General features: G+C 35.9%; 101 protein-coding genes, 2 rRNA genes, 1 pseudogene and 4 riboswitches (1 of these 108 running past the window's edge). Of the genes and pseudogenes, 32 read left to right on the top strand and 72 right to left on the bottom strand.

Translation table 11 applies throughout. The features are described from left to right. A protein-coding gene (locus AC1Q8M_RS24325) for a site-specific integrase (RefSeq protein WP_098855503.1) crosses the window boundary here: on the bottom strand, window positions 1-945 show its 5' portion. 267 nt of this gene lie to the left of the window's left edge; 945 of the gene's 1,212 nt are visible here — the first part of the coding sequence; its start codon is at window positions 943-945; the stop codon falls past the left edge of the window. 80 nt (window positions 946-1,025) lie between these two features. On the opposite strand from AC1Q8M_RS24325, the gene topB reads away from it, so the two are divergent. Then, window positions 1,026-2,702: a DNA topoisomerase III gene (topB, locus tag AC1Q8M_RS24320; RefSeq protein WP_098855502.1), complete on the top strand. Its 1,677-nt coding sequence runs from the start codon at window positions 1,026-1,028 to the stop codon at window positions 2,700-2,702. A 40-nt stretch (window positions 2,703-2,742) separates the two neighbouring features. Here topB and AC1Q8M_RS24315 read toward each other — a convergent pair whose 3' ends face one another. The 4 genes from AC1Q8M_RS24315 to AC1Q8M_RS24300 form a co-directional block, all read right to left on the bottom strand. Continuing rightward, a complete protein-coding gene (locus tag AC1Q8M_RS24315; protein WP_098361343.1) occupies window positions 2,743-5,604 on the bottom strand; it encodes a YhgE/Pip domain-containing protein in 2,862 nt (953 codons plus the stop codon). Window positions 5,605-5,909: 305 nt separating this feature from the next. Next, the gene (locus AC1Q8M_RS24310; RefSeq protein WP_098400395.1) at window positions 5,910-6,701 is read right to left on the bottom strand and encodes an endonuclease/exonuclease/phosphatase family protein; all 792 of its coding nucleotides are present in this window, start codon (window positions 6,699-6,701) and stop codon (window positions 5,910-5,912) included. Window positions 6,702-6,705: 4 nt separating this feature from the next. Continuing rightward, complete coding sequence (locus AC1Q8M_RS24305) at window positions 6,706-8,343, bottom strand: PTS transporter subunit IIBC (protein ID WP_000705569.1); 1,638 nt, start codon at window positions 8,341-8,343, stop codon at window positions 6,706-6,708. Between the two features lie 205 nt (window positions 8,344-8,548). After that, on the bottom strand, window positions 8,549-10,213 hold the full coding sequence (locus tag AC1Q8M_RS24300; protein WP_098683856.1) for a glycoside hydrolase family 13 protein: 1,665 nt from the start codon (window positions 10,211-10,213) through the stop codon (window positions 8,549-8,551). A 243-nt stretch (window positions 10,214-10,456) separates the two neighbouring features. On the opposite strand from AC1Q8M_RS24300, the gene AC1Q8M_RS24295 reads away from it, so the two are divergent. Beyond that, window positions 10,457-11,791, top strand: a complete 1,335-nt coding sequence (locus tag AC1Q8M_RS24295) for an FAD-binding oxidoreductase (RefSeq protein WP_000814906.1) — start codon at window positions 10,457-10,459, stop codon at window positions 11,789-11,791. Window positions 11,792-11,914: 123 nt separating this feature from the next. Here AC1Q8M_RS24295 and AC1Q8M_RS24290 read toward each other — a convergent pair whose 3' ends face one another. The 8 genes from AC1Q8M_RS24290 to AC1Q8M_RS24255 form a co-directional block, all read right to left on the bottom strand. Next, a complete protein-coding gene (locus AC1Q8M_RS24290; protein ID WP_098361346.1) occupies window positions 11,915-12,598 on the bottom strand; it encodes an ABC transporter permease in 684 nt (227 codons plus the stop codon). Window positions 12,599-12,754: 156 nt separating this feature from the next. Then, window positions 12,755-13,444 carry a Crp/Fnr family transcriptional regulator gene (locus tag AC1Q8M_RS24285; RefSeq protein WP_001081906.1) on the bottom strand — a complete coding sequence of 230 codons (690 nt, stop codon included), beginning with the start codon at window positions 13,442-13,444 and terminating at the stop codon, window positions 12,755-12,757. A gap of 202 nt (window positions 13,445-13,646) precedes the next feature. After that, the gene (gene arcC, locus AC1Q8M_RS24280) at window positions 13,647-14,609 is read right to left on the bottom strand and encodes a carbamate kinase (RefSeq protein ID WP_086422061.1); all 963 of its coding nucleotides are present in this window, start codon (window positions 14,607-14,609) and stop codon (window positions 13,647-13,649) included. A gap of 37 nt (window positions 14,610-14,646) precedes the next feature. Next, complete coding sequence (arcD, locus tag AC1Q8M_RS24275; RefSeq protein ID WP_098855501.1) at window positions 14,647-16,062, bottom strand: arginine-ornithine antiporter; 1,416 nt, start codon at window positions 16,060-16,062, stop codon at window positions 14,647-14,649. A gap of 99 nt (window positions 16,063-16,161) precedes the next feature. After that, window positions 16,162-17,160, bottom strand: a complete 999-nt coding sequence (gene argF / locus AC1Q8M_RS24270) for an ornithine carbamoyltransferase (RefSeq protein ID WP_000930283.1) — start codon at window positions 17,158-17,160, stop codon at window positions 16,162-16,164. A gap of 30 nt (window positions 17,161-17,190) precedes the next feature. Further along, window positions 17,191-18,423, bottom strand: a complete 1,233-nt coding sequence (gene arcA / locus AC1Q8M_RS24265) for an arginine deiminase (protein WP_098365669.1) — start codon at window positions 18,421-18,423, stop codon at window positions 17,191-17,193. Between the two features lie 268 nt (window positions 18,424-18,691). Beyond that, window positions 18,692-19,141, bottom strand: a complete 450-nt coding sequence (gene argR, locus AC1Q8M_RS24260) for an arginine repressor (RefSeq protein WP_000711826.1) — start codon at window positions 19,139-19,141, stop codon at window positions 18,692-18,694. Between the two features lie 146 nt (window positions 19,142-19,287). Then, a complete protein-coding gene (locus AC1Q8M_RS24255) occupies window positions 19,288-20,580 on the bottom strand; it encodes a methyl-accepting chemotaxis protein (RefSeq protein ID WP_098855500.1) in 1,293 nt (430 codons plus the stop codon). A gap of 209 nt (window positions 20,581-20,789) precedes the next feature. Here AC1Q8M_RS24255 and AC1Q8M_RS24250 point away from each other — a divergent pair, with 209 nt between their 5' ends. The 3 genes from AC1Q8M_RS24250 to AC1Q8M_RS24240 all read left to right on the top strand — a co-directional run bounded on the left by AC1Q8M_RS24250 (window position 20,790) and on the right by AC1Q8M_RS24240 (window position 23,244). Further along, window positions 20,790-21,512, top strand: coding sequence for an amino acid ABC transporter ATP-binding protein (locus tag AC1Q8M_RS24250; protein ID WP_098365668.1), 723 nt, complete (start codon window positions 20,790-20,792; stop codon window positions 21,510-21,512). 122 nt (window positions 21,513-21,634) lie between these two features. Beyond that, window positions 21,635-22,429, top strand: a complete 795-nt coding sequence (locus AC1Q8M_RS24245; RefSeq protein WP_000823754.1) for an ABC transporter substrate-binding protein — start codon at window positions 21,635-21,637, stop codon at window positions 22,427-22,429. Window positions 22,430-22,551: 122 nt separating this feature from the next. Continuing rightward, the gene (locus AC1Q8M_RS24240; protein ID WP_000461535.1) at window positions 22,552-23,244 is read left to right on the top strand and encodes an amino acid ABC transporter permease; all 693 of its coding nucleotides are present in this window, start codon (window positions 22,552-22,554) and stop codon (window positions 23,242-23,244) included. 53 nt (window positions 23,245-23,297) lie between these two features. Here the strand turns inward: AC1Q8M_RS24240 and desB are convergent, their stop codons facing one another. After that, window positions 23,298-24,383, bottom strand: a complete 1,086-nt coding sequence (desB, locus tag AC1Q8M_RS24235) for a Delta(10) desaturase DesB (protein WP_000661219.1) — start codon at window positions 24,381-24,383, stop codon at window positions 23,298-23,300. Window positions 24,384-24,964: 581 nt separating this feature from the next. Between desB and AC1Q8M_RS24230 the strand changes: the two genes are divergently transcribed. Then, a complete protein-coding gene (locus AC1Q8M_RS24230) occupies window positions 24,965-26,491 on the top strand; it encodes an FAD-dependent oxidoreductase (RefSeq protein WP_000199984.1) in 1,527 nt (508 codons plus the stop codon). A gap of 143 nt (window positions 26,492-26,634) precedes the next feature. Beyond that, window positions 26,635-27,936: an MFS transporter gene (locus tag AC1Q8M_RS24225; protein ID WP_098365667.1), complete on the top strand. Its 1,302-nt coding sequence runs from the start codon at window positions 26,635-26,637 to the stop codon at window positions 27,934-27,936. A gap of 13 nt (window positions 27,937-27,949) precedes the next feature. Here the strand turns inward: AC1Q8M_RS24225 and AC1Q8M_RS24220 are convergent, their stop codons facing one another. Together AC1Q8M_RS24220 and AC1Q8M_RS24215 are read right to left on the bottom strand one after the other, a co-directional pair. Next, the gene (locus AC1Q8M_RS24220; RefSeq protein WP_001208235.1) at window positions 27,950-28,732 is read right to left on the bottom strand and encodes a nucleotidyltransferase domain-containing protein; all 783 of its coding nucleotides are present in this window, start codon (window positions 28,730-28,732) and stop codon (window positions 27,950-27,952) included. A gap of 112 nt (window positions 28,733-28,844) precedes the next feature. Next, complete coding sequence (locus AC1Q8M_RS24215; RefSeq protein ID WP_000147464.1) at window positions 28,845-29,954, bottom strand: PRK06851 family protein; 1,110 nt, start codon at window positions 29,952-29,954, stop codon at window positions 28,845-28,847. 149 nt (window positions 29,955-30,103) lie between these two features. Beyond that, a riboswitch (SAM riboswitch) is annotated at window positions 30,104-30,216 on the top strand. 85 nt (window positions 30,217-30,301) lie between these two features. Between AC1Q8M_RS24215 and AC1Q8M_RS24210 the strand changes: the two genes are divergently transcribed. After that, window positions 30,302-30,934, top strand: a complete 633-nt coding sequence (locus AC1Q8M_RS24210) for a cyclase family protein (protein WP_000862979.1) — start codon at window positions 30,302-30,304, stop codon at window positions 30,932-30,934. Between the two features lie 28 nt (window positions 30,935-30,962). On the opposite strand, the gene AC1Q8M_RS24205 is transcribed toward AC1Q8M_RS24210, so the two are convergent. The 7 genes from AC1Q8M_RS24205 to AC1Q8M_RS24175 form a co-directional block, all read right to left on the bottom strand. Then, complete coding sequence (locus AC1Q8M_RS24205; RefSeq protein ID WP_000424116.1) at window positions 30,963-31,343, bottom strand: hypothetical protein; 381 nt, start codon at window positions 31,341-31,343, stop codon at window positions 30,963-30,965. A 229-nt stretch (window positions 31,344-31,572) separates the two neighbouring features. Next, a complete protein-coding gene (locus AC1Q8M_RS24200; RefSeq protein WP_001046109.1) occupies window positions 31,573-32,799 on the bottom strand; it encodes an ATP-binding protein in 1,227 nt (408 codons plus the stop codon). Window positions 32,800-32,936: 137 nt separating this feature from the next. After that, window positions 32,937-34,202 carry a hypothetical protein gene (locus AC1Q8M_RS24195; RefSeq protein ID WP_000434729.1) on the bottom strand — a complete coding sequence of 422 codons (1,266 nt, stop codon included), beginning with the start codon at window positions 34,200-34,202 and terminating at the stop codon, window positions 32,937-32,939. Between the two features lie 239 nt (window positions 34,203-34,441). Then, the gene (locus AC1Q8M_RS24190; RefSeq protein ID WP_001004268.1) at window positions 34,442-35,110 is read right to left on the bottom strand and encodes an LSm family protein; all 669 of its coding nucleotides are present in this window, start codon (window positions 35,108-35,110) and stop codon (window positions 34,442-34,444) included. A gap of 161 nt (window positions 35,111-35,271) precedes the next feature. Beyond that, a complete protein-coding gene (locus tag AC1Q8M_RS24185) occupies window positions 35,272-35,721 on the bottom strand; it encodes a hypothetical protein (protein WP_000443836.1) in 450 nt (149 codons plus the stop codon). A 20-nt stretch (window positions 35,722-35,741) separates the two neighbouring features. Further along, window positions 35,742-36,251, bottom strand: coding sequence for a spore coat protein (locus tag AC1Q8M_RS24180; protein WP_098365666.1), 510 nt, complete (start codon window positions 36,249-36,251; stop codon window positions 35,742-35,744). A 235-nt stretch (window positions 36,252-36,486) separates the two neighbouring features. Then, window positions 36,487-36,726 (bottom strand): helix-turn-helix domain-containing protein, encoded by a 240-nt coding sequence (locus AC1Q8M_RS24175; protein ID WP_078385229.1) that lies wholly within the window; start codon window positions 36,724-36,726, stop codon window positions 36,487-36,489. Window positions 36,727-36,912: 186 nt separating this feature from the next. Between AC1Q8M_RS24175 and AC1Q8M_RS24170 the strand changes: the two genes are divergently transcribed. Continuing rightward, window positions 36,913-37,281, top strand: a complete 369-nt coding sequence (locus tag AC1Q8M_RS24170; RefSeq protein ID WP_000235476.1) for a hypothetical protein — start codon at window positions 36,913-36,915, stop codon at window positions 37,279-37,281. A gap of 195 nt (window positions 37,282-37,476) precedes the next feature. Here AC1Q8M_RS24170 and AC1Q8M_RS24165 read toward each other — a convergent pair whose 3' ends face one another. Then, window positions 37,477-38,526, bottom strand: a complete 1,050-nt coding sequence (locus AC1Q8M_RS24165; RefSeq protein ID WP_001078268.1) for an NAD(P)/FAD-dependent oxidoreductase — start codon at window positions 38,524-38,526, stop codon at window positions 37,477-37,479. Between the two features lie 333 nt (window positions 38,527-38,859). Between AC1Q8M_RS24165 and AC1Q8M_RS24160 the strand changes: the two genes are divergently transcribed. The 4 genes from AC1Q8M_RS24160 to AC1Q8M_RS24145 all read left to right on the top strand — a co-directional run bounded on the left by AC1Q8M_RS24160 (window position 38,860) and on the right by AC1Q8M_RS24145 (window position 42,217). Further along, window positions 38,860-39,780, top strand: a complete 921-nt coding sequence (locus AC1Q8M_RS24160) for an iron-hydroxamate ABC transporter substrate-binding protein (protein WP_000732564.1) — start codon at window positions 38,860-38,862, stop codon at window positions 39,778-39,780. Between the two features lie 48 nt (window positions 39,781-39,828). Continuing rightward, window positions 39,829-40,869, top strand: coding sequence for a FecCD family ABC transporter permease (locus AC1Q8M_RS24155; protein WP_002153558.1), 1,041 nt, complete (start codon window positions 39,829-39,831; stop codon window positions 40,867-40,869). Next, on the top strand, window positions 40,866-41,873 hold the full coding sequence (locus tag AC1Q8M_RS24150; RefSeq protein ID WP_000983749.1) for a FecCD family ABC transporter permease: 1,008 nt from the start codon (window positions 40,866-40,868) through the stop codon (window positions 41,871-41,873). The genes AC1Q8M_RS24155 and AC1Q8M_RS24150 overlap by 4 nt, the downstream gene beginning before the upstream one ends. A gap of 173 nt (window positions 41,874-42,046) precedes the next feature. Beyond that, window positions 42,047-42,217, top strand: a complete 171-nt coding sequence (locus AC1Q8M_RS24145) for a hypothetical protein (protein ID WP_000644466.1) — start codon at window positions 42,047-42,049, stop codon at window positions 42,215-42,217. A gap of 84 nt (window positions 42,218-42,301) precedes the next feature. On the opposite strand, the gene AC1Q8M_RS24140 is transcribed toward AC1Q8M_RS24145, so the two are convergent. From AC1Q8M_RS24140 to mtnK, 3 genes are read right to left on the bottom strand one after another with little or no spacing between them, the layout of a single operon-like run. Further along, window positions 42,302-42,943, bottom strand: a complete 642-nt coding sequence (locus tag AC1Q8M_RS24140; protein ID WP_000926548.1) for an L-fuculose-phosphate aldolase — start codon at window positions 42,941-42,943, stop codon at window positions 42,302-42,304. Window positions 42,944-42,996: 53 nt separating this feature from the next. After that, window positions 42,997-44,043 (bottom strand): S-methyl-5-thioribose-1-phosphate isomerase, encoded by a 1,047-nt coding sequence (mtnA, locus tag AC1Q8M_RS24135; RefSeq protein WP_098855499.1) that lies wholly within the window; start codon window positions 44,041-44,043, stop codon window positions 42,997-42,999. A gap of 9 nt (window positions 44,044-44,052) precedes the next feature. Next, window positions 44,053-45,282: an S-methyl-5-thioribose kinase gene (gene mtnK / locus AC1Q8M_RS24130; protein ID WP_098855498.1), complete on the bottom strand. Its 1,230-nt coding sequence runs from the start codon at window positions 45,280-45,282 to the stop codon at window positions 44,053-44,055. Between the two features lie 592 nt (window positions 45,283-45,874). On the opposite strand from mtnK, the gene ahpC reads away from it, so the two are divergent. Together ahpC and ahpF are read left to right on the top strand one after the other, a co-directional pair. Beyond that, the gene (gene ahpC, locus AC1Q8M_RS24125) at window positions 45,875-46,438 is read left to right on the top strand and encodes an alkyl hydroperoxide reductase subunit C (RefSeq protein WP_000924420.1); all 564 of its coding nucleotides are present in this window, start codon (window positions 45,875-45,877) and stop codon (window positions 46,436-46,438) included. A gap of 14 nt (window positions 46,439-46,452) precedes the next feature. Next, window positions 46,453-47,979 carry an alkyl hydroperoxide reductase subunit F gene (gene ahpF / locus AC1Q8M_RS24120; RefSeq protein WP_000599499.1) on the top strand — a complete coding sequence of 509 codons (1,527 nt, stop codon included), beginning with the start codon at window positions 46,453-46,455 and terminating at the stop codon, window positions 47,977-47,979. 34 nt (window positions 47,980-48,013) lie between these two features. Here ahpF and AC1Q8M_RS24115 read toward each other — a convergent pair whose 3' ends face one another. Beyond that, window positions 48,014-48,619, bottom strand: coding sequence for an SAM-dependent methyltransferase (locus tag AC1Q8M_RS24115; RefSeq protein ID WP_001005626.1), 606 nt, complete (start codon window positions 48,617-48,619; stop codon window positions 48,014-48,016). Window positions 48,620-48,833: 214 nt separating this feature from the next. Then, on the bottom strand, window positions 48,834-49,949 hold the full coding sequence (locus tag AC1Q8M_RS24110) for a M20 peptidase aminoacylase family protein (RefSeq protein WP_000853516.1): 1,116 nt from the start codon (window positions 49,947-49,949) through the stop codon (window positions 48,834-48,836). A 293-nt stretch (window positions 49,950-50,242) separates the two neighbouring features. Between AC1Q8M_RS24110 and nhaC the strand changes: the two genes are divergently transcribed. Beyond that, the gene (gene nhaC / locus AC1Q8M_RS24105; protein WP_016513315.1) at window positions 50,243-51,664 is read left to right on the top strand and encodes a Na+/H+ antiporter NhaC; all 1,422 of its coding nucleotides are present in this window, start codon (window positions 50,243-50,245) and stop codon (window positions 51,662-51,664) included. Here nhaC and AC1Q8M_RS24100 read toward each other — a convergent pair. After that, window positions 51,653-52,924: a hypothetical protein gene (locus AC1Q8M_RS24100; protein WP_043353419.1), complete on the bottom strand. Its 1,272-nt coding sequence runs from the start codon at window positions 52,922-52,924 to the stop codon at window positions 51,653-51,655. The genes nhaC and AC1Q8M_RS24100 overlap by 12 nt on opposite strands. 93 nt (window positions 52,925-53,017) lie before the next feature. Here AC1Q8M_RS24100 and AC1Q8M_RS24095 point away from each other — a divergent pair, with 93 nt between their 5' ends. Continuing rightward, window positions 53,018-54,127 (top strand): mandelate racemase/muconate lactonizing enzyme family protein, encoded by a 1,110-nt coding sequence (locus AC1Q8M_RS24095; RefSeq protein WP_016513317.1) that lies wholly within the window; start codon window positions 53,018-53,020, stop codon window positions 54,125-54,127. A 14-nt stretch (window positions 54,128-54,141) separates the two neighbouring features. Continuing rightward, window positions 54,142-54,837, top strand: coding sequence for an N-acetyltransferase (locus tag AC1Q8M_RS24090; RefSeq protein ID WP_098365662.1), 696 nt, complete (start codon window positions 54,142-54,144; stop codon window positions 54,835-54,837). 260 nt (window positions 54,838-55,097) lie between these two features. Here AC1Q8M_RS24090 and AC1Q8M_RS24085 read toward each other — a convergent pair whose 3' ends face one another. The 6 genes from AC1Q8M_RS24085 to rlmD form a co-directional block, all read right to left on the bottom strand. Further along, the gene (locus AC1Q8M_RS24085) at window positions 55,098-55,805 is read right to left on the bottom strand and encodes a M48 family metallopeptidase (RefSeq protein ID WP_000233764.1); all 708 of its coding nucleotides are present in this window, start codon (window positions 55,803-55,805) and stop codon (window positions 55,098-55,100) included. A gap of 95 nt (window positions 55,806-55,900) precedes the next feature. Further along, window positions 55,901-56,419 (bottom strand): YehS family protein, encoded by a 519-nt coding sequence (locus tag AC1Q8M_RS24080; protein WP_001251722.1) that lies wholly within the window; start codon window positions 56,417-56,419, stop codon window positions 55,901-55,903. Window positions 56,420-56,768: 349 nt separating this feature from the next. Next, complete coding sequence (locus AC1Q8M_RS24075) at window positions 56,769-57,323, bottom strand: zinc ribbon domain-containing protein (protein WP_000995851.1); 555 nt, start codon at window positions 57,321-57,323, stop codon at window positions 56,769-56,771. A 54-nt stretch (window positions 57,324-57,377) separates the two neighbouring features. After that, window positions 57,378-58,406: a hypothetical protein gene (locus AC1Q8M_RS24070; protein ID WP_098855497.1), complete on the bottom strand. Its 1,029-nt coding sequence runs from the start codon at window positions 58,404-58,406 to the stop codon at window positions 57,378-57,380. A 595-nt stretch (window positions 58,407-59,001) separates the two neighbouring features. Further along, a complete protein-coding gene (locus AC1Q8M_RS24065) occupies window positions 59,002-59,991 on the bottom strand; it encodes a tRNA dihydrouridine synthase (protein ID WP_098855496.1) in 990 nt (329 codons plus the stop codon). A 161-nt stretch (window positions 59,992-60,152) separates the two neighbouring features. Then, window positions 60,153-61,529 carry a 23S rRNA (uracil(1939)-C(5))-methyltransferase RlmD gene (gene rlmD / locus AC1Q8M_RS24060; protein ID WP_000105032.1) on the bottom strand — a complete coding sequence of 459 codons (1,377 nt, stop codon included), beginning with the start codon at window positions 61,527-61,529 and terminating at the stop codon, window positions 60,153-60,155. Window positions 61,530-61,650: 121 nt separating this feature from the next. Continuing rightward, window positions 61,651-61,752, top strand: a riboswitch (purine riboswitch). A 202-nt stretch (window positions 61,753-61,954) separates the two neighbouring features. On the opposite strand from rlmD, the gene AC1Q8M_RS24055 reads away from it, so the two are divergent. Next, entirely contained in the window at window positions 61,955-63,151 is a 1,197-nt protein-coding gene (locus AC1Q8M_RS24055; protein WP_001200494.1) for a NupC/NupG family nucleoside CNT transporter, read from the top strand. Window positions 63,152-63,197: 46 nt separating this feature from the next. On the opposite strand, the gene AC1Q8M_RS24050 is transcribed toward AC1Q8M_RS24055, so the two are convergent. Continuing rightward, window positions 63,198-63,905 carry a hypothetical protein gene (locus AC1Q8M_RS24050; RefSeq protein WP_098855495.1) on the bottom strand — a complete coding sequence of 236 codons (708 nt, stop codon included), beginning with the start codon at window positions 63,903-63,905 and terminating at the stop codon, window positions 63,198-63,200. Window positions 63,906-64,121: 216 nt separating this feature from the next. Between AC1Q8M_RS24050 and AC1Q8M_RS24045 the strand changes: the two genes are divergently transcribed. The 3 genes from AC1Q8M_RS24045 (at window position 64,122) to AC1Q8M_RS24035 (ending at window position 66,871) form a co-directional block, all read left to right on the top strand. Continuing rightward, complete coding sequence (locus tag AC1Q8M_RS24045) at window positions 64,122-64,295, top strand: hypothetical protein (RefSeq protein ID WP_000643593.1); 174 nt, start codon at window positions 64,122-64,124, stop codon at window positions 64,293-64,295. 147 nt (window positions 64,296-64,442) lie between these two features. After that, complete coding sequence (locus AC1Q8M_RS24040) at window positions 64,443-65,525, top strand: polysaccharide deacetylase family protein (protein ID WP_001233714.1); 1,083 nt, start codon at window positions 64,443-64,445, stop codon at window positions 65,523-65,525. A gap of 116 nt (window positions 65,526-65,641) precedes the next feature. Further along, entirely contained in the window at window positions 65,642-66,871 is a 1,230-nt protein-coding gene (locus AC1Q8M_RS24035; RefSeq protein WP_000007372.1) for an aminopeptidase, read from the top strand. Between the two features lie 162 nt (window positions 66,872-67,033). Here the strand turns inward: AC1Q8M_RS24035 and AC1Q8M_RS24030 are convergent, their stop codons facing one another. From AC1Q8M_RS24030 to AC1Q8M_RS23985, 10 genes are all read right to left on the bottom strand, one after another. Continuing rightward, complete coding sequence (locus AC1Q8M_RS24030; RefSeq protein WP_000263262.1) at window positions 67,034-67,357, bottom strand: DMT family transporter; 324 nt, start codon at window positions 67,355-67,357, stop codon at window positions 67,034-67,036. Window positions 67,358-67,404: 47 nt separating this feature from the next. Further along, window positions 67,405-68,856, bottom strand: a complete 1,452-nt coding sequence (gabD, locus tag AC1Q8M_RS24025) for an NADP-dependent succinate-semialdehyde dehydrogenase (protein ID WP_000358131.1) — start codon at window positions 68,854-68,856, stop codon at window positions 67,405-67,407. Beyond that, window positions 68,849-70,216: a sigma-54 interaction domain-containing protein gene (locus AC1Q8M_RS24020; RefSeq protein ID WP_000225152.1), complete on the bottom strand. Its 1,368-nt coding sequence runs from the start codon at window positions 70,214-70,216 to the stop codon at window positions 68,849-68,851. The genes gabD and AC1Q8M_RS24020 overlap by 8 nt, the downstream gene beginning before the upstream one ends. Window positions 70,217-70,331: 115 nt before the next feature. Continuing rightward, window positions 70,332-71,696 carry a 4-aminobutyrate--2-oxoglutarate transaminase gene (gabT, locus tag AC1Q8M_RS24015; protein ID WP_098365659.1) on the bottom strand — a complete coding sequence of 455 codons (1,365 nt, stop codon included), beginning with the start codon at window positions 71,694-71,696 and terminating at the stop codon, window positions 70,332-70,334. 154 nt (window positions 71,697-71,850) lie between these two features. Continuing rightward, window positions 71,851-72,594 carry an HAD family hydrolase gene (locus AC1Q8M_RS24010; RefSeq protein WP_000416664.1) on the bottom strand — a complete coding sequence of 248 codons (744 nt, stop codon included), beginning with the start codon at window positions 72,592-72,594 and terminating at the stop codon, window positions 71,851-71,853. Between the two features lie 140 nt (window positions 72,595-72,734). Further along, a complete protein-coding gene (locus tag AC1Q8M_RS24005; protein ID WP_098361358.1) occupies window positions 72,735-73,640 on the bottom strand; it encodes a diacylglycerol kinase in 906 nt (301 codons plus the stop codon). A gap of 558 nt (window positions 73,641-74,198) precedes the next feature. Further along, window positions 74,199-75,626: an Asp-tRNA(Asn)/Glu-tRNA(Gln) amidotransferase subunit GatB gene (gene gatB / locus AC1Q8M_RS24000; RefSeq protein WP_001047683.1), complete on the bottom strand. Its 1,428-nt coding sequence runs from the start codon at window positions 75,624-75,626 to the stop codon at window positions 74,199-74,201. 14 nt (window positions 75,627-75,640) lie between these two features. Next, window positions 75,641-77,098 (bottom strand): Asp-tRNA(Asn)/Glu-tRNA(Gln) amidotransferase subunit GatA, encoded by a 1,458-nt coding sequence (gatA, locus tag AC1Q8M_RS23995; RefSeq protein WP_000051455.1) that lies wholly within the window; start codon window positions 77,096-77,098, stop codon window positions 75,641-75,643. A 15-nt stretch (window positions 77,099-77,113) separates the two neighbouring features. After that, window positions 77,114-77,404: an Asp-tRNA(Asn)/Glu-tRNA(Gln) amidotransferase subunit GatC gene (gatC, locus tag AC1Q8M_RS23990; protein WP_000086999.1), complete on the bottom strand. Its 291-nt coding sequence runs from the start codon at window positions 77,402-77,404 to the stop codon at window positions 77,114-77,116. Window positions 77,405-77,545: 141 nt separating this feature from the next. Further along, window positions 77,546-77,782, bottom strand: a complete 237-nt coding sequence (locus tag AC1Q8M_RS23985) for a YiaA/YiaB family inner membrane protein (RefSeq protein WP_001254393.1) — start codon at window positions 77,780-77,782, stop codon at window positions 77,546-77,548. Window positions 77,783-78,013: 231 nt separating this feature from the next. On the opposite strand from AC1Q8M_RS23985, the gene AC1Q8M_RS23980 reads away from it, so the two are divergent. The 4 genes from AC1Q8M_RS23980 to AC1Q8M_RS23965 all read left to right on the top strand — a co-directional run bounded on the left by AC1Q8M_RS23980 (window position 78,014) and on the right by AC1Q8M_RS23965 (window position 80,467). Beyond that, a complete protein-coding gene (locus AC1Q8M_RS23980; RefSeq protein WP_000942489.1) occupies window positions 78,014-78,496 on the top strand; it encodes a MarR family winged helix-turn-helix transcriptional regulator in 483 nt (160 codons plus the stop codon). A gap of 76 nt (window positions 78,497-78,572) precedes the next feature. After that, entirely contained in the window at window positions 78,573-79,754 is a 1,182-nt protein-coding gene (locus tag AC1Q8M_RS23975; RefSeq protein ID WP_098361359.1) for an ArsA family ATPase, read from the top strand. Continuing rightward, entirely contained in the window at window positions 79,747-79,938 is a 192-nt protein-coding gene (locus tag AC1Q8M_RS23970; protein WP_000544109.1) for a DUF3926 domain-containing protein, read from the top strand. Before AC1Q8M_RS23975 ends, AC1Q8M_RS23970 begins: the two co-directional genes overlap by 8 nt. 61 nt (window positions 79,939-79,999) lie before the next feature. After that, a complete protein-coding gene (locus AC1Q8M_RS23965; RefSeq protein ID WP_106823287.1) occupies window positions 80,000-80,467 on the top strand; it encodes an HXXEE domain-containing protein in 468 nt (155 codons plus the stop codon). Window positions 80,468-80,670: 203 nt separating this feature from the next. Here AC1Q8M_RS23965 and AC1Q8M_RS23960 read toward each other — a convergent pair whose 3' ends face one another. The 3 genes from AC1Q8M_RS23960 to AC1Q8M_RS23950 are packed head-to-tail and all read right to left on the bottom strand — an operon-like array spanning window position 80,671 to window position 83,221. Beyond that, entirely contained in the window at window positions 80,671-81,525 is an 855-nt protein-coding gene (locus AC1Q8M_RS23960) for a MetQ/NlpA family ABC transporter substrate-binding protein (protein ID WP_016083725.1), read from the bottom strand. A gap of 21 nt (window positions 81,526-81,546) precedes the next feature. Continuing rightward, window positions 81,547-82,212 carry a methionine ABC transporter permease gene (locus AC1Q8M_RS23955; RefSeq protein ID WP_001261862.1) on the bottom strand — a complete coding sequence of 222 codons (666 nt, stop codon included), beginning with the start codon at window positions 82,210-82,212 and terminating at the stop codon, window positions 81,547-81,549. Further along, window positions 82,202-83,221: a methionine ABC transporter ATP-binding protein gene (locus tag AC1Q8M_RS23950; RefSeq protein WP_000622973.1), complete on the bottom strand. Its 1,020-nt coding sequence runs from the start codon at window positions 83,219-83,221 to the stop codon at window positions 82,202-82,204. Before AC1Q8M_RS23950 ends, AC1Q8M_RS23955 begins: the two co-directional genes overlap by 11 nt. Before the next feature lie 123 nt (window positions 83,222-83,344). Continuing rightward, window positions 83,345-83,450, bottom strand: a riboswitch (SAM riboswitch). Between the two features lie 242 nt (window positions 83,451-83,692). Here AC1Q8M_RS23950 and AC1Q8M_RS23945 point away from each other — a divergent pair. Beyond that, window positions 83,693-84,250 (top strand): cysteine hydrolase family protein, encoded by a 558-nt coding sequence (locus AC1Q8M_RS23945; protein ID WP_000844908.1) that lies wholly within the window; start codon window positions 83,693-83,695, stop codon window positions 84,248-84,250. 99 nt (window positions 84,251-84,349) lie between these two features. On the opposite strand, the gene AC1Q8M_RS23940 is transcribed toward AC1Q8M_RS23945, so the two are convergent. From AC1Q8M_RS23940 to pcrB, 7 genes are all read right to left on the bottom strand, one after another. After that, complete coding sequence (locus AC1Q8M_RS23940) at window positions 84,350-85,498, bottom strand: acyltransferase (RefSeq protein WP_001035908.1); 1,149 nt, start codon at window positions 85,496-85,498, stop codon at window positions 84,350-84,352. 558 nt (window positions 85,499-86,056) lie between these two features. Further along, on the bottom strand, window positions 86,057-87,604 hold the full coding sequence (gene pruA, locus AC1Q8M_RS23935; RefSeq protein WP_000259555.1) for an L-glutamate gamma-semialdehyde dehydrogenase: 1,548 nt from the start codon (window positions 87,602-87,604) through the stop codon (window positions 86,057-86,059). 154 nt (window positions 87,605-87,758) lie between these two features. Continuing rightward, on the bottom strand, window positions 87,759-88,529 hold the full coding sequence (locus AC1Q8M_RS23930) for a TSUP family transporter (RefSeq protein ID WP_098365657.1): 771 nt from the start codon (window positions 88,527-88,529) through the stop codon (window positions 87,759-87,761). 96 nt (window positions 88,530-88,625) lie between these two features. Then, window positions 88,626-89,822 carry a CamS family sex pheromone protein gene (locus AC1Q8M_RS23925; protein WP_000717011.1) on the bottom strand — a complete coding sequence of 399 codons (1,197 nt, stop codon included), beginning with the start codon at window positions 89,820-89,822 and terminating at the stop codon, window positions 88,626-88,628. Window positions 89,823-89,838: 16 nt separating this feature from the next. Further along, entirely contained in the window at window positions 89,839-91,848 is a 2,010-nt protein-coding gene (gene ligA, locus AC1Q8M_RS23920; RefSeq protein WP_000031418.1) for an NAD-dependent DNA ligase LigA, read from the bottom strand. 14 nt (window positions 91,849-91,862) lie between these two features. Then, window positions 91,863-94,112 carry a DNA helicase PcrA gene (pcrA, locus tag AC1Q8M_RS23915; RefSeq protein ID WP_002094226.1) on the bottom strand — a complete coding sequence of 750 codons (2,250 nt, stop codon included), beginning with the start codon at window positions 94,110-94,112 and terminating at the stop codon, window positions 91,863-91,865. Between the two features lie 12 nt (window positions 94,113-94,124). Then, window positions 94,125-94,814: a heptaprenylglyceryl phosphate synthase gene (gene pcrB / locus AC1Q8M_RS23910; protein ID WP_000272109.1), complete on the bottom strand. Its 690-nt coding sequence runs from the start codon at window positions 94,812-94,814 to the stop codon at window positions 94,125-94,127. 294 nt (window positions 94,815-95,108) lie between these two features. Between pcrB and AC1Q8M_RS23905 the strand changes: the two genes are divergently transcribed. From AC1Q8M_RS23905 to AC1Q8M_RS23895, 3 genes are all read left to right on the top strand, one after another. Next, window positions 95,109-95,486: a YgaP family membrane protein gene (locus AC1Q8M_RS23905; protein ID WP_000812341.1), complete on the top strand. Its 378-nt coding sequence runs from the start codon at window positions 95,109-95,111 to the stop codon at window positions 95,484-95,486. 219 nt (window positions 95,487-95,705) lie between these two features. Continuing rightward, complete coding sequence (locus tag AC1Q8M_RS23900) at window positions 95,706-96,551, top strand: SPFH domain-containing protein (protein ID WP_000660675.1); 846 nt, start codon at window positions 95,706-95,708, stop codon at window positions 96,549-96,551. 15 nt (window positions 96,552-96,566) lie between these two features. Then, window positions 96,567-96,731 carry a type II toxin-antitoxin system antitoxin gene (locus tag AC1Q8M_RS23895; protein ID WP_001085171.1) on the top strand — a complete coding sequence of 55 codons (165 nt, stop codon included), beginning with the start codon at window positions 96,567-96,569 and terminating at the stop codon, window positions 96,729-96,731. Between the two features lie 20 nt (window positions 96,732-96,751). Here the strand turns inward: AC1Q8M_RS23895 and AC1Q8M_RS23890 are convergent, their stop codons facing one another. Beyond that, entirely contained in the window at window positions 96,752-97,621 is an 870-nt protein-coding gene (locus tag AC1Q8M_RS23890) for a LysR family transcriptional regulator (RefSeq protein WP_001053120.1), read from the bottom strand. 122 nt (window positions 97,622-97,743) lie between these two features. On the opposite strand from AC1Q8M_RS23890, the gene AC1Q8M_RS23885 reads away from it, so the two are divergent. Continuing rightward, entirely contained in the window at window positions 97,744-98,922 is a 1,179-nt protein-coding gene (locus tag AC1Q8M_RS23885) for a YbfB/YjiJ family MFS transporter (RefSeq protein ID WP_000665321.1), read from the top strand. 78 nt (window positions 98,923-99,000) lie between these two features. On the opposite strand, the gene purD is transcribed toward AC1Q8M_RS23885, so the two are convergent. The 12 genes from purD to purE form a co-directional block, all read right to left on the bottom strand. Next, window positions 99,001-100,272 (bottom strand): phosphoribosylamine--glycine ligase, encoded by a 1,272-nt coding sequence (gene purD, locus AC1Q8M_RS23880; protein ID WP_098361361.1) that lies wholly within the window; start codon window positions 100,270-100,272, stop codon window positions 99,001-99,003. 265 nt (window positions 100,273-100,537) lie between these two features. Continuing rightward, window positions 100,538-102,073: a bifunctional phosphoribosylaminoimidazolecarboxamide formyltransferase/IMP cyclohydrolase gene (gene purH / locus AC1Q8M_RS23875; protein ID WP_000745406.1), complete on the bottom strand. Its 1,536-nt coding sequence runs from the start codon at window positions 102,071-102,073 to the stop codon at window positions 100,538-100,540. A 24-nt stretch (window positions 102,074-102,097) separates the two neighbouring features. Continuing rightward, entirely contained in the window at window positions 102,098-102,685 is a 588-nt protein-coding gene (gene purN / locus AC1Q8M_RS23870; protein ID WP_000088577.1) for a phosphoribosylglycinamide formyltransferase, read from the bottom strand. Beyond that, the gene (purM, locus tag AC1Q8M_RS23865) at window positions 102,682-103,722 is read right to left on the bottom strand and encodes a phosphoribosylformylglycinamidine cyclo-ligase (RefSeq protein WP_097996728.1); all 1,041 of its coding nucleotides are present in this window, start codon (window positions 103,720-103,722) and stop codon (window positions 102,682-102,684) included. The genes purN and purM overlap by 4 nt, the downstream gene beginning before the upstream one ends. A 105-nt stretch (window positions 103,723-103,827) precedes the next feature. Further along, a complete protein-coding gene (gene purF, locus AC1Q8M_RS23860; protein WP_000879026.1) occupies window positions 103,828-105,243 on the bottom strand; it encodes an amidophosphoribosyltransferase in 1,416 nt (471 codons plus the stop codon). After that, entirely contained in the window at window positions 105,228-107,447 is a 2,220-nt protein-coding gene (gene purL / locus AC1Q8M_RS23855; RefSeq protein WP_098365655.1) for a phosphoribosylformylglycinamidine synthase II, read from the bottom strand. Before purL ends, purF begins: the two co-directional genes overlap by 16 nt. Beyond that, a complete protein-coding gene (purQ, locus tag AC1Q8M_RS23850; RefSeq protein WP_000666784.1) occupies window positions 107,431-108,114 on the bottom strand; it encodes a phosphoribosylformylglycinamidine synthase subunit PurQ in 684 nt (227 codons plus the stop codon). The genes purL and purQ overlap by 17 nt, the downstream gene beginning before the upstream one ends. Then, entirely contained in the window at window positions 108,111-108,365 is a 255-nt protein-coding gene (purS, locus tag AC1Q8M_RS23845; RefSeq protein WP_000278823.1) for a phosphoribosylformylglycinamidine synthase subunit PurS, read from the bottom strand. The genes purQ and purS overlap by 4 nt, the downstream gene beginning before the upstream one ends. Then, a complete protein-coding gene (gene purC, locus AC1Q8M_RS23840; protein WP_001170549.1) occupies window positions 108,358-109,077 on the bottom strand; it encodes a phosphoribosylaminoimidazolesuccinocarboxamide synthase in 720 nt (239 codons plus the stop codon). Before purC ends, purS begins: the two co-directional genes overlap by 8 nt. Before the next feature lie 88 nt (window positions 109,078-109,165). After that, window positions 109,166-110,473 carry an adenylosuccinate lyase gene (gene purB, locus AC1Q8M_RS23835; protein WP_000625682.1) on the bottom strand — a complete coding sequence of 436 codons (1,308 nt, stop codon included), beginning with the start codon at window positions 110,471-110,473 and terminating at the stop codon, window positions 109,166-109,168. After that, window positions 110,470-111,621 carry a 5-(carboxyamino)imidazole ribonucleotide synthase gene (gene purK / locus AC1Q8M_RS23830; RefSeq protein ID WP_098855493.1) on the bottom strand — a complete coding sequence of 384 codons (1,152 nt, stop codon included), beginning with the start codon at window positions 111,619-111,621 and terminating at the stop codon, window positions 110,470-110,472. Before purK ends, purB begins: the two co-directional genes overlap by 4 nt. Then, complete coding sequence (purE, locus tag AC1Q8M_RS23825) at window positions 111,618-112,103, bottom strand: 5-(carboxyamino)imidazole ribonucleotide mutase (protein WP_000839367.1); 486 nt, start codon at window positions 112,101-112,103, stop codon at window positions 111,618-111,620. The genes purK and purE overlap by 4 nt, the downstream gene beginning before the upstream one ends. Before the next feature lie 110 nt (window positions 112,104-112,213). Continuing rightward, window positions 112,214-112,315, bottom strand: a riboswitch (purine riboswitch). A 279-nt stretch (window positions 112,316-112,594) separates the two neighbouring features. Between purE and AC1Q8M_RS23820 the strand changes: the two are divergent. Then, a pseudogene (locus tag AC1Q8M_RS23820) lies at window positions 112,595-112,860 on the top strand (hypothetical protein). A gap of 43 nt (window positions 112,861-112,903) precedes the next feature. On the opposite strand, the gene rrf reads toward AC1Q8M_RS23820, so the two are convergent. Then, window positions 112,904-113,019: ribosomal RNA gene (rrf, locus tag AC1Q8M_RS23815) — 5S ribosomal RNA — on the bottom strand. A gap of 48 nt (window positions 113,020-113,067) precedes the next feature. After that, window positions 113,068-115,343 (bottom strand): 23S ribosomal RNA (locus tag AC1Q8M_RS23810); the annotation flags it as partial.

The raw sequence follows: 115,343 nt of genomic DNA, 5'->3' as shown, positions 1-115,343 counted from the left end.
ATCAATTTTTGCTGAATATCTTTTCCCCCTTAAAGCTTTAAAATTCCTCGCTGAGATAAAAAGTGCTTCGGAAGTTCCTTTAGTTAATTTAGTTAGTATTTTTAGGTGTTCTTCATACAGAGGCTTTATAATTTCAGGACAAATACATATTTGATCTCTTGGATATTTAACTTGAATATCAGCCTTGTTTATTGCATCTGCAAATAAAATGTTTTGATTGTCTCTAATCTCAAGTATTAGGTTACTATTAGCCCACTTTAAACTAGAGCATTTTAAGTTAATGACCTCAGAACGTCTTAATCCTCCAAAGAATTGTAAAGCTATACCTAATGCCATCAATGGTTCAATACGCTTTGCTGTCATAATAAAATCTATAATTAGTCTATTTCTATTTTTACCGAAGTCTTTAATAACATTATTTTGAATGGAATTTCTTATTGGTAAAATAATATCTAAATCATTAGTGTTTTCAAAAATATTAATCTCAATTTTCCGACTTTTTCGGCCGTAATAAACAGTCTGGTAATTTACACTAAAGACCTGGTTGATTATATTTTCTGATTTCAACCAATGGAAAAGTTTGTTTAGATACTGCATCTCAGTTTTTACATATTCACTCTTTAATTCACCTGCTCTACTTTTTAATGATAAATAAGAGATATAATCCGCTCCATGTTGAAGAGTTAAACTGCTTAGTCCCCCTATAATTAATTCAGGATAACTATCTGTATTTTTATATAAATAATTTAAAAATCTTGTTATTGCATAAGCTACATTCCTTTGACTATTAATAGACTTTCCCTTATTTTTATATTCTCTTTTTATAAAATTTGAAAGCGGTGAGGGAAATATTAGATAATTATTTTCTTTAATTCCAATACCAATACTACTAAATATTTCTCCGTTCCTTGAAGTTTCATCAAACTCTCTTACAACAAATCTCATGGTTTCCTCCCCTAAGTTCTATTATTATGCTTATTTACTTTTTATACCCAAAATAAAAATATACATGGGTGTAATTATTATTGATATCATTACTATTAAAAGAATATATTAAATTTCGCCCTAAAAACAGTATACATGTGCAAACTCCTACTGTTGCAATGATCGCTAGTCGTGAGGATGAAATAAAGAACTTCAAAGCACAAACTTACTACGGCATCGAAGCTCAAACAATGGAGAAACTCAAACTTACTTGGCAAGATACAAATGGCAATAGCCGTAGTTTTAATAAAGAAAAAATTGATGGTATTGTAAGAGGTTTAGATAAACAAAATGCTACCGTTGTGGAAATTGATAAGAAACAGAAGAAGTCATTCTCTCCTGGTCTTTATGATTTAACTGAATTGCAACGTGATGCAAATAAAAAGTTCGGTTACTCTGCTAAAGAAACATTAAATATTATGCAGAAATTGTATGAACAGCATAAAGTGCTAACGTACCCTCGTACAGATTCACGCTACATTTCATCTGATATCGTTGGAACACTTCCAGAACGTCTAAAAGCATGTGGTGTTGGAGAATACCGTCCCTTCGCACATAAAGTATTACAAAAGCCTATCAAACCTAACAAATCATTTGTTGATGATAGTAAAGTAAGCGATCATCATGCGATTATTCCAACAGAAGGATACGTTAACTTCTCAGCATTCACAGATAAAGAACGCAAAATTTATGATTTAGTTGTAAAACGTTTCTTAGCTGTTTTATTCCCAGCATTCGAATACGAGCAACTAACATTACGTACCAAAGTTGGTAGTGAAACGTTCATTGCACGCGGAAAAACGATTTTACATGCTGGTTGGAAGGAAGTATACGAAAATCGATTTGAAGACGATGATGTAACTGATGACGTAAAAGAGCAGCTTCTGCCTCACATTGAAAAGGGCGATACATTAACTGTAAAGTTACTTATGCAAACATCAGGCCAAACGAAAGCACCTGCACGCTTTAATGAAGCAACTTTACTTTCAGCAATGGAGAATCCTACAAAATATATGGATACGCAAAATAAACAACTCGCTGATACATTAAAATCGACTGGTGGATTAGGTACTGTAGCAACGCGTGCTGATATTATCGACAAGCTATTCAATTCGTTCTTAATTGAAAAACGTGGCAAAGATATTCATATTACTTCAAAAGGCCGTCAGTTACTTGATTTAGTACCAGAAGAGTTAAAATCCCCTACACTAACTGGTGAATGGGAACAAAAACTTGAGGCTATCGCAAAAGGTAAGCTGAAAAAAGAAGTATTCATTTCTGAAATGAAGAACTATACGAAAGAAATTGTTTCTGAAATTAAATCGAGTGATAAAAAATATAAACATGACAACATTTCAACGAAGTCTTGTCCAGACTGCGGTAAACCAATGCTAGAAGTAAACGGCAAAAAGGGAAAAATGCTCGTATGCCAAGATCGTGAATGTGGTCATCGTAAAAATGTATCTCGTACAACAAACGCTCGCTGTCCGCAATGTAAGAAGAAACTAGAATTACGTGGTGAAGGCGCTGGCCAAATTTTCGCATGTAAATGTGGCTATCGCGAAAAACTTTCTACATTCCAAGAAAGACGTAAAAAAGAATCTGGAAACAAAGCTGATAAGCGCGACGTTCAAAAATATATGAAACAACAGAACAAAGAGGAAGAACCATTAAACAACCCATTTGCGGAAGCATTAAAAAAATTAAAATTTGATTAAACAAAAAGGTTCCTACCACTATCGGTAGGAACCTTTTATTTTAATGAATGATTTTACTTCCTTTTGCATTCTCAACAAATTTTTCACTTGATTTGTTAATTGGTGTTTTCAGTAATAACGCAGCAACAATCATAACTACTACGAAAGCACTTAACACAAGTAAATCTCGCGTTACGATATCCCATAGCATTCCGCCTACTGTTTCACGAATTGCACTAATTGCATATGTGAACGGTAAGAACGGATAAATTGCTTGGAAGAACGCTGGTGTCATTTGGATTGGGAATGTTCCGCCCGATCCTGCTACTTGTAGTACAAGTAAAATGATCGCCATCGATTTCCCAACGTTTCCGAAAATAGAAACGAGTGAGTATACGATACAAACGAAGACTCCACCAATAAATAAACTAAATAACACAAACCAGAACTTATCGACTACGTACGTACCGAGTAAGAATATATCTCCCATCGATACGATAAACGCTTGTGAAAGCCCTATCGTTAAGAATGTTAATAAACGTCCGAAGTAAATTTCATGGCTCTTATAATTCGCGCCCTCTTCGTGTACTTCTACTGTTAATAATGAAACCATTAATAATGCGCCTACCCATAATGCAAGCACTGTATAGAATGGTGACATTGCTGAACCGTAGTTCGGCATCGCAAATAATTTATTCTCTTTTAAATTTACTGGATTCGCAAAGTAATCACTTTGCTTCTCAACATCGTTTTTCAATAAGCGTATAATGTCTTTTAAATCCTCTTCAGATTCAAAATCACGAATTTTATCTGCTAATTCTTTAATCTTTTTCTCAGTAGCTGGCATTTCAGCTTTAATATCTGCTAATTTCTTTTTACCATCTACTAAACCTTTTGATGAATCTTCTAGTAATTTTTTAACATCTGGAAGCTTTTTGTCTGCATCATTTAAAATTTGAGTTGTATTTTTCGACATCTCTTTTGTACGAGCAATTGCTGTATTGAAATTAGGTACAATTTCTGAATCATACGTCGATAATACATCTGTTAATTGAGCTGATCCGCCCTTCGCAGCATTGTTAATACTTTCAATTACATCTTTTGTAGGTTTCTGGCCATTGTTAAGAAGTGTAATTCCCTTATTCGTTGCCTCTACACCTTTTTGTAAGCTGCTTTTCGCTTTGTTTAATTTTGCGATTCCATTATTAAGGTTTTTATCACTATTTACATCCGCTAAAACCTTATTTGTACTTTCTAGAACTGGAATCATATCATCAATTAAACCGATTCCAGATTGGAATTGACCATTTAAGCTATTTAAAGCTACTTTCGTTGAATCTAAACCGTTAATACCTCTATTTTGTACATCTTCTTTTGCTTTCTGTAAATCTGCTTTTGCACCCTCAATACCATTTTTTACTTTATCGTAATCTGCTTTTGCATTATCATATACTGCATTTGCATCAACTTTGGCTTGATCGACTGTGCTAACTGCCTTTTTATAATCTGCTACAAACGTTTCATTATAATCTTTTTCAGCTTGATCAATTAATCCATTTGCTGCATCTAATTTTTGATTCGCTACATCTGTTACATCTTTCTTTACTTCTTGTCCTTTGCCAATAACATTTACAATATCTTTAATACCGTTATTTGCATTTTCCATACCTTTTTTAACATTAGTTAAGTGATTCACTCGCCCTTGGAAAAAGCTTTGACCAAAATCAGTAGTCGCCGATTTTTGAAGTTCAGTAAAGAAATTAATAAGATATGAAATACCATCTGTACCAGTTTGTAATCGTTCTGATACCGCATTTAAATCTTTCTTTGCTTGTTCTGGATCAAACTGACCATTTTGCAATCCATTTAAAACACTTTTTCCATAAGCTGTTCCTGCACGTGATGAACTTAAAACATTATTTACTGTTTGATTAATATTTTGCGCTATACTCTTATAACCATCACTATTCAACTTAGAGAGATCTGGTCTCGCTGGGAATTCAGGTAATCCATTCATTCCAGACAAGTCAGGAATATTTAGTTCTACACCTGGATTCATTAAAAAGTCAGTAAATGCAGCTGCACTATCCATAACGCCTTTTGCTGCTACTAAATCATTTCTTATCGTCCCTGGAGCATTTTTTAATGTTTGATCTTGTCTTGCAAAGAACTTATCTAAATTCGCCAATGCTTCCTGCCCATCATTTATTACACTCTCTACAACAGGTAAATCTTTTTGCGCCACTTTCACAACATCTTCTGCTCGAGTTGCATCATCTAATGCCTTATCCATAAGTGTATTCATTTCTGGGAACTGCGCTTCTAACTTAAATACAAGATCTTTTACTTTTTCGATACTTGGTAAATTTGTTTCTAAATCGATTCCAAGATCATTGAAAATTTTAAAAATCTCACCGTTTGCTGTTTTAACAAAGTTTTTACTAATTTCTTCTGTAATACCTGATGCACCTTTTGCTGTAATCTTCGGTGCAATCGCGTTTACTTTTTCATTCACATAGTAATCCAATTCTGGTTTTTTAGGGTTTTCATCCAGAACAGTTGCAATTTTTTCAGAGAAGTCTTTTGGAATCGTAATACTTGCATAATAATCCCCACGCTCAACTCCGTAAATTGCTTGTTTCTCATCTACAAATTTCCAGCCAAGATTTTTGTTTTTCTTAAGGGAGTCTACAATCTCTTTCCCGATATTAATATCTTTCCCTCTTAAATTAGAACCTGCATCTTGGTTAGAAACTGCAATGGGAACCTCTTTTGTATTTCCATACGGATCCCAAGAAGCTTTAATGTTAAACCATGCATATAACGATGGTAAAATCATTAATCCTAAAACAATAACAATTGCAGCCCAATGTTTGGCTACATTCCGTAAATCTGTCTTATAAATACGCCAAATCTGTTTCATAGAAGTTATCACCTAATTATATATTTTTCCTTCTTTAGAAAATGATACATACATTTTGCAATTATATCACTTTCTACATCGTGTATTAACCAAAAACGTACTATTTTTTCCCATTAACTTTCACTTACTTCATTATATAACGAAGTGAGTGAAAGTATGAATACAAAATGACCAAATCGGTTTTACATTCAATAATAACAAATATATATGAAATGTCATAAAAAATACAAGTATTTTCTCTTGGAAATACTTGTATTCCTAAAAAAAATCCTCACAGCTTTTATTCTCCGTGAGGATTTCTTCTATTATATATCCAATTGAACCTCTACACCGAAATGATCTGAAATTACATTTCTGTTTGTACCATTAAAAATAACTTTTGAAGAATGAACTTTTTTACTTTGGTTACACAATATTAGATCGATTCGCAAATTATGTTTATTTTCATCCCAACCAGCAATCTCGCCTTGGACAGTCGTTCCTTCATCCTTCTCTATTGCTAATTCATATGTGTCATACAACCCTTTTTGCATCATATACTCATAACCTTCGCCTTCCAAACGAGCATTGTTATTAAAATCTCCCATTAAGAAGGCGAGCTTATTACTATCTACACGCTCCATCAAACGATCAACTTGACCTTTGAATGACTCTTCTTCATCATTCCACCAACCGAGATGGCAAGAGTAAAACGTTATATCTTTACCATTATAAGCAATTGTTGTACTTACAATTTTACGCGTTTTCCAATACGTTGTATCCTCGTTTTCTGAAATAAAGAACGTATCTTCTTTTATAATATTATGCTTCGTTATAATCGCTAATCCTTCTTCGTACACGTCATAACCAATATGAGAGAAATCCCAAGTAATATTGTAATCTTTTACATATAGCGCTTTTAACTCTTCTAATAGTAAAAGTCCAAAATTATCTTTTTTCTTGTTACCGCATACATTTTCAGCTTGTATGGACTGACTTACTTCTTGCAATGCGATGACATCGTACTCTTCTTCTTGAATTACTTTAGCAAGGTATTGTATCTTTTCTATTTGATTCTCTTCTTGCCAAGAATGACAGTTTAAAGTTAGCAATTTCATATTATTACGCACCTAACATATCTTGAATGTCTGACTTTAATACGTCAGCTTTCGGACCATATACCGCTTGTACACCTTTATCTTTTACAATAAGCCCTAAAGCACCATTTTGTTTCCACTGTGCTTCTGGTGCAACAACATCTAAGTCTTTTACTGTTACACGTAAGCGTGTCATACAAGCATCTACGTCAGCAATATTTTCTTTTCCACCTAATAAATCGATAACTTTTGTTGCTAATGAACCATCTTGTACATTTCCTGTTCCTTCTGATGCCTCATCTTCATTATCAATATAGTTACCTGCACGCCCTGGTGTTGGTAAGTTGAATTTTTTAATTAAGAAATTAAATAGTGTAAAGTTAAGACCGAAGAACACTAATGAAACAATAACAAAGTTGATTAAGTCTCTTGTTAAACCTGCGTTAACCATCATTGGTGTACGAGTAATTAACTCAATAAATCCAAATGCATGAACACGTAAGTTAATTAAATCAGCTAACGCGAATGCAAGTCCTGTTGTAATAGCATATACAACATATAATACTGGAGCAATAAACATGAACATGAATTCAATTGGTTCTGTTACACCTGTTAAGAATACTGCTAATGCTGCTGATAAAAACATTGGTTTATATTTTGCACGCTTTTCTTTATCAACGTTACGGAACATCGCAAATGCAATCCCCATTAACGCTGCTGTTGAGCCGATAACTTGTCCAGCTTTGAAACGAGCTGGTACAACGTTATTTAATAAATCGTTATATGCCTTCGTATCTCCATTTGCCAATAAATTATTTAAATCTGTAATCCATGCAAGCCATAATGGATCTTGTCCTGCTACAACTTGTCCAACTTTTGAACCAGTTAGCATCGTATATGTTCCGCCTAGCTCTGTATAGTTCATCGGAATCGTTAACATATGGTGTAAACCAAATGGTAATAATAAACGCTCTAACGTTCCATATACAAACGGTGCAACAACTGGTGCACTATCTTTTGAAGCTGCAATCCAGCGACCAAATTCATTTAACCCACTTTGGATGAATGGCCATAGAAGTGATAATACAATCGCAGTAACTGTAGACCAAAGAATTACAACGAATGGTACAAATCGTTTTCCATTAAAGAATGCTAATGCCTGTGGCAGTTTATTATAGTTATAATATTTGTTATATAGATTAGCTCCTAAGAAACCTGTGATAATCCCCACGAAAACTCCCATGTTTAATGCTGGTGCACCAAGTACAGAAGTAAAGTAATCTTTTACAAGTAAATCTCCTGCTATTACTGAAGAAACTGTCGCTTTTGAATCCGCTAACATTTGAGCGTTTACGCCAAATATAGCTCCTGTAATTCGGTTTGTTAAGACGAATGCTAATAGCGCTGCAAATGCACCACCTGCACGATCCTTCGCCCAAGATCCCCCAATTGCTACTGCGAATAAGATGTGTAGATTTGTAATGATTGCCCAACCGATGTCTTCCATTACGCGAGCAATTGTATGAACTGCGTTAACATCCCCAGCAGACATACCAATTAACTTACCGATGGAAATCATTAAACCAGCTGCTGGCATTACGGCTACAACAACTAATAACGCTTTCCCGAACTTTTGCCAAAAATCAAAAGACGTAATTTTCATCTGTTCTTCCTCCCCTTTATTTATAACAACATAATGATTTAAATTATAATTTCTGTTCCCTTTATGAAAACGATTCCTTATGTTACTTTATTTTTATCTTTACGCAACCGTTTTCATAAATCTATTTTAATAAAAGCGTTTTCACTTTGCAATAGAAATTTATTTTTTTTCATAAAAAAAGATGCTCAAAGAGCATCCTTTTTTATTATGAAATGCGATAAACCCTTGTTTCATAAGGTTTTAAAGCAATTGTTGTTACTTCTTCATGTTCCGCAACTTCATAGTTATTTAAAAGCAAACGTTTGCGTTCTAGTGCAAATAAATCCTCATTATACACTGCTTCCTCTTTTGAGATATTACTAATTACAATGACTTTTTCATCCTGTAACGTACGTGTATATGCATAAATTTGTGGATCGTCTTCTAAAAGTAAATCGTACGTACCATAGTTCAGTACATCGTGCTCTTTTTTCAGAGCAATCATTTTCTTATAGAAATTGAAAATAGACTTTTCTTCATTTTTTTGCTTTTCAACATTAATTTCTTTGTAATTTGGATTCATGCTAAACCAAGGTGTACTTGTTGTGAAACCAGCATTCATCTCATCATTCCACTGCATAGGTGTACGTGAATTATCACGGCAAGAAGCCCATATAATCTCCATCATATCTTGATGTGGTACGCCCTCTGCGATTTTCTCGCGATATAAATTTTTAATTGCAACATCATCGTAATCTTCAATATTTGGTAACTGAACATTTGTCATACCAATTTCTTGTCCTTGATAAATAAACGGTGTACCGTGCATAAAGAAATACATCGCTCCTAGAGCTGTTGCACTTTCACGCCAATATTTTTTATCATCTCCCCATGTTGAAACGATACGTGGTTTATCGTGATTTTCAATATATAAAGCGTTCCATCCTTTATTCTCTAATCCTTTTTGCCATTTCGTTAATACTTTTTTCAATCCTACAACATCAAGGTCTTTCTTCTTCTCTGCATCCCATAAACTTAAATGTTCAAACTGGAATACCATATTGAACTTACCTTGCTCTTCTCCAACCCAAAGCTCAGCATCTTCAATCTTAACGCCATTTGCTTCACCAACAGTCATAATATCGTACTTAGAGAATGTATTTTCTTTTAGCTCTTCTAATAAAGGTTGAATACCTTTCACATTCATATGTTTATCAAAAGATGGCACATATTTTAACTCTTTTGGATTTGGCATATCCTTAAGGCCTTCTTCTTTTTTTATATGACTGATCGCATCAACGCGGAAACCATCAATACCTTTATCAAGCCACCAATTAACCGTATCATATAGTACTTCGCGAACTTCTTTATTCTCCCAGTTCAAATCTGGTTGTTTACGTGAGAATAGATGTAAATAATATTGTTCTGTTTCTTCATCATATTCCCATGCCGAACCATTAAAAATACTTTCCCAGTTGTTTGGCTCCGCACCATATTTACCATCATGCCAAATATACCAATCACGCTTCGGATTATCTTTAGATGAACGTGATTCAATAAACCATGGATGTTCATCACTCGTATGATTAATAACTAAATCAATAATAAGCTTCATATCACGCTTATGAACTTCATCTAGTAAAGCATCAAAGTCTGCCATTGTACCAAACTCATCCATAATATCTTGATAATCACTAATATCATAACCATTATCATCATTAGGCGACTTATACATTGGACAAATCCAAATTACATCTATACCTAAGTCTTTTAAATAATCCAGTTTTGCAATAATACCTTGTAAATCTCCAATACCATCACCATTTGAATCCATAAAGCTTCTTGGATAAATTTGATAAGCAACTGCTTCTTTCCACCATGTCTTATTCATAGTCCTTCTCTCCTTTTGCATCCCATCAGAATTTTATGCAAACGTTTTCGTAACACTATCATAACAAAATATGAACAGTTTGCAACTGTTTTCATTGAACTCTATGTAGATTCTTTATTCTTATGCTTTATTTATTTCTCACAAAGGTAAATCTCATTCTCCACCTCTCCTTGTCCACGCGTATTACAGACATTTTTCATATATTAATAAAAAGCTCTGATTATTTTGGAAAGGAGTAAGAAATTGAAGCAAACAAAATTAACAGGTCGTATCGTTGTTCCCACAGATCCTGACTACAATGTAGCCCGAATGAATTTAAATTTAAGTATTCCAAAACTCCCTTGTATTATTGTTTTTTGTCAAAATAACAAGGATATCTGTAACGCCTTAAAATGGGCACGTGAACGTCATATACCATTTCGGTTAAGAAGTGGACGTCATAGCTATGAAAATTTTTCTCTTTTAAATAGAGGACTTATTATTGATGTGAGTGAAATGCATCGCATTACTGTTAATACAGAGAAATTAACAGCAACAATTGAGGCTGGTGCAAATCTTGGCACTGTTTATAAAGAACTTTGGAATTACGGTGTTACAATTCCTGCTGGTACAAGTGCAAGCGTTGGAATTGTTGGATTAGCACTTGGCGGTGGTATTGGTATGCTTTCACGCTTATTTGGATTAACATGTGATCAATTAATGGAAGTGGAAATGGTACAAGCGTGTGGAAAATTTGGTGCAAAACTCATTCGTGCAAATGAACAAGAAAACTCTAACCTTTTTTGGGCATGCCGTGGTGGCGGTGGTGGAAACTTCGGAATTATCACTTCCTTAACTTTTCGAGTCCACCCCGTAAAAAATGTATCAATTTTCTCAATTACATGGGAATGGGAAGACTTTATTGCTGCATTTCAAGCGTGGCAAAACTGGGCACCTTATATAGATGAACGTCTCACTTCATCGATCGAATTATTCGCCAAGCAACGAAATAAAATCGAAGCACAAGGCGAGTTTGTCGGTTCTCCCTCTGAACTCCATTCCCTATTATCCCCTCTTCTTGAAACTGGTAGCCCCTCTCTCTTTATAGAAGAAGTTCCTTATATAAAGGCTGTCGAATTTTTTAATGGCGGTAACATCCCTGAAAATTTCAAGCGCTCTGGTTCCTATGTCTATAAACCTATTCCCCTTAAAGGCATTCAACTCATGCAATACTTTCTTTCTCATGCCCCAAATAAAGATGCTAGTATTTGGCATCAATCGCTCATAGGTGCTGTTGAAAATATTTCGCCGAATGAAACGGCTTATTTTCATCGTAAAGCAATTATTGCCCAAGAATACATTACCTCTTGGAAATGCGATGATGAAGAAAATCGAAATATACGCTGGGTTAAAGATTTACGAGAAAGCTTAGATCCTTATACACTAGGTGACTATGTGAACTGGCCCGATATCGACATTAAAAATTGGCAAACTAGTTATTATGGCTCTAACTTTCACAGATTGCGTAAAGTAAAAACTATGTATGATCCTTGTGATGTTTTTCATTTCCAACAAAGTATTCCTCCTTTTCATACGTGAAAAAGAGGATAACATAAAAAAATCATCCAATATACCGTTACCTCACAGTATGTTGGATGATTCAAGTTGATTTTCTATATCGTTTCAAATTCTTGCTCCTACTCATAAACTTTTACTTACAGATTAATTGTATTTCGTATCATTTTCATGCAATGAATGTAATTTAATATTTGGTACTTTATCTTTTTCCATACCTCTATTATAAGAAACAGGAACTTGAAATTCGAATTGCTTTGTCTCATGTTTTTGTAAATAGACTGGTTTCGGTACTGGATAGCTTTTTGAATTCTCGTTTGCATTATCATATAAAACAACTTTTAATGCTTGTGAATGATTACGATAATTTTTTAAAGTAACAATGCACTTCGGTTGGATATTATCTCCATTTTTCTCCATTCTACACTGGCTATCTTCTTTTTTATATTCTATTGCTTCTACCCCTGTTTTTCCTGCATAGTACCATGTTTTATTCAATGTCTGGAGGATTGTATTTAAAATAAACGGCATCATTACAATCAAAATACTAATGCCTACTACTTTTATCTTATTCATTTTTCTAAATGCACTAGACTCCTTTTTTCCTAGCCATTTTAAAAATAATATAAATGCAATTACATGTAGTATGAAAGAAACAATCAATATATTTGAGACTTTATAATCCATATAAACATACGTATGTATCGGAACCTTATAGACATTGAATAGTTTTTCCCCAATTAATTCATTATCATTTGGAATTTTTAATAATAACAAAACCCCTATACTGTAACAAATAGCTACTAATCGATCATACTCAATACGAATCATTCTTTCTCCCCTTCACTTTGTTTTTTATTATCGATTTTAGCTATTATTACCATACTATACAATCTTTTTATAGAGGATAACGTAAAAAAGTTCCTTATAAACATATAAAGAACCTTATTAATATACATTATGAATTAAAAAATCAATATACAATTTTCACATAGAGATTTCTTCAAAATATGTTGGATTGTGTATTGTAATTTTTTTATCTAAAATTGTAACAATGCTATCATTTTTTAATTGTTTTAATACGCTGCTAACTGTCTCTCGAGATGTTCCAGATATTTTGGATATTTCAATTGTTGTAAGTGGACATGAAATTACAATCTTTTCCCCACTCTGTTCTCCTAAATCCTGCATTAAATAATTTAACGTTTGGATAACACGATCTTGTGCATTAGGAATTGTAATATTTTGCACTCGATTTTCATTCAATTTTAATATAGATGATAATTGCTGAACAACGTACATCAATTGCGTTCTGCTGGATTTTACCATATCTTCAAAGATTACCGTTGGAATATAATATACCTCCACATCCGTCATTGCTTCTGCTGTATAGTTATATCCTCTGTCTGTAAACATACCACCATAAGGAAAAATAGAATACCGCTTTACATAGTCATCGTATAATAAGTTCCCATTTTGATTAACCCGCTCTAACTTTACAAAACCATCTAACATGAAGTAAATTCTTTCCCTTGAATCCCCTTCTAAAAATAAAAATTGACCTTTTTTATAAGTTCGCCAATAAACAAACTCTGTTAAGCCTTTCAATTTTTTTTCTGTTAAATGAGCAAATAATTCGAACTGCTTTAAGTCTTTCACTACGTTCCGTCTATTCATAAAATTCCCTCTCTCTTGCTGTATGTTGGAGCGAAAATTCAAGAAAGCGTATTCAATTTGAATTTTATCATAATTAACTTATATATTCAGATTTCATCATGAAAACTTTATGAACAATGAGTACAAAAAATATTAATAAATAAAAAGAATGAAGTTATTAACCTCATTCTTTTTTTTACTACTAAGTAGCGTACATAATAATTTAAACATACATGCATACATTCTGTTTTGAAATAATAGTACCAGCTTTTTCTTCTAGTGCTTCATATACTTTTTCTAAAGACGTAATAATTGTTTTTCTTTTTGGATTTGTATTAACAAAATTAATAGCAGCTTCAATTTTTGGAAGCATGCTTCCCGCAGCAAATTGTTGTTCTTCAATATATTCTTCTAATTGATTCACTGTGACATGCTCTAATTTTTTTTGATTCGGTTGATTATAATTTACATACACATGATCAACTGCAGTTAAAATAACGAGCGTATCGGCATCTACTAATTCTGCTAATTTCTGCGCAGCGAAATCTTTATCGATAACCGCTTCAGTTCCTTTTAACCCTTCTTCGGAATCAATTACTGGAATTCCACCCCCGCCAACAGCTATCACTATGTTTCCATCTTCCACCAAAGAATTAATCACTTTATGTTCATGAATACTTACAGGCTTCGGTGATGGAACAACACGTCTCCATCCTCTACCAGCATCTTCTTTAAACACTGCTTTTGTTTCATCCATTAATCTTCTGGCCTCTTCTTCTGTATAAAAAGGACCAATTGGTTTAGTTGGATTTTTAAATGCCTCATCTTTTTTGTCCACAACAACGCGCGTTATAACCGTTGCTACATCTTTTGGTATATTCCGTTTTTTTAATGCCTTTTCAATCGCATTTTCCATCCAATATCCAATCATCCCTTGGCTCATTGCCCCACAAGTATCTAATGGCATTGCAGGTGTCTTTTCCGTTTCTGCAGCTTTTTGCTGTAATAAAATATTCCCCACTTGTGGGCCATTTCCATGCGCAATTACTATATCCACATCATTTTCCATTATTTTCACAAGTTGTTCCGCCGTTTTTTCCAACGCTTCTTGCTGCGCTCCCGCAGTAGCTTCTCCAGACTGTATCGCATTTCCCCCTAGTGCAACTACAATTTTTCTTCGTGCCATATTTCAGCCCTCCAGTTCATTTCGCTTTCACAGCGCTTTATAAAGTAATACTGCCTGTAATTAATCCATAAATCGCAAAGAATGCTAAAGCACCAATTGCTACGGATGATGCTAATTCCACTCGAGTAAATATTTGCTTCGAACTCTTTTGCTTTTGAACATTGTAAAAAATAAAAATACCTGGCGCATATAAAGTCATTGTTAATAATAAATACTCTAAACCAGCTGCATAAACTAACCACACACCATAAATACTTGCTATCAAACCAATTATTATATTTTTATTTCGATCTACTTCTTCAGATTTTAAGCTATGCTTCAGTTGATAAAATGCTGAAAAAGCATATGGAATTAAAATGGCTGAAGATGCTAAAGAGAATGCAAAGTTATACGCCTGATCAGAAACGACGAATGTTAACAAGAATATTTGAATTAAACCATTTGTTATCCATAATGAATTTACTGGAGCCTTATTTTTATTTTCTTTTGCGAACCATTTTGGAAATACTCCATCTTTAGCCGCTAAATATGGAATTTCAGAAGCGAGCAAAGTCCAACCTAACCAAGCACCTAATACAGAGATGACCAAACCTAAATTTATAAAGATAGCACCCCATTTTCCAACAACACTTTCAAATAAATAAGCCATAGCTGGATTTTTCAAACCAGCAATATCTGCTTGCTGCATAAGTCCAAGAGACAATAATGTGATTAAAATGTAAATGATGAGTGTACCAATTAAGCCAATAACCGTTGCTTTCCCTACATCACTTCTATTTTTTGCTCGACTGGATAAAACAACCGCCCCTTCTACCCCAATAAATACCCATAGAGTTACAAGCATTGTACTTTTAACTTGGCTGCCAACTGCTCCCCATGAAAAAGAACCAGTTTGCCCCCAAAATCCATCTAAGAATGTATCAATATGAAACGCGAAGATTCCTATGACAATAAATACAAATACAGGTACTAATTTTGCGATTGTAGTTACTAAATTCACAAGTGCTGCTGATTGAACTCCACGTAAAATTAACATGTGAACACACCACAATAATACGCTTGCACCAATAATGGATTCTACATTTTGACCGCCTTCAAAGATCGGAAAGAAATATCCTAATGAAGAAAATAATAATGTACCGTAAGCTACATTCCCAAGCCAAGCAGATAGCCAGTATCCCCACGCACTATTAAATCCCATAAAATTACCAAATCCTGCTTTTGCATAGCTAAAAATACCACCATCTAATTCTGGCCGTTTTACAGTTAGATTTTGAAAAGATAATCCAAGTGCAATCATCCCAATTCCTGTTATAACCCAGCCAATAATAATGGCTCCAGCACCAGCACCTTTTGCCATATCACTCGCTAAATTAAAGGCTCCACCGCCAATCATAGACCCAACTACAAGAGCCGTTAGTGTAAACAACCCTAATTTCTTATCTTCACCCATTCCACTCACCTCTCTTTAATTGCAATAACAATACAAAAGCAATAGTGAATGATAGTGTCTAAAGGAGGAGAAAGAAGAAAGGAAGACTCCCTTTCTTCTTTACTCCATGTTTCCTAAAGTAGCTGCCATAACCGCTTTAATTGTATGCATTCTATTTTCAGCTTGATCAAATACTTTTGAATGTTTACTGCGGAATACTTCGTCAGTTACCTCCATTTCTTTCAACCCATATTTCTCGTAAACTTCTTCGCCATACATCGTTTCAACATCATGAAATGCAGGTAAACAATGTAAGAAAATCACGTTTTCATTCCCTGTTTCTTTAATCATTTTCATATTTACTTGATAAGGTCTCAATAACTCGACACGTTCAGCAAATTTTTCTTCTTCCCCCATAGACACCCATACATCTGTATAAATTACATCTGCATTCGCAACAGCTTCTTCCACATTACTTGTTATCATTACCTGTTCATTATATTTTTTTGCTAAATCAATTACTTCTTGTGCAGGCCATAAAGATTCTGGTGTGCAAATACGTACATCCATTCCAACGATTGCTCCACCAACTAGTAAGCTATTAGCAACATTATTTCGTCCATCTCCAACGTAAACGAGCTTCACATTTTTCAACTTCCCTACATGTTCTCTAATTGTTAATAAATCTGCTAGTGTTTGTGTTGGATGCCACATGTCTGTTAATCCATTCCAAACTGGCACACCAGAATTTTGTGCTAAAGATTCTACAGTCTCATGATTAAATCCACGAAACTCAATTCCGTCAAACATACGCCCTAACACTTTTGCTGTATCCTCTACGGATTCTTTTTTCCCAAGCTGAATATCACCTTTCCCTAAATATTCAGGATTCGCCCCTAAATCTGTACATGCTACTGTAAATGCACAGCGCGTACGAGTGGAGGTTTTTTCAAATAAGAGCGCTACATTCTTATCTTCTAAATAATGATGCGGGATACCATTTTTCTTTTTCTCTTTTAATTCTGCTGCCAAATCTAGAAAATATAACAATTCTTCTTGTGTAAAATCTTTTTCTGCTAGAAAGCTTCTTCCTTTTAAATTTGGTCTAGTCATTAACATACTTCATCCCTACTTTCTCCGTTATTTATACTAAATATCTTTACGAACAATTGGCATACTCATGCAACGTGGACCCCCACGACCACGAGATAATTCCGAACTTAGCACTTCAATTACTTCTATACCGTGCTCCCGTAATAACGTATTGGATACATAGTTGCGATCATATGTAACAACTACACCTGGTGCGATTGCTAATGTGTTCGAGCCATCATTCCATTGTTCACGAGCAGAAGCAATTACATCTCCTCCTCCACATGGAATAAGAACTAATTCACTTAAGCCTAATACCTCTTTTAATGCTTCCATTAAAGAAGTACGATGTGTAATTTTAAGAGTTTCCTCATCTGATCCTTTTTCTAAAATATAAATATTCATATTCCCTTTTGGCCCTTGAATGGCTGGATGAATTGTAAACTTGTCATAATCAACCATTGTAAATACTGTATCTAAATGCATAAATGCTCGGCATTTTGGAATTTCTATTGCTAACACTTTCTTAATTTTATTTTGTCGGCTAAAGAGATTTTTAGCTAAACGTTCAATTGCTTTAGCTGAAGTACGAGCAGACACTCCAATCGCAATTGTTTCTTCATTTAAAATTAGCTCGTCGCCACCTTCAATTGGAAATTTATAATCACGATCTAACCAGATTGGTACATTATGTTTTGCAAATCTTGGGTGATATTTAATGATGTACTCCATGAATAATGATTCACGTCTACGCGCTGGTTCTCTCATCTTATTTATCGTTAAGCCATCGCCCACGCTAGCTGCTGGATCACGAGTAAAATATAAATTAGGCATTGGATCTAAGTAAAACGGATAATGATCTTCCATTAATTCATATAAATGTGTCTTCTTACTTGTTTCAATTTCGTTTTTCCGTACACCGCCCATAATTTTTTGAATTAATTCTTCATTTGAAAAGGAAAGTAAATATTCTTTTAAAGTTTGATGTGCAACATTTACGTCAGCCTGTCCTTCTTTTAAAATACGATCAACAAATTCTTCTCGAAGTTTTTTATCTACTAACACCTCAGCGGCTAGTTTTTCTAAATAAAGAACTTCAACACCCCGATTGCGTAACGTTTGTGCAAAATAATCATGCTCTTTTTGAATAATTGGTAAGTATGGAATATCGTCAAATAATAATTGCTGCAAATAATCTGGCGTCAAGTTTTCCACTTCTTTACCCGGTCGTTTTAATAAAACCGTTTGTAATTCCCCAATTTCTGAAGTAACATGTATCGGATGTTTCATTTGTTGTACCTCCTTTTAAATATGTTTGATGTCTTACAAGTACATAATAAATGCTCTGCACTTTTATCTTTGTGAAAGCATCCACATTATCATTGTGAAATATTAAACAAGTTATTTTTTTAAAATCATACGAATTTGTATTTTTATAACAAACTCTCTCGCTTTTTCAATAAAAAACACATATATTACGCATATATGTTGAATATTTAACTTCCGTATTTAAACAAAAATCCTGTTTTTAATTTTATTAAAAACAGGATTTTTGCATCTAAATAATTAAATTTAATCTTTCTTCTATAATCTCCCTATCTGATTTCGACTGTGAAATTATAAGGCATGTATCATTTCCACATATACATCCTATTTTTTCTTTCCAATCTAACTCATCAAATAAAACACCAATAACATGTGCATTACCAGGTAATGTTTTAATAACCATTAATTGATCTACACAATCAATTTTCACAACAACTTCTCGTAATTTTTTCTTTAACTTTATATCAGTTTGTAAATGCTCTTCTGAGAAAACTTTATATATCATTAATCCTTCTTGAGAAGGTACCTTCGTTAAGTTTAACTCACGAATATCGCGAGAAACCGTAGCTTGTGTTACTAATACATCTTTTTTTGCTAACAATTCTACTAATCTTTCTTGCTTATCTATTTCATACTCCTTTACAAATTGTTTAATTAACCGTTGTCTTTTTTCTTTTTTCATAAAAGACACCCCTTTTAATATTATAGCTCGCTATAATTTTCATCCGAAAGGGAGAGAAAAGAATGTTGCGGAAACGTTCATAGTTTAACTGTAAATATTAAATCAAACTAAATAAAAAAGAGAAGAACAGCATTCTGTTCTTCCTTTTACATTGAAAATCGTTCAATTGTTTGTTTCAAATCAGTTGCTTGCTTCTCTAAATCCTTTAATAATTGATCGATTACTATCATATTTTTAGACTGTTGTAGCGTTACACGCGCCACTTCTTGCGAACCAGCTGACGTTTCTTCAGCAATTGCTGCTACAGCTTTTGTTTGTGCTCCTGTTTGATGAATGTGGCTCACTTGTTCATTCATATAACTACTAATTTGCTGAGTTGCATCGGCTACTTCCATAACACTTGATGACATTTCTTTTAAAATTAATTCCGTAGCTTCTCCACGTTTCGCCTCTTCTTTAGCTATTTTCACTTGTTCTGTCATTTTCATTGCAACTTGTTGTACTTCATCTTGCATATTCCGTAATAACTGAGATATGTTTCTTGCAGAATGATCACTTTCATCAGCAAGTTTACGTACTTCTTCCGCAACAACCGCAAAACCTCTTCCATGCTCTTCTGCGCGAGCTGCCTCAATAGAAGCATTTAGTGCTAATAAATTCGTTTGGCTAGCAATCGCACTCACAACAGACACAATATGTTCTACTTGTTTCATTCGTTCTTCTAACTTCTGTACATTTTGCATGGAATCTTCATTTTCTTTTGCCAATGTTTGAATACCTTGAATTAAAGACGTAAAGACACGAGTACTATGCCCTAAAGCTTGAACCATTTCTGAAGACAACGTATCAGACTGCTTCGCTTTTTCTTCTACTTCACTTGCAATAGACGTCGTTGTATCAACAGCAGAAACAATTGCTTGAATTGATGCTGCTGATTGCTCAGCGCCTGAAGAAATCTCTGCAAGAGTCTCAGATACACCTTGCGCTTGTCTCGTTGCTTCTCCTGTTTGTTTTCTAATCTGCTGTACTTGATTGTTTGTATAAGAAAATGTTGTATCAATATTTTTTACCATGCCCCTTAAGTTTCCTAACATCATATTAAATGCAACACTTAAAGATTTAATTTCATCATCTGTCTTCGGTAATGGAACATCTTCACGAATATCACCATCAGCTGCTTTTCTTGCCGCCTCCTCTAACTTTCGAAGCGGTTTAATTAAAAATACGGCTGCTCCATATGCTAAAATCCCAGACCATACTACCCCTAATAACATAACAAGAATATTATATACAGTTTGACTTACATAACTTTGAAAATAATCGTATATCACGTAAATAAAAAATATACTTGTTGAATATGTAATGAAAGCTAAAACTGTAGTGAATAGCATAAGTTGTGTACGTAATCCAAAAGAAAATGTTTTCCTTTCTTTTTCCATCTTCCCTTTCCCCCTTTTTATAAGCAATATAAATACTACCTATATATTATTATCCATATTTTCATTATAGAAGGATATAGGGATTTTAAAAATTATTATTTCTTTGAATATCAAATTGCACGAAAAAATAAAGGATTCTGACAATTTATGACTAATAACAGAAATAAGGGGCAACATTTGTAAAATATATTTTTAACTGGGGGTTTTGTATGATTCAAGTTCGAAATCTAATAAAATCATTCGGTTCACTTGATGTGTTAAAAGGAATTGATTTAGAAGTAAAAGAAAAAGAAGTTGTTGTTTTAATTGGTGCCAGTGGTTCTGGTAAAAGTACATTACTTCGCTGTCTTAACTTTTTAGAAATGTACGATGAAGGCGAAATTCACTTACAAGGTGAGCGAATTGATCCAAAGCATTCAAATTTAAATAAAGTCCGTGAAAATGTCGGTATGGTTTTTCAGCACTTTAACCTCTTTCCTCATATGACCTCACTAGAAAACATCATAGAAGCACCTATTCACGTAAAAAAATTAGAGAAAGCAAATGCAAAGGATATTGGAAATCAACTTCTCCAAAAAGTCGGCCTTCAAGATAAAGCGGATGTAACTCCTCATCTTCTTTCAGGTGGTCAAAAACAGCGCATTGCCATTGCACGAGCTCTTGCAATGAGCCCTAAGATTATGCTATTTGATGAGCCTACCTCAGCTTTAGACCCTGAACTTGTTGGAGAAGTATTGCAAGTTATGAAAGAACTTGCTGAAGAAGGGATGACAATGGTTATTGTTACTCATGAAATGAATTTCGCAAGAGATGTAGCTGATCGCGTCATCTTTATGGATGATGGAAAGATTGTAGAAGATGCTCCGCCAGCACAATTCTTTTCAGCTCCATCACATGAACGGGCAAAACAATTTTTACGCAACGTTTTATAATGTAACTTCTGTTTCAAACGAAAAGGAATACATTCATACGGTGCACAACTAATCATCCAAATAAAATATTTCAATAACATACTAAAAAACCATCCGTATGATCAATATATAGGAGGGGTTTTATGAAAAGGAAACTATTAACCATTGTTGCTAGCATTACACTATGTACATCTTTCATACTAGGAGCTTGTAGCAAAGAAAGCTCTACTACTTCATCAAATGGTGAAAAAGAATTTCGCTATGCGATGAGTGGATTATACAAACCTTTTAACTATAAAGAAAATGACGGCAAACTTGTCGGCTTTGATGTAGAAATCGGTGAAGCTCTTGCTAAAAAGATGAACATGAAGGCTACGCCAGTTACAAACCCATGGGAAACACTAATTCAAGGTCTTCAAGCGAAGAAATATGATGTAATACTGGGTAGTATGGCAATTACAGAGGAGCGCTTAAAAGCTGTTAGTTTCTCAAATCCGTACTATCGGTCTGGCGCACAAATTTTTGTGGCTAAAAAGAATACTGCTATCTCTTCTCCAGAAGATTTAAAAGGTAAGAAAATTGGTGTTGTAAAAGCTAGTACCTTTAAAAATCTTGTTGCAAAATATACAGATCAAATCACAGAATATGACAGTGATATTACTGCTCTTATGGATTTAGAGCCTGGGCGTGTTGATGCAGTAATTACGGATCAAATGGTTGGTCTACGTATGATAAAAGAAGGAAAATCGAATATAAAAGAAGCCGGAAAACCATTAAATCTTGATGAAATGGGAATTGCTATTCGCAAAGATGATAAAGAAATGGTCGAGAAAGTAAATAAAGCGTTAGATGAAATCATTAAAGATGGTACGTATGAAAAGATCAGTAAAAAATGGTTCGGGCGTAATATTCTTGGTGAAGAGGAAAAAACGAAGTAAGTAAGTAAGTTAGTAAGTTAGCCATTCAAAAGATTCATAAACAGTGCCCCACTGATTAAGTATTCATTTTATGTGGGGCATTTCATTCTCTACTAAAATCTATACAATATGAGGTGAAACGCATGTTTGAAATTTTTATCTCTTCCTATCCCACACTCTTAAAAGCTACTATTGTCACATTACAATTAACATTAACTTCCCTAGTACTCGGTTCATTAATTGGATTATTATTCGCTTTCTTTCGAATCTCTAACAATAAAGTTTTAAATAGTATCGCTCATGTCTACATTGCTATTATTCGTGGTACACCTTTAATTGTTCAAATTGCCATTCTCTATTTTGGAATTACATCCGTTGTTGTTTTCACCCCTTTTTGGGCAGGAGCAATCGCTTTAGCAATTCATAACGGTGCATATATTACGGAAATTTTCCGTGGATCTATTCAATCCGTTGACCGGGGACAATTAGAAGCAGCTCGCTCTTTAGGCATGCCTTATCCTTTAGCTATGCGACGAATTATATTACCACAAGCATTTCGTCTGTCTCTTCCTCCTCTAGGAAACCAATTTATTATCGGATTAAAAGATTCTTCACTTGTTGCTTATGTAGGAATGTCCGAATTATGGGGATCAGGTTTATCAATTGCAGCAGGTAACTTCCAACAATTAGATACTTACATAATCGTTGGTGCATACTATCTCGTACTTGTTCTTCTATTTACTTATTTTGTTAATCTTTTAGAAAAACGATTACAACGAAAAGAAACTAACTCCGTCCAAGTCCATAAAAAGAACAAAAAGGAAGTTTCTTTATAAGAAAAAGCAAGCCTGAGATGGCTTGCTTTTTCACTGCAAAAATATATTAATTTTTACTGATTTACTTTTTTAATACTCTCGTCTTCCTCTATATGTTCCTCACGATATGAAATATTATGAGGATCTAGTCCATTTCCTAAAGAACCATAGAAATGCTCTCTATGCGGATCCACTAATTCACTTCCGTGATAATACACACGTGGTGTATTCCATAGGGCTGCTAATGCTTTTGTCATCGGCATTTCGTGATAACGTTCCGGCCACATTTCTTTAATCTTCTCTTTTACTAACGGATAGTATTTAGAGCTCATAGCAGGAAACAGATGGTGTTCTGTATGATATGAGAAATTGAAATGTAAAACGTCTACCCAGCGCGGCACTGTTACTGATAAACAGTTTGCTAACGGATCATTTACTGGAACAATTGGATTTAAGCGGTGATTTGTTGCGATATATGCCATTACAATAAAGTTAGCAATTAACAACGGAATGACATATGCAAATAACCATTTTCCAGGTCCCATAATAAACAATAAACTAATCCAAACTGTCCAAGGCAAAAGAAGTTGAAGCCATACAGATTTTTGATTGGATGACTTGAACTCTTTTATAAAATGAAAGAACATTCGAGTCGAATGCAATGTAAATTGAATTGTTAGTGACAGAAAACTAAAGAATGAACGTACATGTAGAGGCATACGATATACCCAACTCAAAAACTTACTCTTCTTAAGTTTCTCAAGTGTCGGCCATGCATCCGGATCATTTTCTTCATGCTGTGTATGAACATGATGCGTTGCATTATGCCACTTTCTCCAAAGCTTTGGCCCTGTTGATAATGGCATAAATGCAATCGCGCCTAAGAAGTCACGAAGCCATGCCTTTCTTACAACAGTTCCATGTAAAATTTCATGCCCTAAAAATCCTAGTGAAGCAAAACATAATCCAAGAACAATCGCAATTCCTAGATTCGCCCACACATTCAATTCAAATACACCAATCGATATTAATCCCGCCAATGCCACAAGCAAATAAGCCAGTCCACCAAATAAACGAGTAGGCACTGGTTTAAATGCTTTTTTCGGCAAATGTGGTGATACACGTGCTGCATACCACCCAAACGTATGAAGCTCCTTCATCCTTTTGCCCCTTTCTTATGCCGCGCCTTGCGCAACTTACATATATCAATTCTTGCTTCCAGATTGATTTTACTAGATGATCCAAAAAGCATCTATTATAAGGAAAATATACTCACTCTATCGTCACTTATTTTTCGCTTTTATTATCAATGAAAAACATTTCTCTTTTTACTCTCTATCAACCTTTCCACATGATGAATCATAACAATAGAATTTCTATATTGTCAACAACTTTTATGACCTAGTAATAAAAGTTGGTTATATTTTTATAATCATACTTTATTTCACTAAAGAAAATGTATAGATTTCATAAGGATTTACCCACTATATTTAGACATTTTCTTAAACGGCATAGACTCTATCTCATTCAATAACTCTCTATGTAATCAACAAACAGAATCATTTGAATTTAGTTTTATATAAATCCTACTTCTTCATAATGCCCCACCTCATTAATTATATTAAAATAATTTATACCCTCTTTTAATAAAAATAGACTTCCTCTAAAACAACACACATGAATTTCATATAATATGGAAATATTAAAAGGAAAATTGTTCTAAAATCAGGAGGTTTCCGCAATGACAAGTGATACATTTCCACAACTGCCACTATCTTATTGGATTGAATCTACTCAGTTTCCTACTTTCCCTCGTTTATCCGAAAATATAAAGACGAAAGTTGCTATTATCGGTGCTGGTATTACAGGTATTACTACTGCCTATTTACTTGCAAAAGAAGGCATCGATGTTGTTTTAATTGATTCTGGTCGTATTTTAAACGGAACGACTGGGCATACAACAGCGAAAGTAACAGCACAACATGATCTTATTTATGATGAATTAATAAATCATTTCGGTGTAGAAAAGGCCCGGCTTTACTATGAATCAAATAATAAGGCTCTACAATTCATAAATAAAACTGTTCAAACATATAAAATCGACTGTAATTTCTCAAATGAAGATTCATATTTATATACAACTACTGATAACGGATTAAGAAATTTATCGAAAGAATATGAAGCTTATCAAAAATTAAATATACCTTGTGACTATGTTCAATCTCTATCGATTCCTATTCCAGTACAATCTGCGCTTGTAATGAAAAATCAAGCACAATTCCATCCCCTTCTTTATTTAAAAACACTTTTAGAAAAGTTTGTGGAGATGGGCGGAAAGGTCTACGAACAAACAACAGCTATGGATGTGGAAAAGGGCGATTATCCACAAATAATTACAAAAGAGGGCCATCATATCACTTGTGAATATGTCGTCTCTTGTTCACATTTCCCTTTTTATGATGCGAATAGCTTTTTCTTTACGCGAATGTACGCAGAACGCTCCTACGCTCTTGCAATAAAAGCAAAAACGGAGTATCCAGGTGGCATGTATTTAAGTATTGATGATCCAAAGCGCTCCTTACGCTATATAACAAACAATGGAGAAAAATTAATTCTGATTGGCGGAGAGAGTCATAAAACAGGTCAGGGAATAAATACGATGCTTCATTATGAAGCACTCTATTCTTTTGCTGAAGCCACTTTTGGAATAGATGAAGTTCCTTATAGATGGTCAGCACAAGATTTAATTACTCTAGATAAGCTTCCTTATATCGGACATATTAACGAAAGAAATCCAAATATATTTGTTGCAACTGGATATCGCAAATGGGGAATGACAACTGGAACTGCTGCCGCTCACCTACTGAAGGACTCCATCCTAAAAGTTCACAGTCCCTATAAAGAACTGTATGCACCATCACGCTTCCATGCAAATCCAGATATAAAAACGTTCCTCTCCCAAAACATTGATGTTGCGAAACATTTAATTGCAGGAAAGATTGAAACCGCATTACGTAAGCCAGAAGATCTCGAAGTTGGTGAAGGATCTGTCGTACATGTTAACGGTAAACGAGCAGGTGCTTATAAGGACAAAGAAGGAAAATTACATATCGTCGATACAACTTGTACACATCTAGGCTGTGAAGTTGAATGGAATAATGGTGATTGTACTTGGGATTGCCCTTGCCATGGTTCTCGTTTTTCAATTGAGGGAGACGTTCTTGAAGGCCCAGCAGATCAACCGTTAAAACGAGTTGATAATGAGTAAACAAATAAAGAAGTTCAACAGAATTACTGTTGAACTTCTTTATTTGCTATAAACCCTTTTCAGATAAAATTCGACACAAGGAGGAAAATATTAACATTAAATAAAATAATATATTCATCTACAAATTAAAAGGGGTGAATATTATGCAACCTTCAGCTCCACCTCATCTAGAATCTACAGAAACTATCTTTCCAAGCTCTATTACAAAACTTGTTGTTTTTATTTGTTGGCTAGCCATTTTAGCTGATGGATATGATTTAGGTATTTACGGTGCCGTTCTACCAAAGCTCCTAGAAGACAAAAGCTGGGCGCTATCACCAGCGCACGCTGGTACAATTGCAAGCTATGCTTTATTTGGAATGTTTATTGGGGCTATTCTAGTTGGAACGATTACAGATCTAATTGGGCGTAAATGGACGCTTATATGCTGTTTAGCACTTTTTTCTATCACAATGGGTTTAGCGGCTATCGCTCCTTCTCCTGAGTTATTTGGATTATCTCGATTTATAGGCGGAATCGGATTAGGCGGTGTTATCCCTACAGCTTCAGCACTCACTGTTGAATATTCACCCCCAAAAAGGCAATCTTTTATTTATGCTCTTATGTTTACTGGCTATCCTTTAGGTATCGTGTTAGGTGCTATTTTGTCCATGCTTATGTTAGAAGATTTCGGATGGAGAATTATGTTTGGTATCGGAATGATTCCACTACTCTTCATTCCTTTCATTATTCGCTATTTACCTGAGTCCATTCAATTTTTATTATCACGTAATCGCCAAGAAGAAGTGAACCAAATTCTTAATCGTTTTCAAATTGAATTTCATGTAAAAGATAAAACTCATCAAGACCCATCTACTATACAAAAGAAAAATGGATTTTTTACTTTATTCTCAAAAGAATACATAAAAGCAACGCTACTTTTTTGGATCACTTATATAATGGGAATGTTTTTAATATACGGTTTAAACACTTGGTTACCACAGATGATGCGCCAGGCAGGATATCCTCTTGGGTCTAGTCTGTCATTTCTACTTATGCTAAATATTACCGCAGCTATCGGCGCATTATTCGCTGGAGCAATTGCTGATCGTATAGGAGCAAAAATTGTTATTAGCATCTCTTATCTTATGGCAGCCATATGTATCGGACTATTAACAATCAAACCATCTGTTACAATCATTTATCTTTTAATTGGCCTTGCTGGTATTGGATCAGTCGGTATTACTCAAATATTAAATGCATATGTAACACAATACTTCCCATCACATATCCGAGCTACCTCCTTAGGCTGGGGACTGGGGCTTGGCCGAGTTGGTGCAATTGCTGGCCCAATTCTCGTCGGTATTATTATGACAATGCAATATGACTTAGCATGGAATTTTTACTTATTCTCCTTTGCAGGTCTTATCGCAGCTATATCTGTTTTCTTCATTCCTACAAAATAAAAAGGGCACAAACTTACTTGTGCTCTTTTTCATATGCTTCAAACAACATATCTCGAAACAATGTATTTAAACTCTCAATATCGATTCCTGATCCCTTTTCAATTCCTTTTACATATTCCTGATAGTAATGAATTTGTTCTTCTAAAAATTGATTTAGCACCTTAATTTTCAATCCAACATCTAATTCAGTACCTGCTTTTTTCTTTATTAACAACTTTTCAATTTCATCTAATACGCTACGTTCTAATGATAATTCTGTAATCAATCGGTCAAATTCTACAGGAGGTAAAGTCGTTTTCTCTTCTAGCCACTTACAAGCTAAAATGGGACGTAATACATAAAAGTACTTTTTCAGCTTTACATTCTCACCTTGCAAAAATTCACGATAATTTTTCGACGCCATATGTAAATAATGATATATCGTTGCTTTTGGATCAAAATTCTTCTCACTCATCTGTTGAAGTAGTTCTGGAAAATTAGAGTTTTTCGAATAAAAAATTGGTGATCGAATCCACTCAAGTAAAGCAGGATTCGACTTCGCGAATAGTTGCAACGCCTTTTTAATATCCCAACCACTTATATCTAAATCATCACTAATTGGATATTCAATTACATCTCGTTTGTCATGAATTGATAAATACCATTCTACCGGATGTATATAAACAAACCTAACATCATAATCGCTATCTTTCGATGGAAAACCCCAAGCACGACTCCCTGATTCTACCGCAAATAAAATTTTCACATCATTCTCTTTTTCAATTCTTTCTAACTCCAACTCGATTTTCTCTCTCATTGCATAACACCTCCATTTTTTGATTATTTCCTTGGAAATTCGACAAATACAATACTAATTTTACTACATACCAAAAAAACTGTCAGAAATTACTGACAGCCTAATGAAACGTCTATTGTTGCTTTTCGATTACAGTAGTAGCAATTCGTTCAAACTCTTTTTGAATCTCCTCTTTATATGCATCTACTATTGAAAAATCCATAGCAGCAATATAAATTCGTTCTAATTTATCACGAACCGATTTTGCTTTCGCTAAGAAAGACATCGCCTCATTCATTTTTGCTTTATATTGAATGGAGACATCACGAATTTCCTTCGCATATTTCTCATCCGTCCCTGGCGTAACAATAAGGGCATACATATCAATAATTTCATCACCCTCGCGACTTGGAAAATATTCATGTGGTGCGGTGCTATCAAAAATTGCAAATCCTAATTCTCTTACGATAACCATATCAAGACTATTCGGGTCAAATCCGCAATGATATACTTCAACTTCAAACCCTTTTTCTTCAGCTGCCTTAGCTAACTTTTTGAGCATCGTTGATTTTCCAGAGCCTGGGCGCCCTTTTATAAAATAACGATGTGGTAACCCTTCTGTTAAATTAGGAACAAAATCAACTGCTCCTTTCGGTGTAGCAGCTCCTAAAAAACGATGTTTTACAAGCGATTGTCTCCCGCTTTTATCTGCAAATAATTTCTGGATTAGCTGATTGGTTAGTTCATTTGCTTTATTAAAATCTATATTATCAATATATATCTTCTCCCACTCATCATGTATAACCAATGCCTCTTTAAAACGTACGTAAGCAGACTGAAAAGCTTTGCTTGCTTCTGAAACAAATCTTTCAATTTCTAACTTCTGCTTTCTTAGTTTATCTGAGTCCCAAGCAATTCCTAAATTTATATACTCTTCAACAACTCCTGGCATTTTTGGCTCAATAACATGCGGCGATGTCCCATCAACAATTCCTACTTTTAATTTTGGGATAATTACACCATCAACCGATTTATTATCAGAAGAACAATGTAAAAATTCAATATCATATCCTTTTTCAATCCATTCACGACCTATTGCCTTTATTAAAGAAGATTTTCCCGTTCCTGGGCCACCCTTTAAGATAAATAATCTGTCTAATCCTTTTAAATTCTCTTCGTATAAATTGTGAAATCCCCTAGCTGTATTACCACCAGCATAATAATTTAATACATTTCCTGTCACTGCACTCACTCCTTCGCAGCATTCTATTTACATAAGCTACAATATGCGAGCAGCTTTATTTGGGTGAATACCTATTTTGTATTGCACGAAAAAAGGAAATAAATTACAATTTAACTATCGGAAAATTCCGATTTTAAAAACTGAATACTTCTTTATCAAGAGAGGCAGAGGGACCGGCCCTTTGAAGCCCAGCAACCTCAGTTTATACAAACTGAATAGGTGCTAATTCCTGCAAAATGCATTGCATTTTGGAAGATAAAACTCAACTAGCATGTAAAGCTCATCTTTCTTGATACTGAAGGATGAGCTTTTTATTATTTGAAAAACATATATTGGAGGTATGTAAAATGAAAGTAATTGATCTATCGCAAACATTTGAAAATAATATGTCTCAATTTCCTGGAACACCTAAAATACAACTAGAAGCTGTTACAAGTGTTGAAGAATCAGGCTATCAAGTTACAGATTTTCATTCTGTCGTTCATGTTGGCACGCATTGTGATGCTCCTGCGCATTTTATTTCAGGCGCAACGACCATCGATCAATTACCGCTGGATCAATTTGTAGGTGAAGCTGTTCTTATAGATGTAACACATATTCAAGAGCGAAAATTACCTAAGGCAGTATTGCATAATACTGACATAAAAGAAGGTGATATTGTTATTTTTCATTCTAATCTATCCACAAAATGGAATACAGAGGCTTATGAGAAGGAAGCATTTTATCTTTCTGAAGAATTAGCTAAAGAACTAGTGCGATTAAAAGTAAAATCTATCGGTTTAGATTTCATTTCTCCTGATGAAGTCACAACAGAAACATCACCGATTCATCACATATTACTAGGGAATAATATTTACTTAATTGAAAACTTAACAAATCTAGATGCTATCGAAACAAAACGTTTCTTTTTCTCAGCAGCACCTTTAAAAATTAAAAATAGTGACGGTGCTTTCGCAAGAGCATTTGCTGTTATTTTTTAAACACAGCCTATAAAAAAAGCAAAGGCCACTATTGGTCTTTGCTTCTATATTTTCTATTTAAATTAAGAAAGAATTGTTCCACACGAGGACGCACCCAAGCTAAACAATCTATCTCTTTCTTCTTTGTGCAAGCTATCTCTTCTCCATCTACCATTTCAACAAGTTCTAGTTCTAACAGTTGCCTCGTGAATGCTAACATATTCACTTCTTCGGATGGATACTCTTCTTTTAATTTCTCCTCAATTTCTCCCAATAAAAAACCGTCACGCATCATTGCCAATGCATCAATCCAAAGTGGCGGCATTTCATATTTTTCTCCTGTAATTGTATCTTTTACAATATAATTCTTTTGCTCTTTTCGAAATTGAATCGTGTGTAAACATACAGTCGAATTTAATGTTAATTCCATCATACCACCTCTTTCATAATATCTGCATAGAAAAAAGGATGCGCGTGCACCCCTTCTTATCTTTTCATAACACTACTGAACCGTTACATGAGCAATCAATCTCATGTCGATATTTTCCTCCATTATAAACGAAGTATTTTATAAAAAAAACCCTTCTTGAAACATTTTATAAAATGTTTATATTTACACAACAAGAACACTTTTCTGAAAAATCTTTTCTCCCAATACATTAAACGGTCGGCAGAAAAATTTCTACTTTCGTTCCTACTCCTAGACTACTTTGGATCGTGATACTCCCTTGATGTTCCTTAATAATTTTATATGTAATCATTAACCCAAGTCCTGTGCCAGTCTCCTTTGTTGTGTAAAACGCCTTGCCGATTTTTTCTAACTTCTCATTCTCTATACCAAATCCTTGGTCTTCAACAGAAATACACAAATGTCCTTGCGTTTTTTGATATGCACGAATATGAATTTCTCCACCCTCTGGCATTGATTCTATTCCATTTTTAATGATATTTAATAACACTTGTTTTAATTGCTTGTCATCACCGTTTATAGCCGGTAAATTCCCATCTACTTGTAAATGACATTTAACTCTATATTGCGTTGCATAACTTTCCATTAGATGCACAACATATAGAAGGATGTCTCGTATATTACACCTTTCATAATTTGTTGGCTTTGGTTTTCCTAACAACATCAATTCACTAACAAATCCATTAACCCTTTCAATTTCTTGTAGCATAATGTCGTAGCTCATCGTATCAGTTGGATTTCTTTCTTTTTGCATTTGCGTAAACCCTTTTAACGCTGTTAGCGGATTTCGAATTTCATGGGCAATTGTTGTAGACATAGTCCCAATCACAGCTAAATTTTCCGTCTCTTTCATATTGTTCATCATTTCAACCACTGTTCTTACATAAGATTGAAATCGTTTTAATAAAGAATGTGAAATAATGAAATAGAATATACATAAAACAAGTGGAATTACCACTTTTAAATCTTGTAATAGCAATGTGAAAAATACGTACTTTCCAATTACACTAAAGGACACTAAATAAAAGTATTTTCTATTCACGAAAACTGGGGCAAATAAAATTAATAACATTTCTACCATACTACCATGTTCAAAAGGTCTATCCGTTCGCAAATAAATCATTAAATTATTCACAAGATTGATAAACATGTACCCAAATAAAAATAAATATTTTACAGAATATACATACCCTCTTTTTTGAAGATATATAGAAATAGGAAATAATGCTATTACAAATATAGGCACACCTATCCCAAGACTACCTTCTGGCCAACCTACCGCTGTTCCACTAATATTCATAGCAGGATATACAAAATAATATATAGCGTCATATAAAAAGAATATAATATAAAATAATAATATAAATACCTTTAAGGCTCTTCTTTCTTCATAAATCAAGCTCTTGTATTTATTCATATAAAAACTCCCCTTGATCGATACAAAAAACTTTCATTGTTATCTCCTTAAAGTATAAGTATGAAATTGCTTTCAGGGCAATATTTAACCTTATAATAATGAAAGGAAGGAGATCTCTCCTTCCTTTTGGTAACAACTTACATCCATCTTACCCTGTCATGTAACAATCCATCCGTAAAATTATTATGCCCTATTACAAAATCCTTCATATATAAATTTAAATACTCACCGTACTTACTTTCTGTATTTAATAACAACTCCTCAACATAATAAGCACCTTGTTCAAATTGATCTAAAAGTAAACTGGACAAGCCCGCATAAATCCCGCACCCTACTTGAAAATACGTTGCATTCGTTTTATATTTACGAAAAACTTGGCTACTATTCATCACATTATACATATATGTCTCACTATTTTCATAAACGAGTAACACACCGACCAAGTCCTCTCCAGCAACCTCTTCTTCCGCTGGATTAAACACTTTACGATTCCAGTTCCATAAATCTTCTACTTGATCTAAGTTCTGTCTAATTATATTTGTTGTATACTCATTAATTCGGTAAAGAAAACCAACTTCCATATTAAAGTTTTTCCCTAAAATTAATACTTCCTCATGTGGCATTAAACAACCATAGAATTCTTTTTCTCCTAACTTCACTTTATACTCTGAAGCATATACATCTTCATAAAAGTAAAGAGGACGATGATGACTCATATACATCGGATAACTCCAGATTGCTTCATCTAAAAATCGCTCTACTGCCCATGAAGCATAAAGTGTATGTGGCTTTATAAGTGCTGTATCATTCAAAAACGATGTGTCATGTTCTACAATATAACATGCTCTTGGCCTTTCACTTGGTCGTTCCTTCATAAGCTCAACAACCATCCATTGAACAACACCTGGATTCATACCTGAACCTATAATCGCTTTTGTATTTGTAAATTTCTCTTTCTCCTTCTCAAACCTTGTATATCTTTCCGTAAGCTGAAAGCCGATTAAGCTATCGTCCTGATCTACTGCCTCATTTTCCAAGGCTGAGTTAATATAACAAATTCCTAGTTCATTACAGCAGCTTAATACTCTAATTGTATCTGCCCCTGAAACATCAATCACAACACTCGTTCTTTTTTCTTTTAAATGTTGTTTAAATTCCACTACATTTTGAAGGTTTATTTCATATAAATATAATTGACTTTTCAAATTCGAAAACAACTCATCATAATAAGTCCTATCTTTTTGTTTTATATCCACCAAATGAAATTTGGCATTCTTTAATACTTCATAAATTGGATCTTTTTCATTTGCTATCGCTTGATTTAAAATTGCTAAAACTGCTTTTGCTGCTCCACCAGCACTACCAAGCAATGTAATTGATAACGAATTCGGAAACTGCTCCACAAACAAAACCCCTTTAATAAATTAGTTGAGCAGCTCCTCCTCAAAAAATAAATTGAATACATAAAAAGATAGCTCGTACACAATTTTTATAAGTTAGTGTAAAGTTACCTTTTAAAAAATCACACTATACTATGTTTATATTCAATTCATTTTTCCCCTCATCTTCAAATTAAACTAAAACAAATAGGCTCGACCTTTTCTTCTGCATATAAAAGAAAAAGTCAGCCCTTCCAACTAATCTACGGACAATGGACGGATTTTACATGTTGAATATTCACATACATTTTTGCATCACGTGCTTTTGATATTTCAATATGACCTTCATCAATTTTCGCCATTTTTCCAATTTTATTGGACTCCTCACCTAAATCAAACACCATAATTTTCCCAGTCATTTTAATAAGCTGTTCTTCAAATGTTCTAGCTAATGTAATATTTAACGGATTTACGGGGAGTTCATTTTTATTGAGGGCATACGGTACTTGGTTTTCTTTATACGGAATTAACCATTTTAAATGCTTTAAAGATATATATACCGTTTTATAAACCGGACTATAAAAAACAATATAGTCGTTCATCACACTTGTAACATAACCATGTATTGGAGCATTTCCTGCTACATAAACTTCTGTAAAAATCCCTTTAGAAGTACTTAATACTTTTCTCAAAGAAATTGAAGGGGATTCCCTCTTAATTACAGAATCAACATCTGGTTTTAGTATGTCTTCGTCATGTGGTCTTAAAAATTTATAGTATTGTACATGATATAAAGATATATATACATAGTCTTGTCCATTGTAAAGAACAATAATGTCATTTCCTACGTCTATTAATATACCTTTAAACCTTTTTTCACCGATTAATTTAACATATATATTTTCCCCAATACTTTTGTTTAACTCATTCATCTATATCCTCCTTCCTATGAATTTCAGCTTTCCTATCTTCCTTTTCAAAAAAATAATCAGGGCAATGTTCTGTCTTAATAGTAAGTAATTCCTTTTCATACTATCGAAATAAGAAATTGTTCTTCTCTTTCCCTCATAATGCCCCTCTTATTTATTAAACATTATTCATCTTCATTCTTTTTACATTTCACTACTTGACTCACACTCTTAATATGATAATTAATGATATAAATAACTTCATCACCGTTTACTAGCGTAATACATTCTTCATGCACTTCACTTAATAGGCCTTCTACACACTCTGGGCCGCCACGGTTAATCTTTACCCACTTATACTTCAAGTCACGTAATACATCGACGAAAGTATCATCATCAGAGCAGAAACATGAAACATAGCCATCGCCACATTTACTTTCTTTCACTTTCTTAACTAGACTCTTCACATGTTTCAATTGGTAATATACTAATTCACCAAGAGGAAGTTGTAATGTAAGGTAATCTCTTCCTAACGATACAAGTACCCCCACTCGACTCTCTGGTCCACGAAGATTTACTTTTACAGTCTCACCGACTAAGCCTTTAATTTGTTCACAGCATAATATACTTTCCAAATTTGTATCCTCCTTTCTTATTATCTTCCTCTTCTTGACTGTCTTTGTGCGCGAGCTCGACCTGAATCATTACTTTCACTTTCGCTTTCACTTTCGCTTTCTTCGCTCTCTCTACAAGGTACTGTTACACTCTTAATATGAGATACTGCAACTAATATAACTTCTTCTTTTATAATTAGTGTCACAAATTCACAAGAAACATCTTGTAAAATACCTTCAACTTTCTCTGGGCCACCACGATTAATTTTCACCCAGCAATATTTGAAGCTTTGAAGTAACTTTTCAAAGTCATCTTCACATTCACATTCCAACCATCTGCAATCATCTGCTTTACAATCTTTCGCATTTTTTGTAATACTTTTCAGATGACGAATCTGATAGTAATAGAGCTCTCCTTTTTCATTCTTTAATACAAAGTAATCCGAACATACAGCGACTATTGTCCCTTTTTGAGATTCTGGACCACCCCTGTTTACTCTCACAAAAGATCCAATTAAGTCTTTCAGAAAATCACAATGAAATAAACTCACGAGAAAACCCCTTCCATTAATTTATAAGCTTTTGCACTGATAGTATATGTATCTGTACAGGTTACGTTCTCTATGTTTGTCCTAGCTAGAAAAAAATATGCTTTTAACATGGTAGACTACTACCTATCAAAATTTGAAGAAAGGCTAAGAACTCCTTATGTTTTTGATATCTTCAAACAAAAAATCCCTTATGAATATACATTTCTGCATATCTTCATAAGGGATTTTCCATAGTTTAATCTTCGTCTTTAACATCCATATCTTCTGGAATTGGTTCGTTCAATATTTCTTCCACTAATTGCTTATATTTCTCCATTTGTTCTAAATGTGTATTAAATTGTTCTTTATTTACTAAATATTGCTCTCCATCGAATAGCGCACGAATTTTCTTTTGCTGAATTAACTCTTCAATATACGATTTTGGTAAATTCAAATACTCCGCAGTCTCTTCTATTGTTATATACAATGCCTTCATTCCTTTATTATTTTTTCATCTATACTGTATCTTACTTTACTTTATTTTTGTAAACAAATAAAAAAGATTTTGTAAATGCAGTTCAAAAAGCAGGTAGATGCATTCCATATATTGTATAGTATTATATAGTAAGAATTTTTTAAATATAGAATGGTATTACCCATTTACACAAAGGAGAGTTAACATATGGCTACTCGTCACATCATTACAATGTTAGAAAAAACACTACAAGTTGAAACAGAAAACACAATTTCTCATTTGAATGTATCTTTATCTGATCGTTTTCTTTCTCAAAGCACAGCAATACATGAAAACAATTGTTATCATACAATTGGTGAATGGTACAAAAATCATTTCTTATTCCAACAAGATGATTTCCTTTGGGCTAAATATGCCTTCTATGACGCATATTGTGAAGCCATCCAAAAACAAGGTCATCTTACAAAACGCGTCCGTCAAATATTAGAATCATTGGCTCGAAAACACGGAAAACAGTATATTGCTTCTATACTAAATATGCCATTTCCTAATAAACGCGCTAAAGGGACAGCGTAATTTAGCCATGTTCTGTGTAAGCAAAACATAGCTAAATTGTTTTCTAGGATGCTTTACCAATAAAATGTTCATATCATATGAACTGATGAAACCGGTGTCATTATAATGATAGAAAATATAGTAAACAGGAAAACCCCCACGTACATCTCTCATTCACTTGAATAGAGAAATACGTGGGGGGATACTTGTTCCTTATTATTTCATCATCTGCTTAATCAGTTCGCGATTTCTCTTCTTAAATACTTCATTATGAGAAGAAACCATTCCGTACTCACTTGCATCTGGTTGGATAAATTGTTTTGCTTTATTCACAGCATTTCCAGCATCTTGAAATGCACCTGCAATTAAGTGTAGTTTCCCTTCGTGCTTTAAAATATCTCCAGCAGCATATAATCCATCTACTGAAGACTCACTATTTGCATTACCTGCAATATAATAATTATCTATAATTGCAACGTCTAACTCACTATTTTCTAATAATGTAATGTCGCGTTCATATCCATGATTAATAATAACTTCATCAATAGGTAAATGAGAAACCTCACCTGTTTCATGATTTGTTAATTCTACATATTCGATCGCTTCATGATTATCACCAGCAATTAATTTTGTAATCGATGTATTAAAGAAACACTCCGCTGAGCTGTTCATAAGTTGTTTTACTTGTGCTTCATGACCAGATAATTCTTCTTTTCTATAGGTTACATACACTTTTTTCGCAATTGGTTCCAATTCATTTGCCCAATCAACAGCAGAATTGCCTCCACCGGAAATAATAACTGTTTTACCTTTGAAACGCTTTAAAGATTTAACTGTATAATTTAAATTCGATACTTCAAATCGCTCAGCACCTTCAATAGATAACTTTTGCGGTTTCAATATACCACTTCCTGTTGCGACGATAACTGTTTTTGAAAAGTGTTCTTCGCCAGTACTTGTTTTTAATGTAAAAGTACCATCTTGATTACGAATAATCGATTCTACTTTTGTATCTAATACAACTTCCGGCTTAAATGTTAACCCTTGCTGTACAAGTTGTTCAATTAACTTATCACCTGTAACTGGCAATAGTCCTCCTACATCCCAAATCATTTTTTCCGGATACACATGTATTTTTCCACCTAAATGTGGTTGAAATTCTATTATTTTTGTTTTCATTTCTCTGAGTCCACTATAAAAAGCTGAATAAAGCCCTGCAGGTCCTCCGCCTATCACGGTTACATCAAACAATTCTTCTCGATTCATTCGTGCTCACTCCTCAGCTATTAATCATTGATTATCATTCTCAATAAAATATAACCTGTTTCCGCAAAATTTACAATCAAAATTACTATTGACAATACACCTATATAAAATTATATTATTTAAAGAATCAATAGTGATAATCATTATCATTTTGTTAATAATTAGCAAATTTGAGATTACATCTTCTTTCATTAATATGGTTAATACTATATTATAAAATCTCATATTCAAGATTTTTAATAAATCATTTTGCTTTACCACTACTCTTTCAAAAAGATTGCAGTTAAACAAATTATTGTATACACATATCATCTATGTTAAAGGAGAAAGACGATGAAAAAGTTATTTATTTCACTAACAGTTCTTTTCGTTCTTGTTATGAGTGCTTGTAGCAATGGCTCTACAGACAAAAAGAACGATGCAAAAGGTAGCAAATCAGAAACAATTACATACCAATCTGAAGATGGTAAAAAAGTAGAAGTTCCTGCAAATCCAAAACGCGTTGTTGTATTATCATCATTCGCTGGTAACGTAATGTCATTAGGTGTAAATCTTGTTGGGGTAGATTCATGGTCTAAACAAAACCCACGTTTTGATAGTAAACTTAAAGATGTTGCTGAAGTATCAGATGAAAATGTTGAAAAAATCGCTGAACTAAATCCAGATTTAATCATTGGTTTATCAAATGTTAAAAATGTCGATAAGTTAAAGAAAATCGCTCCTACTGTAACATACACTTACGGAAAAGTTGATTACTTAACACAGCATTTAGAAATTGGTAAGTTATTAAACAAAGAAAAAGAAGCAAAAACTTGGGTTGATGACTTCAAGAAACGTGCACAAGAAGCTGGTAAAGAAATTAAAGCAAAAATCGGTGAAGATGCAACAGTTTCTGTTGTAGAAAACTTCAACAAACAGCTTTATGTATACGGCGAGAACTGGGGCCGCGGAACAGAAATTCTGTACCAAGAAATGAAATTAAAAATGCCTGAAAAAGTAAAAGAAAAAGCATTAAAAGAAGGTTATTACGCATTATCTACTGAGGTATTACCTGAATTTGCTGGTGATTACTTAATCGTAAGTAAAAACAAAGATACTGATAACTCATTCCAAGAGACAGAATCATATAAAAACATCCCAGCAGTAAAAAATAATCGTGTATATGAAGCAAACATGATGGAATTCTATTTCAATGATCCACTTACATTAGATTTCCAACTAGACTTCTTCAAGAAGAGCTTTCTTGGTAAATAATACAAACATGAGGAATTCTTAATTTAAGAATTCCTCTTCCTTTATTCTATGAACAGAAAAGATGTGAAACGAATGACAAAAGATCATGAAAATCCACGTTCTATAGCTTTTACATACAAACTAATTTTAAGCTTAATTGCATTCTTTCTTATTTTTATGGTTGCAATGGTATTAGGTGCTGCAGATACTTCGATAAAAGATGTATGGTTAGCACTCACTTCCTCCGCTAAAGGAGACAAAATATCTATTATTCGAGAAATACGTTTACCACGTGAAGTTGCTGCTATTTTTGTAGGAGCTGGATTAGCCGTTTCTGGAGCAATTATGCAAGGATTAACACGAAATCCACTTGCGGACCCTGGATTATTAGGGCTATCTGGTGGAGCAAATGCTGCGCTTGCACTAACACTTGCTTTCAATCCTTCCATCAGCTATCTTTACTTAACGTTAGCTTGCTTTATCGGTGCTGCAATTGGCGCAATTATGGTATTTGGAATTGGTATGGTGAAAAAAGGCGGCCTTTCTCCTCTTCGAATTGTATTAGCGGGCGCTGCAGTTTCAGCATTTCTACTCGCAATTTCAGAAGGAATTGGCATTTACTTTAAAATTTCACAAGATGTATCACTTTGGACTGCTGGGGGCGTAATTGGAACAACTTGGAGCCAATTAAAAATTATTATTCCAGTCATTTCAATTAGTATCTTTATCGCTATCTTACTAGCAAAAAAATTGACAGTTCTTAGTTTCAGTGAGGAAGTGGCTATTGGACTAGGTCAAAAAATTATTGTTATTAAAACTATTTTATTTATCATTATTATCTTACTTGCAGGTGCATCTGTAGCGCTTGTTGGAAATATGGCATTTATCGGTTTAATGGTACCTCACATGGTACGCCCAATTGTCGGTCCAGATTACCGATTTGTTATACCGATGTCAGCAATTGCTGGAGCTTCCTTTATGCTACTTGCAGATACAATTGGACGTACTATTAACGCTCCGTACGAAACACCAGTTGCGGCAATTGTCGCGATTGTAGGATTACCATTCTTCCTATTCATTGTACGTAAAGGAGGAAAAACATTCTCATGATGCAATCTATTTTAAGAAAACAGCGTCTCATTATACTCGCTTTACTTATAGTAATCATCACAACCATTGTAATTGGAATGGGACTTGGTTCAGCATCTTTATCTTATGATCGACTACTCCCAACATTAATGGGGCAAGGGACTTTTAAAGAGGAGTTCGTTTTATACTCTTTAAGACTACCTAGAATTGTCATTACATTATTAGCTGGTATGGCTCTCGCTTTATCAGGGGCTATTCTGCAAGGAATTACCCGAAATGATTTAGCTGAACCTGGTATTCTTGGTATTAACTCTGGAGCTGGTGTTGCTGTTGCTATTTTCTTTTTATACTTTCCAATAGACGTAGGTTCATTTCTTTACTTACTACCTGTCGTTGGATTTATTGGGGCATTTCTGACAGCTGTTTTAATTTACGTATTTTCATATAGTAAATCAACTGGACTTCAGCCGGTGCGATTAACATTAACCGGTATCGGTTTTGCATTTGCACTATCTGGAACGATGATTGTCCTTATTTCATCCGCGGATCGTATGAAAGTAGACTTTATTTCAAAATGGATTGCCGGAAATATTTGGGGAGATGACTGGATCTTCGTTTTAGCAATGCTCCCATGGTTAATCGTATTCATTCCGTTTATTTTCTATAAAGCAAATCGATTAAACATCTTAGCATTAAACGAACCAGTCGCAATCGGCGTTGGAATTGAAATTGAAAAAGAACGCAGGTACTTATTAGTTGCAGCCGTTGCACTTGCAGCTGCAGCTGTTTCCGTAACAGGAGGAATTAGCTTTATCGGATTAATGGCTCCTCATATCGCGAAATCTTTAGTAGGTCCAAGACATCAAATCTTCATGCCTATCGCCCTTTTAATCGGCGGATGGCTATTATTATTAGCAGATACAATTGGACGAAATATCGTTGATCCTAATGGCATTCCAGCAGGTATTGTCGTTGCTTTAATTGGGGCTCCTTACTTTATGTATTTGTTGCTTAAGAAAGCGTAAAAACATCCTCAATTTTGAGGATGTTTTTTCCTTTCGTTTCCTTCTCCTAACCCTTTATTCACCATTCATATTTCCTACCTCAATACAATTCCTGAACAAAATATTTTTGATTATAAACTCTATTAATGTTATATTATCACATATAACTTTTACGTTTTAAGGAGTATCGTATAATGAAAGCTATTTCTATTATTCTTATCTTAATTGGAATTTTTGGTATCTTAATGGGCGGAATGATGTTCGGAGATATCGGTATTGCTGCAATTATTGGTTCATTAGCAGCACTATTCTCAGGAATCGGTTTTTGGAAATTAGATTCGCAACTCAAAAATATATCTAAATAATTAAAATCCTAAAATGGCCATGGAAGAATATATATTCTTTCACGGCCATTTTAATACACATTGAATAACATTTCCGTTAGATTTCTACTGTTGCCCATACCCTTCAAACTTCTTCGCCAAATTCTCCATCTCGTCTTCTGGCAGTAACTTCGGTTCTCCGACGCTTTTTGTTTGATAATAAATTTGAGCACAAAACTCAATCTCTTCTGCAATAGTAAACGCCATTTTTATATTATTTGCCCCAGCAATTAAACCGTGATTCGCAAGTAACACTGCACGGCGATCAATCATGCCTTCAAAAGCAGCATCTGCTAATTGCTTCGTACCAAATGTCTCATACGGCGCACAGCGTACATTCGGGCCTGCAAAAGCAATTAAATACGATACTGCAGGAAGTTCCCATCCTAATGATGCAATCGTCTTTGCATAAGGAGAATGTGTGTGTACAAGCGCATTTATATCTTCACGCTTTCTATAATAAATAAGGTGCATATCTAGTTCACTTGATGGCTTTCTTTCTCCTTCTACTACTTCACCATCTAAGTTTAATATAACTACATCTTCAGGCTTTGTTTCATAATAATCTAAACCACTTGGACTAATCGCAACAAGACCTTGTTCACGATTAAAGATACTAATATTACCGCCCGTCCCCTTTGTTAAACCACTAGAAATCATTTTCTTTCCATACGCTACAATTTCTTCTCTTTCTTTTTGTAATAACATATACATCCCCCTAAGTATGAAGCTTATGATGACTGACTTTTATATTTATCTACTTATTGAAATAGCTTTTTTAAATTCTCCGTAAACGGTGCCTTTACAATCCCTTTTTCTGTAATAATCGCTGTTACATTTTCATGTGGAGTAACATCAAATGCTGGATTATATACTTTACTTTCTTTCGGAGCTGAATATTGTCCAAAGCGATTAATCACTTCAGAAGCATCTCTTTCTTCAATCAGAATTTCTTTTCCTGTCGATGTCTTTAAATCAATTGTCGGTGTTGGCGCTGCTACATAAAACGGAATGTTGTAGTACTTAGCTAAAATAGATACGCCTAATGTGCCAATTTTATTTGCTACATCACCATTTGCTGCCACACGGTCGCATCCAACGATTACTGCATCAATCTTCCCTTGTGACATGACCATAGCTGCCATATTATCCGTAATAACAGTAACGTCAATACCCGCTCGCTGCAGTTCTAATGCTGTTAACGTTGAACCTTGTAATCTAGGACGCGTTTCATCCGAATAAATTTTTAAATTCCATCCTTTTTCTTTCGCTAAATACATTGGAGCCGTCGCAGTACCATACTTAGTCGTCGCTAAAGCACCTGCATTACAATGCGTTAATACTCCCATTTCATCATGGAATAATGTTAATGCATGCTCTCCAATTTGATGATTAATTTCTTCATCTTCTCTATGAATTTCTTTTGCCTCTTCTAGTAATCTATTTTTCAGCTGTGAGATTGATAAGTGAGCATTATCTGTCGCTACACTTTCCATTCTTTCAAGCGCCCAAAATAAATTTACTGCAGTCGGTCTTGATGTCGCCAAGTATGTACATACCTTTCTTACTTCATCCATAAATCCTTCTTCCGTACTTTCAGCAAATTCCTTTATCCCTAAATACACTCCATAAGCAGCTGAAACACCAATCGCGGGTGCACCTCGTACTTTCATTACTTGTATTGCATCCCACACACTTTCAGCTGTTTTAAAAGATTCATAGACAATTTCATTTGGTAATAACGTTTGATCTAACAAAACTAAAGCATCATCTTTCCACTGAATTGGTATTAATTGCTCTTCCATCATATTCTCCCCTTACTTCGCGTAGTGCGTTGACTGTTCTTTTAACGTTTCTACAAAACTTGTGCCCGTTCTATATTGATTCGCTCGTAAAATAAAACTCTTCGCTACTTGAAGACAAATTCGCTCCGCTCTAGCACGTGCTTCCTCATTCCCAATACAAGTAATATCTTTTACTTTCGCTAATCCAACAATACGGCGAATTAATTCCAGACCTGTCACTGCAGCTGTATCCTCTAATACAGATTGCAAATAGACTTCGCTAAAGCCTTCTTCCTTCGCCATAATCTCGGTCACATGAATATCCCAAGCACCTAAAAACTTCTGCTTAAATAAATCAATTACCTCTACCATCGTAGTTTGTAACCAATCCATATACGTATCTTTCTCAGCTCCAGGTGACATCGTTGCATCTGCATTCACCCAAGCAAACATTAAATTCGCCATTATATTCCCAACGTCATATCCCATAGGTCCATAAAAAGCAAACTCAGGATCAATAACCTTTGTAGAATCATCTCTTACAAAAACAGAGCCAGTATGTAAATCACCATGAAGTAATGCCTGTGCATTCGTCATAAAAGAAAATTTACGTTTCGCTACTTCCATACGAAGCTCTTTATCACTATAAATATGTTCCCTAATCCATCCCTCATTTAACGGAAATAACTCATTACGCTTATTATGATTGGTAAATGGTTCTGAATATACGAGGTCCTCTGTAATCTCACATAATTCAGGATTTATATAATTCTTCACAAGTTCCTTCTTCTCTTTATGATTCATTACAACATCCGATGTTAACAAAAGTGTATTTACCATAAAAGTAGTTAGATCATCCGCAAACCTCGGAAATATTTGATGATTTATAAGTGCTGTACGTAATATTGTGTGATCCGATAAATCTTCCATTACGCAACAATTCATCACACTATCAAATAAATACACCTTAGGAACAAGTCCAGGTGCTAACTCATCCTCTAACTGCAAAACATCTGATTCTATACGAATACGATTCGTCGACAACTTAAACTCATCTGAAATGCGAGCTGTATCCCCAGCTTGCTTTACGATGACAGACATGTTCTCTTTTTCATCCCAAACGCGGAACACATAATTTAAATTGCCATCACCTATTTCTTTACACTGTAACCCCTTTGCATTTTCAAACTTAGATAATTTCTCTTTCACATATGCAATCACATCTTTAGCTTCCATTAAAAAATACTTCGTGAACTTAGACATGGTTTCCCCTCCACACTAATTGTAAGCGTTTTCTAAAAGCTATAAAAAATAATAGGTTGAATTTTTTCATCCTATAAATATGTATTCTTCTTTTTGAAAGGTATATCTAGGTTTTATTATATCTTGTTAGCACTTTGAGTCAATGTTTCTAACTATCATCGTAATATACTTCCTAATTATATATTTGAGATGACAAAAATTGTTCAAAAATTTTCCGATTCATTTTATTTTATTTATCACAAAATTCTTTGTAAAATAGAAGTAAGCAGTTCCTTTTCAAAACCACAACTTCTAAGAAATATTTCCTTCCTAAGACATTAAACTTACACACTATCTCTAACATACACATTAAACTTTTCAAACACTCATCTAAAATTTATAGACTTAAAATTACCTTTCTATTCCGTGATAGCCTTAATTGAGAATAAATATTAATTAAATTGGAATAAAGTTGGTTTATTCGCTTGACAAAATAACCACTTCTATATGATAATTAATATCGAATTAGAATTATTATAGTTAATTAAAAAATATATTTTATGAGCACACTATTTTTTGATGCTCAAAACCAACATTTAGGAGGAATTTTAACATGTTATTAATCGGCACAGAAGTAAAACCGTTTAAAGCTAATGCTTACCATAATGGAGAATTTATCCAAGTTACTGACGAAAGTTTAAAAGGAAAATGGAGTGTAGTTTGTTTCTACCCAGCTGACTTCACATTCGTTTGCCCAACTGAACTTGAAGACTTACAAAACCAATACGCAACTCTAAAAGACTTAGGCGTTGAAGTATACTCTGTATCTACAGACACTCACTTCACTCACAAAGCATGGCATGATAGCTCAGAAACTATCGGCAAAATCGAGTACATCATGATTGGTGACCCAACTCGCACAATCACTACAAACTTCAACGTTTTAATGGAAGAAGAAGGTCTTGCTGCTCGTGGTACATTCATCATCGATCCAGACGGCGTTATCCAATCTATGGAAATCAATGCTGACGGTATCGGCCGTGACGCAAGCATTCTTGTTAACAAAATTAAAGCTGCTCAATACGTACGTAACAACCCAGGTGAAGTTTGCCCAGCTAAATGGCAAGAGGGTTCTGCAACACTTAAACCAAGCCTTGACCTTGTAGGCAAAATCTAAGGAGTTCGATCAAAATGATACTAGATGCAGATATAAAAACACAACTATCCCAATACCTTCAGTTAATGGAGAACGATATTTTACTTAAAGTAAGCGCAGGAGACGATAACGTATCTAAAGATATGTTAGCTCTAGTAGACGAATTAGCTACTATGTCATCTAAGATTACAGTAGAAAAAGTTGAATTAGAGAGAACACCAAGCTTTAGCGTAAACCGCCCTGGTGAAGACACTGGTGTCGTATTCGCTGGTATTCCATTAGGACACGAATTTACATCATTAGTGTTAGCTTTACTACAAGTAAGTGGACGCGCTCCAAAAATTGAACAAAAATTAATCGATCAAATTAAAAACATTCAAGGCGAATATCATTTTGAATCTTATATCAGCCTAAGTTGTCATAACTGTCCTGATGTTGTACAAGCTCTTAACGTAATGAGCGTTCTTAACTCTAGTATTACACATACTATGATTGACGGCGCTGCATTCAAAGAGGAAGTAGAAAGCAAAGACATCATGGCAGTACCAACTGTTTACCTAAACGGCGAATCTTTCGGAAGCGGTCGTATGACACTTGAAGAAATTTTAGCTAAAATGGGTAACGGTCCAGATGCATCAGAGCTTTCTGATAAAGATCCATACGATGTTCTTGTTGTTGGTGGCGGCCCTGCTGGTGCAAGTGCAGCAATTTACGCAGCACGTAAAGGCATCCGCACTGGTATCGTTGCTGAGCGCTTCGGTGGTCAAGTAATGGATACTATGGGCATTGAGAACTTCATCAGCGTGAAAAAGACTGAAGGTCCTAAGCTAGTAGCAAGCCTTGAAGAGCACGTAAAAGAATACGACATCGATGTAATGAATCTACAACGTGCGAAACGTTTAGAGAAAAAAGAACTTATTGAAGTGGAACTTGAAAACGGCGCCATTCTGAAAAGTAAGAGCGTAATCGTTTCTACAGGTGCTCGCTGGCGTAATGTTGGCGTACCAGGTGAAGCTGAGTTCAAAAATAAAGGTGTAGCATACTGCCCACACTGTGACGGTCCATTATTCACTGGAAAAGACGTAGCAGTTATCGGCGGAGGTAACTCTGGTATTGAAGCGGCTATCGACTTAGCAGGTATCGTTAAGCACGTAACTGTTCTTGAATTCATGCCAGAATTAAAAGCTGATGCTGTATTACAAGAGCGTCTTAACAGCTTACCAAACGTAACTGTTCTGAAAAACGTTCAAACGAAAGAAATCACTGGTACTGACAAAGTAAACGGTATTTCTTACATCGATCGTGAAACTGAAGAAGTTCATCACGTTGAATTACAAGGTGTATTCGTACAAATCGGTCTTGTTCCAAACACAGACTGGTTAGGCGAAACAGTTGAACGCGCTCGCGGTGAAATCGTAACAGACAAGCACGGCGCTACAAACGTACCAGGAGTGTTTGCTGCAGGTGACTGTACAAATAATCCGTACAAACAAATCATCATCTCTATGGGTTCAGGTGCAAACGCAGCTTTAGGTGCATTTGATTACTTAATCCGTAACTAATAAAAAAACAGGTGCCTTGGCACCTGTTTTTTTATTACCCTAATGTATAAACTAAAAACCTCTCATTCCCATTCTTCTCATAAGCACCTGGCAATCTAACTTCTTTCTTCAGCTCAAACGCAGTCTGATTTTCTAAGAAGAAAATATAGTCCTCAGAAGGATAATATAAAATAATATCTACTTCTCTCCCCGTTTCTTCTACTGAAAGCAAAATGTTATTTACTACATTCATAAACACTTGTACAGAAAATGGATTAAAGAAATAAAACCTATTATCATGTGGATCAATCTCATATTCCTGCGCTAAACAACATTGGAATTGAATTTTCCCCTTACTGTTTCGTGCCTTTCGTGCATAACGATCTCGATTATCCATTGCTTCTTTATAAAACTCTTCATTCATTTCAATTCCAACTGCTGAAGCACCACATTTATGATGCATATAAAAGTTTAATCGCCCTTTTCCGCACCCAAAGTCTACAATTCGGTCGCTACTTCGTATCTCATATTGATTCAATAACTCATCTAACCCGCTATACGGCGTCGGTTCATAGCGGTGATAATGCATAGACTTGTTAAACCCTTTTTGCTCACCGACTGTTTTTATATGTAAAACTGCATCGTAATATTGTTCGTTCATTCGTTTTCTCCTATTAAAAAATGGTACTTATTATTATACACCATGTACTGGAGGCTCATTTTTCATCAAATTAATAGGTATGTGAAATTATATTAACGATTTTCTTAATATATCTATCGTAACTTCAAATATATCAACGATTTTCTCAATATATCTATCATAACTCAAAATATATCGATTTGCTGACAATTCACGACAAAAAAACAGGAGCTCTCTAGCCCCTGTCTTCTAACACTTTCAATACAGTTTGTTTCAATATTTCTACCCCATCCATAATACAACTATGATCGAACCTCATATACGGATGGTGTAATCCAGGTTGTAGATCTGCTCCTAGTCCAAGCATGACAGCTTTTAAATGTGGTCTTTTCACTGTATAGTAATGGAAATCATCACTTCCCGTCGTATAGAGAGGTCCCGTACATCTCTCTTCCCCATACACTTCGAGAATACCTTTACGCATAAAGCGCTCTGCTTCTTCGGAAACCTCTGCTCCTGGTGCAAGATCCATCCATTCGTATGAAGTTTTCGACCCCATCGATGCAGCTGATTCTATTACATGCTCAATCTTTTTCTTTAATTCTTCTAATAGTATATTACTCTCTGCTCTTACATCTAAACTGAAATGACCATTTCCCGGAATAATATTTAAATTATCACCACCAGCTTGGCATCTCGTCATTTTTACTGAATAAGAACTTTGCGGTGGCAGCCAAATATTTTTCAAACCGATATTAATCATGGAAATGACATCAATTGCATTCACACCTTGGTGTGGTCTTGCCCCGTGTGCATCCTCCCCATGAATCATACCCTCTAAAAATCCTGCTGCTCCATGACGAATAGATGGGGCTGCTTGTTTCAAAGATAGTTCTTCAATCGGTCTTAGATGAACGCCAAATAAGAAATCAGCATCATCTACAGCACCTTTCTCCACCATCTTCAAAGCACCATTACCCTTCTCTTCTGCCGGCTGAAAAATAAATCTAACCGTACCACTTTTCCATCTCATATTTTTCAATTGTAAAATAAGTCCCATTACAATGGTCATATGAGCATCATGGCCACATGAATGGTTCGCTTTAAATTCTCCATTTACTTCTTGCCAAAGTGCATCCATATCAGCACGAATCGCAATAACTGGATTCCCGCCTCCAATCTCAGCAATTACACCTGGACAATCATCAAATGTTCTATATGAAATTCCTTCTTCTTTTAAAAAGTCAGTAATATACGCTGTCGTTTCATATTCTTTCCAACTTACTTCAGGGTTTTCGTGTAAATGCTGAAAAATCTCCGTTAAGCGCTCTTGTAGTTCTAATGTTTTCAACGTTCCAGTCTCCTTCCCACATTACAAACGATTCGGGTTAATTATATTTATGAAAAACAGATGTTTTTATGAACATATTGAATTTTAAGAAAAAAGTCAATTGTTTATTTTTAAATACTTAAAAAGCTTACTCCTCACCTATATTACAAACTAAACAAACAACTAGAACATTCCTTATTTTCTGTTTTTCATGTTGACGCTTACATAAACTTTTAGTTATCATAACCTAATAAACGTCTATTTTACGACAATTCTAAAAATACAAACAAACATACGTAACAAGGAGGAACTTTATGAAAAAAGAAATACCTTTTGGAATAGCGCTTATCCCTATTATCATTACCGTTGCAGTTATGATGGTTACAATTGTTGTATTAAAACAAACCCCTCACGTTCCACTTATTATCGGTACAACCGTTGCTTCTATTGTCGCTTGGCGTTACGGTTACAAATGGAATGATCTTGAAGAAGCAATGTATAAAGGGATTCGTCTTGCATTACCCGCTATCGTCATTATTATTCTTGTCGGCTTAACAATTGGTGCTTGGATTGGCGGTGGAATCGTCGCAACGATGATTTATTACGGTTTAAAACTTTTAACTCCATCACTATTTTTAGTTTCCATTACCGTCATTTGTTCTATCGTTGCATTAGCAATTGGTAGCTCTTGGTCTACAATGGGAACAATTGGTGTTGCTGGAATGGGAATTGGCCTAAGTATGGGAATCCCAGCTCCAATGGTTGCTGGTGCCATTATTTCAGGCTCTTATTTTGGTGATAAAATGTCACCGCTTTCAGATACAACTAACTTAGCCGCAGGATTAACAAATACAGATTTATTCGCACACATTCGTCATATGTTATTTACTACAGTTCCAGGTTTAATTATTACTCTTATCGTCTACGCTCTCTTAGGAAGAAGCTTCGGCGCTAACAATATTGATGCGAAGAGCATCGATCAAACGTTACAAGTATTGCAACAAAACTTTGTTATCTCGCCTTTCCTACTCATTATACCCGTAGTCGTTATGGTATTGGTCGCTAAAAAAGTCCCTGCTATACCAGCGATTCTCGTCGGTATTATTTTAGGATTCTTATCACAAGTCTTTATTCAAGGTGGTTCTGTCTCAGCATCTGTCGGTGCACTCCAAGCTGGATTTGTTATAGACACTGGAAACAAGCTAGTAGACGAACTATTTAACCGCGGTGGCTTAGATTCAATGATGAATACAGTCTCTATGACAATTGTCGCTATGACTTTCGGAGGAGTATTAGAACATACAGGTATTCTTCGCTCAATTGTAAATCAAATTTTAAAGTTAGCGAAATCAGCAAAAGGGCTTATCGCTTCTACTATCGCATCTTGTTTTGCAACAAACCTTACTTGCTCTGAACAATATATTTCAATTGTTGTCCCTTCAAGAATGTACGCAAATGCATACACGGAAAAAGGACTACATTCAAAAAACTTATCCAGAGCATTAGAAGATGGTGGAACATTAACTTCTGTCTTCGTTCCTTGGAATACGTGCGGTGTATTTATTCTCGCAACACTTGGCGTAGGTGCATTTGAATATGCTCCTTATGCTATTTTGAATTTCATCGTACCTATTATCTCAATCATTTATGGTATAACAGGCTTCACAATTGTAAAACTATCAGACATTGAAAAAGCAGAACTACTAAAGAAACAAAAAGCTCAACTAGAAGCTTAAAAATAGCGGTAAATTCAGTTCATATAGTGCGCGAGGTCGCCCTTGTTGATAGGGCATTTCCTCGCCGCAAATATGAGCATACCCGTAATCAACTAATTTCTTTAACAACCTTTCTGTCGATCTTCGAGTCACTTGTAAGTACTCAGAAAGGTCAGCTGCTGTAAACTTCAATGACGGGTGCGATTGACTAAATTGAATGATTTTTGACAAGTTGGCCGGACTAAGCTTTGTTTCCTTCGCTATTTTCATTAGTTCCGGATTATCATTTTTCAAACTTTGTACTCTCTGTTCTTTCGGGAACGGACCAAACAAATCTTTATCACTTGTTAGTATATAAAAACAACGATCTATTGGATTGTTCTTTGCAAAACTTTGAGCAATTTTTGCATTTTGCTCCGCTTCTTTCACGGTTTTCCCATAACCAAATCCAATAGCTATCGTTCCTTCTACGCTCGCAAACAAGTTATCTATCGCATTTGTTTTAATAATTGATTCGATATCACCACGAGTTGTATACAAAATGCATGTCAGTTCATCCACTTGTTTAAATGAACCACGTAGTTCTTTTGAAATCACATCTAGTTTTTCAAGCAAACTCGCTCGTAATTCTAAGGAAGAAATAATACAAGCACCAACAGTAGCTGAATAGCTTTTTGCTAACTCAGCTTTTATTTTTGCATCTTTTAGCCCATGTATAATGGATTGTGTTGGATCAATCATGCGCTCTGAAGGAACACCTATTTTTTGAAGCTCGTCGTAAACAGCGTGAATACTAGTTAAAGCTAAATGAGCTTCTCCACATTGATATTTAGCTACATGAAAATCGATAACTCTATTTATCTCATCTTTACTCCACAGCATATTTTCATAATCCAACACTTGCGGACTTTCTTTTATACCGATATCATGGAACACATTTGTAATAAACGAGCGGTCTACTAAATCGATGGAAATGTTATGTGGTTGAATACTTTGATGATACATGATAGAAAGAATTGAAGATGCGACAGTTGTCTCGTCTTGCTGTAAGTATGTACTTGGAATTCGTAATTGTTCTCTTATTTCTTTTGCCATATAATAAGGTAAAGCACCTGAGAAAAAGATGACATCACAAGGCTTTAGACACTTTAATAGTTCAGAAGATTCCGCCGGATGAAGGTAAATATATGGATCAATTTCTATTCCTTCTAATTTTTGAGCAATAGGAAAAAGGTTGTCCATAAATTCCTTTGAACCGACAACTGCAATTTTTATCATAATTTTCTCTAACTCCTTATCATTAATTAACGACTATTTAACGTCAACTATATCAAATGTATAAAACTATTGTAAACAGGAAGGGGTTTCTATTCAATGAAAATTACAGCTATTCATCTTTACGCAATTCGTTTACCGCTTCGCAATCCGTTTGTTATTAGTTATGGCTCTTATTCTGATATGCCCTCTATTATCGTCAAAATGGAAACAGATGAAGGTATTATCGGTTACGGTGAAGGCGTTGCTGATGATCACGTCACAGGTGAATCGTGGGAAAGTACTTTCCATACTTTAAAACATACGCTAGCCCCTGCTCTAATTGGGAAAAATCCAATGAATATCGAAAAAATACACGACATGATGGACAATACAATTTACGGTGTTCCAACAGCGAAAGCTGCAATTGATATTGCCTGTTTTGATATAATGGGCAAAAAACTAAATCAACCTGTATATCAATTAATTGGCGGGCGCTATCATGAAGAATTCCATGTCACTCACGTTTTAAGTATTGCCGATCCTGAAGATATGGCTGAAGAAGCTGCTTCTATGATTCAAAAAGGTTACCAATCTTTCAAAATGAAAGTTGGTACGAATGTAAAAGAAGATGTGAAACGTATTGAAGCTGTACGAGAACGTGTAGGAAATGACATCGCTATTCGCGTTGATGTAAACCAAGGCTGGAAAAATAGCGCAAACACATTAACAGCACTGCGTTCATTAGGACATTTAAACATTGACTGGATTGAACAACCTGTTATCGCGGACGATATTGATGCCATGGCTCATATCCGTTCTAAGACAGACCTCCCGCTTATGATTGATGAAGGACTAAAAAGTTCTCGTGAAATGCGCCAAATTATTAAATTAGAAGCTGCTGATAAAGTGAATATAAAACTAATGAAATGCGGTGGCATATATCCAGCTGTAAAGCTCGCTCATCAAGCTGAAATGGCCGGCATTGAATGCCAAGTGGGATCAATGGTCGAATCATCTGTTGCCTCTTCCGCAGGATTCCATGTCGCTTTCTCAAAGAAAATCATTACGAGCGTAGAGCTAACGGGACCATTAAAATTCACGAAAGACATCGGAAACTTACATTACGATATACCATTCATTCGCTTAAACGAAAAGCCCGGACTGGGCATTGAAATAAATGAAGATACACTACAAGAACTAACCGTCTTTCAAGACGTTGTACGCTAAAGGAGGACTATCATATGACGGTTCTATACGAAGGAACATTAAAACAAAATAACGAATCATTTCACGTTACATTACTATCACTAGAGCACATCGAACAAATTTTATCACTACAAAACATCGTAGTTGAAGCACTAGAAGATAAAAGTCGTTTACAACCACTCCCACAAGAAGAATTTCAATACATTCTAGAAGGAAACGGCATGATGATCGGTGCTTTTATCGAAAACGAACTCATCGCATTTCGCGCTCTACTCGTCCCGCCTATCGATGATGAACATTTAGGGCTTGATATTGGTTTGCCAGAAAGTGAACTACACCGCGTCATCTATCAAGAAATCTCAAACGTTCATCCGAACTGTCGAGGAAATGGGATGCAAAAAATATTAGCAAACGTCATCATGGACGAATTACAAAAAGAAGATAGCAAATATGATTATGTATGCTGCACCGTTGCTCCTTTTAACATCCCGAGTTTGAAGGATAAATTTGCGCAAGGGATGGAGATTGCTGCGCTGAAGGAGAAGTATGGTGGTAGTCTGCGATATGTTTTTGTGAAGAAATTGCGCGGAGATAAAGAAAGCGATTGGACGGATGTTCAAAGTATTCTAATGAGTGATGCTAGTGGACAGCAGGCTTTGCTTTCGGAGGGGTATCGTGGGTATGAGATGGAGAAAACAGCAGATACTTTCATTGTGAAGTTTGGGCGATAATCTATATACTCGAAAAGAGGAGATGTCTGCTGTGACCTCTTCTCTTTTCGATTTGTTGAACAATCCTGTAGTAAATGAAATTATATCAACGATTTTTCGAATATATCTATCATAACTTACAATATATCAACGATTTTTAAAATATATCTATCAAAACTCACAATATATCAACGATTTTTAAAATATATCTATCAAAACTCACAATATATCAACGATTCGACAAGAAATATCGATTTACAGACAAAAATCGATATCCCTTCCTAAACCGTCATCTTCCAACTAGATAACGCTAACCAATTCTCCATTTCTTTATAATCAGGCATTATCTTCCCGACAAGACGCCAAAAAGATCGATCATGATTTAAATGAACCATATGACACATTTCATGAACAACTACATAATCAATTACTCGCTGTGGTGCCATCGCTAGCTTCCAATTGAACGTTAGTTGTAAATTCGAATCGCAAGTACCCCAAGTACGACTACTATCTGTAATACGAATAGAACGTGGTTTTGTCTTAAAGTTACTTTGATGCACTTTAATGCTCTTCTCTACTAAAGTTTTACACTGCTTATAATAAAATCGTTTTAAAGCTTGCTGTATTTTCTCATCCTTTAGCTCTTTCACATAAATATGTAACTTATCCCCTTCAAAAATCGCATTGTCTTGCTCAATGCTTACATCTTGGGAAATCTGTATCGGATACGTATTCCCTAAATACAAAAAGCCTTCTCCTTGATCGTAATCCTTTTCCTGTGGTCCACGCGCTCGCTCCGCCATTTCCTTACGTGTTGTCTGAATCCAATCCCACTTTTCCTCTAGCAACTGGACTAAGTATTCAACAGGTGTCCCTTTCGGAGCCTGCACTTCCACATTTCCATACGAATCTACAAAAAGACGCACGGACTTTTTCTTCTTATAAGTTATATGAAAATTAATTGTCTCACCTAAATATGTATGTACCATTTCATCACCTAGCATAGTATTTTTACAAATAAAAAAGAGTAGGATACGAACGTCCTACTCTACCTATTATATCATTTACTGCTTTAACGAACTCATTATCCTCTATACTTTACACCTAATCCCTTAATGAAATTCCTTGCGTATCTATCGCCGCACTCTTTGTAATTTTTATGACCTTTTTTTCTTAATAGAGCGCCTAACTCTCCTTTTGTTACCGTAACGCCTACGCTATCTAATATATCAAGTACATCCTCACTCGTTAAAGATAGTGCGATTTTCATTTTCTTTAGAAGAAGGTTATTGGCACTCTCCTTGCTCTGTACAGGTGCAGGCTGCCCTGGTTTCGGATCTTGCTTTCCTCTTTTTAAAGTAATAAATCCATTTAAAAATGCCTCTAACATCATCATATCGCATGTTAATACGTACTCATCTTCAGCTACCTCATCATTTTCAGCTTCATGTTGCGGAGTTTTCTTTATTTTTGTAAGCATATCAACTACGTCTTCTTTCGTTACTTCCATCCCGCCAAGTTTAAAGATTTCTACCATATCTATATCTCTTATGTCTAAAGCGTATCGTACTCTTTTTAATATATCGTTGTTGCTCATTGCCATTGGGTTTCCTCCTGAAATGTTGATTATAGTAATGCTTTTAGCATGTGTAAATTAATGTCGTTAAGTTACTACTTTAACATTTTAGGGGGAGGTTTTGTAGTCTTAACCAAATTTATGATTATAGAGGCTATACTACAATCCAAGCAATAATTTGATTCTATAGAAGGGTTATGGTAACTTTTCGGTTCATTTTTTCTTAGTTCATTAGATCTACATTCTATTTTATATTTGTTAACTATAAAAGCAGTGCATTGATTCCTCAAATACACTGCTCGTCTCTTACATTGTTATATTTCTTCTATACAAACTAGAGTTTATGGATTTCGATGAATTTTATCCATATAGGAGACTATTGCATATCATAAATTAGCCACTTTCCGTCAACTTTCTTCAAATCAATAGTAATATTGTCAGGATTAGGGCCGTATAAAGGTTTTGGAGAGATATCTATCGTAACTTTTAATTTTGCTCTATCTCCAACTTTTCTTTCTTCTATATTCAATATATCTATTGACGCATTTTTTGGAATTCCAATACGTTTTCCAGCTTCTACATCCCAAGGGAGACTCGGATGTATATACTCACCTGCTTTGTTTAAATCTCTTGATTCAAGAGCTTTAAAAAAGCCTTTTACTGTTTCTTGTGGACTATTATTTTGAATTAGAACGTTAACTAATATAACTATAAACACAATCCCAATTATCCACACGTACCAAGGAGATTTTTTTGCAATTCTTATTAATTTTATGTTTTTATCATTTCTATTTTGGGGCGTAATATCGTTATGGAATTCTCCATTATCAAATAGTTCTTCTGATTCATCCAAATTTATTCTCTCTGTACCACAACTAGTACAGTACTTATTTGTTTTCAATAATTTCTTATTACATGCTGTACAATTCATTATTTTATTTCTCCCTGCCCTATTATTAAAATCAAATCCCCAAAGTTTCACATATTAATTTTCTATTATTTTCAATTTTTTTGATGTAGTAGCATTAAAATTACCTGATGAATCCAATTCTGTATGATAAATGTACGTTTTGACTCTAAAATTTTTATGTGGAAACTTTTTATTTACAGCACTTACCACTAAATTGTTAATTTCATTTCCGATTTTCACAGCTTCTTCTACCGTAGACTTATTATCAACTCGAACTTTTATCGGAAAATCAGCTGTATAATACATATTTGGATTATCATACAGCGTTGCTTGAAATAAAAATGGGGCTAATCCGGTTTGTTCAATAAGTAAATCCTTCGTATCATAAACTTTTATATTTGCAATATTCTTTCCTACTTCCAATCCTGCCTCTGCATCAAAGGGTTCTAATTTCTCGTTAGCAACACTTGTTTCATTTCCTACCGCCTTACCCTTATAATTCATTTCAATAAATTTCACATTACCATCCCGGTCACAATCCAACCAAACAGTACCTTCTTTATTTTTGAAAGCCCCATCCACACTTACAGATATGCTACCGCCCCCAGTTCCTGAAAACTTCTCAATCTGCACACTTTTCGCATCATTTCCTCGAACATCATATTTTGCATACCCTTCCGCCTCAGTGCCTTCTGATTCAATTTTAGTACCTAACATAATATCAAGACCTAATAATTTGAAGGCATCCTTATACTTCAAATCTTTTGGCTCTAATAATTCAATCTTAATATGATTAATAATTTTCCCATCACTTTCAAATGTATATTTAGCATAATTATCTACATATAACCATCTAGTTTCCTCTTTTGTTCTCGGGGATGAAAGCGTTCTCTCTAAATCTTCAAGTCGATAGTTTTTTTTTAGGTACATTGCTATTCCACTTAAATTTGAAGTCGAAATATCATTGCTCTCATTCGTCATAATTTTCTTCTCATCTTGCTTAACATTTTGGCTTACTTCTTTTGTTGGTACTGATTCTGTTGATTTTTGACAACCCGATGTAATTAATCCTGCTGTAAGTAAAGCTATTAATACTTTCTTCATAATTTCCCTCCAATTAAAATAAAAAAATTCTGGTAGCTCCTATAAGAAAAAATCTTCAAATCAGAAGAAAATTCCACAGTACTCTAAAATTATTATCGAATATTTAAAAATAACTATTATTCAAAAGATCTTCATACCAATACTAAATAATTAACTTTATAAATTATGTCGAAAGAAGTCGAAAAACAATATTTTTATAATCGGAAATTTAGATTTAATTTTCCCGCTGTTAAATTAATTAATTTGAACATAAAATAGGACCTCCTTACATGCACTCTGCATGTAAGGAGGTCCTATTTAGATAAAAATCATACATTTTCTTAACTTGATGGCCATGCTCAAATAAAGAGATTTTTTATTTCTGTCTATTATTCAGATTACATTTCATACCTCGATAGAGCCTAATGTACTCTACTCCAGCTCTTGTCATTTTTCTCCTTACGAGTATTCGTTAGTTCATTATATTCTCAAAGACTTCTTTTTTCAGCAAGCAGACTGTATCAACAAAAAAAGTTACATTCACAAAAAAACTCAAAACTAAATAAAATAACTACCCACAAATTAATACAGTCCATTTCCCTCTATCTTCAGAGCGTTAAACCGTCTCACTATCCTGAGCCATACCAACACTATCCTCAAACTTATCCAACAACCCACGCACCTCATCGGTCGACTTCGTATTCATCAATTGATTTCTCAATTCAGCAGCTCCAGGGAAGCCTTTTACATAAATTTTAAAGAAGCGATGAAGTCCTGTGATTGAGCGTGGCAGTACTTCTGCATATTGATCTTGTAAATCAAGTTGTAGTCTTAAAAGATCTAGATGTTCTTTACTGCTATGTTCCCTTGGCTCTTTTTCAAACGCAAATGGATTTTTGAAGATGCCTCGTCCGATCATTACGCCATCAATGCCGTATTTTTCAGCAAGTTCCAGTCCCATTTTACGATCAAGGATGTCTCCATTGATTGTTATTAACGTATTTGGCGCAATACGGTCACGTAATTTTTTTATTTCCGGAATTAGTTCCCAGTGCGCATCTACTTGGCTCATTTCTTCTCTTGTGCGTAAATGAATAGAAAGGTTTGCAATATCTTGTTTGAAAATGTGCGTTAACCAATCTTCCCACTCGCTTAACTCTTTAAAGCCAAGTCTTGTTTTTACACTGACAGGTAGTCCGCCCGCTTTTGCTGCTTGGATAAGTTCTGCTGCAACGTCTGGACGTAGAATAAGGCCACTACCTTTCCCTCTTGATGCTACATTCGGTACTGGGCAACCCATATTAATATCGATGCCTTTAAATCCTAGTTCTGCCATACCAATACTCATTTGACGGAAATATTCAGGATTATCTCCCCAAATATGTGCCACCATTGGCTGTTCATCTTCTGTAAAAATCAAACGGCCACGTACACTTTTCATACCTTCTGGATGGCAATAGCTATCCGAGTTTGTAAACTCTGTGAAGAATACGTCCGGACGACCTGCTTCACTTACTACGTGACGGAAAACAACGTCTGTCACATCTTCCATTGGTGCAAGTACGAAAAATGGTCGTGGTAATTCACGCCAAAAATTATCTATCATTTCAAATTCAAATCCTCTCACTATGAATACAATTTCAAAATCTCAATTTATAATTTGTGAAAATCAGCAATATTTATTTTAACTAAAATCGCTTATGAATGGTATTTTTGTAAACCAAAAAGCAGGTGGTATAGATTTTTTCTATATCAACTGCTTTCCTATTATACTAGCTTAAGCCAAGCCACACACTCCACATGCGTCGTATGCGGGAACATATCAACAGGTTGTACTTCCTGTGTTTTATATCCGCCTTCTTCTAGTACTTTTAAATCACGTGCTAATGTTGCTGGGTTACACGATACGTATACGACGCGGTTTGGCTTCATGTCGATGATTGTGTTTAGTAATGCTTCGTCACAGCCTTTACGCGGTGGGTCTACGACCATTGTGTCGGCGATTACGCCTTCTTTGTACCATTTTGGAATGACTACTTCTGCTTCTCCTACGCCAAATTCAGCGTTTGTCATGTTGTTTAGTGCTGCGTTTCGGTTTGCGTCTTCGATTGCTTCTGGGACGATTTCAACGCCGTACACTTTTTTCGCTTTTTGCGCTAGGAATAACGAGATTGATCCGATTCCGCAATAGGCATCGATTACTGTTTCGTTACCATTTAATTTTGCGTATTCTAACGTTTTATCGTATAGCACTTTCGTTTGTTCTGGATTTACTTGATAGAATGAACGTGCTGAAATCGCAAATTTAATGTCACCGATAAAGTCATAAATATATTCTGATCCGTACAGTACTGTCGTTTTGTCTCCGAAAATTACATTCGTACGCTTCGTATTTACGTTTTGAACAATCGATTTTACTTCTGGGAATTTCGCTGCAATTTCTTCAATGATTGCTTTTTTGTTCGGCAATTCTGCTGTACGCGTAATGAAGACAAGCATAATTTCCCCTGTTACTTGTCCGTAACGAGCCATTACGTGACGAAGTGTTCCTTTGTTACGCTCTTCGTTGTACGCAGTGATACCGTGCTTTTCACAAATACGTTTTACTTCTTGGATTAATGTATCGTTTTCTTCTGCCTGAATTAAGCATGATTCCATATTAATGATGTCATGCGTTCCTTGGCGATAGAAACCAGCTACAAGTCCGCCTTCACGTTCTCCGATTGGTACTTGTGCTTTATTGCGATATACCCACGGGTTCTTCATGCCAAGTACAGGATGAACAGGAACATCACCTAGTCCTCCGATACGCTGCATAACGTCACGTACTTGTTTTTCTTTCGCTTGTAACTGTCCTTCATAAGTTAAATGCTGAAGCTGACAACCGCCGCACTGGTTATATACTGGGCATTCTGCATCTTTACGATATGGACTTTCTGTATGAAGCTTCATTAAACGACCAAATGCGAAGTTTTTCTTCACTTTAATAATTTTAATTTGCGCTTCTTCACCTGGTAATCCGTTTTTAACGAAAATAGGATAGCCCTTTACTTTCGCAACACCGGCACCATCATGTGTTAAATCTTCAAATACTACATCTATAAACTCGTTTTTCTCAACTGGTGGCGTCATTTTAGTACTCATTTTCCGACCTCTCTTTTTCATAACACTGCGTTACATTTTATCATACTTATATGGTCTTTTTCTATTGGAAGAAAAAAAGCTATTGACGATACTTCTCTGTTAATGTTACGCTACTACTAATTTAATACGGACGATGTTACCTCATATATACTTGATAATATGGATCGAGAGTTTCTACCCGGCAACCTTAAATTGCTGGACTATGGGGAAAACTAATGAATATTAGCCTATGCGCAAAAAAGGACTCATATTGATTAGCTTTCTCTCATAGATGAAAGTGAATCCATATGGGTCTTTTTTTATTTTTATTTTTCTAAAAGGTCAGACATCTTACGTATGACATAAAACCTCGTTCTTTTATTTTTAGTAATATAACGAGCGTTTTATGTACAAACTTTATACGAACTTCTGAAAGGGGCAACTACATGCAATATGTAATGAGCATTATCGGTATTCTTGCCGTGTTAGGTTTATGTTTTGCTTTGTCAAACAACAAAAGTAAAATCAACTTCCGTGCAATTGCAATTATGATTGGTTTCCAAATTTTAATCGGTTGGTTTATGTTTGCTACAAAGGTTGGTCAACAAATCATTATTTTCATTAGTAAAGTTTTCAACAAACTAATTAAACTTGGTACGACAGGTGTCGATTTTCTCTTTAATGGAATTCACAGAGATTTTGTCTTTTTCTTAAACGTATTATTAATTATCGTATTTTTCTCAGCACTACTTTCAATCTTTAGTTATTTAGGTGTTTTACCATTCATCGTTCGTGTTGTCGGCGGTGCAATTTCAAAAATTACTGGTTTGCCACGCGTTGAGTCATTCCATGCAGTAAACTCTGTATTCTTCGGTTCAAGTGAAGCGTTAATCGTTATTAAAAACGATTTACAGCATTTCAATAAAAACCGTATGTTTATCATTTGTTGTTCTGCGATGAGCTCCGTTTCTGCTTCTGTTACAGCATCATACGTAATGATGTTAGATGCAAAATACGTGCTAGCAGCTCTTCCGCTAAATTTATTCTCAAGCTTAATCGTTTGTTCGTTATTAACACCAGTTGATACGAAAAAAGAAGATGAAGTGATTCAGAAATTTGATAGAACTCTATTCGGAGACAGCTTTATCGGCGCAATGATTAACGGTGCGCTTGATGGTTTAAAAGTCGCTGGTATCGTTGCCGCATTAATGATCGCCTTTATCGGTGTGATGGAAGTTGTAAACTACGTAATTAGTGCAGCTTCAGGCGCAATGGGACATGCTGTTACTTTACAACAAATCTTCGGTTACGTACTTTCTCCATTCGCATTCTTAATGGGTATTCCAACTCAAGATATTATCCCAGCTGGTGGTATTATGGGTACGAAGATTGTTTTAAATGAGTTTGTAGCAATCCTTGATTTAAAAGACACAGCTACAACATTAGCTCCACGTACAGTTGGAATCGTTACAGTATTCTTAATTAGCTTCGCAAGTATTAGCCAAATTGGTGCAATCGTTGGTACAATCCGTGCCCTTTCTGAAAAACAAGGAAGCGTTGTTTCTAAATTTGGTTGGAAAATGCTATTTGCATCAACACTTGCTTCTATTTTATCTGCGACAATCGCTGGATTGTTTATTTAATAAAAAATCACCTTACTTTAACGAGTAAGGTGATTTTTTTGATTCTTTATGAAATCGAACGGAATTCGACTACTTCCTCGTTACTAATAAGTTTTCCTTCGTGTATGCCTTTTACTGAAATAACCATAACAGATTTATCTTCTCCTTCAAGCTTTCCTAAAGAGAATAAATAGATTAAATTTCCTTTTTGTAACATCCATTGTTTTCCATTCACTCGACCTAATATTCTTTTTTCTGAAGATGGCTTTATTTCTCCAACATACTGACATTCTCCAAAAGAAGTTTTTATTATATTCTTCTCTGTATCAATTACTAGATGCTGGAATAGTTCTAGGTTTCTACTTGAAACAATTTCAATTTCATGGTTACTTTTTTGCTTAAATTGAAGTTTTCCATCACTTATATTAGATAAACTACTATTCTCAACGGCGTTTCTAAAAAAGTGATATTCTTCTTCTGTAATACCAAAGTTAGGATGATACGGCTTCACCTGTTTATCTATATGCCCTGATATGTAGTTTACGTACCACTCTTTATCATTCTTCACATGATCACTCATCTTTTTAGTAATAACCTCTACTTTTTTACGTGTATCACGATCCATCTCTAGTGTCATGATATCCGCCGTCACTTCCGCATTCATAAGATGCGATGGAATATACTCTTCCACACTATTCGCTTTACTCACTTCACTTTGGCAACCAACTATAAATAGTGATATGAAAAAGATATATATTATTTTTTTATATTTCATTTCTATTCTCCACTCCATACATTATTCTTACTTAGTTTTATAGCGGTTTTTATTATAGTATAAAATCTTTATATTTTAATAAAATCCATATCTGTATGCAAAATTGCATATTAATAAGTCTTCTTCTTACTTTAAAATTAGCTTAAATCACTTTCCAAATTATACAAATAACAAGTTTAAAATGTTATAATTTTCAAAAAACCATTGGAGGATATTATGAAAGCCCACGCAATTTTCGATTTCTTACATTTACTAGTCTTAACGCTGAAAAGCTATTATGTATGGGGAATGCCTATCTATGTCTTCGTTATTCCTCTTATCTTTGTAGTCGGTTATATTATTATTAATTCTCATAAGAAACAAAAAAATACATCTATTCAAAGTCACTAATCTATTACCTTAATAGCCTCCTAAAAATCATATTCCCCTCATTTTCTTCAAATGATATGATGAACAAGGGTATATCCCCACCACTCTTATAGCGGTGGGGATTTTAATGTCAATATGCAACATACTACACAATAGAAGGTGATTTTCATGAGAAAATACGCAGCAATTGCTTTATGTACGTCTGCCATTCTAGCAGGCTGTAATACTAACAATGTAAGTCCAGAACCTAAAAAAGAGAAAACGGCTCAAGGGATTAAGAAACAAGAAGAGACTGTGCAAAAACAAGGTAAAATCTCATATAATGCAGTTACACACGAATCTACAAACACAAGTATTCATATTACAGACATAAAAGATTCTTTAAATGAAGTACAATATAAAATTTGGCGCACAGCTGATGGCAAGGAAAGTGCTAAATCTTTTTCTTCTAAAGAAAAAGAGAAACAATTCACACTTCCTTTTGATATAAAGGAATTTGAAGGAAAACGCGGTGAGTTCCAAATTGAAGCAACAGGAATGAAAGAAGCTGGGAAAACAATCCCGCTTACGAAATCTACTATTACTTTCGAACAAAAGGTTCCTGTTCTTATGTATCACGCAATTGATGATTATCATGGTCAAGGTATTAAAGACTTATTCGTATCACCAGCTAACTTTGAAGCACAAATGAAACATTTAAAGGACAATGGTTATACGCTGTTAACGTTTGAACGCTGGGGCGATATAAATAAAGTAAATAAGCCGATTTTCGTTACATTTGATGACGGTATGAAAAATAATATGAATGCATTTCGCGTTTTACAAAAGCTAAAAGATGATACTTTTAAACCGGCAGCAACAGAATATATGATTGTTGATAACGTTGATGTAGAAGGAGCATTGTCTACTTCTGAAATAAAAGAAATGGTTGATTCCGGCATTTTCTCGGTGCAATCTCATACTGCAACACATGCAGACTTGCCGAAAATTACAAACTATGAGGAAGAGTTAAAAGGTTCAAAAGAAAAGCTAGAAAAAATAACAGGTAAGCCTGTTATCGCGATTGCTTATCCATTCGGTCATGTAGATGATAAGGTTGTTGCAGAAACGAAGAAGTATTATCAATTTGCGACGACGACAAAGCCTGGGCAATTCATTACGAAGGGTGAACCTGATGAATTGTTAAAGATGAAGCGCGTTCGTATACACCATACAACGACTGTAGAGCAGTTTGCTTCTTCAATTAAGTAAATGTAAGAGCTCAATACATTTTGAGCTCTCTTTTTACTTTATATTTATATATATTTTTAGAATTTTCTTGTATTATATATAGTAAGAAATCTTTCAAATTAAAGGAGATTATACATATGTCATTTGAACAAACGTTAGAGAAATATGCTGCTCTTGCAGTTAATGTTGGTGTTAATATTCAACCTGGGCAAACTTTATCAATTAGTGCACCTCTTGAAGCTGTACAATTTGTACGCCTCGTTACAGAGAAAGCATATAAATCTGGTGCAAAACACGTATATGTGGATTGGAATGATGAGACGTTAACACGCTTAAAGTTCGATCTAGCTCCTGAAGAAGCTTTCTCTGAATTCCCTTCTTGGAAAGCACATGCTCGTGAAGAATTAGCAAAAGAAGGCGCTGCATTTATGTCTATCTATGCAGAAAACCCTGATTTATTAAAAGGTGTAGAAGCAACACGTATCGCAACAGCTCATAAAGTAGCTGGAGAAGCGATGAAAGTATACCGTGATTACGTACAAGCCGATAAAGTAAGCTGGTGTGTAATTTCTGTTCCTACGAAAGAATGGGCTGCGAAAGTATTCCCTGACGTAGCGCCAGAAGAACAAGAAGCAAAGTTATGGGATGCTATTTTCAAAGCTACTCGCGCTGATTTAGAAAATCCTGTAGAAGCATGGAAAGAACATGATGAAACATTACATACAAAAGTGGATTACTTAAACGAAAAGCATTATAAAGCTCTTCACTATACAGGTCCTGGAACAGATTTAACAATCGAACTTCCAGAAAAACATGTATGGGCTGGTGCTGGTAGCTTAAATGAAAAGAACGTACCATTTATGGCTAATATTCCAACTGAAGAAGTATTTACAATGCCACTTAAAACAGGTGTAAACGGCCAAGTTTCTAGTACAAAACCGTTAGTATTTGCAGGTAATATTATCGATAATTTCACGTTAACATTTGAAAATGGACGTATCGTAGACTATAAAGCTGAAGCTGGTGAAGAAGCTTTAAAACATTTAGTAGAAACAGATGAAGGTTCTCACTTCTTAGGAGAAGTAGCTTTAGTACCTCATGACTCACCAATTTCAAACACAAATGTTTTATTCTACAATACACTATTTGACGAAAATGCATCTTGCCACCTTGCAATCGGAAATGCTTATGCATTTAACTTAGTTGGCGGAAAAACAATGTCTAAAGAAGAACTTGCTGAAAACGGCGCAAACGCTAGTATTACACACAACGACTTCATGATTGGATCCGCTGAGCTTGATATCGATGGTATTACAGCTGATGGCAGACATGAGCCTATCTTCCGTAAAGGTAACTGGGCGTTTTAATAAAGTGAAACTTTAATCAGCCCTCACCAATTGGGCTTTTACGGGCAGTCCGATCCCCCACCTAACTTCTTTGCTTTCGCTGAATTTTGAGGTAGAGGTCTTACTGCCCGGAAAATAGCGGGATAAAAGTAAAGGCTATCTTCCACACAGGAAGATAGCCTTTTATGATGCCGATGAAACCTTAAGCCCAATGACACCCAAAACAATAAAGAGAATACAAAATGCTTGGAATAAGCTAATATGCTCTTTAAAAAAGTAAACACTAATGATTGTAATAAGTAACGTTCCAACGCCAGACCAAATGGCATAAGCAATGCTTAAATGAATCTTTTTAACGACGATAGCAAACACGCTGAAACAAATTCCATAAAATACGAAAATAAGTACACTTGGAACGAGCTTTGTTAAACCATTTGATAGTTTCATTGCGATTGTTCCAGCTACTTCAAAAATAATTGTAACAAGTAATAATAGCCAATATACCATACTAGAATCTCCTTCTCTGTTACCTTATAGAGATTCTAGTATACTACTTATAGTCCTAATGAAATATATTTAATTTCTAAATATTCCTCGATGCCGAAATGGCCTCCTTCACGGCCGATACCACTTTCTTTAAATCCACCGAATGGTGCTTGTGCAACTGATGGAAGACCATCGTTTAGACCAATAATACCGTACTCTAGCGCTTCACTAATTTGGAATGCTTGGCTAATGTCTTTCGTGAAAATATACGCAGCTAAACCGTATGGTGTATTATTTGCACGTTCAATTACTTCATCAACTGTTTTAAATTTCGCAACTGGTGCCACTGGCCCAAATGTTTCTTCATTCATACAAAGCATCGTATCATTTGCCAACCCAATTACAGTCGGTTGAATGAAATGTCCCTCTAACTCTGCGACCTTTTGACCACCATATAAAACTGTTCCACCTTTTTGAATAGCATCTTCAATATGTTCTTGTACTTTTGAAACTGCATTCTCATCAATAAGTGGCCCGACAGTCGTTCCGTCACCGAAACCGTCTCCTACTTTCAACTGCCCTACTGACTTTTGGAACTTCTCTACAAATACTTCGTATACTTCTTCTTGAACGAATACTCGGTTTGTACATATACACGTTTGTCCTGCATTACGGAATTTCGAACCAATCACCGCTTCTACTGCTTTATCTAAATCTGCATCATTCATTACGATAAACGGAGCGTGTCCCCCTAACTCAAGCGAAACTTTTTTCATCGTTTGCGCCGCACTAGCCATTAACTCTTTCCCGATTTCCGTTGACCCTGTAAAGGACACTTTTCGAACGCGACCATCTTCCATCCATGTATCAGCAATTGCTTTTGCACTACCTGTTACGATATTGATTACGCCCTTTGGAATATCTGCTTCATGGGCTAATTCAGCTAATTTCAATGCAGTTAATGGCGTTTGACTTGCCGGTTTCACAACGGCTGTACAGCCTGCTGCAAGCGCTGGGGCTACCTTTCTCGTAATCATAGCAGCTGGGAAGTTCCAAGGTGTAATAGCTGCCATAACGCCAACTGGTTGCTTCATAACTAAAATGCGCTTATTCGGATGAGCAGCAGGAATCATTTCACCATATACGCGTTTCCCCTCTTCTGCATACCATTCAACAAAACTGTTTGCATAATTTACTTCACCAATCGCTTCTGCAAACGGCTTCCCTTGTTCCTTCGTCATAATCGCTGCGATCTCTTCTTTATTCTCATCAATAAGCGTAAACCACTTTTTTAACTTCGTGGCACGATCTGCTGCCGTTAACTTAGACCACGTTTTAAAAGCTTCATGTGCAGCATCAACAGCTTGCTTTGCCTCTGTTACTCCGCCTTTTGGTACAGTTGCAAATATTTCCTTCGTCGCAGGATTATTTACTTCAATTTGTTCTTGTAGTGTAATCCACTCACCATTTATATACATCGCCTTTTTATCTATACTTACGAAAGTCGCCTTTTTATCCAATATTTTCTTCCTCCTCTATGAACTTCTTAATTTTCCTAGTAGCAGCAGATTGACTAATTTGCAAAAACTCAGCCACTTTATAACTTGATCCATACGTTTTATACGCTTTAAGAATAATATTTCTCTCTACCTCTTCCAGCATTTTATAAAGACTTCGCCCTGATTGTTCAACTGCAGCCTCTTGCATAGAGAGTGGCAAATCCTCTACCGTTACAACATCATCGACAGTAATAACAATTCTCTCAATTACATTCTCTATTTCTCTATTGTTTCCTTCCCACGGATATCCGACAAACATTTGTAACGTACTCGGCGCTAGTTTCACATCACGTCCGTACTTTTTATTAAAGTGCTGCAAGTAATGATAAATAAGCGGCAAAATATCTTCTGTTCTCTCCCTAAGCGGGGGAATTGCAATTGGAATAACATTCAAACGATAGTATAAATCTTTCCGAAATGTTCCTTGTTTCACCATCTCGCTTAAATCTCTATTTGTTGCCGCCACAATTCGAACATCCACTTTTTTTAATTCTCTTCCGCCTATAGGACGAAATGTTTTTTCTTGCAATACTTGCAAAAGCTTCGCTTGAATTTCAATCGGCATTTCACCGATTTCATCTAAAAAAAGAGTTCCTTTATGCGCGGATTCTAATAGTCCCTTTTTCCCTTCACGATTCGCACCTGTAAAAGATCCACCTGAATATCCAAAGAGCTCCGATTCAATTAAATTAGTTGGCAATGCCGCACAATTAATTTCATAGAAACTTTCATGCTTACGGTGACTCACTTCATGTAAATGGCGTACTAATCGACTTTTTCCTACTCCAGTCTCGCCTAAAACGAGAACAGTACTATCCACTACAGATACTTTTTTGATTGTATCGACTATTTTTTGCATGGCTAGACTTTTAAAAATAAGTCCTTCATGCTCATATGTTTCTCTTAATTCTTTTTTATATGTTTTTAGCTGATTATCCATTTCCTCTACCTTTTGACGTAATTGATAGAGTTCAGTAAGGTCGCGAGAATAACTAATCACTCTTCTTAAATTTCCCTCATCATCAAAAACAGGCCTTGTACGAACGTGTAAATATTCTCCTGATTTTGTAGTTTGAACGAGTTCAATTGGCCTCTTTTTTTCAATCACTTCTAATGTCGCTGATGGATAAAAGATTCCATTCTTTTGTAGTTCTTTTACATGCTTACCAACTAACTCTTCTGCAGCTAGTTGGTAGTGCCTTTCACATGTACTATTTACACGCACAACGATCCCTTGCTCATCTGTAACAAAAATTTCGTCAAACGCATATTCAAATACATCTTTTAAATCCATTAACACTCGTTCCTTTTCTGCAACCATCCTAGCCACCCCTAACTTCAAATCCATCGATCCACTTCACTACCTTTATTATAAAGTGAATTTTCTGCATTTAATATAGAGTCAGCTAGAATGTTTGCTATTTATACTTCAGTTTTTACACGCGAGCGATGTTTGTTTGCTCATAGCAAGCTTGCAACGATTCTTCAATTATTGTTAATCCTTCTTCAAGTTGCTCATCTGTAATAATTAAAGGCATTAACACACGGATAACATTTCCATACGTTCCTGCTGATAATAAAAGTAACCCACGCTTATTTGCTTCTGCACATAGATTAGCCGTTAACGTTTTGTTAGGTGCTTTCGTCTTACGATCTTGAACGACCTCAAATGCACACATTGCGCCTAACCCACGCACATCACCGATGCAATGATATTTATTTTTCATCTCTTCGAATCGGTTCATTACGACTTTTCCTAATTCTATCGCTCTATCATTTAATTTCTCATTTTCTATTACATCGAGAACAGCTAATGCAGCTGCACATCCTAATGGACTTCCTGCATACGTTCCACCAAGTTCACCTGGTGCAGACTCATTCATAATTTCTTTACGTCCAATGACACCACTTATCGGTACACCAGCACCTAATGATTTAGACACCGTAATTAAATCTGGAACGACATCATAGTGATCAATTGCAAAATATTTTCCTGTACGACTAAAGCCTGTTTGTATTTCATCCGCTACAAATAAGATGCCGTTCTCTGAACAAATGCGGCGTACTTCTTGAACAAATTTCTTACTTGGGACGATAAATCCACCTTCCCCTTGAACAGGTTCCATTACAACAGCTGCGATTGTTTCTGGTGCTACTTCCGATATGAAGAAGTTCTTAAACTCTTCAATAATAAAATCATCATACTGCTCTTCCGTTAATCCCTCTGGGCGACGGTATTCGTATGGAAATGGCGCTTTATATACTTCTGGAGCAAAGGGACCAAACCCAAATTTATATGGCTTCACTTTACTTGTCATCGTCATTGTCATTAATGTACGCCCGTGGAAACCTTTAGAAAATGCGATAATACCAGATCTCTTCGTATATTTACGAGCAATTTTCACCGCGTTCTCAACTGCTTCTGCACCACTATTTAAAAATAGGACTTGCTTATCGAAACTTCCTGGTGCCAATGCCGCAAGCTTTTCTGCTAATTCAATATATGGCTCATACATCATGACATTAAATCCAGTATGAATGTATTGATCGACTTGTTTATGGAGCGCTTCTTTAACCGTTGGATGACAATGCCCTACGTTAATTGTCCCGATTGCTCCTGCAAAATCAATGTACTGATTGCCATCAACATCTGTTACAAGAGCACCATTTGCAGATTGTACAAACGTTGGGATGCCGTTACTTACTCCTTTTGGTACTATATTTTGACGGCGTTCTAATAAAGATGCCGCTTTCGGTCCTGGAATTTGTTCATTTACTTTAGCAAATTTTTTTGTGTTCATTGCGTACCCCATCCTTTTCTTTACATTGTTTTCTCTTCTTATTGCAAAATATATGCCAACTTTCTTTTCTAGCATTTATCCTATATTCTTTGTATCCAGGTATAAAAAATAAGTCTACAAAGACTCATTAAGAGTCTTTATAGACTTATTTTCCTTACACATTAGACTTTTCTTTCTCCCAGAAAAACTCACCCGATTGAGAAATAAACTCTCCAACAGAATCTAACACTAAATCAGCAAGTGGTTCTAATGTTGGACGGTCTCCCGTACCAGATAGCACCCCAATTGCATAGCAATCGCCATTTTTAGCTAAATGTAAATCAGTTGGCGTATCTCCAACAACCGCAACCTCACATGATTCTAAATTAAATTTCTCACAAAACACTTCTATAATCTTTTTATCTGGTTTTTGCGCAGGGAATGTATCTGAGGCTATAATATAATCAAAAAAGTTCTCCAACTTATATTGTTTTAAAAATAATTCTGTTGGTGCGAAATCATCCGCCGTGACTACCCCTAATATAAATCCTTTATCTTTTAATGCCTGTAACACTTTCGGTAAATCCGCTGTCATTTTCATATGCGAACGATGCTCATACATAAGGGAAAATAACTTCTCACTTACCCACTGATGCATCTCTTCTTCTCTAGCAGACTCAATATAATTACAAAGCCCCTTCGCTACATCAAGGCTTGTTCCAGCAGCTATTGCACTCCTCGGATTAACAAATGCTCCCTCTACACCAATCTCTTCTAATAAGGTCTGCCCTATTGTACTTGGTAAATGGTATAAACTTATACATTCAGCTACAAGCTCTTCAGCTACTTTTATCCATATTGAATGAAAATCCATTAATGTCCCATCTTTATCAAATAATATCGCCTTTACCTTCTCCATAGCACCCTACCTCTCATTTCTTATCTCTTCCAGTGTATCAATAAAGTATGGATGTAAAATAAAAGAATTGTAAAAATACCATAAAAATCAAACTAACTCCCAATTTACAATTCATTTTAACAAAGTAAAAAAGGATGCCTTTACAGGGCATCCTCTTGATGTTCAGGAACAAATAGTTCTAAACAATGATATATATTTTCGAATTCCATCGGTGCATCTCCACCATACTCACCATCTAAATTAATCATTAATTTATCTGGTGAATGTACTTTAATTCGGTTCGCTTGTGTATATAACACTTTTGGATTATTAATATGTTCACCACGTTGTGCTTGTGTTGCTGCTTTAATTAAATCAGCGATAGAACCTTTTTTCAGTACTAATAGATCAAATAACCCATCGTTAATAGATGCATACGGTGCTACCTTTTCAAATCCACCTACTGAACGAGTATTCGTAATTAAAAACATCGTAATTTCTTCTTGTAGTAACTTTCCATCATACTCAATTTCAACATATGTCGGATGCAATGATGGTAACATCTCGATACCTTTTAGGTAATAAGCAAGTTGTCCTAATACTGTCTTTAACTTACTCGGTACTTCGTATGTTAATTCTGTAATACGACCGCCACCAGCGATGTTAATAAAATATGTATCGTTCGCTCTACCAAGGTCTAATGGCACTGTTTTTCCTTCGCAAATAATATCTGCTGCCTCTTCAATAGAACGAGGTACACCAATCGCACGTGCAAAGTCATTTGTCGTTCCAACTGGAATAATTCCAAATTTCGGACGGAATTCATGCCCAACTAAACCGTTTACTACTTCATTTAACGTACCGTCGCCACCAGCCGCAATAACAACATCAAACTTACGATCCGCAGCTTGCCTCGCCGCCACAGTAGCGTCTCCAGGACCCGTTGTCGCATGACAAGATGTCTCATAGCCAGCTTTTTCTAATTTTTGTAATACTTCTGGTAAGCTCTTCTTAAATAGCTCACGCCCAGAAGTAGGATTATAAATAATTCTTGCTCGCTTCATCATTTATTAGCACAGGAAATTTCTTTATGTATCGAAAAAGAACATACTGAACTTCTATTCAGTATTCCCATGCCTACCTCCTCTCATCTTGCTATCCTTCTTTTATCCCGCTCAAACAGGCAGTAAGAACCCGATTCGTGTAGTCCATCAAAAGTAAATATTCATTTCAATGGTTTTTTTATTTGACCAAAAAATTTATCCCGCTATTTGCGGGCAGTAAATGCCCGATTGGTGAGGGCTAATAATCAGTGTTGGATGAACCTCCTACTGATTAAAGTTTCACTTTATTTCTATCCATTCTTCCATAAAAATTTACATATAACGAATAATAACTATCTATTATTTCATGAGATGAAAAAAACCTCTATGTTTAGATTTATCATTATTCCCACCTTTTTGCAACTATCATACCATAGTTGCTATACAAACATTTTTCCACTTTTGACAGTTAATCAAACGTTTGTTTAAACGATTTTGTCTCATTTAAACAAACGTTTGATTAACCTAGAAAAACACCCATGTACGGGTGTTTTTCTGCTTAATCTTTAAAAGTCACTACTATTATCGCTTATTAATCTCTTCAAGTAAGATTTTGTTAACAAGCGGTGGATTTGCTTGTCCTTTTGTAGCTTTCATAATTTGACCAACTAAGAAGCCAATTGCACGGTCTTTACCGTTTTTAAAGTCTTCGATAGATTGCTCATTATTATCAAGAATTTCTGTTACAACTTTACGAAGTGTACCCTCGTCAGAAATTTGAACAAGACCTTTCGCTTTAACGATTTCTTCTGGGTCTCCACCTTTTTCAATTAATTCATTAAATACTTTCTTCGCGATTTTAGAAGAAATTGTACCTTTTTCAATTAATTGAACCATTTTAGATAAACCAGCAGGCGTTAATGCAACGTCTTTTAATTCTTTTTGTTGTTTGTTTAAGTATGCAAGTACTTCACCCATTAACCAGTTCGATGTTAATTTCGCATCAGCACCGTCTGCAACAGTTGCTTCAAAGAAATCAGACATCTCTTTCGTTAATGTTAATACGTGTGCATCATAAGCTGGTAAGCCAATTTCTGCAACGTAGCGAGCTTTACGCGCATCTGGAAGTTCTGGAATAGAGGCACGAACTGCTTCTTTCCACTCATCGTCGATGTAAAGTTCAACTAAGTCTGGCTCCGGGAAATAACGGTAATCGTCAGATCCTTCTTTCACACGCATTAAGATTGTTTTCTTCGTTGCTTCATCATAACGACGTGTTTCTTGTTGGATGATACCACCAGATAACAGTTCTTTTTCTTGGCGCACTTGCTCATGCTCAAGACCTTTTTGTACGTAAGTGAATGAGTTTAAGTTTTTCAGTTCCGCTTTTGTACCGAACTTCTCTTGTCCAACTGGACGAAGAGAAATGTTCGCATCACAACGCAGAGAACCTTCTTCCATCTTACAATCAGATACACCAGTGTATTGAATGATTGATTTTAACTTCTCTAAGTATGCATATGCTTCTTCTGGCGTACGCATATCTGGCTCCGATACGATCTCGATTAAAGGCATACCTTGACGGTTGTAGTCTACTAATGAACCATCAGCTGTATGCGTTGATTTACCAGCATCTTCTTCTAAATGAAGACGTGTAATACCGATACGTTTCTTTTTACCGTCTACTTCGATTTCAATCCAACCATTTTCACCAATTGGCTTATCAAATTGAGAGATTTGGTAAGCTTTCGGGTTATCTGGATAGAAATAGTTTTTACGGTCAAACTTCGTTTCCGTTGCGATTTCACAGTTTAATGCCATTGCAGCTTTCATTGCAAAGTTAACTGCTTCTTTATTTAAAGTAGGAAGTACCCCTGGGTATCCTAAGTCAATTACACTTGTTTGTGTATTTGGCTCCGCTCCGAATTCTGTTGGACTCGCAGAGAAAATTTTCGAATTTGTTTTTAACTCAACGTGAACCTCTAAACCAATAATTGTTTCTAAATTCATCTATGCTCGCCTCCTTACAGACTTGCTTTTTTTGTATGATAGTCCGTTGCTTGCTCAAACGCATGTGCAACGCGGTAAATTGTCGCTTCATCGAAGTGTTTACCAATGATTTGTAGACCAAGTGGCATGTTGTTAGCACCGAATCCACATGGAACTGAAATCGCTGGAACACCCGCTAAGTTTACTGGGATTGTTAAAATGTCATTTGCATACATCGTCATTGGATCGTCAACTTTTTCTCCCACTTTAAATGCCGGAGTTGGTGTTGTTGGTCCAATAATAACATCATAGTTAGCAAATACATTTTCAAAATCGTTCTTAATTAATGTACGTACTTGTTGTGCTTTTTTGTAATATGCATCATAGTAACCAGAGCTAAGAGCAAATGTACCAAGCATAATACGACGTTTAACTTCATCACCGAAACCTTCACTACGTGTGTTTTTGTAAAGATCTAATAAGTTATTTACATTATCAGAACGAACACCGTAACGCACGCCATCAAAGCGTGAAAGGTTAGCAGATGCTTCAGAAGAAGATAGTAAGTAATACGTTGCTAGAGCGTATTTAGAGTGTGGAAGAGATACTTCCTCCCAAGTTGCGCCCATACCTTCTAATACTTTTAAAGCAGCTAGTACTGACTCACGAGCTTCTTCGCCAACACCTTCGCCTAAGTATTCTTTCGGTACAGCAATGCGTAAACCTTTAACATCGCCTGTTAAACCAGCTAAATAGTTTCCAACTTCAACGTTTGCAGAAGTTGCATCCATGCGGTCAATACCTGAAATAGCTTGTAATAAGTATGCATTGTCTTCTACTGTACGTGTAATCGGTCCGATTTGGTCAAGTGAAGATGCGAATGCTACTAATCCGTAACGAGATACGCGTCCGTAAGTTGGTTTTAAACCTACAACACCGCAATATGCAGCTGGCTGACGGATAGAACCACCCGTATCAGAACCTAGAGAGAATAGTACTTCTCCTGCTGCTACAGCTGCTGCAGAACCACCACTAGATCCGCCCGGAACGTAATCTAAGTTCCATGGGTTTTTCGTAGCATAGAATCCTGAGTTTTCATTTGAAGAACCCATTGCAAACTCGTCCATGTTTAATTTACCGATTGTAATCGTGTCAGCAGCTTTTAGCTTTTGCACAACTGTCGCATCATAAATTGGATCGAAGTTTGCTAGCATTTTGCTCGCACAAGTTGTACGAAGGCCGTTAGTTACAATGTTATCTTTTACACCAATTGGCATACCGAATAATAAACCATTATCTTCAGCGCCGATTTTTGCATCTAATTCTTTCGCTTTTGCGCGTGCATTTTCTTCATCTAATGTAAGAAAAGCTTTTACGTTATCTTCAACATCCGCAATACGTTTGTAAGATTCTTCTACTAAATCCGTAACGGAAATTTCTTTGCTGTTTAACTTCTTATGTAACTCTGATACTGAATGATCAAATAATGACATCGAAATTCCCCTCCTCTATTCTAATACTGCTGGAACACGGATTTGATTATCTTTGTGATCCGGTGCATTTTTTAATACTTCTTCGACTGGTAAACCTTTTTCTGGTACATCTTCACGCATAACATTTTTCATCGTTAATACATGAGTTGTTGGTTTTACATCTGTTGTATCTAATTCATTTAACTGTTCTGCAAATGTAACAATTGCATCTAGTTGTTTTTGAAATTTTTCTGCTTCTTGATCAGTAATTGCAAGACGTGCTAAATGTGCTACGTGCTTTACATTCTCAACGGAAATTCTTGACACGGCTAGGCCACCTCCATAATATATCGTTCAATCTACAATACTATTGATGATACCAAATTTTCAGTACTTCAAGCAAGTCAACACAGAGTACTTACGCCATTTTTACATAAAAAAAGAAAGGCAAATGCCTTTCTTTACAATTTACTCTTTATCTAACGGTTTATTTTTCGGAAATCTCTCGTTATCTTCTTCATTATCACGAATTGTTTTTTGTAATACAAAACAAGACATCGTTAAAAATAATGTTCCAATTAAATAGTATCCTTTTACACTAAGCGTTTCATCTAACGTATAAATCCCAATTAGCATACCTGAAAGCGCACAAACAAATGAAGTCCATGCTAAAAACGTGAACGCTTGCGTATTACGTCTTCTCATCGTTCTCCCCCTCGTTAGCTGCATACCCATTATAGATAAGTATATTTACCATGATGGATTTTTATGTAAATTCTAGTTTTATATTTATAAATCTATCATAAAAGAATACTATTTCAAAGGAAGTTTTCTGCCTAATCTGAAAAAAAAATTAAAATCATTGACAATTATTTCTATTCTACATAAAATAAAAATAAATATTACGAACCTCGAAATATACGGGAGTGGAATTATTTGTTGCAATATGAACATTTTTTAGACTTACTGCTAGATAACGCCAAGAAACTTTTCTATCCTGAAGAATGGGTAAGCCTAGATTTAACACTTTCTAAAACAGAAGTATTTTGTTTACTTTGGATGGAACGAAATACAGATATTACAATGACGAAAATTGCTGACCTTCTTGATATACCGATGAGTACAACGACGGGCGTTGTAAATCGCCTTGTAAAAAAGGGATATATTGAACGCTACCGTGATGAAAACGACCGACGTATTGTATTAATTCGGTTAACAGAAACCGGCGTAATGCTCGTTCAAGAAGTAAAACAAAATGCAGCCCATTACTTTAGCTTAGTGACAGAAGCATTGTCAGAAGAAGAAAAAGCATTCTTACTACAAATTTTCCAAAAGATTATGAATCACATTGCTACCTCACAGCAAAAAACAGAAGAAAAGGTTTCTACACCTAAAATGAAAAACATTCCGATTGAATAAAACCCTATCTGGGTTTTTATTCAACCATTTACTTCGACACTCGTAATATTCGACATTCGAAACAAAGGGGATATGAATGATGAGAATTATCTTGTATACAGGTAAAGGCGGCGTAGGAAAAACTAGCATTTCAGCAGCAACAGCAATTCAAAGTGCAAAGCAAGGATTAAAAACATTAGTAATGAGCACAGATCCTGCTCATAGTTTAGGAGATTCATTTGGTATAAAGCTATCTTCTGAGCCATTAGAAGTTCGTAAAAATTTGTGGGCACAAGAAATTAATACGATTTATGAGATGGAAAAAGGATGGGGAAAATTACAGAAATATATTACACTACTCTTCACTTCCAAAGCAGCCGATGATATTACAACAGAAGAATTAACGATGTTTCCTGGTATGGAAGATTTAATTAGCCTACTTCGCGTACTCGATTATTATAAACAAAACACATATGATGTTATCATTATTGATTGTGCCCCAACAGGAGAAACATTAGCAATGCTAAGCTTTCCAGACATGCTCGGCTGGTGGATGGAAAAATTATTTCCTATTAAAAGAAAAGTTTTAAAAGTCGTTCGTCCTGTAGCACAACCACTCCTTGGTGTCCCTCTTCCAACCGACGATATTATGGACGAATTAACAAATACATTTGAACAGCTCGGAGAAATGAGAGATATTTTATCAAACCGAGAAGTAACAAGTATCCGCATCGTTGTAAATCCTGAAAAAATGGTCATTAAAGAAGCTCAGCGCAGCTTTACTTATTTAAATTTATACGATTATAACGTAGATGCCATTATGATTAATCGCGTCATCCCTAACACCGTCACCGATCCTTATTTTCAAGCATGGAAAGATACGCAAAAGAAATATAAAACATTAATTCAAAATAGTTTTGATCCACTTCCTATTTACGAAGCTCCAATGTTTGAACAAGAAGTTGTTGGTTTGTCTATGTTAGAACGTGTAGGCGATGCTTTATTTAAAACTGATCATTGTCCTACTGAAGTGAAATTTAACGGGCGCACACAATATGTAAAAAAGGATGGCGATGAGTATATTTTCGCACTATCCATCCCCTTCTCAAACAAAAGTGAACTTGCATTAAATCAAAAAGGTGATGAGCTTATTATTCGAGCCGGTTCTGTGAAACGAAATATTACATTGCCCAAAACGTTAACACACCTTTCTATTCAAGGAGCAAAATTTGAAGAAGATGTACTAAATATACGTTTTGGAGGTGTAGTGCATGCATGAGGAACTACTACGAAGGGTAATTCGTACAAAAGTAAAAGTCGGGATGCATATATTAGAAGAGCTGCCTAATCCAATCCAGCAATCAGCTAAGCAAATACTAAATATTTTGCAAGAGGAACTAGCTGCTTATCCGAAAGAGCGAGAGCATTATGAAAATAATTTAAAAAATATCATTATTGAATAACTATCTCTGTATAGAGGGCCTTTTTTAGGCTTTCTATACTTTATTGGGGTGATGTAAGTTGATGAAAAAACATTCCACTACTATACTCTGGATCATTCCTTTATTATTTTTCATTCATAACCTTGAAGAAGCTTTCCAAATGCCACAATATATTGCTAATCAATTTTCAATTCATCTTATAACTAGCCAACAATTTTTCATTGCCATTTCCGTATTAACAATCTTTGTCTTACTTATCATCTTTCTATATCAACTGAACTTCTTGTCTTCTATATACTGGATTATTTTTATACAAGGGGCTATCTTCTTCAACTCTGTTCAACATATTGTTTTGTTTTTCATTTATCGCTCCTATAACCCCGGCGTAATATCCGCAGTTTTCATTGTTATCTTTTCTATTTTCTTTTTTTCATCCCAAAAACACTTAATTCATAAAAAGCAATTCGTAATTATACTCATGTTCAGCTTATTTTCTTACCCCATTATAATTTGGATTACCTTACTATTTGCTAGTTGCTTTCATTCATAAAGTAAAACTTTAATCAGTGGGGGTTTTACGGGGTAAAAAAAGACCAGGAAAACTCCTGGTCCATTACTCTACTTAACAAACATTGGATTCTACGTTATACAAAATTGGAAGGTACAGAATTAGGGTTCGTTTGTTAAGTAGATTATATGTTGAACGAACTAACAGCGGAGGGGTTCCTTCTGTTAGTCCATTAAACCCAATCATTATTTTACGATTTTTTCAAGCTCCTCAAGTGAAAGATCTACTGAAATTGAACCATCATTTGTTTCTTTCTTAATTGCATCTGTTACTTCTTTTGAATGGTATAGTTCAATTACTTTTTTCAGTGTTGGATCATCTTTATCTTTCGTACGAGCTGCGAAAATATTAATATAAGGCTTCGCATTTTCATTCTTTGGATCTTCTAAGAAAATAGGATCCTTCGCTGGATCTAATCCAGCTTGACCAGCAACACCGTTATTAATAACTGATGCCGCTACATCTTTTAACACACGAGGTGTTTGCTGTGCGATAACCGGTGTAATTTTTAATTTCTTCGGATTTTCAGCAATGCCGCTTGGATCTCCAAATAAGCCAAAATCTTTTTTAAGCTTTAATACTCCAGCTGCATCAAGAAGTTTTAATGCACGTGCTTGGTTCGTTGGATCGTTTGGAATTGCAATTTCTGAACCATCTGGAATTTCATTTGCCTTCTTATATTTTTCAGAGTATAAACCCATTGGCGCAATTTGTGTTGTACCAACAGCTGTAATATCTAACTTATGCTCTTTTTTAAATTGCTCTAAGAAAGCAATATGCTGAAATGAGTTTAATTCAATATCTCCATCAGCTAAAGCTTTATTTGGAGTTGTATAATCAGAGAACTCCACCAGTTTAATCTTAATCCCTTCTTTTTCAGCTTTTTTCTTCAAAATTTCCCAAGCGTCTCCATCCGTTCCAGTTACACCGACGCGAACTACTTTTTCTTTCGCTCCTGCACCCGTGTCTCCACTTGAGCAGCCACTTAATGCTGAGACTCCTACAATCGCTGATAATGCAAATGCTAAAATTTTCTTCATTTTCTTTTCCTCTCTTCCTTTTTATGATCTACGTAACAAGACTTTCGCAAAGTAGTTTCCTAAATTTTGAGCTATCTGCACGAGAATAATAAGTAAAACAACCGTTACAAACATAACTGATGTATCAAAACGTTGATAACCATATGTCATTGCCAAGTCACCAAGACCGCCACCACCGACAAGCCCAGCAACTGCAGAAAATTCAATTAAACCAACTGTCATAAATGTGATACCTAAGATTAATGGTGCTAACGCTTCTGGTACAAGGATTTCAAAAACGATTCTAATTGGCGAGGCGCCCATTGCTTGTGCTGCCTCAATTACTCCTTTCGGAACGGAAACAAGATTTGTTTCAACCATTCTAGCAATACCAATTGATGCGACTAACGTCATCGGGAAAATTGCTGCTGCTGTTCCAATCGTCGTTCCGATAACACTTCTCGTTAGTGGACTTAACGCTACTAAAAAGATAATGAATGGTACCGGACGAATTGTATTAATTATGATGTTAAGAATAGAAAAGACCCATTTATTTTCTAAAAAGTTTCCTTTTCTCGTTACATATAAAAGTAAACCTAGCGGTATACCAAGAATTGTAGCGAATATAAGGGTTACAATTACCATTAAGAGGGTATCCCCCGTCGCATCTAGTATGCGCGGCCAAAATATACTCCAATCAACTCGCATGAGCTTCTACCTCCTTCAGCTGCACTTGCAGTCTTAGATGTTGTAATGCTTTTTGAATTTCCCTCTGCTCACCTTGCAATTCTACAAGCAGATTTCCAAATAGCACATTTTGAAGTTCAATAATATTTCCGTACAGTACATTTACATCGACGTTATAGTTTTTTGCGATATATGATAGTACCGGCTGCCCTGTCTCCTCACCAGTAAATGTTAGACGATAAATTTGACCACCATTTTGAATTTTCGCTAGAACACTTTCTGGTAAATGATCATTAATAACAGAACGTACAAAGTTTTGAGTCGTCTTTGTTTTTGGTTGCGTGAAAACATCGAACAGTTTTCCTTCTTCAATAACTTTTCCCTTCTCCATTACAGCTACACGGTGACAAATTTCTTTCACAACATGCATTTCATGTGTAATAAGAAGAATTGTTAAATTGTATTCTCGATTTACTTTCTTTAATAAGTTTAGAATTTCTGTCGTCGTTTCTGGATCTAAGGCTGATGTTGCCTCATCACATATAAGAATATCTGGCGATGTCGCAAGTGCTCTAGCAATACCAACACGTTGCTTTTGTCCCCCTGATAGCTGTTCTGGATAATAGTTTGCTTTATCTTCTAACCCTACAAACTTCAGCAGTTCATTCACTCGTTCCTTTATCTCGTTCTTTGGCAATTTCGCTAACTTTAATGGATAAGCAATATTCCCAAACACTGTTCTTGAATTAAATAAATTAAAGCTTTGAAAAATCATTCCGATTCTTTGTCTTAGTTTGCGTAATTCTTTCGTCGATAATGATGTAATATCTTTATCATCTATTGCAATCGTTCCTGACGTTGGTCTCTCTAACATATTTACTAAGCGTAATAATGTACTCTTTCCAGCGCCACTAAAACCGATAATGCCAAAAATTTCGCCTTTCTCAACTGATAATGTTACATCCTCCACCGCATGAACAGATTGCCCAGCTGATTCATACACTTTACTTACATTGTTAAAAGAAATCATTTTTTCCCCTCCTATATGCTGTAAAAACTTGAAGTAGAGCTTTCGAGGTAAAATAAAAAGTGCTCTCCTTCTTATCAACCATAAAGATAAGAAGGAGAGCACTTATATGTACTCGTTCACATCTTCTCATCTTCCAAGCCTTTATATGGCTTGCTGGAGTTAGCACGGTATTAAAAAACCCGTTGCTGAGGTATCGTAGGGCCAGTCCCTCCACCTCTCTGGATAAGAATGTATCGATTTAATTGTCATTTAATTAATTCTCATTATAGAACTCAGAATAATAAGAGTCAATACATTTTTTAGAAAAATATTAATTATTCCTTTATTAAAATTTTCAGATGAAAATTCATGAGAAAATAGTAACTTTCAAGGTTATTTAAAATTCTTCTTCCTCATATTTTTAAACAGGAGAATCCTCTCTACAAATTGAATAAATTTATTTGAATATGAAACTCGGAGGCAGATAAATATATGAAAACAGCTCTTTTACTCGTCGATATTCAAAACGATTATTTTCCAAATGGAAAGATGGAATTGCGTAATCCAGTAGAAGCAAGCGAATATGCTAATCAGTTATTACAACACTTTAGAACAAACAGCGAACCTATTTTTCATATCCAACACGTAGCTATAAAAGATGACGCTACTTTTTTCCTACCTAATACAGAAGGTGTACATATTCACGAAAGCGTACGTCCACTTAGAGAAGAAACCGTTATAGTCAAACATTATCCAAATAGCTTCCGAGAAACTAATCTTCTAGAGCAATTACAGCGTTTAGACATTGAACATGTCGTCGTATGCGGGATGATGACTCATATGTGTATTGATGCTACAGTAAGGGCTGCATTCGATTTTGGCTTTCAATGTACCGTTATACATGATGCTTGTGCTACAAAAGACCTTTCTTTTAAGAACGCTACTATACCAGCTGTTTATATTCATAATACAATTTTAGCAAGTTTGAATAATATATATGCGGAAATACTTAGCAAAAAAGAGTTTGTCCAAAGAAAAAAATCCTTTTGAAAATTCAAAAGGATTTTTTTCGACTATATTATATTTACCATCTATTCATGCCCTATTTTGAGGAATTCATATTATACTTATAAAAACCTCACTAATTATTTACATTGATACATTATCATTTTTAATATCTTTTGATTGAGTCCAATTTCCCCATAAAAATTGAATATTACATGTACGAGAAGCTTCCTTAAAACTCATTCCTGTTAATGGATAACATGTGATTTTTATACTTGCAAAAATTATAATTGCTATCATTGTTATAACTGTAATTATTATGAAAGCAACTAATAACATCCAAATTGATTGCGCTGGCCAAATATTCAATCTATTCCCAATATATACAACTACTAAATTATGCATTAAATACACACCAAATGAAAAAGCAGATAAAATTTGTATCCACTTAAACATAAACGGATTCATTGAGTAATTTCTAAAATACTCTTTTACTAATAAGAAGATTGAACCTGAAAGCATTACTTCGAATACTCTAACGTATGCCTTAAAATCCTCAGAGTATTCCCCTATTTTAACCGTTGCATACCAAGTACCCAATATAATTAAAAATGTATCTATAACGATTATGGATAGTAACAACCTTTTGGATACCTTCTTCTCATATGTCATTAAATAATAACCTATGAGGAAATACCCTATATATCCGCCTAAAAAGTTCATATCAAAATTAGGATACAACGTAAATATTGGTTTTAATTCATTTGGAACTAGTACTGCAATTGTTGGCAATAGCGAACTTACTATAAACCAAAGAATTAACATGTACTTTATAAGCTCTTTACTTAAAGCATCTACCATTTTCTTCAAAAGAGGAGAAAGAATATACAAAGGAATAATGGCATACATAAACCAAAGATGTACTGTCGCTGCTTGATTCGGCATGTATAAAATACTCTTAATAACATTTGTTATTTGTATCGGCCTTGGCGTAAAGTATAACACAGCAATAGTTGACCATATAATAAATGGCACAATTAATTTTGGCAAACGTTCTGTATAAGTTATTTTAAGTGATTCCGTTTTACTACTCCTCATTAACATCGCACCAGAAATCATAAAGAAGATAGGTACACTCGTACTAAATACAGTTGTCAGTGCATTCGTTATATGCCAAGTACCCGAACCGATATTCCCCCGTAAACTTCCTGCAGCAGTATGAAGAAACACTACCGCAAACATCGAAAATACACGTAGTACGTCAACATATTCAACATAATTCTTTTTATTCATCTAACAATCATCCCTTCCCACATAACATTTCCCCTCACCATTTTTGTCTTTTCCAAAAGTACAAATCTATTATGCCAGAATATAATAAATATTAAAACAATAATTAAAACTTAAAATCTCGATATTCGATTATAAAATCACTTAGTATACTATACAAAATCCTAAAAATAAATTTAATTTTTTTCTTATATATTTAATATTTTCCAAATCAACTACTTAAATAGAGAGTTTTTCTTCTATCTAATTATTGAAGATTCCGAAATCAAGACTCTTGATCTATGTCAATAAAAAAACACTCCTTTCAGTGAGCAAAACCGAAAGGAGTGTTCCTTGTCGAACCATAGATTTTCTTTCAAATTGTATTATACAGGAAATTCTCAAAATGAATACTAAAAAATATGACTAATACGTCAACTTTTCTCATTATTTTATTTCTGTTTACATATTTATCCCGCTATTAATAGGTTTTAGCTCATTCTCTTCGAACGACGGTAATATATGGGGTTTCAATTTTAAAAGGAGCTCTTCACACTTTGTGAAGAGCTCCTCTACTATTTCTTATAAAGTTTCAGAAGTAGTTTTTGCTTGCATGTGAAGTGCTAAGTAATCAGGTCCACCAGCTTTAGAGTCTGTACCAGACATGTTAAAGCCACCGAATGGTTGGTAACCTACGATTGCACCAGTACATCCACGGTTGAAGTATAAGTTACCAACGTGGAAGTCTTCACGTGCTTTTTCAATATGGTCACGGTTGTTAGTAATAACAGCACCTGTTAAACCGTATTCCGTATTGTTTGCAATTGCAAGTGCATGATCGAAGTCTTTTGCTTTACAGAATGCTACTACTGGTCCGAAGATTTCTTCTTTCATTAAGCGAGCATCTTCTGCAACATCAGCAACGATTGTTGGTTGGATGAACCAGCCTTTAGAATCGTCTCCTTCGCCACCTGCTAAGATTCTACCTTCTTCTTTACCAATTGCAACATAGCTCATTACTTTATCGAATGCAGCTTGGTCATTAACAGGACCCATGTTTGTACCTAATACTGCTGGGTTAGCAACTGTTAATTCTTTTGTTAATTCAACAGCACGATTTAATACGTGATCGTATACATCTTCGTGGATTACTGCACGAGAACATGCAGAACATTTTTGTCCTGAGAATCCGAATGCTGATGCAACGATAGACTTAGCTGCTAATTCAAGATCTGCTTCTTTATCAACAACGATTGTATCTTTACCGCCCATTTCAGCGATAACGCGTTTTAACCAAATTTGGCCTGGGTTTACTTTCGCTGCACGCTCATAAATACGGATACCTACATCACGAGATCCCGTGAAGCTTACGAAACGTGTACGAGGATGATCTACTAAGTAGTCACCAACTTCAGAACCATTACCTGGAACGAAGTTTACTACGCCAGCTGGTAAGCCAGCTTCTTCTAATACTTCCATAAATTTCGCTGCTACTACAGGAGTTGTACTAGCTGGTTTTAGTAATACTGTGTTACCAGAAACTAAAGCAGCTGTTGTCATACCTGCCATAATTGCGAATGGGAAGTTCCAAGGAGAAATGATAACACCTACTCCTAATGGAATGTAAGAGAAACGATTATATTCAATTGGACGGCTTTCTACTGGAATACCGTCTTTTAATTTTAACATTTGACGACCATAATATTCCATAAAGTCGATTGCTTCTGCTGTATCAGCATCTGCCTCATTCCATGGCTTACCTGCTTCTTTTACAAGAATAGCAGAGAATTCATGTTTTCTGCGACGAACGATTGCTGCAGCACGGAATAAAATGTCTGCACGCATTTCTGGCTTTGATTTTCTCCAAGTTTGGAATGTTTCATCCGCTACTTGCATTGCTTTTTCAGCTAACTCACGGCTTGCTTTTGAAACACGACCAACAAGTTCCTCTTTATTTGCAGGGTTTACAGAAACAATTTTGTCTTCTGTAGTGATTTTTTCTCCCCCAATAATTAATGGATAGTCTTGTCCAAGATAAGATTCTACTTTCTTTAAACCTTCTTCAAACGCTAATTTGTTAGCCTCCACTGAAAAATCTGTAAATGGCTCATGTTTGTATGCTACTACCATTTTTTTTAGCCTCCCCTTAGAAAAACGTTTACATTTTACAACATTATTCTACACGATAATTTAGATTTATTCAAATATTCCTAGACTTATATTTTAAAAATTAATAAATTTTTAAAATATAATAAAAAAAAGAGATTCATACATGCGTATGAATCTACAAAATATGAGTATATTCCAAAACATTTTTCCCGATCAATAATATAGTAACTAATAAAAATAAAGTCCTTACATATCCAACGCCTTTTTGAACCGCAAACTTCGATCCCAAATAAGCACCTAAGATCATTGATAATCCCATGATAATACCGTATTCAAAATGAATTATGTCTAAAAATAAAAAAGTAATTAAAGATACAATATTACTAACAAAGTTCAAAAGTTTTCCAGATGCTGCCGCTTGAATAAAATCCAAACCAATTAATAAAAATGCAAAAATTAAAAATGACCCTGTCCCTGGTCCAAAAAATCCATCATAAAATCCTATCATTAAAATAACAAAGAAAAATATTAATGTTTTTCTTTGCGTCATCTTCTTATAGGTAGACACACTTCCCCAATTCTTTTTTGCAATAATATAAATAGCAATAAATACCAACATTACAAGTACTAATGGGCGTAAAATATCCGATGGAATAAATTTTACTACTAAAGCACCTGCAACAGCTCCAACAATAGTTAACGGGATTAACTTTCCTACAATTTTAAAATCAACTTTTCCTGATCGAATGAAATACATCGCACTCGTAAACGTCCCCATTGTTGCCGCTAATTTATTCGTTGCAATTGCTGAAGCCGGCGATAAGCCAACAAACATAAGCGCAGGAAGCGAAATTAACCCTCCTCCTCCAACAACGGAATCAATGAAAGATGCTAAAAAACCGAATGCAATTAATAAAATAATGACTTGAAAACTTAATTCTTCCATAAACTTTACCCCTTACCCCTATTATTTACAACATTTTAAATTATAACAAAATTACATAAGAAAAAAAGCTGTTCCATAGAGGAACAGCCTTCATATTTAATCTAAAATTTTCACAAGTGGTTCATCTTGTTTTGCTTCACGTATAATAATAGCTTCTGGGCGTTCTACAGATTTAATCGTTACTTGTACTTTCATATAATTCGGGAAGTATTCCATAACAAGCCCTGCCACATATTGTGTAAAACCAATTATTTCAGCTTTTCCATTAAACTGGACAGGAATATCAAGCTTCATTTCTCTTAATTCATCATCTCTATACATACCAGTACCAATAACAGCTGTATAGTCGCCTTGGAAATAATCGCTTAGTTTTGCCTTAAAGTTGGATACTCTTGCAAGATCTTCACGTTTATTATCTGTTTTCGCTTGCTCTGATGGGAACAAATAGTATTTCTCATTAATTTGTTTCCAATCTTCAACCGTTTCACTACCTTTTTCTACATTTGCATAAGAAACAAAGTTACCTGGTACGAGCGAAGACTTTGGAGATTGGCGATAAATCGCAAATGTTATCGGAATATTTTTTGTATCAGGTTGTTTTTGATGTATGACTTTCAAAATTTCTTGCGCCATTTTTTTCCCTTCAGCTAACATCTTTTCATCCGGGATTGCAGCTTCACGTGGATAACCATGCTCTTCGTTAAAATATTGAACAGAATTCATTGCTAATCCAACTACCATACCAACACGTTCCTCGCTGTTATCGCCTTTTTTCACATAATAATCATGCTCTAAAATATTTGAAATATATATTGGATTTTTTTTATTTTTCACTTCTAGTGATTCGGATCCCGTTCCTAACGCAGGGTTTAATCCTATATTAGGAAATTTAACTGCATCTTTTTTTAATTTGTCCTCTAGTTCCTTTTGTTCAGCATCTGTACGTTTTCTTTTAACAAGCATCTGTATCACTTGAGTATCTAGAGCACTTCCGCCTTTTAAAAAATTATCTTTCGTATTAAATGATTCTTTTGCAATTCGCATTAATCCTGTTTCAAATTCATCTATATCAAGACGACTATTTAGCCCTTGCACCACTAAACCACGTGCATTTCCACCATCAAATGGAATAGTCGTCTTATAATATTCATCCGAAATAGCGTATTTTGGAACAACTGATTGTTCTTTTGCTTTCCCCGATTTCTCAGCCACTTTTTCATCTTTGTCGGCACCTGCACTACACCCACTTACAAGTAGGCCCAGGCTTAATATCGCTAATGCTATTTTTTTCATGGTAAGTTTGCACCTCTTACTTATTTAGCTCTTGTAAGAACCTCTCTTCATTCCAAACCTCAACATTATGTTTCTCCGCTTGTGCTAATTTCGAACCAGCTGCTTCACCTGCAACAACCAAATCCGTACTCTTACTAACACTTCCTGTTACTTTTCCACCTAATGCCTCAATCTTCTTCTTCGCTTCACTTCGTCCCATAACTTCTAGCTTACCTGTTAAAACAACCGTTTTTCCTGCGAAGTAAGATTCAACATTTTGTAAATCAGCAATTTTTATACCTTTGTATGTCATATTCACGCCATACTCTTTAAACTGCTGTAATAATTCTAATACATCTTCATTATCAAAATATGTCACAACAGATTGAGCCATTTTTTCGCCAATTTCATTAATTGCTTTTAGTTCTTCTTCTGTTGCTTTTACAAGCTCATCCATCGTTTCAAAGTGCTCTGCAAATGTACGTGCTGCTTTCGCTCCAACGTGGCGAATTCCAAGACCAAATAATAATCGCTCTAACGAGTTTTCTTTAGAATTTTCAATTGCTTGTATTAAGTTTGTTGCTGATTTTTCACCAAAACGTTCTAACTGTAATAATTGCTCTTTCGTCAATGCATATAAATCAGCAAATGTACGAATATAATCTGCATCAAAGAGTTGTGTAATGACACGTTCTCCAAGTCCATCAATATTCATCGCATTTCTTGAAACGAAATGGATTAATCCCTCTCGAATTTGAGCCGGACAAGTCGGATTTATACATCGAAGTGCTACTTCTTCTTCTAAACGAACAAGTTCACTCTCACATGCTGGACAATGCGTTGGCATACGGTATTCTTCTTCTTCACCAGTACGCTTATCAAAAATAACGTTCACAACTTCAGGAATAATATCTCCCGCCTTCTTCACAACAACGTAGTCACCAATTCGAATATCTTTTTCACGAATCAAATCTTCGTTATGTAAAGAAGCACGGCGAACAATCGTACCAGCAACTCTCACTGGCTCTAGCTCTGCAGTCGGCGTTACAACCCCTGTTCGGCCAACACTTAATTCAATGCCTGTTAGTCTCGTTACAACTTCTTCAGCTGGGAATTTATAAGCAATCGCCCATCTTGGACTCTTCGCTGTAGTTCCTAGACTTTCTTGAAGAGCAACATCATCTACTTTTATAACGATTCCATCAATCTCATAATCAAGATGCGGACGTTTTTCTTGCCATTCTTCTACATAAGCTATAACCTCTTCGATTGTTTCACATGTACGGCGATTTGGATTTGTCTTAAATCCGAGTTCACCTAAGAAATCAAGCGATTCACTGTGCGATGGAATTGTTTTTTCTTCTACATTCGCAAGACCGTACACAAACATAGATAAGTTACGCTTCGCTGCAATTTTCGGATCAAGTTGACGTATTGAACCTGCTGCTGCATTACGCGGATTCGCAAATACGTCTTCTCCATTTTGCTCTTTTTCTTCATTTAGTTTAACGAATGAACGCTTCGGCATATAAGCTTCGCCTCGTGCTTCTAACGTTACTTCTTCATTTAAAAGAAGCGGGATAGCTTTAATCGTTTTTAAATTTTGAGTAATATCTTCACCCGTTACACCATCACCACGTGTCGCCCCTTGAATGAAGCGTCCTTTTTCATAATGAAGCGAAACGGCAAGCCCGTCAATTTTTAATTCACATATATATCTTACATTCGCACCATCAATTCCTTGACATACTCTTCTGTCGAAATCACGCAAATCCCCTTCGTTAAATGCATTCCCTAAACTTAACATTGGTGACTTATGTGTTACTTTTTCAAATATATCAAGAATAGTTCCCCCAACGCGAACGGAGGGAGAATCTTCACTCATAAACTCTGGGTTCTCTGCTTCTAATTTTATAAGCTCCTGCATATCACGGTCATATTCCGCATCAGAAACAGAAGGATTGTCTAATACGTGATATTGATAATTAAATGTATTTAACAAATCACGCAGTTCTTCTATACGTTTTTTTGCTATCTCTTTTGACATATCCTCATTCCTTTCTATTGTTTCGTCACAGGTGCAAATTTTGCTAACAAACGTTTAACACCAATTGGGCTTGGGAACGCAATATCTAATTCTTTTGCATCACCTTCACCTTTTACACTTACAACTGTACCGATTCCCCATTTTTGATGGGAAGCTTTATCGCCTACTGCCCAGCCAATTTGCTCACCGCCTGTCGTCTTAGCTGCTGGACGCGCGAAAGCTGAACGAGAGCGTGTTGTGGTTGTCGTTGTCATTTTACTGCTACTTGCTGTTCTGCCTTTTGCACCAAACGAATTTTCACGCTTCGGCGCTGTTTCATTTAATGATTCCACTAGTTCTGCCGGGATTTCTGTAATGAAGCGAGACGCAGCGTTCATACTTGTTCTACCAAATAAAGTACGCATTTGCGCATTAGATAAATATAGCTCTTCTTCTGCACGCGTAATACCTACATAAGCAAGACGACGTTCTTCTTGCATTTCATCCTCTTCCATAAGAGAACGAGTATGAGGGAATATCCCTTCCTCTAAACCAACAATAAAGACAACCGGGAACTCTAATCCTTTTGCTGAGTGCATCGTCATTAAAATAACTTCTTCACCAGCAGTTGGGTCTTCATCTACACGATCAATATCAGCAACAAGTGCTAAATCTGTTAAGAATGCAACAAGGCTCTTATCTTCACTTTGAGATTCAAATGTTTGCGTAACAGATAAGAATTCGTCTAAGTTTTCTAAACGACCTTCCGCTTCTAAAGAACGCTCATTTTTCAACATATCGCGATAGCCTGTTTTTTCAATAACTTCTTCTACTAATTCTGTAACAGATAAATACTCTTGCATATTTACCCAGTTGTGTAATAAACTTGCGAATTCTTTTACTGCCTTTGTAATTTTTGCACTTACTCCAACATGCTCAATCTCATCAAATACAGCAGTTAATGAAATTCCGTTTTGCACACCATAATTAATAATTTTATCGATAGAAGTCGCACCAATACCACGCTTTGGCATGTTAATAATACGTGCAAAACTAATTTCATCATCTGGATTACCGATTAAACGTAAGTACGCCAAAATATCTTTAATCTCTTTACGGTCGTAGAACTTAGTTCCCCCGACAATTTTGTACGGAATGTTAGATTTAAGGAAAATCTCCTCGACCATACGAGACTGAGCATTCGTACGATATAGCACTGCAAAATCAGTGTATTTTCGTTTCCCCATTTGAAGATCGTCACGAATTTTTTTCGCAACAAAATATGCTTCGTCCTTTTCAGTTGCGGCACGATAATACGAGATTTTACTTCCAACTTGATTGTCTGTCCATAATTTCTTCGGTTTACGATTCGTATTTTTTTCAATAACAGCATTCGCTGCATTTAAAATATTTTGTGACGAACGATAGTTTTGTTCTAACAAAATTACCTGTGCATTCTCATAGTCTTTTTCAAATGACAAAATGTTAGAAATATCTGCACCACGCCAGCGATAAATAGACTGGTCAGAGTCACCTACAACGCAAAGATTTTTAAAACGTGCTGCCAAATGTTTAACAAGAAGATATTGCGCTTTGTTCGTATCTTGATACTCATCAACATGAATATATTGGAACTTACGCTGATAAAACTCTAATACTTCTGGAACACGTTCGAATAGCTGAATCGTCGTCATAATTAAATCATCAAAGTCTAATGAATTATTTTTCAAAAGACGTTTTTGATACTCTGTGTATACATCGCTCGTTAATTTTTCATATGGATCAGCCATTGTAATTTTTTTTGCATATTTATCCGCAGATAACAATTCATTTTTTGCATTACTAATACCCGCTAAAATAGAGCGCGGCTCAAATTTCTTCGGATCAATATTGCGCTCTTTCATAATTTTTTTGACTACAGTTAGCTGATCACCTGAATCTAAGATTGTAAAGTTACGATTAATACCAATACGATCGATATCGCGTCGTAAAATACGTACACACATAGAGTGGAACGTCGAAATCCAAATATCTTCTGCTTCTGGTCCCACAAGTTTATCAATACGCTCGCGCATTTCACGAGCTGCTTTATTTGTGAAGGTAATAGCTAGTACATTCCATGGTGCTACACCTTTTTCACCAAGCAAATACGCAATACGGTGTGTTAACACTCGTGTCTTACCACTACCTGCACCTGCCATTAGTAGCAGTGGTCCATTCGTTGTTTGTACTGCTTTTTGTTGCTGTGGATTTAAACCGTTTAATAACTTATCTGTCATACTCATATACGCCTGCACCTACTCTCCTTTTACTGCTTTAACTGTTTTTAACGCCGATTTTATATCATCATAAATAATATTTCCAACAACTACTGTATCAGCATATTGCGCCATTTCTTTCGCCTGTTCTGCATTAGAAATACCACCGCCATAATATAACTTGGCTTGTTTCAATTCTGCTTTTACATTTTTAACAAGTTCAACATCTCCATACGTACCGCTATATTCTAAATAAAATATCGGTAAATGTAATAACTTGTCTGCTAAACGCGCATATGCAATAACGTCATCTTCTGTTAAATCACATTTCGCATCTGTAAGCTGGGCTACTTTCGCTTCGGGATTTAAAACACAATACCCTTCCATAAAAATTTCGTCCCAGTCCATAATATCCCCAAATTCTTTCAATGCCTCATGATGAACACCTGTTACCCATTCTACTTTTCGGCTATTTAAAACACTTGGGATGTAATAAAAATCAAATCCTGGTGTAATTGCTTCTACATCAGAAACCTCTAATACACAAGGAACTGCATATCTACGAATGCTAACTAGCATGTGTAATACGTTATCAATTGTAACTCCATCACTTCCGCCTACAATAACAGCATCCGTTCCAGACTCACAAATCATTTCTAAATATTCATCGCTTAACTCCTTATTTGGATCAAGCTTAAATACATGTTTCCATCCGGAAATATCGTACATGAAAACACCCTTCCTTTTCTCTAGTTATATCTATAGTTCTGTTTAAAATAACAGTTAGTTTTTATCTTGATTTTTTAAAATAGCTATTAAATATTTTTCAAAAAGAAGGATTTAATTTCACCTTCTTTTTATGCATTCTTTCATTATAACAAAAAAAGCTACTGACACACACGCCGATTCCAACATCTTTTTCAACGTCAAATGTTGGATTACATATCCCAAAAATCACACGGGATACTAATAAGAGAAGTAGTATTTACTATTTCAATTTTCATAAAAAGGAGTGTTTTTCTAATGAAGCAAAACATCGGGACAATAAACGCTCTAATTCGAATTACACTTGGGCTTGTCCTCTTCGGATGTAGTGCAACTAAACTTGTACGCAAGCCGTGGTGCACTTGGTCTAACATTTTTCTATGGATTGGTGCAATGAAAGTTGCAGAGGGAATTGTTCGCTTCTGCCCTATTGTTGAAGCGTGGAAATTTGGAAAATACATGAATATGGGCGCATTTAAAATGCCTGGCATGAATTTTACTGAAAAAGGACATGCTAAAGAAGAAGTGAATCAAACTTCCGCTCATGACAAGCCAAAGTCAAAGGGAAGTTATGACGCTTCTGACAAAGAGATTGAGTCAGCGATTGAAGAAATAATCCTGGCAAAACCGCTTTGAATCATTTGTCACGATGCAAGATGCTCTCAAAGGGACTTAGCTGCTGCAGTGGGCGGTTAAGTCTTCTTTATTTTACCATAAAACAGAACGTATATTCTTATTTCTAACTTTAAAATGTACATAAAAGATATCAATCAATAAATTTCAGAAAATTAGGTGCATACCCCTTGCTTAAAATGATATAAAAGTGATATCATTTTTATATCAGGAGGCGATCATATGAAAGAAAAACAAGTATTTTATGTAAATGGTTTTCTCGGTATTATTGGAATTTTGATTTTAGCTGCTATCGGTGTATTTTTCCTTGCACAAGAAATTTTTGTAGGAGCAGCACTAACTATTATATTAGCGGCAATTCTCGCTACAGGTATCGGTATTGTTCAACCGAATCAAGCGAAAGTTATTACGTTCTTTGGTAATTATTTAGGAACAATTCGTCAAAATGGTTTATTTTTAACAATTCCATTCGCATTCCGTCAAACTGTCTCATTACGTGTTGAAAACTTTAATAGTAAGAAATTAAAAGTAAACGATGTTGAGGGAAATCCGATTGAAATTGCAGCTGTTATTGTATATAAAGTAGTTGATTCTGCAAAAGCAATGTTCGGTGTTGAACATTACGATCGATTTGTAGAAATTCAAAGTGAAACAGCAATCCGCCACGTCGCAACAAAATATCCTTATGACAATTTCCAAGATGAAACTTGCATTACGTTACGCGGGAATACTGAAGAAATCTCTGAAGAATTAAAGCGTGAGTTAGAAGCGCGCCTTGAAATCGCAGGCGTAGAAGTATTAGAAACTCGTTTAACACATTTAGCTTATGCAACAGAAATTGCCCATGCGATGCTACAACGTCAACAAGCAAAAGCGGTATTAGCTGCTAGAAAAGAGATTGTTGAAGGTGCTGTGAAGATGGCGAAGGATTCAATCCATATGTTAGATGAGGAAGGCGTACTTGAATTAGATGACGAGCGTAAAGCGAATATGGTAAACAACCTATTAGTTGCCATCGTTTCAGATAAAGGTGCGCAACCAGTTATTAATACAGGAAGCCTATACTAAGGGCTATAAGTAATTATGGCTAAAAAGAAAAGCTTTCCATTACGTATTGATCCTGAATTACACGCAGTCATCGAAAAATGGGCAAATGATGAGTTTCGTAGCGTCAATGCACACATCGAGTATTTACTTCGAGAAATGGCAAAGCAAAAAGGAAAATTGAAGAAAGATAAAGATGCATGAACAAACAGCCCACTGAATTTTCAGCGGGCTGTTTTTATACAAAGCAAGTCATCAATAAACTTGCTTAACGCTGCTGTTCTCACACTATCTTTCCGATAAATAAAATAAGTCGGAATAAACCTGTTTTCATGTACTAACGGTGTATGAATAAGTTCTTTATGGCTATCAAATTGCTCTGCTACTTCACGTGGTAACATAGACACCCCAAGTCCAGCTTTTACGCATCCAATAATACCGTCTAAAGAATTTAATTCCATTATTTTTTTTGGAACAATCCCTTCAGATAGTAACCATTCTTCTAAAACTTTTCTATAAAAACAACCTGATTGAAAAACGATAAAAGACTGCGATTCCGAATATCCGTTATCCCACAAAACATTCCGCTTTGAAAGTAACATCATTTCCTCTTGGAATACTTCTATCTTTTCTAAAGCTGGATCAGCTATACAATCAGCTACAAATGCCCCCTCTATTTCATATAAGAGTACCTTCTTCGTTAATTCTTCCGTATTGTGCGTTTGCAACATAATTTCCACTTCTGGATAGCGCATATGATAATTAGCTAAAATCGTGGGCATTCTAACAGCTGCTGCTGTTTCCATCGCTCCAATTTTCAATACTCCTCCAGGCTCCGCTGTATGTTTCACTTGCCTTTTTGATTCATTTAATAATTGAATCATTTTTTCAGCGTATGTTAACAACTTTTCTCCGGCTGGTGTTAATGTAACTCCATCTCGATGCCTATAAAATAATTGTGTTTCATATTCAGCTTCTAGCCGTTTTATTTTTGCTGTTATGTTTGATTGAACAAAATTCAACCGAATAGCTGCTCTTGAAATACTTTTCTCCTGCGCGACCATATAAAAAGCTACAAAATCTTGTAAGTTCATTCGTTCATATCCCTTCGTTCATATCATTAATTTTGATATTACATATAAAAAATCAGTATTTTACGCCCCATATATATTCCTCTATCATATATATTAGAAGATATTTCAAGAAGGGAGATTATATGAAAGAAACAAAAACATGGAAAATGATTATAGCTGGGATATGTTCTTTAATAGCTGTCATGGGTATTAGTCGGTTCGCCTACACACCGATTATTTCTTTTATGGAAAAGCAAGCCCATATAGAAGATGACCTCGCTGGATATTTAGCGTCCAGTAATTATCTTGGTTATTTACTTGGGGCATTCTTTATTGGATTCATTACGATAAAAAATCGTGAAAAAATATTACACCACTGTTTATTCTTCAATGTTCTTTCAACTCTTTGTATGGGCTTAACCTCTTATATCTTTTTATGGTTTCCCCTTCGCTTTATCGGTGGTTTCACAAGTGCAATTGTATTTGTTCTTGCCTCTAGTATTGTTTTAGATTATTTATTTCAAAGTAATAAAGTCATGCTAGGTGGCATGATTTATAGCGGTGTTGGAATTGGCATTATTTTCTCTGGAAGTTTCGCACCTTTATTCAACTCAATTTGGAATTGGCAAGGTGCATGGATTGGGTTAGGAATTATTAGTTTTAGTTTAGCTATCCTTGTATGGAAATGGTTAAGAGAGGACAGTAGACATACTATACAGCAACCAAAAAGTACTATACAAGCTACATCTCATAGAAAAAGCTATTTATTTTGGCTTATTTTAGCTTACGGATTCGAAGGATTTGGCTATATCATTACAGGGACCTTCCTTGTCACCATTGTAGAAAGAATTACACTATCACCCTTCTATGCATCTTGTAGCTGGATTATTGTCGGTATTGCTGTCATCCCATCTAGTTACCTTTGGTCCACTGTTGCTCGGAAGTACGGACCAACACGAGCTCTTACATCCGCCTATATGTTACAAATTATAAGTGTACTTTCTCCACTCCTTATTCCAAACCTTTTTGGGGCATTTCTAAGTGCATTCCTTCTAGGTGCTACATTCGTCGGAATTACAATTTTAACAACTACAGAAGCAAAACGAATAAGACCGAATGAAAGTAATAAAATCATTGGTTATACGACAGGTGTTTATGGGATTGGCCAAATTATCGGTCCAATCTTTACAGGTATTATTGCGGAGCAAATGCAAAGTTTTTCCCTCCCACTCCTTGTCGCTGCTCTTACGTTAATCATCTCAATACTACTATTATTAATTGGAGAAATAAGATGTAAGCAGGTAGAGAAAAAGTGTATATAGATACAAATAGTTTATAATCTCTTGAAAAGATTCAACGTACTATACTCTATTTCCTATAAAAAAAGAAGCTAACATATGTTAGCTTCGCGTAATCTCATGCCCAATCGCACGATATCCTATATCACTACGATAAAATAAGCCATCGCTCTCAATCTTTGCGATTTCTTTATACACTCTATCTTTCGCTTCTTGTAAGTCTTTCGCTTTATAAGCAATAAATAGTACACGGCCACCATTTGTTACAAAATCCCCATGCTTCATCGCTGTACCTGAATGAAAGACAATAGCATCTTCTAAACGATCTAATCCTGTAATAATTTCACCTTTTTTATACGCTTCTGGATATCCTTTTGAAGCGAGTACAACACCAATTACTGCTTCCTCTGACCACTCTAACACTAACTCACTTTCATCTAATACAGCGTTACATACATCAACTAAATCATTTTCTAAGCGAGGTAATACAACTTCTGTTTCAGGATCACCAAAGCGTGCATTAAATTCAATTACCTTTGGACCATCATTTGTTAAAATAAGCCCTGCATATAAAATCCCTGTAAACGATCGATTTTCTTGGAGCATTGCTTGAGCAGTTGGATGTAATACGGTTTGAATCGCTTCTTGGACTGCTGATTCTGGAATTTGTGGTACTGGAGAATATGCACCCATTCCGCCTGTATTTGGGCCTTTATCAGCATCAAAAGCTCGTTTATGGTCCTGAGCGATTACCATCGGATGTACAGTTGTTCCATTTACAAATGCCATTAATGAAAATTCTTGTCCATCTAAAAACTCTTCAATAACAACCTTCTTACTTGCCGCGCCGAACTTCACATCTTGTAGCATTTCTTTCACAGCCTGTAATGCCTCTTCAAGCGTCATTGCTACCGTTACCCCTTTACCAGCAGCTAATCCGTCAGCTTTAATAACGATTGGTGCACCAACTTTTTGAATGTACTGTACTGCTTCTTCATAATCGGTAAAAGTTTCGTACGCCGCAGTTGGAATATCATACTTTTTCATAAGCTCTTTTGTAAAAGCTTTACTACCTTCAATAACAGCAGCCGCTTTATTCGGACCAAATACGCGAAGTCCCTCTTCTTTAAAACGATCAACAATTCCATTCATAAGTGGAATTTCTGGTCCAACGAAAGTTAACTCAATATTATTCTCTTTGGCAAATAAAACTAATGCATCAAAATCATTTTCATCAATATCAACTGGTATTGCAACATCTCGCATACCTTCATTACCTGGTGCTACATATATCTTTTTCACTTTTGCAGATTGTGCAAACTTCCAAGCTAAAGCATGCTCACGCCCACCGCGGCCAATTAGTAAAACATTCATATTTCATCCCCCAATAATTAAATAAGTACAAACTAGAAGCTATGCTCCTAGTTTGCTTTTTCATATCAATAAAAGGTTATCTTAACCGGACTTTTTAAACATCCATCTCAATAAAGGTTTAAAAAGGAGGATCAAGAGCACCGAGCAGGTCTAGGCGCATTTGCCAGGAGGACACGGAGTGTAGCTTTCCTACATGAGTACCGCACTGGCGATGCAACGACGACATGCGAAGGTTATCTTGACCGGACTTTTTAAACATCCTCTATTAGTGTTTGAAATGACGTACGCCAGTGAACACCATAGCAATCCCATACGTATCTGCCACTTTAATAGAATCTTCATCACGGATCGATCCGCCTGGTTGAATGATTGCTGTAATTCCCGCTTTTGCTGCTTCTTCTAATGTATCTGGCATTGGGAAGAAAGCATCAGATGCAAGCGCGCTACCTTGTGCTTTTTCACCAGCTTGTGTAATCGCGATTTTTGCAGAACCTACACGGTTCATCTGTCCCGCACCGACACCAATTGTCATGTCATCTTTCGCTAAAACAATTGCATTTGATTTCACATGTTTTACAACTTTCCAAGCTAGTTTTAAATCTTTCCATTCTTGCTCTGAAGGTTCACGTTTCGTTGGAATTGAAATTGTACTTTCATCTAATGATAACGTATCTTCCTCTTGAACGAGAAGTCCACCTTGTACAGAAGTTAGTTTTTTGCTTGCACTTGTCGCTTTTTCAATATTTATAGTTAATAAACGTAAGTTCTTCTTACTTTGCAACACTTCTAAAGCTTCTTGCGAGAACGAAGGTGCGATAACAATTTCTAAGAAAATTTCATGTAACTTTTCTGCTGTAGCTTTATCAATTTCACGATTTGCTGCAATAATACCGCCGAAGATTGATACTGGATCTGCTTCATAAGCACGAGTATATGCTTCGTGAATATTAGTTCCTACTCCAACACCACATGGATTCATATGTTTTACTGCTACTACTGCTGGTTCTGTAAATTCTTTTACGATGCTAAGCGCTGCGTCTGCATCATTAATATTGTTATACGATAATTCTTTACCGTGTAATTGTTCTGCGTATGCAACAGAAGAAGTTGCTGCGAATGGCGCTTTATAGAAAGTTGCTTTTTGATGTGGGTTCTCGCCATAACGTAAGTCTTGCTTTTTCTCAAATGTCACAGTTAATGTTTCTGGACTTTCTTCACCCATTTGCTCTGTTAAGTAGTTAGAAATTAACGCATCATACGCTGCTGTATGACGGAATACTTTCGCTGCTAGTTTACGTTTCGTTTCCTCTGCTACTTCACCGTTCTCTTTCAGTTCTGCTAACACAATATCATAATCTACTGGATCTACAATTACAGATACGAATTTATGATTTTTCGCAGCAGAGCGAATCATTGTCGGGCCACCGATATCAATATTTTCAATTGCATCAGCAAATGTTACATCAGGCTTAGCGATTGTTTCTTTAAATGGGTATAAGTTAACAACAACAAAATCAATTGCTTGAATACCTAATTCATTCATTTGCGCTACATGTGTTTCATTATCACGAACTGCTAATAGACCACCATGAATATTTGGATGTAAAGTTTTCACACGACCATCCATAATTTCAGGGAAACCAGTTACTTCAGAAATACCAATTACTTGTAAGCCGTTTTCTTCTAGTAACTTTTTCGTACCACCTGTTGAAATAACTTCAATCCCTTGCTCTAGTAACCCTTTAACAAATTCTACTACTCCTGTTTTATCTGAAACACTTACTAATGCACGCTTTTTCATTTATCCTTCACCCCTGGTTGTATGTTAGTTAACAGTTGCTTCTTTCACAGACTGAACAATTTGATTCACTGTATTTACGTATAATTTATGTTCAACTTGCTGAATTTTCTTTTGTAAGCTTTCTCTCGTATCCCCTTCAGAAACAACCACTGCTTCTTGCGCAATAATTGGCCCTGTATCCATACCTGCATCTACATAATGAATTGTTACTCCAGTTACTTTCACACCTGCTTCTAACGCTTGACCGACAGCATCTTTACCCGGAAAGCTCGGTAGTAATGATGGATGAATATTAATAATCTTTCCTCCGTATGCTTCTAGTAACGTCGGCCCGATTAAACGCATATATCCAGCTAAAATAATATAATCAATTTCATATTCTTCTAGCTTCTTTAATATCTCTTTTTCAAACGCTTCTTTGGACTCATATGCTTTCGCTGAAAAAGCGAAACACGGAATATGATGATAATGCGCTCGCCCAACAGCACGTGCTTCTGGTTTATCACATACTAATAAACTAATTTCTGCATCCAATCTTTTTTCTTCTACCGCATTAACGAGAGATTGAAAGTTAGATCCACTTCCAGAAGCAAAAACTGCTAATCTGCTCATAGTGCTTTGCCCCCATTAAAAGTAACGCCAGCTCCTTGTACAGTACGTCCAATAATACGAGCCGTTTCTCCTTGCTCTTCAAGAAGACGGACAACATCTTTTGCATCTTCTTCCTTCACTGCTACTACCATACCAATACCCATGTTAAAAATATTGAACATTTCTTTCTCTTCCAGTTCCCCAACTTCTTGAAGTAAATGGAAGATCGGCTGAATTTTCCAAGATCCTAGTTCAATCTCAGCACCAATTCCTTCTGGCAACATACGTGGGATATTTTCAATAAATCCGCCCCCTGTAATATGCGCCATACCGTATACTTCATGCTTCTTCAATAGTTCTAAAATAGGTTTGACATAAATTTTCGTTGGTTTTAATAATTCTTCACCAAGAGGTAGTTCTAAGCGTCCATAAATACGCTCTAAAGATAGTTCTCCATCTTCTAGTAACACTTTTCGTACTAAAGAGTAACCATTGCTATGAATACCGCTAGATGCTAAGCCAATTAGCACGTGACCAGCTTCAATCTTTTCACCTGTTACAATTTTCTTTTTATCAACAATCCCAACTGTAAAACCAGCTAAATCATATTCTTCCGTAGAATACATTCCTGGCATTTCAGCTGTTTCTCCACCGATTAATGCACAACCAGCTTGGCGACAGCCCTCTGATATACCTTTGACGATGTTTTCAATTTTACTAGGTTCAGCTTTACCACAAGCAATATAATCAAGGAAGAAAAGCGGCTCTGCTCCTTGGACAACAATATCATTTACACACATTGCTACTGCATCAATACCAATTGTGTCATGTTTATCTGCCATAAAAGCGAGCATCAATTTTGTTCCCACGCCATCTGTTCCAGATACTAATACAGGTTCTTCTAATGCAAATTTTGATAGATCAAACATACCTCCAAAACCGCCTAAACCGCCTAGTACTTCTTTTCTCATAGTTGTTTGTACGTGTTTTTTCATGCGAGATACCGCTTCATATCCAGCTTCAATATCTACTCCTGCTTGCTTATATGCATTCGCCATCGTTATTTACACCTCGTCTTTTAATTTCTCCCCATCCAGGGCGGGCCGTTTTAAGAAAAAAGCTAGCTTCTACAGCAAAAGAAGTAGAAGCTTTTTTCACTTTTCTTATTTCATACTTTCTAAAAGCTCTTGCTCATAATCATAAAGAGCTGTTGGATAGTCCCCATTAAAGTAAGCCATGCATAGGCCGCCATATTTCCCTTCATATGGACGTCCAATTGCATCTACTAATCCATCTTCGCTTAAAAATGTTAAAGAATCTGCTCCGATCATTTCGCGGATTTCTTCTACTGTATTATTTGCTGCAATTAATTCTTTTCTCGTTTGAATATCAATGCCATAGAAACATGGATATTTCAGAGGTGGTGAAGCAATTCTTACATGAACTTCTGTCGCTCCAGCCTCACGAAGCATACGAACAATTCGTTTACTTGTCGTTCCTCTTACGATAGAGTCATCAATCATAACAACTCGTTTCCCCTCAACCACACCTCTTACTGCGGAAAGCTTCATCTTAACCCCTTGCTCACGCAGTTCTTGAGAAGGCTGAATAAAAGTACGTCCAACGTAACGATTTTTAATTAATCCTAATTCATACGGAATGCCTGTTGCCTCCGCATAGCCAATCGCAGCTGAAATACTAGAGTCTGGTACACCAGTAACAACATCCGCTTCAATAGGAGCTTCCGCTGCTAAACGTTTTCCCATATTTTTACGCGCTGCATGAACGTTAACACCAGCAATATTAGAATCTGGTCGTGCAAAGTAAATATATTCCATACTACAAATCGCATGTTCTACATCGTTTGTGAAGCGATCTACGTGAATTCCTTCATCATTAATGATAAGTAATTCACCAGGTTCTACATCGCGAATGTATGTTGCACCTACTACATCAAAAGCACATGTTTCAGATGCTACAACGTAAGCATCCCCCATCTTTCCAATTGAAAGCGGACGGAATCCATTTGGATCTAACGCAACGATCATTTCATTTCCAGTTAGTAAAAGATACGCAAACGCACCTTTCACTTTATTCAGAGCCTCTTTTACACTTTCAATTAAAGAGTCTTTCGTACTACGTTTAATAAGATGTAAAAGTACTTCTGTATCTGAACTAGTTTGAAAAATACTTCCCTCTGCTTCTAATTCACGACGAAGCATTTTTGCGTTAATTAAATTTCCGTTATGAGCTAACGCCATACTATGATCGGAAAAACGGAACAACAATGGTTGAACGTTAGCAACTTCACTTCCACCAGCTGTTGCATATCGTACATGTCCGATTGCTGATTTTCCATTTAATCCTTCTAACTCACCTCTTGAAAACACTTCTGATATTAAACCTAACCCCTTGTGACCGACGATTTTTTCCCCATTATTTACGACAATGCCTGCGCCTTCTTGCCCACGGTGCTGTAAACTGTGCAATCCGTAGTATGAAACTTGTGCTGCATTTTCATGCCCCCAAATTCCGAAAACGCCACATTCTTCGTTTAACCCCTTTATTTCAGCAAGCATGGGATTGCCCCTTTCCAAGCCTTTCTCATTTCATCTACATTTGCTGTAAGTAATACTTCATTTTCTTCATTATGAATTGTTACTTCATTTGTACTTGTTACTTCTCCAACTTGGATTGCTTCTACCGCTTTCTCAAACGCCTCTTTATTTTCACGTTTTACAGTTATCACGAAGCGAGACTGTGATTCAGCGAATAATGCTGCTGTTGCTTCTCCATCTAATTTCACAGTAGCACCTAAGCCGTTAGCACCAATTGCACTTTCTGAAATTGCAACTGCTAAACCACCCTCAGCAACATCATGTGCAGATTGAACAAGACCAGCTTGAATTGCTTCTAATACTTGTTTTTGGCGTTTTAATTCTACATCTAGATCGATACTTGGTGATTGACCGAAAATTTTTCCGTGAATCATTTTCTGTAATTCACTTCCGCCAAACTCAGCTTTCGTCTCACCGATTATATAAACTAAATCACCAGCTTGCTTAAACTCTTGTGTTGTTACATGTTTTAAGTCATGTACAAGTCCGACCATCCCAACAGTTGGTGTTGGATATACAGCTTCGCCACTACGTTCGTTATACATCGATACGTTTCCGCCGATAACTGGTGTTTGTAATGTGCGACAAGCTTCACTCATACCGTCTACTGATTTCTCAATTTGCCAAAAGATTTCTGGTTTTTCTGGGTTACCGAAGTTTAAGCAATCTGTAATTGCAAGTGGCTCACCGCCAGAGCATACGATATTACGCGCTGCCTCTGCTACTGCAATTTTACCGCCCATTTCTGGATCTAGATAAATGTAGCGAGAATTACAATCTGTCGTCATTGCTAATCCTTTTTCTGTACCGCGTACACGTACAACTGCTGCATCTGAACCTGGTGTAACCACTGTGCTTGTACGAACTTGGTAATCGTATTGATCGTATACCCACTCTTTACTTGCAATTGTTGGTTGCTGTAATAGAGCGAATAACGCTTCTTTATAATTTTCTACTTTTGGCGTTTCCATTTTCATTGCTTGGAATTCAGCAAAGTATGCTGCTTCTTTTGATGGTTTATGATAAATTGGTGCTTCTTCTGCTAAAGCATCTGCTGGAACTTCAGCTACCTTTTCACCTTTATGGAATAAACGAAGCATTTTATCTTCCGTTACTTTCCCCATCGTAACCGCTGCGAGACCATACTTCTCAAATAAATCTACTATTTCTTGTTCTCTACCTTTTTTCACAACAATTAACATACGCTCTTGTGATTCAGACAGCATCATTTCATATGGTGTCATTCCTGTTTCACGCTGTGGTACATCATCTAAGTACATTTCAATACCCATTCCTGCTTTACTTGCCATTTCTGCAGATGATGATGTTAAACCAGCCGCACCCATATCTTGAATTCCAACAAGTGCATCAGATTGAATTAATTCTAAACACGCTTCAATAAGAAGTTTTTCCATAAATGGATCCCCTACTTGAACCGCTGGACGTTTCGCTTCTGAGCTTTCAGATAGTTCTTCCGACGCGAATGTTGCACCGTGAATACCGTCACGACCAGTTGATGCTCCTACGTACATTACTGTATTACCAGCACCGTGCGCTTGCCCTTTTTTAATGTCTTCGTGGTTAATCAAACCTACGCACATTGCATTTACAAGTGGATTTCCTTCGTAACATGGATCAAATTGTACTTCGCCGCCAACAGTCGGAATACCGATGCAGTTACCGTATCCTGCAATTCCTGCTACTACTTCTTCGAATAAATATTTCACACGTGGTGACTCTAATTCACCGAAACGAAGTGAGTTTAATAGAGCTACCGGACGTGCTCCCATAGAGAATACGTCACGAATAATACCACCAACACCTGTTGCTGCTCCTTGATATGGTTCAATAGCTGAAGGATGGTTATGACTTTCCATTTTAAATACAACTGCTTGATTATCACCGATATCTACAATTCCAGCGCCTTCTCCAGGTCCTTGCAGAACGCGCTCACCTGTCGTTGGAAACTTACGAAGAACTGGTTTTGAATTTTTATAACTACAATGTTCAGACCACATTACAGAGAACAATCCTGTTTCTGTATAATTTGGCAGACGACCTAAAATCTTTTCAACCATGGCAAACTCTTCGTCTGTTAGCCCCATTTCCGCATATATACGCTCTTCTTTAATTTGTGTTGGATTTGGTTCAAGCATTAACGACATATGTTTCCCTCCACTGTTTTAAGATAGATTGAAAGACTTTTAACCCTTCAGCACCGCCAAGTAATTCATCTACAGCACGCTCTGGATGTGGCATCATACCAAGTACATTTCCTTTTTCGTTTACAATACCAGCAATATCTGAAACGCTACCGTTAGGATTTTCTACGTAACGGAATGCGATTTGATTATTCTCTTCTAATTGTTTAAGAGTCTCTTCGTCACAATAGTAATTCCCCTCACCATGAGCGATTGGAATATTGATTACTTCATTTTTTTCATATTGTGATGTAAACATCGTTTCATTATTTTCAACACGCAACTGAACAGTACGACACATAAATTTTAAGTTTTCGTTTCTCATTAATGCTCCTGGTAGTAATCCTGATTCAACAAGAATCTGGAATCCATTACATACACCTAAAATTGGCTTTCCTTGCTCAGCAGCTTTTTGTACTGCTTTCATTGCATTAGCAAAGCGAGAAATAGCACCGCAGCGTAAGTAGTCACCGTAAGAGAATCCACCTGGTAGTAAAATTGCATCATATTCATCTAAATTCTCTGTATCGTGCCAAACGTAATCTACTTCTTCGCCAAGCTCATCTTTAATTGCATGGAACATATCGACATCACAGTTCGAACCTGGAAATACTATTACGGCAAATTTCACTGTGCGACAACCTCCTCAACTTCATAACGGAAGTCTTCCATTACAACGTTCGCTAATAGTTTTTCACACATTTCTTTTACCTTGCTATCTAAGTCAGATACAGATTTATCAATTGTTAGTTCCATGTACTTTCCGATTCGAACGTCTTGTACTTCTGTGAATGAAAGACTATGAAGAGCTCCTTTTACCGCTGTTCCTTGTGGATCTAATACGCTTTCTCTTAATGTTACATATACCTTAACTTTATACATGTGAAATTCCCCCTAAACGTTTTAAAATCTCTTCATAAGCATCTGTTAAATTTCCAAGATCGCGACGGAATACGTCTTTATCAAACTTCTCATTGCTCGTTTCATCCCATAAACGGCAAGTATCTGGTGAAATTTCATCCGCTAATATGATTTCTCCCTCTTCCGTTACACCAAACTCTAATTTGAAATCTACTAATCTTACACGACAGCTTGCGAAATGATCAATCAACACTTGATTGATTTGTAGAGCCATATCTCGTAATACGCTTACTTGCTCTGGCGATGCAACGTTTAATACACGAATATGATCTTCCGTTACAAGCGGATCTCCTAAATTATCATCTTTGAAGTAAAATTCTACGATTGGTTCTGCAAGTACAGTTCCCTCTTCCATTCCTAATCGTTTTGAAAGACTTCCTGCAATTACATTTCTTGTGACAACTTCTAAAGGAATAATACTCACTTTTTTAACAAGTTGTTCTGTTTCAGATAACTTCTCAACAAAATGTGTTTTAATTCCTACTTCTTGTAACTTTCTGAACAATAAAGTTGTAATTTCATTGTTCAAACGACCTTTTCCTGTAATCGTCTCTTTTTTCTCCCCATTGAAAGCAGTCGCACTATCTTTGTACTCTACCCAAACCATATCTGCTGATTCTGTACGATAAATTCTTTTTGCCTTACCTTCATACAGCAATTCTAGCTTTTGCATTTCGCAAGCCCCCTGTAGTTTGAAAAATGTGAATAATATTTTTATAAAGAATGGCACAGAATGACTCTATTCTGTGCCATATGAAATTTTACGCTTCGTTTAATCCAAGGCGTTCAAAGATTGTATCAACGTGTTGCATATGATGCTCATAGTTGAAGCATTCATTAATTTCTTCTTGTGTTAACTTGCTTGTAATGCGCTCATCAGCTTCTACAAGCTCTTTAAATTGTACTTGTGTTTCCCAAGCTTCCATCGCTTTAGGCTGTACGATATCATAAGCTTCTTCACGTACCATACCTTTGTCGATTAGTGTAAGCATTACGCGCTGAGAATAAATTAAGCCGTATGTTCTTGTCATATTGCGTTTCATATTCTCTGGGTATACAGTTAAATTTTTAACGATATTACCAAAGCGATTTAACATGTAATTTAATGCGATTGTAGCATCTGGTAAAATTACGCGTTCTGCTGAAGAGTGAGAAATGTCACGCTCATGCCACAATGGAACATTCTCATAAGCTGTCATCATATAACCGCGGATAACACGAGCTAAACCAGTCATATTTTCAGATCCAATTGGATTACGCTTATGTGGCATTGCAGAAGAACCTTTTTGGCCTTTTGCGAAAGCTTCTTCAACTTCACGTGTTTCACTCTTTTGTAAGCCACGAATCTCAACTGCCATCTTTTCGATAGATGTTGCGATTAATGCAAGTGTTGACATGTAGTGTGCGTGACGATCACGTTGCAATGTTTGTGTTGAAATTGGTGCTGCTTCTAATCCTAGATTTTCACAAACATATTTTTCTACGAATGGATCGATATTTGCATATGTACCAACCGCACCAGATAGTTTACCAACACGAACTGTATCAGCAGCTTGTTTGAAACGCTCTACGTTACGTTTCATCTCTTCATACCAAAGACCAAGTTTTAAACCGAATGTTGTTGGTTCTGCATGAACACCGTGTGTTCTTCCCATCATGATTGTGTATTTATGCTCTTTCGCTTTGTTAGCTAAAATGCTTACAAAGTTCTCTAAGTCTTTTAATATAATTTCATTCGCTTGTTTTAAGATGTAAGATAATGCTGTATCTACTACATCTGTAGATGTTAAACCGTAATGAACCCATTTACGTTCTTCGCCTAGTGCTGGCGTTTCTGATACAGCACGAGTGAATGCAACTACGTCATGACGTGTTTCTTTTTCAATTTCATAAATACGATCAATATCAAATGATGCATGTTCACGAATTTTTTTAACATCTTCTTTTGGAATATCGCCAAGCTCAGCCCATGCTTCACAAGCTAAAATCTCAACTTCTAACCACGCTTTAAATTTGTTCTCTTCCGTCCAAATCGCACCCATTTCAGGGCGTGTATAACGACTAATCATCTTTTTCCCTCCAACAGTTGTTCTTGATGGTCCCAAATATGCAAACTCTTCGCTTTTTCTAGAGCGACTTCAATATTATCATTTAAAATATTAACATGCCCCATTTTTCGCTGTGCTTTTGCTTCTTCTTTTCCATACAAGTGTAAATAGCACCCGGTTAATCTATTCACTTGTCTTAGGACCCCTTCTATATGTTCGCCTAAAATGTTTACCATGACAACTGGTTTTAACAAATTTGTTTCTCCTAGAGGTAAATTACAGATTGCTCGAATATGTTGACCAAATTGGCTCGTTTCACATGCATCCTGTGTATAGTGTCCTGAATTGTGAGGTCTTGGTGCTAATTCATTAATGTAAATCTCACCATTAGCTGTAGCAAACATCTCTACAGCTAGTGTTCCCACAAGTTTTAATTCATCCGCAAGTACCTTTGCATAAGCAATTGCTTTTTGAGAAAGCTTTTCTGTAATACGAGCTGGAACGATAGATTCATGCAAAATGTTATTTACATGAATGTTTTCCGCTACCGGAAATACTTTCGTTTCACCACTTACACTACGAATCACAATAACGGATACTTCTTTTTCAAAAGGCACCCATTTCTCTAAAATACACTCTGCTTTATCCACAAGATCTCTTGCTGTCTCAACATCAGCCTCACTTCTTAAAACAACTTGCCCTTTCCCATCATATCCACCTGTCGTCGTTTTTAAGACGGAAGGGAATGATAACTCAGCAATTGCTTCTGTAAGCTGATCTTGATTTTGAACTAATCTATACGTTGCTACTGGTAACCCAGCCTTCTCAATTGCATTCTTTTCTGTAAAACGATTTTGCGTTTTATTTAACAACTGACTACCTTGTGGCAAGTAAGCATGTTTTTCAAGCCATTGTAAACATCTATAATCAATATTCTCAAATTCATATGTGACAACATCACTTATCTCTGCTAAATGCTGAATTGCCTTTAAATCGTCATACGGTGCAACAATTTCAATATCAGCAACTTGTGCACATGGTGAATGCTTTGTAGGATCTAAAACAGCAATTTTATATCCCATCTCCTTGGCTGCCAATGCCAGCATTCTTCCTAGCTGGCCGCCTCCAATAATGCCGATTGTTTTTCCAGGTAAAATGATTCTCGTCATACTAGCTCACTACCTTCACGCACATCTTTTTCAATCGCTTCTCGTCTCAATTCTAATGCATCATGTATATCATCATGGAATGATCCAAGTATTTGTGCGGCAAGTAATCCAGCATTCGTTGAACCGGCTTTACCAATTGCAACAGTTGCAACTGGAACACCTCCTGGCATTTGGACGATGGATAATAATGAATCTAAGCCGTTTAATGCTTTTGATTGAACTGGAACTCCAATTACAGGAAGATTTGTCTTCGCTGCAACCATTCCTGGTAAATGTGCTGCTCCACCAGCTCCAGCAATAATAACTTTCAATCCACGTTCACGAGCCGTCTCTGCATATTCAAACATATAATCCGGAGTCCGATGAGCGGATACAACTTTTTTCTCATACGGTATATTTAATTCATCTAAAATGTCACAAGCATATTTCATTGTTTCCCAGTCTGATGTACTTCCCATTATGACTCCAACTAGTGATTTCATATTAGAATCCCCCCGATTCAAATAAAAAAAGCCTGAAATAGAACAGTTTCTCTTTTACTATGAGAGAAAGCGCTCTACTCAGGCATACGTATCCCTTGTGAATAGAAAAATACCGAGTGACTTTCCCTCATAGTCTAACGAATAACGGTCGTTAGGTAGAGACTTGCAGGCCATATCCCCGCGATTATATGAGGTCTTATATTATTGTTTCTATGGCTATATTAACAATATTTCATAAACGATGTCAATAAATAATCGAATGTTTTTTTATTAGTAGTCAATAACGTTCGTGTTTTAGTTATATTCAAAAGAAGAATTGCAACTATATGCAAGAAGAAAAGGGAATTAGAATATATATTTCTAGAGATCTATTTACTTATAATCGTTTATATAGTACTCCAGTATGTTTTAAATCAAAATATGTACACTCTTGTATTCTACACATCAATAGAACTTTTATTATAACGATTTAATTTCTAAGGAGGATAAACGTGAAAGAAAGAACTACGCTATTATCCTATTTATTTTTTCTATCGCAGTAATTGTTGTAATTATTGAATACTTATTTATAGCATCTCATTATTTAAAATATATACTTATGATAGAAATAATGTGTCCTATTTTAAGTATTACTTTAGCCGCATTAGGAAAATCAGGAACACAAAAAATCATTGCTATTATTTTAAACAGTCTCTATTTCATTCTTTTTTCGTCTTTAGCGTTATTAAATTTATGGATTATAACATGCGGTAAATAAAAATAAATACAAAAAAACCTAAGTCGAAACGACTTAGGTTTTTGCTTGGCGACGTCCTACTCTCACAGGGACAAGGTCCCAACTACCATCGGCGCTAGAGAGCTTAACTTCCGTGTTCGGTATGGGAACGGGTGTGACCTCTCTGCCATCATCACCAAACTATGAAGGCATATTCCTTCAAAACTAGATAACATTGCTACATATTATATGGTTAAGTCCTCGATCTATTAGTATTCGTCAGCTCCACATGTCACCATGCTTCCACCTCGAACCTATCAACCTGATCATCTTTCAGGGATCTTACTAGCTTACGCTATGGGAAATCTCATCTTGAGGGGGGCTTCATGCTTAGATGCTTTCAGCACTTATCCCTTCCGCACATAGCTACCCAGCTATGCCCTTGGCAGAACAACTGGTACACCAGCGGTGCGTCCATCCCGGTCCTCTCGTACTAAGGACAGCTCCTCTCAAATTTCCTACGCCCACGACGGATAGGGACCGAACTGTCTCACGACGTTCTGAACCCAGCTCGCGTACCGCTTTAATGGGCGAACAGCCCAACCCTTGGGACCGACTACAGCCCCAGGATGCGATGAGCCGACATCGAGGTGCCAAACCTCCCCGTCGATGTGGACTCTTGGGGGAGATAAGCCTGTTATCCCCGGGGTAGCTTTTATCCGTTGAGCGATGGCCCTTCCATGCGGAACCACCGGATCACTAAGCCCGACTTTCGTCCCTGCTCGACTTGTAGGTCTCGCAGTCAAGCTCCCTTATGCCTTTGCACTCTACGAATGATTTCCAACCATTCTGAGGGAACCTTTGGGCGCCTCCGTTACACTTTAGGAGGCGACCGCCCCAGTCAAACTGCCCACCTGACACTGTCTCCCGGGTCGATAAGACCCGTAGGTTAGAATTTCAATACAGTCAGGGCGGTATCCCACCAGCGCCTCCACCGAAGCTAGCGCTCCGGTTTCAATGGCTCCCGCCTATCCTGTACAAACTGTACCAAAATTCAATATCAGGCTACAGTAAAGCTCCACGGGGTCTTTCCGTCCTGTCGCGGGTAACCTGCATCTTCACAGGTACTATAATTTCACCGAGTCTCTGGTTGAGACAGTGCCCAAATCGTTACACCTTTCGTGCGGGTCGGAACTTACCCGACAAGGAATTTCGCTACCTTAGGACCGTTATAGTTACGGCCGCCGTTTACTGGGGCTTCAGTTCAGAGCTTCGCTTACGCTAACCCCTCTCCTTAACCTTCCAGCACCGGGCAGGTGTCACCCCCTATACTTCGCCTTACGGCTTCGCAGAGAGCTGTGTTTTTGCTAAACAGTCGCTTGGGCCTATTCACTGCGGCTTTCCGTTAAGAAAGCACCCCTTCTCCCGAAGTTACGGGGTCATTTTGCCGAGTTCCTTAACCAGAGTTCTCTCGCACACCTTAGGATTCTCTCCTCGCCTACCTGTGTCGGTTTGCGGTACAGGCACCTTTTATCTCGCTAGAAGCTTTTCTTGGCAGCGGGGAATCAAAGACTTCGCTCCATAAGGAGCTTCCCCATCACAGCTCAGCCTTCACGATAAGCGGATTTGCCTACTTATCAGCCTAACTGCTTGGACGTGCACAACCAATCGCACGCTTCTTCTATCCTTCTGCGTCCCTCCATTGCTCAAACGATAAAGAGGTGGTACAGGAATATCAACCTGTTGTCCATCGCCTACGCCTGTCGGCCTCGGCTTAGGTCCTGACTAACCCTGAGCGGACGAGCCTTCCTCAGGAAACCTTAGGCATTCGGTGGACGGGATTCTCACCCGTCTTTCGCTACTCATACCGGCATTCTCACTTCTAAGCGCTCCACCAGTCCTTCCGGTCTGACTTCACTGCACTTAGAACGCTCCCCTACCACTGATACCATTGGTATCAATTCGCAGCTTCGGTGGTGTATTTAGCCCCGGTACATTTTCGGCGCAGAGTCACTCGACTAGTGAGCTATTACGCACTCTTTAAATGGTGGCTGCTTCTAAGCCAACATCCTAGTTGTCTAAGCAACTCCACATCCTTTTCCACTTAATACACACTTTGGGACCTTAGCTGGCGATCTGGGCTGTTTCCCTCTTGACTACGGATCTTATCACTCGCAGTCTGACTCCTAAGGATAAGTCATTGGCATTCGGAGTTTGACTGAATTCGGTAATCCGATGAGGACCCCTAGTTCAATCAGTGCTCTACCTCCAAGACTCTTACACTTAAGGCTAGCCCTAAAGCTATTTCGGGGAGAACCAGCTATCTCCAGGTTCGATTGGAATTTCTCCGCTACCCACACCTCATCCCCGCACTTTTCAACGTGCGTGGGTTCGGGCCTCCATTCAGTGTTACCTGAACTTCACCCTGGACATGGGTAGATCACCTGGTTTCGGGTCTACGACCACGTACTAAACGCCCTATTCAGACTCGCTTTCGCTGCGGCTCCGCCTCTTCAGCTTAACCT

It is taken from the genome of Bacillus sp. GW823-FHT06A10 (genome assembly GCF_058795375.1).
The sequence above is the reverse complement of the archived record's forward strand: the minus strand, read 5'-3'. Positions and strand labels throughout refer to the sequence as shown.

Coding starts and splice junctions, on each gene's coding strand:
- AC1Q8M_RS24315 (WP_098361343.1), bottom strand. CDS start 5,604: ATGAAACAGATTTGGCGTATTTATAAGACAGATTTACGGAATGTAGCC.
- AC1Q8M_RS24310 (WP_098400395.1), bottom strand. CDS start 6,701: ATGAAATTGCTAACTTTAAACTGTCATTCTTGGCAAGAAGAGAATCAA.
- AC1Q8M_RS24305 (WP_000705569.1), bottom strand. CDS start 8,343: ATGAAAATTACGTCTTTTGATTTTTGGCAAAAGTTCGGGAAAGCGTTA.
- AC1Q8M_RS24300 (WP_098683856.1), bottom strand. CDS start 10,213: ATGAATAAGACATGGTGGAAAGAAGCAGTTGCTTATCAAATTTATCCA.
- AC1Q8M_RS24290 (WP_098361346.1), bottom strand. CDS start 12,598: ATGATTCGTATTGAGTATGATCGATTAGTAGCTATTTGTTACAGTATA.
- AC1Q8M_RS24285 (WP_001081906.1), bottom strand. CDS start 13,444: ATGAATAGACGGAACGTAGTGAAAGACTTAAAGCAGTTCGAATTATTT.
- arcC (WP_086422061.1), bottom strand. CDS start 14,609: ATGGCACGAAGAAAAATTGTAGTTGCACTAGGGGGAAATGCGATACAG.
- arcD (WP_098855501.1), bottom strand. CDS start 16,062: ATGGGTGAAGATAAGAAATTAGGGTTGTTTACACTAACGGCTCTTGTA.
- argF (WP_000930283.1), bottom strand. CDS start 17,160: ATGTTAATGACTAGACCAAATTTAAAAGGAAGAAGCTTTCTAGCAGAA.
- arcA (WP_098365669.1), bottom strand. CDS start 18,423: ATGAAACATCCGATACATGTTACTTCAGAAATTGGGGAATTACAAACG.
- argR (WP_000711826.1), bottom strand. CDS start 19,141: ATGAAAAAAGAAAAAAGACAACGGTTAATTAAACAATTTGTAAAGGAG.
- AC1Q8M_RS24255 (WP_098855500.1), bottom strand. CDS start 20,580: ATGGAAAAAGAAAGGAAAACATTTTCTTTTGGATTACGTACACAACTT.
- AC1Q8M_RS24250 (WP_098365668.1), top strand. CDS start 20,790: ATGATTCAAGTTCGAAATCTAATAAAATCATTCGGTTCACTTGATGTG.
- AC1Q8M_RS24245 (WP_000823754.1), top strand. CDS start 21,635: ATGAAAAGGAAACTATTAACCATTGTTGCTAGCATTACACTATGTACA.
- AC1Q8M_RS24240 (WP_000461535.1), top strand. CDS start 22,552: ATGTTTGAAATTTTTATCTCTTCCTATCCCACACTCTTAAAAGCTACT.
- desB (WP_000661219.1), bottom strand. CDS start 24,383: ATGAAGGAGCTTCATACGTTTGGGTGGTATGCAGCACGTGTATCACCA.
- AC1Q8M_RS24230 (WP_000199984.1), top strand. CDS start 24,965: ATGACAAGTGATACATTTCCACAACTGCCACTATCTTATTGGATTGAA.
- AC1Q8M_RS24225 (WP_098365667.1), top strand. CDS start 26,635: ATGCAACCTTCAGCTCCACCTCATCTAGAATCTACAGAAACTATCTTT.
- AC1Q8M_RS24220 (WP_001208235.1), bottom strand. CDS start 28,732: ATGAGAGAGAAAATCGAGTTGGAGTTAGAAAGAATTGAAAAAGAGAAT.
- AC1Q8M_RS24210 (WP_000862979.1), top strand. CDS start 30,302: ATGAAAGTAATTGATCTATCGCAAACATTTGAAAATAATATGTCTCAA.
- AC1Q8M_RS24205 (WP_000424116.1), bottom strand. CDS start 31,343: ATGGAATTAACATTAAATTCGACTGTATGTTTACACACGATTCAATTT.
- AC1Q8M_RS24200 (WP_001046109.1), bottom strand. CDS start 32,799: ATGAATAAATACAAGAGCTTGATTTATGAAGAAAGAAGAGCCTTAAAG.
- AC1Q8M_RS24190 (WP_001004268.1), bottom strand. CDS start 35,110: ATGAATGAGTTAAACAAAAGTATTGGGGAAAATATATATGTTAAATTA.
- AC1Q8M_RS24175 (WP_078385229.1), bottom strand. CDS start 36,726: ATGAAGGCATTGTATATAACAATAGAAGAGACTGCGGAGTATTTGAAT.
- AC1Q8M_RS24170 (WP_000235476.1), top strand. CDS start 36,913: ATGGCTACTCGTCACATCATTACAATGTTAGAAAAAACACTACAAGTT.
- AC1Q8M_RS24165 (WP_001078268.1), bottom strand. CDS start 38,526: ATGAATCGAGAAGAATTGTTTGATGTAACCGTGATAGGCGGAGGACCT.
- AC1Q8M_RS24160 (WP_000732564.1), top strand. CDS start 38,860: ATGAAAAAGTTATTTATTTCACTAACAGTTCTTTTCGTTCTTGTTATG.
- AC1Q8M_RS24155 (WP_002153558.1), top strand. CDS start 39,829: ATGAACAGAAAAGATGTGAAACGAATGACAAAAGATCATGAAAATCCA.
- AC1Q8M_RS24150 (WP_000983749.1), top strand. CDS start 40,866: ATGATGCAATCTATTTTAAGAAAACAGCGTCTCATTATACTCGCTTTA.
- AC1Q8M_RS24145 (WP_000644466.1), top strand. CDS start 42,047: ATGAAAGCTATTTCTATTATTCTTATCTTAATTGGAATTTTTGGTATC.
- AC1Q8M_RS24140 (WP_000926548.1), bottom strand. CDS start 42,943: ATGTTATTACAAAAAGAAAGAGAAGAAATTGTAGCGTATGGAAAGAAA.
- mtnA (WP_098855499.1), bottom strand. CDS start 44,043: ATGATGGAAGAGCAATTAATACCAATTCAGTGGAAAGATGATGCTTTA.
- mtnK (WP_098855498.1), bottom strand. CDS start 45,282: ATGTCTAAGTTCACGAAGTATTTTTTAATGGAAGCTAAAGATGTGATT.
- ahpC (WP_000924420.1), top strand. CDS start 45,875: ATGTTATTAATCGGCACAGAAGTAAAACCGTTTAAAGCTAATGCTTAC.
- ahpF (WP_000599499.1), top strand. CDS start 46,453: ATGATACTAGATGCAGATATAAAAACACAACTATCCCAATACCTTCAG.
- AC1Q8M_RS24115 (WP_001005626.1), bottom strand. CDS start 48,619: ATGAACGAACAATATTACGATGCAGTTTTACATATAAAAACAGTCGGT.
- nhaC (WP_016513315.1), top strand. CDS start 50,243: ATGAAAAAAGAAATACCTTTTGGAATAGCGCTTATCCCTATTATCATT.
- AC1Q8M_RS24095 (WP_016513317.1), top strand. CDS start 53,018: ATGAAAATTACAGCTATTCATCTTTACGCAATTCGTTTACCGCTTCGC.
- AC1Q8M_RS24090 (WP_098365662.1), top strand. CDS start 54,142: ATGACGGTTCTATACGAAGGAACATTAAAACAAAATAACGAATCATTT.
- AC1Q8M_RS24085 (WP_000233764.1), bottom strand. CDS start 55,805: ATGGTACATACATATTTAGGTGAGACAATTAATTTTCATATAACTTAT.
- AC1Q8M_RS24080 (WP_001251722.1), bottom strand. CDS start 56,419: ATGGCAATGAGCAACAACGATATATTAAAAAGAGTACGATACGCTTTA.
- AC1Q8M_RS24075 (WP_000995851.1), bottom strand. CDS start 57,323: ATGAATTGTACAGCATGTAATAAGAAATTATTGAAAACAAATAAGTAC.
- AC1Q8M_RS24070 (WP_098855497.1), bottom strand. CDS start 58,406: ATGAAGAAAGTATTAATAGCTTTACTTACAGCAGGATTAATTACATCG.
- AC1Q8M_RS24065 (WP_098855496.1), bottom strand. CDS start 59,991: ATGATAGATAATTTTTGGCGTGAATTACCACGACCATTTTTCGTACTT.
- rlmD (WP_000105032.1), bottom strand. CDS start 61,529: ATGAGTACTAAAATGACGCCACCAGTTGAGAAAAACGAGTTTATAGAT.
- AC1Q8M_RS24055 (WP_001200494.1), top strand. CDS start 61,955: ATGCAATATGTAATGAGCATTATCGGTATTCTTGCCGTGTTAGGTTTA.
- AC1Q8M_RS24050 (WP_098855495.1), bottom strand. CDS start 63,905: ATGAAATATAAAAAAATAATATATATCTTTTTCATATCACTATTTATA.
- AC1Q8M_RS24045 (WP_000643593.1), top strand. CDS start 64,122: ATGAAAGCCCACGCAATTTTCGATTTCTTACATTTACTAGTCTTAACG.
- AC1Q8M_RS24040 (WP_001233714.1), top strand. CDS start 64,443: ATGAGAAAATACGCAGCAATTGCTTTATGTACGTCTGCCATTCTAGCA.
- AC1Q8M_RS24035 (WP_000007372.1), top strand. CDS start 65,642: ATGTCATTTGAACAAACGTTAGAGAAATATGCTGCTCTTGCAGTTAAT.
- AC1Q8M_RS24030 (WP_000263262.1), bottom strand. CDS start 67,357: ATGGTATATTGGCTATTATTACTTGTTACAATTATTTTTGAAGTAGCT.
- AC1Q8M_RS24020 (WP_000225152.1), bottom strand. CDS start 70,216: ATGGTTGCAGAAAAGGAACGAGTGTTAATGGATTTAAAAGATGTATTT.
- gabT (WP_098365659.1), bottom strand. CDS start 71,696: ATGAACACAAAAAAATTTGCTAAAGTAAATGAACAAATTCCAGGACCG.
- AC1Q8M_RS24010 (WP_000416664.1), bottom strand. CDS start 72,594: ATGGAGAAGGTAAAGGCGATATTATTTGATAAAGATGGGACATTAATG.
- AC1Q8M_RS24005 (WP_098361358.1), bottom strand. CDS start 73,640: ATGATGAAGCGAGCAAGAATTATTTATAATCCTACTTCTGGGCGTGAG.
- gatB (WP_001047683.1), bottom strand. CDS start 75,626: ATGAATTTAGAAACAATTATTGGTTTAGAGGTTCACGTTGAGTTAAAA.
- gatA (WP_000051455.1), bottom strand. CDS start 77,098: ATGTCATTATTTGATCATTCAGTATCAGAGTTACATAAGAAGTTAAAC.
- AC1Q8M_RS23985 (WP_001254393.1), bottom strand. CDS start 77,782: ATGAGAAGACGTAATACGCAAGCGTTCACGTTTTTAGCATGGACTTCA.
- AC1Q8M_RS23975 (WP_098361359.1), top strand. CDS start 78,573: ATGATGAGAATTATCTTGTATACAGGTAAAGGCGGCGTAGGAAAAACT.
- AC1Q8M_RS23970 (WP_000544109.1), top strand. CDS start 79,747: ATGCATGAGGAACTACTACGAAGGGTAATTCGTACAAAAGTAAAAGTC.
- AC1Q8M_RS23965 (WP_106823287.1), top strand. CDS start 80,000: ATGAAAAAACATTCCACTACTATACTCTGGATCATTCCTTTATTATTT.
- AC1Q8M_RS23960 (WP_016083725.1), bottom strand. CDS start 81,525: ATGAAGAAAATTTTAGCATTTGCATTATCAGCGATTGTAGGAGTCTCA.
- AC1Q8M_RS23955 (WP_001261862.1), bottom strand. CDS start 82,212: ATGCGAGTTGATTGGAGTATATTTTGGCCGCGCATACTAGATGCGACG.
- AC1Q8M_RS23950 (WP_000622973.1), bottom strand. CDS start 83,221: ATGATTTCTTTTAACAATGTAAGTAAAGTGTATGAATCAGCTGGGCAA.
- AC1Q8M_RS23945 (WP_000844908.1), top strand. CDS start 83,693: ATGAAAACAGCTCTTTTACTCGTCGATATTCAAAACGATTATTTTCCA.
- AC1Q8M_RS23940 (WP_001035908.1), bottom strand. CDS start 85,498: ATGAATAAAAAGAATTATGTTGAATATGTTGACGTACTACGTGTATTT.
- pruA (WP_000259555.1), bottom strand. CDS start 87,604: ATGGTAGTAGCATACAAACATGAGCCATTTACAGATTTTTCAGTGGAG.
- AC1Q8M_RS23930 (WP_098365657.1), bottom strand. CDS start 88,529: ATGGAAGAATTAAGTTTTCAAGTCATTATTTTATTAATTGCATTCGGT.
- AC1Q8M_RS23925 (WP_000717011.1), bottom strand. CDS start 89,822: ATGAAAAAAATAGCATTAGCGATATTAAGCCTGGGCCTACTTGTAAGT.
- ligA (WP_000031418.1), bottom strand. CDS start 91,848: ATGTCAAAAGAGATAGCAAAAAAACGTATAGAAGAACTGCGTGATTTG.
- pcrA (WP_002094226.1), bottom strand. CDS start 94,112: ATGAGTATGACAGATAAGTTATTAAACGGTTTAAATCCACAGCAACAA.
- pcrB (WP_000272109.1), bottom strand. CDS start 94,814: ATGTACGATATTTCCGGATGGAAACATGTATTTAAGCTTGATCCAAAT.
- AC1Q8M_RS23905 (WP_000812341.1), top strand. CDS start 95,109: ATGAAGCAAAACATCGGGACAATAAACGCTCTAATTCGAATTACACTT.
- AC1Q8M_RS23900 (WP_000660675.1), top strand. CDS start 95,706: ATGAAAGAAAAACAAGTATTTTATGTAAATGGTTTTCTCGGTATTATT.
- AC1Q8M_RS23895 (WP_001085171.1), top strand. CDS start 96,567: ATGGCTAAAAAGAAAAGCTTTCCATTACGTATTGATCCTGAATTACAC.
- AC1Q8M_RS23890 (WP_001053120.1), bottom strand. CDS start 97,621: ATGAACTTACAAGATTTTGTAGCTTTTTATATGGTCGCGCAGGAGAAA.
- AC1Q8M_RS23885 (WP_000665321.1), top strand. CDS start 97,744: ATGAAAGAAACAAAAACATGGAAAATGATTATAGCTGGGATATGTTCT.
- purD (WP_098361361.1), bottom strand. CDS start 100,272: ATGAATGTTTTACTAATTGGCCGCGGTGGGCGTGAGCATGCTTTAGCT.
- purH (WP_000745406.1), bottom strand. CDS start 102,073: ATGAAAAAGCGTGCATTAGTAAGTGTTTCAGATAAAACAGGAGTAGTA.
- purN (WP_000088577.1), bottom strand. CDS start 102,685: ATGAGCAGATTAGCAGTTTTTGCTTCTGGAAGTGGATCTAACTTTCAA.
- purM (WP_097996728.1), bottom strand. CDS start 103,722: ATGGCGAATGCATATAAGCAAGCAGGAGTAGATATTGAAGCTGGATAT.
- purF (WP_000879026.1), bottom strand. CDS start 105,243: ATGCTTGCTGAAATAAAGGGGTTAAACGAAGAATGTGGCGTTTTCGGA.
- purL (WP_098365655.1), bottom strand. CDS start 107,447: ATGTCGTTAATGCTTGAACCAAATCCAACACAAATTAAAGAAGAGCGT.
- purS (WP_000278823.1), bottom strand. CDS start 108,365: ATGTATAAAGTTAAGGTATATGTAACATTAAGAGAAAGCGTATTAGAT.
- purC (WP_001170549.1), bottom strand. CDS start 109,077: ATGCAAAAGCTAGAATTGCTGTATGAAGGTAAGGCAAAAAGAATTTAT.
- purB (WP_000625682.1), bottom strand. CDS start 110,473: ATGATTAGTCGTTATACACGCCCTGAAATGGGTGCGATTTGGACGGAA.
- purK (WP_098855493.1), bottom strand. CDS start 111,621: ATGACGAGAATCATTTTACCTGGAAAAACAATCGGCATTATTGGAGGC.
- purE (WP_000839367.1), bottom strand. CDS start 112,103: ATGAAATCACTAGTTGGAGTCATAATGGGAAGTACATCAGACTGGGAA.